At 43.9% G+C, this 106276-nt stretch carries 104 protein-coding genes, 3 tRNA genes, 2 pseudogenes and 1 other annotated feature; of the genes and pseudogenes, 49 read left to right on the forward strand and 60 right to left on the reverse strand.

Features of this window, described 5'->3' with window-relative positions:
- On the reverse strand, nucleotides 1-401 hold a 401-nt coding region (locus AB9H30_RS14770), incomplete at its 3' end, for a hypothetical protein (RefSeq protein ID WP_371195470.1).
- Nucleotides 402-516: 115 nt separating this feature from the next.
- Between AB9H30_RS14770 and AB9H30_RS14775 the strand changes: the two are divergent.
- Nucleotides 517-675, forward strand: a pseudogene (locus tag AB9H30_RS14775) (type IV toxin-antitoxin system AbiEi family antitoxin domain-containing protein); the annotation flags it as partial.
- 32 nt (nucleotides 676-707) lie between these two features.
- Nucleotides 708-863, forward strand: a pseudogene (locus AB9H30_RS14780) (nucleotidyl transferase AbiEii/AbiGii toxin family protein); the annotation flags it as partial.
- Nucleotides 864-1038: 175 nt separating this feature from the next.
- Here AB9H30_RS14780 and AB9H30_RS14785 read toward each other — a convergent pair.
- From AB9H30_RS14785 to AB9H30_RS14875, 19 genes are all read right to left on the reverse strand, one after another.
- A tRNA-Ser gene (locus AB9H30_RS14785) sits at nucleotides 1039-1128 on the reverse strand.
- A gap of 98 nt (nucleotides 1129-1226) precedes the next feature.
- Complete coding sequence (gene nadA / locus AB9H30_RS14790) at nucleotides 1227-2267, reverse strand: quinolinate synthase NadA (protein WP_371195568.1); 1041 nt, start codon at nucleotides 2265-2267, stop codon at nucleotides 1227-1229.
- Between the two features lie 149 nt (nucleotides 2268-2416).
- Nucleotides 2417-2492: transfer RNA gene (locus tag AB9H30_RS14795), tRNA-Lys, on the reverse strand.
- A 36-nt stretch (nucleotides 2493-2528) separates the two neighbouring features.
- Nucleotides 2529-2604, reverse strand: a tRNA-Lys gene (locus AB9H30_RS14800).
- A 129-nt stretch (nucleotides 2605-2733) separates the two neighbouring features.
- Entirely contained in the window at nucleotides 2734-3537 is an 804-nt protein-coding gene (ybgF, locus tag AB9H30_RS14805; protein ID WP_371195471.1) for a tol-pal system protein YbgF, read from the reverse strand.
- A 3-nt stretch (nucleotides 3538-3540) separates the two neighbouring features.
- Nucleotides 3541-4116: a peptidoglycan-associated lipoprotein Pal gene (gene pal / locus AB9H30_RS14810; protein WP_371195472.1), complete on the reverse strand. Its 576-nt coding sequence runs from the start codon at nucleotides 4114-4116 to the stop codon at nucleotides 3541-3543.
- Nucleotides 4117-4144: 28 nt separating this feature from the next.
- Nucleotides 4145-5509 carry a Tol-Pal system beta propeller repeat protein TolB gene (gene tolB / locus AB9H30_RS14815; protein ID WP_371195473.1) on the reverse strand — a complete coding sequence of 455 codons (1365 nt, stop codon included), beginning with the start codon at nucleotides 5507-5509 and terminating at the stop codon, nucleotides 4145-4147.
- A complete protein-coding gene (tolA, locus tag AB9H30_RS14820; RefSeq protein ID WP_371195474.1) occupies nucleotides 5509-6279 on the reverse strand; it encodes a cell envelope integrity protein TolA in 771 nt (256 codons plus the stop codon). The genes tolB and tolA overlap by 1 nt, the downstream gene beginning before the upstream one ends.
- Nucleotides 6280-6317: 38 nt before the next feature.
- Nucleotides 6318-6737: a protein TolR gene (gene tolR, locus AB9H30_RS14825; RefSeq protein ID WP_371195475.1), complete on the reverse strand. Its 420-nt coding sequence runs from the start codon at nucleotides 6735-6737 to the stop codon at nucleotides 6318-6320.
- Between the two features lie 4 nt (nucleotides 6738-6741).
- A complete protein-coding gene (gene tolQ / locus AB9H30_RS14830; protein ID WP_371195476.1) occupies nucleotides 6742-7422 on the reverse strand; it encodes a protein TolQ in 681 nt (226 codons plus the stop codon).
- Nucleotides 7412-7816: a tol-pal system-associated acyl-CoA thioesterase gene (gene ybgC / locus AB9H30_RS14835; RefSeq protein ID WP_371195477.1), complete on the reverse strand. Its 405-nt coding sequence runs from the start codon at nucleotides 7814-7816 to the stop codon at nucleotides 7412-7414. Before ybgC ends, tolQ begins: the two co-directional genes overlap by 11 nt.
- Before the next feature lie 466 nt (nucleotides 7817-8282).
- Nucleotides 8283-9287 (reverse strand): Holliday junction branch migration DNA helicase RuvB, encoded by a 1005-nt coding sequence (gene ruvB / locus AB9H30_RS14840; protein WP_371195478.1) that lies wholly within the window; start codon nucleotides 9285-9287, stop codon nucleotides 8283-8285.
- Nucleotides 9288-9310: 23 nt separating this feature from the next.
- A complete protein-coding gene (gene ruvA / locus AB9H30_RS14845) occupies nucleotides 9311-9934 on the reverse strand; it encodes a Holliday junction branch migration protein RuvA (protein WP_371195479.1) in 624 nt (207 codons plus the stop codon).
- A 13-nt stretch (nucleotides 9935-9947) separates the two neighbouring features.
- Nucleotides 9948-10472 carry a crossover junction endodeoxyribonuclease RuvC gene (gene ruvC, locus AB9H30_RS14850; protein ID WP_371195480.1) on the reverse strand — a complete coding sequence of 175 codons (525 nt, stop codon included), beginning with the start codon at nucleotides 10470-10472 and terminating at the stop codon, nucleotides 9948-9950.
- Nucleotides 10469-10909 carry a dihydroneopterin triphosphate diphosphatase gene (gene nudB / locus AB9H30_RS14855; RefSeq protein ID WP_371195481.1) on the reverse strand — a complete coding sequence of 147 codons (441 nt, stop codon included), beginning with the start codon at nucleotides 10907-10909 and terminating at the stop codon, nucleotides 10469-10471. Before nudB ends, ruvC begins: the two co-directional genes overlap by 4 nt.
- Nucleotides 10910-12670, reverse strand: a complete 1761-nt coding sequence (gene aspS / locus AB9H30_RS14860) for an aspartate--tRNA ligase (protein ID WP_371195482.1) — start codon at nucleotides 12668-12670, stop codon at nucleotides 10910-10912.
- 275 nt (nucleotides 12671-12945) lie between these two features.
- Nucleotides 12946-14004: an ABC transporter ATP-binding protein gene (locus AB9H30_RS14865; protein ID WP_371195483.1), complete on the reverse strand. Its 1059-nt coding sequence runs from the start codon at nucleotides 14002-14004 to the stop codon at nucleotides 12946-12948.
- 2 nt (nucleotides 14005-14006) lie between these two features.
- Nucleotides 14007-15623 carry an ABC transporter permease gene (locus AB9H30_RS14870; protein WP_371195484.1) on the reverse strand — a complete coding sequence of 539 codons (1617 nt, stop codon included), beginning with the start codon at nucleotides 15621-15623 and terminating at the stop codon, nucleotides 14007-14009.
- Between the two features lie 31 nt (nucleotides 15624-15654).
- Nucleotides 15655-16641, reverse strand: a complete 987-nt coding sequence (locus AB9H30_RS14875; RefSeq protein WP_371195485.1) for a Fe(3+) ABC transporter substrate-binding protein — start codon at nucleotides 16639-16641, stop codon at nucleotides 15655-15657.
- A gap of 323 nt (nucleotides 16642-16964) precedes the next feature.
- Between AB9H30_RS14875 and yciH the strand changes: the two genes are divergently transcribed.
- The 3 genes from yciH (at nucleotide 16965) to pheA (ending at nucleotide 19520) form a co-directional block, all read left to right on the forward strand.
- Nucleotides 16965-17288: a stress response translation initiation inhibitor YciH gene (yciH, locus tag AB9H30_RS14880; RefSeq protein WP_371195486.1), complete on the forward strand. Its 324-nt coding sequence runs from the start codon at nucleotides 16965-16967 to the stop codon at nucleotides 17286-17288.
- 71 nt (nucleotides 17289-17359) lie between these two features.
- Nucleotides 17360-18169 carry a response regulator gene (locus AB9H30_RS14885; protein WP_371195487.1) on the forward strand — a complete coding sequence of 270 codons (810 nt, stop codon included), beginning with the start codon at nucleotides 17360-17362 and terminating at the stop codon, nucleotides 18167-18169.
- A 166-nt stretch (nucleotides 18170-18335) separates the two neighbouring features.
- A complete protein-coding gene (gene pheA, locus AB9H30_RS14890) occupies nucleotides 18336-19520 on the forward strand; it encodes a prephenate dehydratase (protein ID WP_371195488.1) in 1185 nt (394 codons plus the stop codon).
- A 78-nt stretch (nucleotides 19521-19598) separates the two neighbouring features.
- Here the strand turns inward: pheA and AB9H30_RS14895 are convergent, their stop codons facing one another.
- The 6 genes from AB9H30_RS14895 to AB9H30_RS14920 all read right to left on the reverse strand — a co-directional run bounded on the left by AB9H30_RS14895 (nucleotide 19599) and on the right by AB9H30_RS14920 (nucleotide 27358).
- The gene (locus AB9H30_RS14895; RefSeq protein ID WP_371195489.1) at nucleotides 19599-21920 is read right to left on the reverse strand and encodes a methyl-accepting chemotaxis protein; all 2322 of its coding nucleotides are present in this window, start codon (nucleotides 21918-21920) and stop codon (nucleotides 19599-19601) included.
- Between the two features lie 72 nt (nucleotides 21921-21992).
- Nucleotides 21993-23144 carry a bifunctional chorismate mutase/prephenate dehydrogenase gene (gene tyrA / locus AB9H30_RS14900; protein WP_371195490.1) on the reverse strand — a complete coding sequence of 384 codons (1152 nt, stop codon included), beginning with the start codon at nucleotides 23142-23144 and terminating at the stop codon, nucleotides 21993-21995.
- Between the two features lie 2 nt (nucleotides 23145-23146).
- Nucleotides 23147-24229 (reverse strand): 3-deoxy-7-phosphoheptulonate synthase, encoded by a 1083-nt coding sequence (locus tag AB9H30_RS14905; RefSeq protein ID WP_371195491.1) that lies wholly within the window; start codon nucleotides 24227-24229, stop codon nucleotides 23147-23149.
- A gap of 269 nt (nucleotides 24230-24498) precedes the next feature.
- A complete protein-coding gene (locus AB9H30_RS14910) occupies nucleotides 24499-26037 on the reverse strand; it encodes an AbgT family transporter (RefSeq protein WP_371195492.1) in 1539 nt (512 codons plus the stop codon).
- 257 nt (nucleotides 26038-26294) lie between these two features.
- Nucleotides 26295-26783, reverse strand: a complete 489-nt coding sequence (locus tag AB9H30_RS14915) for a sugar O-acetyltransferase (protein WP_371195493.1) — start codon at nucleotides 26781-26783, stop codon at nucleotides 26295-26297.
- Between the two features lie 41 nt (nucleotides 26784-26824).
- Nucleotides 26825-27358, reverse strand: coding sequence for a DUF2937 family protein (locus AB9H30_RS14920; RefSeq protein WP_371195494.1), 534 nt, complete (start codon nucleotides 27356-27358; stop codon nucleotides 26825-26827).
- Between the two features lie 223 nt (nucleotides 27359-27581).
- Between AB9H30_RS14920 and AB9H30_RS14925 the strand changes: the two genes are divergently transcribed.
- A complete protein-coding gene (locus AB9H30_RS14925) occupies nucleotides 27582-28529 on the forward strand; it encodes a chemotaxis protein CheV (RefSeq protein ID WP_371195495.1) in 948 nt (315 codons plus the stop codon).
- A gap of 80 nt (nucleotides 28530-28609) precedes the next feature.
- Here AB9H30_RS14925 and AB9H30_RS14930 read toward each other — a convergent pair whose 3' ends face one another.
- The 7 genes from AB9H30_RS14930 to AB9H30_RS14960 form a co-directional block, all read right to left on the reverse strand.
- A complete protein-coding gene (locus tag AB9H30_RS14930; protein ID WP_371195496.1) occupies nucleotides 28610-29167 on the reverse strand; it encodes a rhomboid family intramembrane serine protease in 558 nt (185 codons plus the stop codon).
- 61 nt (nucleotides 29168-29228) lie between these two features.
- Complete coding sequence (locus AB9H30_RS14935; RefSeq protein WP_371195497.1) at nucleotides 29229-30431, reverse strand: glutathionylspermidine synthase family protein; 1203 nt, start codon at nucleotides 30429-30431, stop codon at nucleotides 29229-29231.
- A complete protein-coding gene (locus AB9H30_RS14940; RefSeq protein WP_371195498.1) occupies nucleotides 30432-31061 on the reverse strand; it encodes a DUF1190 family protein in 630 nt (209 codons plus the stop codon).
- Between the two features lie 11 nt (nucleotides 31062-31072).
- Nucleotides 31073-31489: a DUF350 domain-containing protein gene (locus AB9H30_RS14945; RefSeq protein ID WP_371195499.1), complete on the reverse strand. Its 417-nt coding sequence runs from the start codon at nucleotides 31487-31489 to the stop codon at nucleotides 31073-31075.
- Between the two features lie 8 nt (nucleotides 31490-31497).
- Nucleotides 31498-32169: a YjfK family protein gene (locus AB9H30_RS14950; protein ID WP_371195500.1), complete on the reverse strand. Its 672-nt coding sequence runs from the start codon at nucleotides 32167-32169 to the stop codon at nucleotides 31498-31500.
- Between the two features lie 54 nt (nucleotides 32170-32223).
- Nucleotides 32224-32907 (reverse strand): PspA/IM30 family protein, encoded by a 684-nt coding sequence (locus tag AB9H30_RS14955; protein WP_371195501.1) that lies wholly within the window; start codon nucleotides 32905-32907, stop codon nucleotides 32224-32226.
- 25 nt (nucleotides 32908-32932) lie between these two features.
- Entirely contained in the window at nucleotides 32933-33328 is a 396-nt protein-coding gene (locus AB9H30_RS14960; protein ID WP_371195502.1) for a DUF2170 family protein, read from the reverse strand.
- Nucleotides 33329-33555: 227 nt separating this feature from the next.
- On the opposite strand from AB9H30_RS14960, the gene AB9H30_RS14965 reads away from it, so the two are divergent.
- From AB9H30_RS14965 to AB9H30_RS14980, 4 genes are all read left to right on the forward strand, one after another.
- Nucleotides 33556-33816 carry a DUF6471 domain-containing protein gene (locus AB9H30_RS14965; protein ID WP_371195503.1) on the forward strand — a complete coding sequence of 87 codons (261 nt, stop codon included), beginning with the start codon at nucleotides 33556-33558 and terminating at the stop codon, nucleotides 33814-33816.
- Nucleotides 33817-34039: 223 nt separating this feature from the next.
- A complete protein-coding gene (locus AB9H30_RS14970) occupies nucleotides 34040-35599 on the forward strand; it encodes an ATP-binding protein (protein ID WP_371195504.1) in 1560 nt (519 codons plus the stop codon).
- A gap of 23 nt (nucleotides 35600-35622) precedes the next feature.
- A complete protein-coding gene (locus tag AB9H30_RS14975; RefSeq protein WP_371195505.1) occupies nucleotides 35623-36039 on the forward strand; it encodes a response regulator in 417 nt (138 codons plus the stop codon).
- 278 nt (nucleotides 36040-36317) lie between these two features.
- A complete protein-coding gene (locus tag AB9H30_RS14980; protein WP_371195506.1) occupies nucleotides 36318-36788 on the forward strand; it encodes a hypothetical protein in 471 nt (156 codons plus the stop codon).
- A 119-nt stretch (nucleotides 36789-36907) separates the two neighbouring features.
- Here AB9H30_RS14980 and rplS read toward each other — a convergent pair whose 3' ends face one another.
- The 5 genes from rplS to AB9H30_RS15005 all read right to left on the reverse strand — a co-directional run bounded on the left by rplS (nucleotide 36908) and on the right by AB9H30_RS15005 (nucleotide 40464).
- Nucleotides 36908-37267, reverse strand: a complete 360-nt coding sequence (gene rplS, locus AB9H30_RS14985; protein ID WP_371195507.1) for a 50S ribosomal protein L19 — start codon at nucleotides 37265-37267, stop codon at nucleotides 36908-36910.
- A 20-nt stretch (nucleotides 37268-37287) separates the two neighbouring features.
- Nucleotides 37288-38064: a tRNA (guanosine(37)-N1)-methyltransferase TrmD gene (trmD, locus tag AB9H30_RS14990; RefSeq protein ID WP_371195508.1), complete on the reverse strand. Its 777-nt coding sequence runs from the start codon at nucleotides 38062-38064 to the stop codon at nucleotides 37288-37290.
- On the reverse strand, nucleotides 38065-38583 hold the full coding sequence (rimM, locus tag AB9H30_RS14995) for a ribosome maturation factor RimM (protein ID WP_371195509.1): 519 nt from the start codon (nucleotides 38581-38583) through the stop codon (nucleotides 38065-38067).
- 33 nt (nucleotides 38584-38616) lie between these two features.
- Entirely contained in the window at nucleotides 38617-38865 is a 249-nt protein-coding gene (rpsP, locus tag AB9H30_RS15000) for a 30S ribosomal protein S16 (RefSeq protein ID WP_371195510.1), read from the reverse strand.
- Between the two features lie 231 nt (nucleotides 38866-39096).
- On the reverse strand, nucleotides 39097-40464 hold the full coding sequence (locus tag AB9H30_RS15005) for an MFS transporter (protein WP_371195511.1): 1368 nt from the start codon (nucleotides 40462-40464) through the stop codon (nucleotides 39097-39099).
- A 197-nt stretch (nucleotides 40465-40661) separates the two neighbouring features.
- Here AB9H30_RS15005 and AB9H30_RS15010 point away from each other — a divergent pair, with 197 nt between their 5' ends.
- The 4 genes from AB9H30_RS15010 (at nucleotide 40662) to AB9H30_RS15025 (ending at nucleotide 43348) form a co-directional block, all read left to right on the forward strand.
- A complete protein-coding gene (locus tag AB9H30_RS15010; RefSeq protein WP_371195512.1) occupies nucleotides 40662-41288 on the forward strand; it encodes a TonB family protein in 627 nt (208 codons plus the stop codon).
- 52 nt (nucleotides 41289-41340) lie between these two features.
- Nucleotides 41341-41916 carry an RNA polymerase sigma factor gene (locus AB9H30_RS15015; RefSeq protein WP_371195513.1) on the forward strand — a complete coding sequence of 192 codons (576 nt, stop codon included), beginning with the start codon at nucleotides 41341-41343 and terminating at the stop codon, nucleotides 41914-41916.
- On the forward strand, nucleotides 41909-42553 hold the full coding sequence (locus tag AB9H30_RS15020) for a hypothetical protein (protein WP_371195514.1): 645 nt from the start codon (nucleotides 41909-41911) through the stop codon (nucleotides 42551-42553). Before AB9H30_RS15015 ends, AB9H30_RS15020 begins: the two co-directional genes overlap by 8 nt.
- 207 nt (nucleotides 42554-42760) lie before the next feature.
- Complete coding sequence (locus tag AB9H30_RS15025; protein WP_371195515.1) at nucleotides 42761-43348, forward strand: acyl-CoA thioesterase; 588 nt, start codon at nucleotides 42761-42763, stop codon at nucleotides 43346-43348.
- A gap of 162 nt (nucleotides 43349-43510) precedes the next feature.
- On the opposite strand, the gene AB9H30_RS15030 is transcribed toward AB9H30_RS15025, so the two are convergent.
- Together AB9H30_RS15030 and ffh are read right to left on the reverse strand one after the other, a co-directional pair.
- Nucleotides 43511-44530: a YncE family protein gene (locus AB9H30_RS15030; RefSeq protein ID WP_371195516.1), complete on the reverse strand. Its 1020-nt coding sequence runs from the start codon at nucleotides 44528-44530 to the stop codon at nucleotides 43511-43513.
- A gap of 14 nt (nucleotides 44531-44544) precedes the next feature.
- Complete coding sequence (gene ffh / locus AB9H30_RS15035; RefSeq protein ID WP_371195517.1) at nucleotides 44545-45921, reverse strand: signal recognition particle protein; 1377 nt, start codon at nucleotides 45919-45921, stop codon at nucleotides 44545-44547.
- Between the two features lie 129 nt (nucleotides 45922-46050).
- On the opposite strand from ffh, the gene AB9H30_RS15040 reads away from it, so the two are divergent.
- On the forward strand, nucleotides 46051-46851 hold the full coding sequence (locus tag AB9H30_RS15040) for an inner membrane protein YpjD (RefSeq protein ID WP_371195518.1): 801 nt from the start codon (nucleotides 46051-46053) through the stop codon (nucleotides 46849-46851).
- Between the two features lie 48 nt (nucleotides 46852-46899).
- Nucleotides 46900-48198 (forward strand): HlyC/CorC family transporter, encoded by a 1299-nt coding sequence (locus AB9H30_RS15045; protein ID WP_371195519.1) that lies wholly within the window; start codon nucleotides 46900-46902, stop codon nucleotides 48196-48198.
- On the opposite strand, the gene AB9H30_RS15050 is transcribed toward AB9H30_RS15045, so the two are convergent.
- Together AB9H30_RS15050 and sixA are read right to left on the reverse strand one after the other, a co-directional pair.
- Complete coding sequence (locus tag AB9H30_RS15050; RefSeq protein ID WP_371195520.1) at nucleotides 48195-48371, reverse strand: hypothetical protein; 177 nt, start codon at nucleotides 48369-48371, stop codon at nucleotides 48195-48197. The two genes, AB9H30_RS15045 and AB9H30_RS15050, sit on opposite strands and share 4 nt — an antisense overlap.
- A 19-nt stretch (nucleotides 48372-48390) precedes the next feature.
- Nucleotides 48391-48891 (reverse strand): phosphohistidine phosphatase SixA, encoded by a 501-nt coding sequence (sixA, locus tag AB9H30_RS15055; RefSeq protein WP_371195521.1) that lies wholly within the window; start codon nucleotides 48889-48891, stop codon nucleotides 48391-48393.
- A 128-nt stretch (nucleotides 48892-49019) separates the two neighbouring features.
- Here sixA and AB9H30_RS15060 point away from each other — a divergent pair, with 128 nt between their 5' ends.
- Nucleotides 49020-51746 (forward strand): insulinase family protein, encoded by a 2727-nt coding sequence (locus tag AB9H30_RS15060; protein ID WP_371195522.1) that lies wholly within the window; start codon nucleotides 49020-49022, stop codon nucleotides 51744-51746.
- Between the two features lie 78 nt (nucleotides 51747-51824).
- On the opposite strand, the gene fadJ is transcribed toward AB9H30_RS15060, so the two are convergent.
- Complete coding sequence (fadJ, locus tag AB9H30_RS15065; RefSeq protein WP_371195523.1) at nucleotides 51825-53936, reverse strand: fatty acid oxidation complex subunit alpha FadJ; 2112 nt, start codon at nucleotides 53934-53936, stop codon at nucleotides 51825-51827.
- The gene (gene fadI / locus AB9H30_RS15070; protein ID WP_371195524.1) at nucleotides 53936-55246 is read right to left on the reverse strand and encodes an acetyl-CoA C-acyltransferase FadI; all 1311 of its coding nucleotides are present in this window, start codon (nucleotides 55244-55246) and stop codon (nucleotides 53936-53938) included. Before fadI ends, fadJ begins: the two co-directional genes overlap by 1 nt.
- 361 nt (nucleotides 55247-55607) lie before the next feature.
- Between fadI and AB9H30_RS15075 the strand changes: the two genes are divergently transcribed.
- The 16 genes from AB9H30_RS15075 to AB9H30_RS15150 all read left to right on the forward strand — a co-directional run bounded on the left by AB9H30_RS15075 (nucleotide 55608) and on the right by AB9H30_RS15150 (nucleotide 74927).
- Nucleotides 55608-56576 (forward strand): AAA family ATPase, encoded by a 969-nt coding sequence (locus AB9H30_RS15075; RefSeq protein WP_371195525.1) that lies wholly within the window; start codon nucleotides 55608-55610, stop codon nucleotides 56574-56576.
- Between the two features lie 21 nt (nucleotides 56577-56597).
- Nucleotides 56598-57596: a DUF58 domain-containing protein gene (locus tag AB9H30_RS15080; protein WP_371195526.1), complete on the forward strand. Its 999-nt coding sequence runs from the start codon at nucleotides 56598-56600 to the stop codon at nucleotides 57594-57596.
- Complete coding sequence (locus AB9H30_RS15085) at nucleotides 57593-58075, forward strand: DUF4381 domain-containing protein (RefSeq protein WP_371195527.1); 483 nt, start codon at nucleotides 57593-57595, stop codon at nucleotides 58073-58075. The genes AB9H30_RS15080 and AB9H30_RS15085 overlap by 4 nt, the downstream gene beginning before the upstream one ends.
- Nucleotides 58068-59090, forward strand: a complete 1023-nt coding sequence (locus tag AB9H30_RS15090; RefSeq protein WP_371195528.1) for a VWA domain-containing protein — start codon at nucleotides 58068-58070, stop codon at nucleotides 59088-59090. Before AB9H30_RS15085 ends, AB9H30_RS15090 begins: the two co-directional genes overlap by 8 nt.
- Entirely contained in the window at nucleotides 59083-61035 is a 1953-nt protein-coding gene (locus tag AB9H30_RS15095) for a VWA domain-containing protein (protein ID WP_371195529.1), read from the forward strand. The genes AB9H30_RS15090 and AB9H30_RS15095 overlap by 8 nt, the downstream gene beginning before the upstream one ends.
- Entirely contained in the window at nucleotides 61035-62750 is a 1716-nt protein-coding gene (locus AB9H30_RS15100) for a BatD family protein (protein ID WP_371195530.1), read from the forward strand. Before AB9H30_RS15095 ends, AB9H30_RS15100 begins: the two co-directional genes overlap by 1 nt.
- Before the next feature lie 16 nt (nucleotides 62751-62766).
- Nucleotides 62767-64629: a DUF885 family protein gene (locus AB9H30_RS15105; protein ID WP_371195531.1), complete on the forward strand. Its 1863-nt coding sequence runs from the start codon at nucleotides 62767-62769 to the stop codon at nucleotides 64627-64629.
- A 311-nt stretch (nucleotides 64630-64940) separates the two neighbouring features.
- Nucleotides 64941-65495 carry a sigma-70 family RNA polymerase sigma factor gene (locus AB9H30_RS15110; RefSeq protein ID WP_371195532.1) on the forward strand — a complete coding sequence of 185 codons (555 nt, stop codon included), beginning with the start codon at nucleotides 64941-64943 and terminating at the stop codon, nucleotides 65493-65495.
- Nucleotides 65488-66189 carry a DUF3379 family protein gene (locus AB9H30_RS15115; RefSeq protein WP_371195533.1) on the forward strand — a complete coding sequence of 234 codons (702 nt, stop codon included), beginning with the start codon at nucleotides 65488-65490 and terminating at the stop codon, nucleotides 66187-66189. Before AB9H30_RS15110 ends, AB9H30_RS15115 begins: the two co-directional genes overlap by 8 nt.
- A 189-nt stretch (nucleotides 66190-66378) precedes the next feature.
- A complete protein-coding gene (gene putP, locus AB9H30_RS15120) occupies nucleotides 66379-67905 on the forward strand; it encodes a sodium/proline symporter PutP (RefSeq protein WP_371195534.1) in 1527 nt (508 codons plus the stop codon).
- A 7-nt stretch (nucleotides 67906-67912) separates the two neighbouring features.
- Nucleotides 67913-69133, forward strand: coding sequence for an EAL and HDOD domain-containing protein (locus tag AB9H30_RS15125; protein ID WP_371195535.1), 1221 nt, complete (start codon nucleotides 67913-67915; stop codon nucleotides 69131-69133).
- A gap of 210 nt (nucleotides 69134-69343) precedes the next feature.
- Nucleotides 69344-70258 (forward strand): sulfate adenylyltransferase subunit CysD, encoded by a 915-nt coding sequence (cysD, locus tag AB9H30_RS15130; protein WP_371195536.1) that lies wholly within the window; start codon nucleotides 69344-69346, stop codon nucleotides 70256-70258.
- Complete coding sequence (gene cysC, locus AB9H30_RS15135) at nucleotides 70258-70854, forward strand: adenylyl-sulfate kinase (RefSeq protein WP_371195537.1); 597 nt, start codon at nucleotides 70258-70260, stop codon at nucleotides 70852-70854. Before cysD ends, cysC begins: the two co-directional genes overlap by 1 nt.
- Complete coding sequence (gene cysQ / locus AB9H30_RS15140) at nucleotides 70851-71648, forward strand: 3'(2'),5'-bisphosphate nucleotidase CysQ (protein ID WP_371195538.1); 798 nt, start codon at nucleotides 70851-70853, stop codon at nucleotides 71646-71648. The genes cysC and cysQ overlap by 4 nt, the downstream gene beginning before the upstream one ends.
- Before the next feature lies 1 nt (nucleotide 71649).
- Nucleotides 71650-73056 carry a sulfate adenylyltransferase subunit CysN gene (gene cysN, locus AB9H30_RS15145; protein ID WP_371195539.1) on the forward strand — a complete coding sequence of 469 codons (1407 nt, stop codon included), beginning with the start codon at nucleotides 71650-71652 and terminating at the stop codon, nucleotides 73054-73056.
- A gap of 146 nt (nucleotides 73057-73202) precedes the next feature.
- On the forward strand, nucleotides 73203-74927 hold the full coding sequence (locus tag AB9H30_RS15150; RefSeq protein WP_371195540.1) for an SLC13 family permease: 1725 nt from the start codon (nucleotides 73203-73205) through the stop codon (nucleotides 74925-74927).
- 108 nt (nucleotides 74928-75035) lie between these two features.
- Here the strand turns inward: AB9H30_RS15150 and AB9H30_RS15155 are convergent, their stop codons facing one another.
- From AB9H30_RS15155 to AB9H30_RS15165, 3 genes are read right to left on the reverse strand one after another with little or no spacing between them, the layout of a single operon-like run.
- Nucleotides 75036-75479 (reverse strand): BLUF domain-containing protein, encoded by a 444-nt coding sequence (locus AB9H30_RS15155; RefSeq protein WP_371195541.1) that lies wholly within the window; start codon nucleotides 75477-75479, stop codon nucleotides 75036-75038.
- Between the two features lie 42 nt (nucleotides 75480-75521).
- On the reverse strand, nucleotides 75522-75980 hold the full coding sequence (locus AB9H30_RS15160; protein WP_371195542.1) for a hypothetical protein: 459 nt from the start codon (nucleotides 75978-75980) through the stop codon (nucleotides 75522-75524).
- Between the two features lie 11 nt (nucleotides 75981-75991).
- Nucleotides 75992-76282 (reverse strand): hypothetical protein, encoded by a 291-nt coding sequence (locus AB9H30_RS15165; RefSeq protein WP_371195543.1) that lies wholly within the window; start codon nucleotides 76280-76282, stop codon nucleotides 75992-75994.
- Nucleotides 76283-76456: 174 nt separating this feature from the next.
- Nucleotides 76457-76571, forward strand: a sequence feature (His leader region).
- An 81-nt stretch (nucleotides 76572-76652) separates the two neighbouring features.
- On the opposite strand from AB9H30_RS15165, the gene hisG reads away from it, so the two are divergent.
- The 11 genes from hisG (at nucleotide 76653) to AB9H30_RS15220 (ending at nucleotide 89314) form a co-directional block, all read left to right on the forward strand.
- Nucleotides 76653-77552, forward strand: a complete 900-nt coding sequence (hisG, locus tag AB9H30_RS15170) for an ATP phosphoribosyltransferase (RefSeq protein ID WP_371195544.1) — start codon at nucleotides 76653-76655, stop codon at nucleotides 77550-77552.
- A 19-nt stretch (nucleotides 77553-77571) separates the two neighbouring features.
- Complete coding sequence (gene hisD / locus AB9H30_RS15175) at nucleotides 77572-78918, forward strand: histidinol dehydrogenase (RefSeq protein WP_371195569.1); 1347 nt, start codon at nucleotides 77572-77574, stop codon at nucleotides 78916-78918.
- A complete protein-coding gene (gene hisC, locus AB9H30_RS15180) occupies nucleotides 78911-80050 on the forward strand; it encodes a histidinol-phosphate transaminase (protein ID WP_371195545.1) in 1140 nt (379 codons plus the stop codon). Before hisD ends, hisC begins: the two co-directional genes overlap by 8 nt.
- The gene (gene hisB / locus AB9H30_RS15185) at nucleotides 80047-81117 is read left to right on the forward strand and encodes a bifunctional histidinol-phosphatase/imidazoleglycerol-phosphate dehydratase HisB (protein WP_371195546.1); all 1071 of its coding nucleotides are present in this window, start codon (nucleotides 80047-80049) and stop codon (nucleotides 81115-81117) included. Before hisC ends, hisB begins: the two co-directional genes overlap by 4 nt.
- A gap of 2 nt (nucleotides 81118-81119) precedes the next feature.
- Complete coding sequence (gene hisH / locus AB9H30_RS15190) at nucleotides 81120-81734, forward strand: imidazole glycerol phosphate synthase subunit HisH (protein WP_371195547.1); 615 nt, start codon at nucleotides 81120-81122, stop codon at nucleotides 81732-81734.
- Nucleotides 81735-81748: 14 nt separating this feature from the next.
- Entirely contained in the window at nucleotides 81749-82486 is a 738-nt protein-coding gene (gene hisA / locus AB9H30_RS15195; RefSeq protein WP_371195548.1) for a 1-(5-phosphoribosyl)-5-[(5-phosphoribosylamino)methylideneamino]imidazole-4-carboxamide isomerase, read from the forward strand.
- Nucleotides 82468-83253 (forward strand): imidazole glycerol phosphate synthase subunit HisF, encoded by a 786-nt coding sequence (hisF, locus tag AB9H30_RS15200; protein ID WP_371195549.1) that lies wholly within the window; start codon nucleotides 82468-82470, stop codon nucleotides 83251-83253. The genes hisA and hisF overlap by 19 nt, the downstream gene beginning before the upstream one ends.
- Nucleotides 83254-83312: 59 nt before the next feature.
- Nucleotides 83313-87356 carry a response regulator gene (locus tag AB9H30_RS15205; RefSeq protein ID WP_371195550.1) on the forward strand — a complete coding sequence of 1348 codons (4044 nt, stop codon included), beginning with the start codon at nucleotides 83313-83315 and terminating at the stop codon, nucleotides 87354-87356.
- Nucleotides 87357-87548: 192 nt separating this feature from the next.
- Complete coding sequence (locus AB9H30_RS15210; protein ID WP_371195551.1) at nucleotides 87549-87908, forward strand: hypothetical protein; 360 nt, start codon at nucleotides 87549-87551, stop codon at nucleotides 87906-87908.
- A 191-nt stretch (nucleotides 87909-88099) separates the two neighbouring features.
- Nucleotides 88100-88720, forward strand: coding sequence for a bifunctional phosphoribosyl-AMP cyclohydrolase/phosphoribosyl-ATP diphosphatase HisIE (gene hisIE, locus AB9H30_RS15215; protein ID WP_371195570.1), 621 nt, complete (start codon nucleotides 88100-88102; stop codon nucleotides 88718-88720).
- Nucleotides 88721-88867: 147 nt separating this feature from the next.
- Nucleotides 88868-89314 carry an Hsp20 family protein gene (locus tag AB9H30_RS15220; protein WP_371195571.1) on the forward strand — a complete coding sequence of 149 codons (447 nt, stop codon included), beginning with the start codon at nucleotides 88868-88870 and terminating at the stop codon, nucleotides 89312-89314.
- A gap of 157 nt (nucleotides 89315-89471) precedes the next feature.
- Here the strand turns inward: AB9H30_RS15220 and AB9H30_RS15225 are convergent, their stop codons facing one another.
- On the reverse strand, nucleotides 89472-91520 hold the full coding sequence (locus tag AB9H30_RS15225) for a methyl-accepting chemotaxis protein (RefSeq protein ID WP_371195552.1): 2049 nt from the start codon (nucleotides 91518-91520) through the stop codon (nucleotides 89472-89474).
- 93 nt (nucleotides 91521-91613) lie between these two features.
- The gene (locus AB9H30_RS15230; RefSeq protein WP_371195553.1) at nucleotides 91614-93572 is read right to left on the reverse strand and encodes a methyl-accepting chemotaxis protein; all 1959 of its coding nucleotides are present in this window, start codon (nucleotides 93570-93572) and stop codon (nucleotides 91614-91616) included.
- Nucleotides 93573-93932: 360 nt separating this feature from the next.
- Between AB9H30_RS15230 and AB9H30_RS15235 the strand changes: the two genes are divergently transcribed.
- Complete coding sequence (locus AB9H30_RS15235; protein WP_371195554.1) at nucleotides 93933-94889, forward strand: SDR family NAD(P)-dependent oxidoreductase; 957 nt, start codon at nucleotides 93933-93935, stop codon at nucleotides 94887-94889.
- 35 nt (nucleotides 94890-94924) lie between these two features.
- Here AB9H30_RS15235 and trxC read toward each other — a convergent pair whose 3' ends face one another.
- A complete protein-coding gene (gene trxC, locus AB9H30_RS15240) occupies nucleotides 94925-95353 on the reverse strand; it encodes a thioredoxin TrxC (protein WP_371195555.1) in 429 nt (142 codons plus the stop codon).
- Between trxC and AB9H30_RS15245 the strand changes: the two genes are divergently transcribed.
- Nucleotides 95313-95549: a hypothetical protein gene (locus AB9H30_RS15245; protein WP_371195573.1), complete on the forward strand. Its 237-nt coding sequence runs from the start codon at nucleotides 95313-95315 to the stop codon at nucleotides 95547-95549. The genes trxC and AB9H30_RS15245 overlap by 41 nt on opposite strands.
- A gap of 98 nt (nucleotides 95550-95647) precedes the next feature.
- Here AB9H30_RS15245 and AB9H30_RS15250 read toward each other — a convergent pair whose 3' ends face one another.
- Entirely contained in the window at nucleotides 95648-95869 is a 222-nt protein-coding gene (locus AB9H30_RS15250) for a hypothetical protein (protein ID WP_371195556.1), read from the reverse strand.
- Nucleotides 95870-95894: 25 nt separating this feature from the next.
- On the reverse strand, nucleotides 95895-96791 hold the full coding sequence (locus tag AB9H30_RS15255) for a sulfite exporter TauE/SafE family protein (protein ID WP_371195557.1): 897 nt from the start codon (nucleotides 96789-96791) through the stop codon (nucleotides 95895-95897).
- 65 nt (nucleotides 96792-96856) lie between these two features.
- Here AB9H30_RS15255 and AB9H30_RS15260 point away from each other — a divergent pair, with 65 nt between their 5' ends.
- The 3 genes from AB9H30_RS15260 (at nucleotide 96857) to AB9H30_RS15270 (ending at nucleotide 98368) form a co-directional block, all read left to right on the forward strand.
- Nucleotides 96857-97354, forward strand: coding sequence for a DUF2244 domain-containing protein (locus tag AB9H30_RS15260; protein ID WP_371195558.1), 498 nt, complete (start codon nucleotides 96857-96859; stop codon nucleotides 97352-97354).
- Nucleotides 97355-97421: 67 nt separating this feature from the next.
- Nucleotides 97422-97670, forward strand: a complete 249-nt coding sequence (locus AB9H30_RS15265) for a DUF6482 family protein (RefSeq protein WP_371195559.1) — start codon at nucleotides 97422-97424, stop codon at nucleotides 97668-97670.
- 224 nt (nucleotides 97671-97894) lie between these two features.
- Entirely contained in the window at nucleotides 97895-98368 is a 474-nt protein-coding gene (locus tag AB9H30_RS15270) for an NYN domain-containing protein (RefSeq protein ID WP_371195560.1), read from the forward strand.
- A gap of 167 nt (nucleotides 98369-98535) precedes the next feature.
- On the opposite strand, the gene adk is transcribed toward AB9H30_RS15270, so the two are convergent.
- From adk to AB9H30_RS15310, 8 genes are all read right to left on the reverse strand, one after another.
- Complete coding sequence (gene adk, locus AB9H30_RS15275; protein ID WP_371195561.1) at nucleotides 98536-99183, reverse strand: adenylate kinase; 648 nt, start codon at nucleotides 99181-99183, stop codon at nucleotides 98536-98538.
- Nucleotides 99184-99375: 192 nt separating this feature from the next.
- Nucleotides 99376-101298 (reverse strand): molecular chaperone HtpG, encoded by a 1923-nt coding sequence (gene htpG, locus AB9H30_RS15280; protein ID WP_371195562.1) that lies wholly within the window; start codon nucleotides 101296-101298, stop codon nucleotides 99376-99378.
- Nucleotides 101299-101477: 179 nt separating this feature from the next.
- Nucleotides 101478-102077 carry a recombination mediator RecR gene (gene recR, locus AB9H30_RS15285; protein WP_371195572.1) on the reverse strand — a complete coding sequence of 200 codons (600 nt, stop codon included), beginning with the start codon at nucleotides 102075-102077 and terminating at the stop codon, nucleotides 101478-101480.
- Nucleotides 102078-102236: 159 nt separating this feature from the next.
- On the reverse strand, nucleotides 102237-102518 hold the full coding sequence (locus AB9H30_RS15290) for a hypothetical protein (protein WP_371195563.1): 282 nt from the start codon (nucleotides 102516-102518) through the stop codon (nucleotides 102237-102239).
- A 1-nt stretch (nucleotide 102519) separates the two neighbouring features.
- Nucleotides 102520-102846 carry a YbaB/EbfC family nucleoid-associated protein gene (locus AB9H30_RS15295; RefSeq protein ID WP_371195564.1) on the reverse strand — a complete coding sequence of 109 codons (327 nt, stop codon included), beginning with the start codon at nucleotides 102844-102846 and terminating at the stop codon, nucleotides 102520-102522.
- A gap of 34 nt (nucleotides 102847-102880) precedes the next feature.
- Nucleotides 102881-105106 carry a DNA polymerase III subunit gamma/tau gene (gene dnaX, locus AB9H30_RS15300; protein WP_371195565.1) on the reverse strand — a complete coding sequence of 742 codons (2226 nt, stop codon included), beginning with the start codon at nucleotides 105104-105106 and terminating at the stop codon, nucleotides 102881-102883.
- Between the two features lie 5 nt (nucleotides 105107-105111).
- Nucleotides 105112-105648, reverse strand: coding sequence for an adenine phosphoribosyltransferase (gene apt / locus AB9H30_RS15305; RefSeq protein ID WP_371195566.1), 537 nt, complete (start codon nucleotides 105646-105648; stop codon nucleotides 105112-105114).
- A 27-nt stretch (nucleotides 105649-105675) separates the two neighbouring features.
- Nucleotides 105676-105810: a hypothetical protein gene (locus tag AB9H30_RS15310; protein ID WP_371195567.1), complete on the reverse strand. Its 135-nt coding sequence runs from the start codon at nucleotides 105808-105810 to the stop codon at nucleotides 105676-105678.
- Nucleotides 105811-106276 lie beyond the last annotated feature (466 nt).

Here is a 106276-nt window from a genome sequence, read left to right on the forward strand (position 1 = left end):
ACGCTAGCGACGGGCATTAGCGTTCTGTACGCAAGCGATTTGACATTCTCCGTTGAGCTATTGCCGCTTACTGTAATGGCATCATCACGCGCTGACACCTCAAGGCATTCCGCGCGCACTGGAAAACACAGCATGTAAGCCGAATCGCAAGCTATGTAATGACTTGACTGTAATACATGACTAGCTGCCTCTGTGCGAGTAACAGGAGCCTTGCTTTGGGCCAGCAGCAAATCAAACTTTGTTTGGTCAATAACATTCAGGATATATTTATTCTTCGCCACCATTTCATTACCGCCAAAAATATCATTCACCTTGATATTTTTTGGCAATGCTTTGTGTAAGGAACGTAAATTTATCGGCTTGCCTTGACTGATAGCGTATAGGAGTTGATAGAGCGACACGTAGCTTCCTAGTTATATTTCAAGTTTACATTGAGACTGCTTGTACAGAGCCACACCATATGGCTTTTGGATTGTCCCTATTAGAGTGTACTCAACTTCAAACATCAATGTTATCGTCTTTTTATTTCTAGGCCATTATTATGAGCATCAATGGGTAAAACGCATAGATGAATCAGCAATCAATTTAGGTGCAGGCAAAAGACAAGTCGTTGCCAATGGTCATTATGACCGACAATACAAAATCACGGTACCGTCCGATTTTAAGTTCCAATAAGACAAGGGATCAACAAGGATATTTGATTACACATGGAAAAAAACAGTATTTATTACAAACAAGTGAAAATGCTCGTAGGCGTTTTACCTATTGTAGCAAAGGAAAAAGACTTCGCCTTAAAAGGCGGTACTGCAATAAATCTCTTTGTTAGAGACTTCCCGAGATTGTCCGTTGATATCGACCTAGCCACACCCATGCGGATGCGAAAAAAATAATTTGATGAGTTTTTGTACCTATAGAGATATGTAGAATTGAATTTTTGCATGTCTTTCTGTCACCTTTTTTCAATGTGTGACAGAGGTGATAAAATACAACTTGTATAGATACAAAAAAGCCCCGTGATACGAGGCTTTCAAGATTATCTGGCGGAGAGAGAGGGATTCGAACCCTCGTTGGGTTTAACCCCAAACACACTTTCCAGGCGTGCGCCTTCAGCCACTCAGCCACCTCTCCAAATTTTGTGCTCTGCTTCGAGCGGCGGCTATAGTAGGTAAAAGTGCTGTTTGTTTCAAGCATTGATTACCAAAACGCCGCTTAACCTTATAAATTACCTAGTTTTTTAAACTCGCAGCAAAGTCTAACATGCGGTTTAACGGCAGCATTGCGCGCTGACGCAGTGCCTCTTCTACAAAGATTTCTTTGCCGCTGTGGTCAAGCAGTGCTTGATGCATCGCTTCTAAGCCATTCATAGCCATCCACGGGCAGTTTGCGCAGCTTTTGCAGGTTGCGCCATTACCAGCGGTTGGCGCTTCAATCAGGGTCTTGTTTGGTGCCATCTGCTGCATCTTGTAAAAGATGCCTTTGTCGGTAGCAACAATAAACTCAGGATGCGGCATGCTTTGCGCGGCTTTTATGAGCTGCGAAGTACTGCCAACCGCATCAGCCATATCAATCACGCTAGCCGGTGATTCGGGGTGCACCAGCACCGCCGCGTTAGGATATAAGTGCTTAGCGGTTTTTAGCGCTTGCGCTGAAAACTCGTCGTGCACAATACACTCGCCGTTCCACATCAACATGTCGGCGCCAGTTTGCTTTTGAATGTAAGCGCCAAGGTGGCGATCAGGGCCCCAAATGATTTTTTTACCTTCGCTGTCGAGATGCTCAACAATTTCTAAGGCAATAGACGATGTCACCACCCAATCAGCGCGCGCTTTTACTGCTGCCGACGTATTTGCATAAACTACCACAGTGCGCTCGGGGTGCGCATCGCAAAACTCGGTGAATTCTTTTACAGGGCAACCTAAGTCTAATGAGCAGGTTGCTTCTAGTGTGGGCATGATCACGGTTTTTTCAGGGCTTAGTATTTTTGCGGTCTCGCCCATAAACTTCACGCCAGCGACTATTAGCGTGTCGGCTTGATGGTCACGCCCAAAACGGGCCATTTCTAGAGAGTCTGACACGCAGCCACCGGTTTGTTCGGCTAATGCCTGAATAACTGGGTCGGTATAGTAATGGGCTATTAGCGCGGCATTATTTTGCTCTAGCAATTGGGTGATTTGCGAAATTAAGACTTCGCTGCGGTCGGCGCTGAGTTTTTTAGGTTTTGTAGGAAAAGGAAAAGCAAGTGGCGCGATGCGCTCAGCGATATTCATAGTCATTAAATGTCGTTGGAATTTGTCAGGGTAGTATACGTTTGTCTAATGAGAATTTCACGTAAGTAAGACAAATAGTTCGTTATTTTAATGTCAGAAGCTGTGATACAAAAAAGATGGGGAAGTGATGCAGAAGGAACCTTTGTTATTGGTGGGTCGTGCTGGATTCGAACCAGCGACCAATTGATTAAAAGTCAACTGCTCTACCAGCTGAGCTAACGACCCATAATAACAAGTGCTTTGCTACGCGTAGAAAAAAGATGGTGGGTCGTGCTGGATTCGAACCAGCGACCAATTGATTAAAAGTCAACTGCTCTACCAACTGAGCTAACGACCCATCTGTTACTATCTACGGCAACGGCGGCATATAATACTGAAATCGAACTTGGGTGCAACCCTTAAATGCTTTTTTCGCGATTTAATTGCCCGATTGAGTGGAAAGTGAACAAGGCAACTGACTAATCGTTTAACCGTTAGTCAATTGCTCTGATGCTAGGCGTGCAGGAGTTGAGTTTGGATACTCTGCAACCACTTGTTCAAAATACTGCTTGGCCAATTCGGCGTTACCTTGATTCTTAGCAATCATGCCAAGCTTTAACAAGGAATCAGAACGTTTGGGTGAGCTTGCAAATTTATCTGCCACTTGCATAAACTGCTCGCCAGCCGCATCCCAATCTTGATTGTTATACAATAGTTGGCCTAACCAGTAATGCGCATTGTCGGTTAAGCTAGAATTAGGATAACGGGTCAAGAACGCTTGAAAAGCCGGAACAGCGTTTTCGTAATCTCTATCTTTTAGAATAAGATTAACCGCGCTTTGATAGGCTTCTTGCTCATTTTGAACCGGTGCAACATCGGCCATCGTATTAGAAACACCAGCATTCGCTGAGTTACCGAGGCTGTTCGCCATACCCATGCTCTGCTGCTGCATACCTTCAAAACGTTTCTCGAGTTCTAAAAACAACTCGCGTTGACGTTCTAAAATCTTTTCAAGCTGATGGTTATGCAATTCAATCGAGCCGTTGATGCTGTCGACATCGGCTTGTAACATATCGAGTTGCTGCTGCAGGCGCTGTTGACTGTCTGAGCGAGATTCTACAATTCGCTCTATCACCGCTAAACGCTGCTCTATATCACTTGAGGTAACATTAGCGACGGGCGCAACTGCCAATGGGTTCCCTTGCAGATTAACGTCGACAACGGGAGCTTGCGCGAAGCAGACTCCCGTTACAAATGTTAATGCAAGTGCACTTATTAAGTGAACTCTCATCGCTTATTGATAAACCACTACAGAGCGACGGTTTTGTGCAAAGGCATACTCAGACGTGCCAGATACAGCAGATTTTTCTTCACCGTAAGATACAACCGACATTTGTGAGCTGCGAACACCTTCGTTTTGTAAGAAAGTCTCTACCGCTTTAGCACGACGCTCACCCAGAGCAATGTTGTACTCAGGCGTACCACGATTATCAGTGTGACCTTCAATTACTACTCTTTGGTTTTGATTTTTCACCAAAAATTCAGCATGTTTTCTTAATACTGGGAAGAACTCAGCTTTAATCGTAGAACGGTCGAAGTCAAAAAACACTGTTTGCTGAGATTCTAAAGAAGCTTTTTCTTGAGCAACCATGTCTTTAGCACGTTGAAGCTGTTCAGCAGCGACTGCCTCAGCCTGCGCTTTTGCTTCTTGAGCTTGTTGCTCAGCTTGCTGCTGTGCTTGAGCCTGTTGCTCAGCAACACGATTACGTTCTGCTTCAAGTTCCTCTTCGCTAGGACCACTAGAACAAGCCATAAGCGTAATTGCTGGAAGCGCAATGAAAAGCGTTCTTAATTTTTTGTTAGTAAACATGCTAAATCCTTAATTTAAAAACCAATTGTTATAGTAAAAATGGTGACCAACTTGGCGATTTTACCTGCCCATCTGCAGCCGGTAACAGCGCTTTAAAACGACCGTCTAATGAAACAAGTGATAAAACTTGCTCTCCCTCGTGCATCGTACTGTAGATAATCATACTACCGTTTGGTGCGATGCTGGGTGATTCATCAAGAAAGGTCTTAGTTAACACCAACATATTACCATTTTGCAAGTTTTGTCGTGCAATATGATAATCGCCTTGCGTTCTATTTACGACAACTAAATTTGCGTTGTCGGGCGTAATAGATGCGCCAAGATTCATTTCCCCTTGAAACGTAAGCCTTTGCGTGCGCTTAGTGCCTAAATCTACTTGATATATCTGTGGTTTGCCACCCCGCTCAGAACTAAATATCAGACTTTTGCCGTCTGGCGCCCAGCTTGGTTCGGTGTCAATTGCTCGATTTCGAGTAATTCGATCGAGTGCTCTGCTAGCAAGGTCCATTACGTAAATCTCTGGATTGCCGTCTTTTGACAATACCATCGCTAACTTTTTACCGTCGGGTGAAAAGGTTGGCGAGCCGTTAATACCCGGAAAGTCAGTGACCAAGGTGCGTTGCGTCGTATAGATATCCTGTATGAAAATTTGTGCTTTTTTGTTTTCAAACGACACATAGGCCAGCTTGTTGCCATCGGGTGACCACGCTGGAGACATCAAAGGCTCGGGAGAAGACAATAAGCGCGTTTCGTTGGCACCGTCATAATCGGCAATAACTAATTGAAAAGGAAGCTCTACGGTTTTTCTGTCGCGCACGATTACATAGGCAATACGCGTTAAGAATGCACCGCGTTCACCAATGAGTGCTTCGTACACCACGTCACTGATAATGTGAGCGTATTGCCTAAAATCAGCGGTGTTGATTAATTTTTGACGAGCTTCGACGATATGATCTTTGGTTAAGACTAGCTTGCCGTCTTGCAAGCCTTTTGATTCCCCGCCAGTTGCTTGCGCACGCAGCACGTCGATTAACTCGAACGAGACTTCATATTGACCGTTGCTGCGCTGTTCTATTTTACCCACCAGCACGGTGTCGATGCCGATAGCGGCCCAAGCATCGAAATCCACTTCGTCTTCTTGAGTGGGAAACTGCGGCATATCTGACAGAGAAACAGGATTAAATTTACCGCTGCGCAACAGGTTATTGGTGATCACGTCTGAGATGTTCTCAGGCAATACGGTATCGCCATTCCAACTAAATGGCACTACTCCTATTGGCCGCGCATTATTTACACCTTCTGTAATTAACAGCTCAAGTTTTGCTTGAGCAAAGCTAGCACTCACGAAAATAGCCACTGTTATCAAGCACTTTACCACGCGCAATCGAATCATTATCTCTCCGGTCTTACTGTAATATTAAAGTCTTTCAATTTAGCAAATACTGCTGGGTCTTTTGATACCGGCAAGGTATCAGGTCTTAGCACCGCTGCTTGAGACGCTCTGCAAAGCGCATCATTACCATCCAATATTCGTACGTCTATTACCAAGCCACTTGGCGCCAGCCTGACATTTAGTCGACAGCTTTTGCCAATAAAACTGTCATAATCAAACAAATTTTGCGAGATAGTTTGCACCACTAGCGCTTGATATTTCTCGACTTCACTCATCACCCTGCTTCTATTAGCAGCAGACAGCGCCTGCTGCTCAGTGGCTAACTGTTCTGCCAGCTCTCTTTCTAGCTGCTCTTTACGCTTTTTATCCTCTTCTAAGCGCTTTTGCATTTCTTGTTCGCGCATGCGCTGCTCTTCTAAGGTGCGCTGACGCTCTTGTGCCTGCTCTTGTTCTTTTCGGACCTGCTCTTCTTGTTTCTTTTTCTGGGCCGCCGCTTCAGCGACTCGCTTTTTCTCGCGTTCGGCTTGAGCTTTTTGCTGCTGAGCCTGGCGTCGGTCCAACTCTCTTTGTCTTGCCTGTGCTTCAGCCTGATCTCTTTGCCGCTTTTGATCGGCTATGGCCTGCGCGTCAATAAATACTGCCTGTATCGGCTGTGACTGCGAAGCAAAGGTCATTGTCGGTTTTGGCGTAAAGCTCACCGATACCAACAGCAGCACCACCAGCACGATGTGCATCCCGATGGAAACTGTTAAGGCCTTATTTTTCTTCATGACTTATTCATCACCTGATCATTAGCGGTCAATAAGCATTAAGGATTAGGATCAGTCATTAAACCCACCGATGGTGCACCTGAATTTTGTAATAGCACCATTATATCGATAACTTTTTCGTAACTAATTTTGCGGTCGCCATTCACCACAACCGGTATGCTAGGGTCGACCTGCAGGCGAGTTTTCACAATCGCCGCAATATCTTGAGCCTGCATTGGTGAATCGGGATTATCGCCCACATTTAAATAGTATTGCCCCTGCTCGTCTATAGAGACAATCATGATGGTTTCTTCTTCAGTCTCAAGAGACTGGGCTTGTGCTTTAGGCAAATCAACTTGCACGCCTTGGGCGACCACTGCAGCGGTTGCCATAAAAATGATCAGCAGCACCAGCATCACGTCGATGTATGGCACCACATTCATTTCTGAGACGGGGCGACGTCTGCGTCGTTGATACATGTGCCTAACCTCTGCTTGCTAAGCTTTGACGATTCAAAATAGCCGAAAACTCTTCCATAAAGTTTCCGTAGGCGTTTTCGAGCTTTTCGACCTTGGTAGAAAAACGGTTGTAAGCAACGTAGGCCGGAATGGCCGCCACTAAGCCTAAGGCCGTGGCGATGAGTGCTTCAGCTATACCGGGAGCGACCATTTGCAATGTAGCTTGCTTGACCTCACCAAGTGCGATAAAAGCAGTCATGATCCCGTAAACCGTGCCCAGCAAACCAATATAGGGGGAAATAGAACCAACGGTAGCTAAGAAGGGTAAGCGAGTTTCAAGCTCATCGACTTCTCTAGACATGGCTACGCGCATTGCGCGATAGGTTCCGTCGCTGATGGCTTCAGGAGTAATCCCTGCGGTTTTACGCAAGCGTACATATTCTTTAAAGCCCGAGCAAAAAATAAGAGAGCTACCAAAACCGTTTTCGCGCTGCGAAAGTTCGGAGTAGAGGGTATTGAGATCGGCGCCCGACCAAAAGGTGTCTTCAAATTCACGTAATTCGGCTTGCGCAGATTTGAGCGCAGAATTACGCTGGAAAATATACGCCCAACTGACCACAGACATGCCCAGCAAAATAAGCATAATTAATTGAACAACAAAACTGGCTTCCAGTACTAAACTGGCGATAGACATATCACTGGTCACTGCGCATTTCCCTCAAAATAGATTCTGGTATTTTGCAAGGTGCTTTGAGCTGCGTATTAATGCAGCCAACTTTTACCGTTGCTTCCACCAAACATTCGTTATTATTATTATAAACAGCCTGTTTAAACATCAGACTTACACGCTTTATCGCTATGGGCTCACAGGTAACTGTTAGGAGCTCATCGAGCATCGCGCTTTTGCGATAGCTAATATTGAGATCTTTGACGACAAAAGCAATGGAATGTTCCAACAATTTTTTTTGATCGGCTCCCAAAAGCCGAACCCAGTCAGAACGGGCCCGTTCGAAGTAGCGTAAATAGTTGGCGTGATAGACAATTCCACCGGCATCGGTGTCTTCAAAATAAACCCGTACTTTAATATCAAATTTTTTCATGAATAAAATTTAATGAAACTCAGTTAAATGTTAATAACTTGCTAAGAAGCATACAGAAAAGCAGCTAAATTTGGCATCAATCGTTCTTGCTATTAGTTTTATTAATCTGAAACAGTAAATTAATTGAGTTGTTCAGCTCAAAAAAATCCGTATCATACGCAGCAATTACGAAGTAGACAGGAATTTGTTTGTTCGTGTTTCATGGAATCCCTTCCGTTGATTATTTTTTGCCCGTACTGTGTACGGGCTTTTTTTTGCCTGATACTGATACATTATGATCGATTGCTGTACCTACAAACCCCGTAAAAATACACATTTAATCCAAAAGCTACGATGATATTCAGCTCGCCAGTTATGCATGCGAAATCACCTTATGTGTGGCTAATCATCATCGCCTTTTAAGCTATGGGCTGCAACTACCCGATAAATTGCCATGCTGTGTTTTAATAACTGACATCTTTGAGGCTTATTTTTTTACCGTAAAGCCTAAGTGTAAGTAAGCATGATCGGTAGCAATCCGTCCTCGTGGCGTGCGTTGCAAAAAGCCCTGCTGAATCAAAAATGGCTCAATCACATCTTCAATAGTTTCTTTTTCTTCGCCTATTGCCGCGGCGACATTGTCAAGACCTACTGGACCGCCGGAAAACTTCTCGATAATAGCGAGCAAGAGTTTACGATCCATAAAATCGAAGCCCTGCTTGTCGACGTCAAGCATGTTTAAGGCACTGGAGGCAACTTCTGCTGTGATTTCACCGTTTGCTTTTACTTCGGCGTAATCTCTTACTCTGCGCAACAAGCGATTGGCAATCCGCGGCGTACCGCGGCTGCGCTTTGCAATCTCTACCGCGCCTTGCGGATGCATATTCAAATTTAGATACGATGCACTTCGCTCAACAATGTTGGTTAAGTCTTTCACGTTATAGAACTCTAAGCGCTGCACAATCCCAAAGCGGTCGCGCAAAGGTGAGGTAAGTGAGCCTGCACGTGTGGTGGCACCGATCAATGTAAAAGGGGGCAACTCTAATTTAATGGAGCGCGCTGACGGCCCCTCACCTATCATGATGTCTAACTGATAATCTTCCATAGCTGGGTAGAGTATTTCTTCAACCACAGGGCTTAAGCGATGTATCTCATCAATAAACAATACATCGTTCTCTTCTAAGTTGGTTAGCAGCGCCGCTAAATCCCCTGCTTTCTCAAGGACAGGGCCAGAGGTAGTTTTGATGCTAACGCCCATTTCATTAGCAACGATATTCGCCAAGGTGGTTTTACCTAAGCCTGGAGGACCAAAGATTAATAAATGATCGAGGGCATCTTCACGTTTACGAGCCGCCTCTATAAAAATTTCCATTTGCTCACACACGTGATCTTGCCCGGCATAGTCGCTAAGCATTTTCGGGCGTATGGCTCTGTCGACCGCTTCATCTTCGTTTTGCGCTTGGGGCTGTGTAATTCGGTCGGCTTCTATCATGCTCTTCTCTGCTTAGTATTCACTTACACCATCGCTTTTAAGGCGTCGCGTATTAATTGCTCACTGCTAGCATCTTCTGTAAACACATTTCTAATTGATGTTTCAGCCTGAGCGCGCTTATAACCAAGTGCCACTAGTGCACCGATTGCCTCGTCTTTTGCAGAAGCAACAGGCGCTAAAATAGGCGTAGCTTCAATAGGGTTGTGCATCGTCGAATTGCTATAATTTGCACTGGGCGCTTCAATGTCTTTTAACTTATCTTTGAGCTCAACCACTAAACGCTCTGCTGTCTTTTTACCGACTCCTGGCATTTTAACCAAGGCCGTAATATCTTCGTGCAACACCGCTTGCATAAATTGTCCGGCAGACATACCCGACAATATCGTACAGGCTAATTTTGGCCCAACGCCATTCGCTTTGATGAGTACTCTAAACAAGCTTCGCTCTTGACGGTCAGTAAACCCAAACAATAGCTGTGCGTCTTCTCGCACCACAAAGTGAGTGTAAAGCGTGACTTCTGCTTGAAGCTCTGGAAGCTGATAAAAGCTAGTCATAGGGAGCTGAACTTCATAGCCAACCCCGCCTACATCCAAAAGAATATCAGGAGGTAGCTTTTCGATGATGATACCGCGTAAGCGTCCAATCATTGTGTGTCTGCGCTCATTTTCGTAGTCGTCCTCTTACGGTTTTGCTTGCCTGACCAGACATCCTGATCATGCTTTGTTCAGTATGCAAGTGACAAAGGGCAACTGCAAGTGCATCTGCCGCATCGGCCTGCGGCGTTTTACCTAATTTAAGTAAATACGTCACCATGTGCTGAACTTGGGTTTTATCAGCAGAGCCAGTGCCCACCACCGATTGCTTTATTTGCCGCGCGGAATATTCAAATACCGGCAGTTCGTGGCTTGTTCCCGCTACAATTGCCGCGCCGCGAGCTTGCCCAAGTTTAAGCGCCGAATCGGCATTTTTTGCCATAAACACTTGTTCAATAGCAAATTGGGTAGGCTGAAACTGACGAATAATTTCGTTCACACCGGTAAATACATTATGCAATCGTGAGGCTAGATTTTCATCTTGCACGCGTATGCAGCCGCTGGCCAAATATTCGGCTTTGTTTGCCACCACCCGAATAACACCGTAACCGGTAATACGTGAGCCAGGGTCAATACCCAATATGATTTTCATGTGCGCTCCGGCACAAACTTATCAATGGCCAAGCGATTAGTCGCCGACCACACTTTTTTAAGGGCGTCTGATTTTTTAAGCCATTGATAGCTTAGATGCTCGGTCAGCGAAATACTTGCAGCCTCACTAACCTGAGCACAAAACACGTGCTCATTGTTATATTGGGTACCTTCAGGATAGCGATATAGCCACTGCTGGCGAATTTTATATTGATTGATGTGGCGGCAGTCACCAATTTCGTGCAGGGCAAAGTTAAGCTGCATGCCGGTTTCTTCTGCGACTTCGCGATATGCGGTTTGAATAGGACTTTCACCAAGTTCAATGGTGCCGGTAACCGACTGCCAAAAGTCTGCGTCGTCGTCACGCTGCAAGAGCAGCACGTTCGATGCGGGGCTAAACAGCACCACCAACACAGACTCAGGCCGTTTTAATGCCATCTACTTTTTATTGGCCGTAGAAACAATCGCCAGCTCTTCTAGCTGCTGCGGATTGGCTTTGCCTGGCGCACCAGTGAGTGGACACGCAGCGGTTGTGGTTTTTGGAAAGGCCATCACGTCGCGAATAGAATCGGCGCCTAACATCAACATTAATAAGCGATCTAAGCCAAACGCTAAGCCAGCGTGCGGTGGCGTACCATATTTTAAGGCCTCTAATAAAAAGCCGAATTTCTCTTGGGCTTCTTGCTCACCAATGCCCAATAGTTCAAACACAAGAGACTGCATGTGCATATCGTGAATACGCGCCGAGCCGCCGCCCAATTCAACGCCATTCAAAACCATATCATAAGCGTTCGAAAGCGCCGTTTCTGGTGAGCTTTTAAGAGCGTCTAAGTCGCTATCACGGGGAGCGGTAAAGGGGTGATGCAGAGCATGCAGGCGGCCATCGACCTTTTCAAACATAGGAAAATCGACCACCCAGAGTGGTTTCCAATCGCCTTGCAAAAGGTCAAAGTCTTTACCGAGTTTGAGTCTCAGTGCGCCGAGTGCTTCAGTTACCACCTGATTGCTGTCGGCACCAAACAATAAGATGTCACCGTCTTTTGCTTTTGTAAGTTCAAGCAGTTGTTTAACACTTTGCTCAGAGAAGAACTTCAATACCGGTGACTGAATGCCTTCCATACCTTTTGCCACTTCATTGATTTTCATCCATGCGAGACCTTTTGCTCCATAGATGCCGGCAAACTCGGCGTACTGATCGAGTTGCTTACGCGATAAACTAATCCCACCAGGCACACAGATAGCCGCAACTCGGCCATTTGCATCATTTGCGGGGCCGCTAAAAACTTTAAACTCGATGTCTTTAACAATGTCTGCTACGTCGATTATTTCTAGGGGATTACGCAGGTCAGGCTTGTCACTGCCATACCGTTTCATGGCCTCGGCGTAGGTCATCCGTGGAAAGTCACCTAAATCGACGTTCATCATTTTTTGGAATAAATCGCGGATCAGCCCTTCGGTGATGGCCATCACACCATCTGCATCTAAAAATGAAGTTTCGATATCTATTTGTGTGAATTCGGGTTGACGATCAGCTCGTAAGTCCTCATCTCTGAAACACTTAACAATTTGATAATACTTATCCATCCCGCTCATCATGAGCAGTTGCTTAAATAACTGTGGAGACTGTGGTAGCGCGAAAAATTCGCCTTTGTGAGTACGGCTAGGCACCAAATAATCACGCGCACCTTCAGGCGTTGCCGCGGTAAGTATTGGCGTCTCTATATCTAAAAATTCATGGGCTTCAAGGTAGCGTCTTACCGCGCCGGTGACTTTACTGCGAAACACTAAGCGCTCTGTCATAATCGGACGGCGCAAATCTAAATAACGATATTTTAGGCGCTGCTCTTCACTGTTTTCTTGATTCCAATCGAGGGGAAGCGCAGGCGCACGGTTGATAATAAGCACTTCTTTGCCGAGTACTTCTATTTCGCCTGTGCGCATATCTTTGTTAACTTGACTGTCAGGGCGTGCTCGCACAAGACCGATGATTTCAATACAGAATTCATTTCGTAATTCTGAGGCATTAGCAAAAGCCGCTTCGGTATCCGGATCGATAACAACTTGTAATATGCCTTCGCGGTCGCGCAGGTCAATAAATATCACGCCGCCTAAGTCGCGACGCTTATTCACCCAGCCTTTTAGGGTGACGGTTTGTCCAATATATTGTTTATCGATTCTTCCACAGTAATCAGTGCGCATTTAATTGCCTTTGTTCTTATCTTTTGAGTGCTGGCACAGGCCAAGTTAACTATCTGGCATAGCAGATAATCCAAGCGCCGTAGTATAAACCAAAGCGGCTCAATGCAAAACGCTACAGGGATAATAAATGTGCTTAATTTAGGAAGGTGAGTAGTGGTTGCTGAATTCGCTCTACAATCTGCAATTTTTGAGCTTTCAGATAAGCTCGGTGACTTTCATCAATACCCGTAAATCGCGCTCAACAGTCATCGCAAAATCACGCTGAGCACTGCGCTCTATTGCGCATCAAAACAGATTACATGCTCGATACTCAGGCGTATTCCAAAAGACTCACCAATGTGATGATCATGATGACTTGGCGCCAAGCATAGTACCTGCTCTGAAAAGTTCGGCAGGGCCAAACGGTACAAAATGTGCGCGCCACGAAAACGCCGATCTACAACCAAGGCTTTTAGCGGACTGTCGTCTTGGTGGGTAATATCGTCGGGCCGAACGAGCACCGAAAGCTTCTGACCTTCTGTATAATTTTGCTCAAGGGGCAGTGCAAACCTGCCCAGTTGAGAATTAACGTAATATCTACTGGCGTATTCAGGGTCAGTCACTACTTCCCCAGATATAAACGTACTCTCACCAATAAAATTTGCGACAAAGGGCGTGTTTGGCTCGTGATATAAATCATAAGGGCTGGCCCACTGTTGGCAGTGCCCCTGCGCAAAAATTCCGATCTTGTCGGCAAAGGCAAACGCTTCTTGCTGATCGTGGGTAACTAACAAGGCCGTGATCCCCAAGCGTTTAATGATGTCTCGTACCTCAACCGCTACTTTTTCGCGAAGCTCTGGGTCGAGGCTTGAAAAGGGTTCGTCTAGTAATAGCAGCCTTGGATTAGGCGCAACCGAGCGCGCAATAGCTACGCGCTGTTGCTGTCCGCCCGAAAGCTGATTCGGATAGGCTTGGGCAAATTCTGCAAGTCCGACTCTATCGATGTTCTCTAAGGCCGTTTTACGACGAGTTTGTTTAGATAAGCGGTGCAGACCGTATTCCACATTTTCTAACACGGTCATGTGCGGAAATAACGCAAAATCTTGAAACACTACACCTACTTCTCTTTGATCTGGGGAAAAGTTCACAGTACCGCTGGCAACACAAATATCGTCGAGATATATATCTCCACTTTGCTGACGATGAAAGCCAGCAATCGCTTGTAAAAGGGTGGTTTTACCGCAGCCAGACGGCCCTAAGATACAGCCAATCTCGCCTTTGTTGAGGCTTAAGTTTATGTCGTTTAACACTGAGGTCTCGCCATAAGCTAGTTCAATATTTTGTAGACGAAGCATCTTTATACACTCGATTTATTCAATTGACGGGTTAAAAATATGACCGGCAGCAGACCCACAATCACAATGCTAATCGCAGGCAACGCTGCATCAAGTAGTCGTTCATCTGACGCCAACTCATAGGCTCTTACGGCCAGCGTATTAAAATTAAACGGCCGCAGTACTAAAGTAGCTGGAAGCTCTTTAAGAATATCGACAAACACCAGCAGAAGAGCGCTGATGACGCTAGCCGATAACAGGGGTAGATGTATTTTGCGAAACATTCTGAACAATCCACCGTGCAGACTCAATGCGGCATAATCGAGCTTTTGCGGCAAGCGCGCAAAGCCGGTTTCAGTATTTTGTAGAGCGACGCTAGCAAAACGAATTGCGTAAGCAAAAATTAGCGTGGCGATCGTGCCCGAGAGTATCAATCCGGGTCGGTAATCAAACCATTCAAGGGTAAAACGATTAAATGCCTTGTCGGCCCAACCGGTAACAATCAGCACGCCAACTGCAATAACAATCCCTGGCACCGCATAGCCTAAACTGAGCATTTGCTCAGAATACTTCAGCGAGCGCTTACCCGTTATTCGTTTAGCGTACGATACCAAAAGCGCTAATGCGACAATAATCAATGCTCCAGCGAAGGCCAATAAAAATGAGTTTTTTACCAAACCTAAAAAGTCGGACAAGTCGCCAACGGAGGCATACTGAACGCTCCAGCTTAGCAGTTGTAAAAACGGAATGATAAAACCAAAAACAGCGGGCAATAAACACAGCAAAAATACGCCCATTGCCACCGGCCCTTTGAGTCTTTGTCGTTGAGCGCCAGCATGCTCACGCGACTGAAATTTTGAGGCGTCCCGCCTGCTGTGTTTTTCAAGTACTAACAGCACTAACACAAACATACAAAGCACTGTGGAAAGCTGAGCAGCGCCTTGAATGTTGCCCATACCAAACCAAGTTCTGAATATACCAGTGGTAAAGGTGCTTATCCCAAAGTAAGCCACGGTGCCATAATCAGCTAGCGCCTCCATCATGGCTAAAGTTGCACCGGTAATTATGGCGGGGCGCGCCAGCGGCAGTGACACTTTCAATGCGTGTTGCCAGCGTGTATAACCCGCCAGTTCACTGACTTTTTGATAGCTGTAGGATTGCTCAGCAAAAGCAGTTCGGGCAAGAATGTAAACATAAGGATATAACACTAAAACCATCATAATAATGGCGCCCGAAAGTGAACGAATATCCCAAAACCAGTAATCGCCGCGGCTCCATCCAAAGGTCTCGCGCAGTAAGATCTGCACAGGCCCAGCAAAGTCGAGTAAACCTGTATAAGTATAAGCAATGATATAAGCCGGCATGGCAAGGGGCAGCAATATTAACCAGCTAAGGATAGACTTGCCGACAAAGTCAAAGTTAACCATCAGATACGCTAAAGAACTGCCGATCACGATAGTGCCGAGCCCGACCCCCAAGGCCAATAACAAACTGTTGCTGACATAGTCGCTAAAAACCGTACTGAACAGATGCTCCCATAGGTCAACATCGATTGATAGGACGCTAGAAGCCACCACCGCCAGTGGCAATAGGACAATCGCCGATAGAGTGACAGTAGAAGCTACTAGCCATCGCTGCATAATTAAGTACGTCTACGCAATCGAATGATAGTTAACGCCAGCCTGCTTTATCCATCAAACGCAGCGCTTCGTCGTTTAGTGCACCCATTGTTTCTAAATCAACTTTTTGGGCGTCAAACTGACCAAATGAAGCGAGTTCATCGCTCCACTTTACGCCTTCAATAATAGGATACTCGTGATTTACCTCGGCATACCACTGCTGTGACTCTTGCTCCAGCATAAAGCTCAAAAGCGCCTGGGCCTGGGCTTTGTGCGGAGCGTATTTTGTGATCCCCGCGCCTGAAATATTAATATGCGTGCCATTTGCGTCTTGATCTGGCCAAATAACACCAACTTGCTGGGCAACAGCACGAGTAGCGGGGTCATCTGAAGTTAGCATCCCACCGAGGTAATAAGTATTCGCAATCGCAATCGAACACTCGCCTGCTACCATTGCATTGATTTGATCTCTATCACCGCCTTTTGGAGAGCGCGCTAGATTATTTACAATCCCTTTGGCCCACTCAAGGGTTTGTTGTTCGCCGTCGAGGATGATCAGCGAAGCAATCATAGATTGATTGTAAATATTGCCCGAAGAGCGAATGCAAATTTGTTTGGCAAAACGAGCATCGGTCAAATCAGCTATAGAAGAAATGCTGTATGGGTCAGTTTTACCCTTCACATACATGATCGGACGGGCGCGCTTGGTCAGTGCAATCCAATGATTATCATCGGCGCGCAAAGACGCTGGTATATGGCGTAAAATCTCATCGCTGTTAATATCTTGAAGTAAACCGAGCTGATTGGCTCTCACTAACCTGCCGGCATCAGCCATGATGATCAGATCTGCCGGTGAAAGCTCGCCCTCTGCCTGCATACGGCTTATCAATGCATCACCACTGCCGGTCACTAGGTTGACTTTTATGCCGGTCTGACTGGTAAACTTATCGAGCAATGGTTTGATCAGCGCCTCTTGACGACCCGAATAGACATTTACTTCTTCAGCAGATACTGCTGGAATAAACACACTCGCTAACATAGCTGCAACAATGAACTTTTTAATAACAACCTCCGCAGATTTAAATATGAGGGAACATCTTAAATGATAATAAGTCTCAATTACAGAAATACTAGCACAAGCGATCACATTTAATGATAATTAGCTTCAAATCGAATTAGCAAATTCCGCAGATAAATAACAAAACCGGCATTGCATAATCGACTATTACATACTCTACTATTGTGCGGTGTGATCCGCGTTACTCCTTTTAAATTCAAATGTTGGCTACTCAATCTGATATTTGCAGACACCAACAACTTGGCACTAATTTTGAATACAACAGTTAGCAAGAGAGAACTAATATGAACAATTCAAGGCTCGTTTATTCTACCGATAGCGGCAGAATACAAGCGGATAAAAAAACTAACGAAGCACGCCCAAAAACCGATGGCATCGTGCGAATAAAACGCATCACCAAAGGTAAAAAAGGTAAAGGCGTAAGCAGCATTGAAGGCCTAGATATGAATCAAGACGCACTCAAACAACTGTGCTCTGAGCTTAAAAAGCAATGTGGTTGTGGCGGCGCTGTAAAAGACCACAACATAGAGATTCAGGGCGATATACGTGAAAAGCTCAAGATAATACTTGAGAGCAAAGGGATGAAAGTAAAGCTTGCTGGCGGTTAGTTTCACAACTCAGCTTTACATTGATAACAACATAAACTTCTCATATGAGACTGTTGAAAAGAGACCAATGAATGCAAAACTTGTCGATTTCTGATTTACATATTCTGTTGATTGAACCTTCAGACACTCAGGCAAAAATTATCAAAAGTTTACTGACTTCGGAGGCGGTTAACGGGGTTGATATTGTCAAAAACGTGACGCAGGCAAAACATGAAATTCAGAGACACAATGTGGATGTGGTGGTCAGCACCATGTATTTAGCAGACGGCAGTGGTCTTGACGTTTTAGAATATTTACAATCCGATCAGGCCACTAGCAACATTCCGTTTATGCTGGTATCTAGCGAAACCAGCCTGAAAAAACTCGAAGGATTTAAGCAGTCAGGTGTCGCCGCAATATTGCCTAAACCGTTTGAACCTATCCATCTTAAGCGCGGCCTCAATGCCAGCTTACAGTTATTAAATACCGAAGAATTAGACCTCAGTTTATTTGATGTGCGCCAAGTTCGAGTGTTGTTAGTCGACGACAGTCGCCTTGCCCGCAACCATATTAGACGAGTCTTAGAGAATATGGGAATCGAACTTATTACCGAAGCAGAAAACGGTGCACATGCCCTTACCTTCCTAAAAGACCAGGCCTTTGATCTTGTGGTAACTGATTACAACATGCCCGAAATGGACGGCAGAGAACTGTCTGAGTATATTCGCTTTAATCCTGAAACGAGCCATATTCCGATTATCATGGTGACCTCTGAATCAACGAGTAGCACACACATGACAAATATTCAGCAAACCGGCGTTAATGCACTGTGCGATAAACCCTTTGAATCCGACGAAGTGCGTAAAATTTTAGCGCGATTACTGGATCATAAGGACGAATAAACGTAACAATTGGCAGCATTTTTATAAATATTCTGCAATTAGTCGAATTAGCCATAGCTAAGCATTGACATAGCAGGTCGGCTTGCATACATTGCAAATCACGAGGCCTCTTTTTGCACTTGGCTATTCACACCGCATTGCGACTCAGGAAATACAGGAACCCCTCTTGGCTAACGAAGAATTGGAACAGTTGCGAAAAGCAATCACCGACACCGACAACACGCTGCTTGAAATTATCTCAAAGCGTCAAAAGCTCACTATGGAAGTGGCAAAAACCAAAGTTAAGCATCATATTCCTGTTCGCGACCAAAAGCGTGAAGAGCAACTGTTAGTGCGACTGATCAAACAAGGGCAAAAATTTGATTTAGACCCTCACTTTGTGACATCGCTGTTCCATGTAATTATTGAAGATTCCGTGCTCAATCAGCAGTCTATGCTCGCGCAATGGGCAAACCCAGGATCACAGCTGCCGCTAAACCGCGTCGCATTCTTAGGTGAAAAAGGCTCTTATAGCTACCTCGCTACGCAAAAGTACTTTGCGCGCAGAAGCGGAGAGCTTATGGAAATCGGATGTCAAAGCTTTGCCGAAATCATCCAAAAAGTAGAAAGCAACGAAGCCGACTTTGCTGTTTTGCCGATTGAAAACACATCTTCTGGCAGTATCAATGAAGTCTACGACCAACTTCAACACACTCGATTGAATATCGTCGGCGAACTCACACACCCAATCAATCATGCGTTATTGGTGCATCAAGACGCCGAGCCTAGCAAAATCAAAACCTTGTATGCGCATCCTCAAGTATTTGCGCAATGCAGTCACTTTTTAGCCGATTTAGGAAATGTTGAAGTGAAGCCCTGCGATAGCACGTCTGCGGCAATGTTGATTGTGAATGAATTACAAAATGATGAAGTAGCAGCAATTGGTTCTGAGGCCGGCGGCAAGCTTTATAATCTGCGAGCAATTAAATCAAACCTTGCGAATCAAAAAGAAAACCATAGTCGTTTTATCGTGGTCGCCAGTAAAGCAATTAAAGTGCCGCTGCAAGTTCCAGCGAAAACAACCGTGATCATGTCGACCGTACAAACACCTGGGGCACTTGTAGAAGCTTTGCTGGTGCTCAGAGAAAACAATATCAACATGACCAAGCTTGAATCGCGTCCCATTAACGGTAATCCATGGGAAGAAATGTTTTATCTTGATATGCAGGGCAATATCGAAGACGGGCCAATGCAAAAAGCCATCAATACTTTACGCGGCATGACTCGATATTTTAAAGTCTTAGGCTGTTATCCTGTTGAAGAAGTCTCGCCTACCAAGGTTGCAGCGGTTAACGCCCTTGCCGACCATTAACACATTTAGAACTTAGCCACATGACTATGCCGCATCCTGAACATTCAGCGTTGCGGCATTTATGTGAGACTTTAAGATTTAGACCTTAAATCGACTGACCATATCCTGAGTGTTTGTCGCAATATTAGCCAGTTCTTGAGCGGCCTCATTGGTTTGCGTCGCGCCAGTTTCAGCTTCATGTGCAGCGTCACCTATCCGCGAAATACTATGAGATACTTGCGCAGAAGCTTGAGTTTGCTGCTGAGTGGCCAAAGCAATTGTTGTCGCGAGGCTCTGATTTTCTTCTAAATTTTTAGCTAATTCACCTAGCGCTGAAGTAACTGAATCAACGACTTCGATTCCTGTATCAGCGGCAATCACGGCATTGTTCATAGCCGAAACGCTCTCTTCAGAAGATTTGTTCATTTTTTCCACAATTCGCGAGATTTTCTCAGTATTTTCTTGAGAGCGAGTCGCAAGTGTGCGGACTTCATCGGCCACCACTGAAAAACCTCTTCCAGCATCACCTGCCCTAGCTGCCTCAATAGCGGCATTCAGCGCCAGTAGGTTTGTTTGATCGGCAATGCTGGTTATTACTTCCAAAAATTCAGTCACCTGACTGACGTCGCTGCGAAGTGACAAAATAACTTCGCTTGATTGTTTAATTAAGTTAACCAAATCTCTGATATTTGATGCTGCAAGATCTGTTTTTTCTAAGTTCTCTGTGAGCGTAAGTTTTGCAGTGTCGCTTTGCTCTAAATTGTTTGACACCGTGCTAGATATTGAATCGATTGACTGTGATAAGACCTCGACTGATTGCGTAACACAGTAGGTTTGCTGTTTTTGCTCCGCTGCATTGCGCTTGCTTTCAGTAGTGATGGCAGACAGCTCTTGTGACGACGCAGCCAAAGCTAAAGAATTTTCACGCAGAGTAGTGACAATTTCGTGCACTTGCACAATGAAGCCATTAAACGACATCAAAAGCCTGTCAATTTCAGGGATCCCGCATTCGCGCAGGCGAATTGTCAGATCCCCAGAGCCCGCCGTAAGATCGCTGCACATGTTTCCTACAAAATTAAGAGGTTTAGTAATTTGTGCAATTAAAAATGCAGACATACCCATAGCTATTAGCAAAACGACCACCGAAACAATTGAAACAGTAGATATCAGCGCTGTTTGAATTTCTTTTGCTAATGTGAGTGCTTCATCAACATCAATCTCTGCTATAACCGCATAACGATGCTCACCGATGCTCAAAGGAGCAAAGGCAGAAAACACTGCGACTCCTCGATAATCAACAATTTCAATAAAACCCGATTCTCCTGATAAAGCTCGTGTTACTGACTCAGATTCCACTGGTAAAATACCTACCGTGGTGCCAGCAGCCTCAATTTCTTTCGCAAGCTGTCCAGCGTTATTCGATATTGCCTGATAAAATGCCTGAGGCTCTTCCAAGAAAAATCGGCTTTCTGTAATTAACTTGTTATGGCTTCCTACTAAATAAGTTTCACCAGAAACACCAAATCCTTGGTTTAACCAATCACTGTCTCGGGTCAATACGCTGTTAAGTTTATCTAAAGGAATTTGAAAAATTAGCACGCCAATCAACTGTTGGTCGACAAAAATGGGAGAAGATAAAAATCCGGCCATTGCGTTATAAGACGGTAAATAAGTTTCTAGTTGACTAAAAAAAACATAGTCAGGTGAGCTTGCGCCTAAGGCCTGTTGATATGCTGCGCCAATGCCGCTATTCGCATATGGACCATCCTTTATGCTGGTAGCATAATCTAGCTCTTTAAAAACGCTGTAAACAATATTACCAGTGGGAGCATCTACTAAAAAGATATCGTAGTAGCCAAATTCCTTTAAGAAGCGCCTAGCAGTATCGTGAAACGCCGCATGAATACTGGCATAGTCGGTAGTATTTGCCAATCTCAATAAGCCATCCTTCTCGCCTATTTTGTATGTAGAAGCTGCGATGAAATCGTGTTGCAGAGCCAGAGCATTTTGATTTAAGTCTGAATAGAGTTGCCGAAGCCCGCTTGGCGCTTTACCGTTTCGATCTTGATATAAGCTAGAGAATTCATTTGTATAATAGCGCTCAACACTTTTGACATTCATATCGCTAATTGCGCCGCGCTGACTCGCATATGCATTAAAAGCCGGCACGAACTTTTGCATAGCATCAACCCATGCTGGCTCTTGAGATTTGATTCTAACTTGGGATGTTAAAGTATCGAAATAAGTGGTAGTTGCTTGGGTTGTATTGAACAGCTTGGAGGTCAAATTGTCTTTGGCTGCGCCGGTCAAAGCGTCTGTTGAAACATTAATCAATACGGTAAGCGAGGCCGCAGATAGCAGTAAAATACAGGTAAGGGTAACAATTACCATCGACATGGTTAATCGAAATTTTAAAGTCATCTAGGATGTTCCTTGGCAGTAGGTAAGCGTCTCAATGACTATGAGGCGCTTACAATACTGCAGCACCCTTAATCACTCTATTTTTCGTAACAGATGGCTATCGTCTGCTTTCAGCAGCATTTTTTTGCTATCGATTAAGCATATTTTAGAATAATCGCCAAACCATAAAGCCGCTTCTTTAAACTGCTCAACAAATGCTGACTTATCGCCATGCTCTAAGAGTTGAATTGCCATTTCAAAGCGTTGACTAAAACGTTTCAGAAGCGCGATGCTGTCTTTGTTACTGAAGATAATATCGGCATATAATTCAGGAGCTTGAGCAAACAAACGTCCAACCATTGCAAGCTCTAAACGATAGATTGGTGAACTAAATTCAATAAGCTCACTGAGCTTTGGATTTTCTTGCTGAAGATGCTGACCATACACAAAGGTGCTGAAGTGGCGCATCACCTGAATATAGGCCATGGCATGATCATGTTCAGCGGCACTGCTGGGATAAAGCGAACCACCCCAAAGACGCATTTGTTCTAACAACCATTGATACTGATCACTGTGACGCCCATCACACACTACGACAACTTGTTTTATCATACCCGGTGCATCAGGGCCAAACATAGGATGTAAACCCAATACAGGGCCACTATGCGCGGCCATCATGGCATCTAATGGTGCTTGTTTGATACTCGTGACGTCAGCCAATACACAAGATGATTTTAGTTTAGGCAATTGCGCAATAATATCGCATGTAGTATTGATTGGAACCGATATAATGACCAAATCAGCGTCACTTAAAATCTCCTCAGCATTTTGCCATTGCGCCTTGTCTAGCACCGCTACTGAATAAGCACTCTGCTCAAATAAACTAACAAATACTTTTCCTAGCGCTCCTGCTCCACCTACCACCACTACCTTAGCGATTTCAGGATTTACACATGCATATTTGGCATGCTGAGAATGGTAAGAATCGCGCATCATTCTGCGCAAAATATCTTCGACTAAATCAGGCGACAGCCCTAACTCTTCTGCCTGTTGGCGCCTAGCTTCAATGAGCGCTTTTTCGCGTTCAGGCACATAGATTGGCTGCGCATACTCACTTTTCAATCGCCCAATATCTCGAGTTACGCTACTGCGTTTCTTTAGTAATTTAACCAATTCACTATCTACCTCGTCGATTTGTGCTCGAAGGGCAGATAGTTTTTGATCGAGCGACGAATCAGAACTCATCTTTATAAACGTTTCTGCAAACGCATTGGCAACACTGTGATCAGTTTTTCGCGGGCCGCCAAAATGCTTTTTTGAGTTTGTTCCCAGCTGATACAGCCGTCGGTAATTGAGAGACCATATGTCAGTTCGCTAGCCGTTTTACCTTTTGTTCCCTGATTGCCTTCCACTAAATGGCTCTCAAGCATAATGCCAATAATTGACTGGTTGCCTTCTAAAATTTGATTGACGACATTTTCTGCCACTAAGGGCTGTCGGCGATAATCTTTTGCCGAATTCGCATGACTACAATCGACAACTAGTGCCGCTCTTACGCCTGCTGATTTAAGCTCATCCTCACATTGAGATACACATACTGAATCATAGTTAGGTTGCTTACCACCGCGCAAAATCACATGGCCGTCAGGGTTACCTTCAGTTTTAATAATGCTGACTTGGCCCTGCTTGTTAATCCCCATAAAGCTGTGCCCTGATGCGGCAGACTTGAGCGCATTAATAGCGATGTCTAGGTTGCCGTCGGTACCGTTTTTAAAACCAACCGGCATAGACAAGCCGCTGGCCATTTCACGGTGAGTTTGTGATTCTGAAGTGCGTGCTCCAATAGCAGCCCAACTGAAAAACTCACCTAAGTACTGCGGACTAATCGGGTCTAAGGCTTCGGTTGCCACAGGAATTTCAAGCTCAGCTAACCAGTTAAGTAGTTCTCTGGCTCGGCGAATGCCGGTATCAATATCAAATGAGTCGTCAATGTGCGGGTCGTTGATCAGACCTTTCCAACCGGTAGTCGTGCGCGGCTTTTCAAAATACACGCGCATCACCACGTAAAGGGTATCTTTGCAAGACTCGTGCAGCTCTTTGAGCTTCAGTGCATATTCTTTGGCAGCTTTTACATCGTGAATTGAACAGGGTCCGCAGACCACCAGTAAGCGATGGTCTTTACCATGAATAATATCTGAAATAATGCTGCGGGCATTTTCGACATACGAAATGGCTTTGTCACTAACAGGCAGTTGTTTAGCCAATTGCTCTGGGGTGACAAGCACCTCTTCAGAACTGACATGAAGGTTGGTTACACTATCTTTTTGCATGTTTATTTTTTACACATTAGAGGCATTGCGATTACGGGCAATGCTTTTTAATTTTTAGTAGAGAAACTTATTATTGCGCGGTAATCCACGTTCTGTCGGTGTCTTTGCGTCCCATACTGCGAATCGGTGGGTTTATATTTATTCACCGTTACGAGCGTTTTAACAAACCTTGCTAGTAACAGCAATGGTTTTATTGACTAAATAGACAAAAACGGCGCTTTAATACGATTAAAGCGCCGTTTCATGTGAAATTATTGCTTTGCTATAGTTTACATCGCTGGATAGATGTAGCTAGATTGAATGCCCAAGGGAATGCCAATAGACCAGTAAATTAGCAGGAATGCTGTCCAGCATATCAATAACGCAATGCTAAATGGCAGCATCAAGGAGAGCAAGGTGCCAATACCAGTAGACTTCACATAACGTTGACAGTAAACCACCACCAGCGGGAAATAAGGCAGCAATGGTGTAACAATATTGCTCGAGGAGTCACCTACTCTATAAGCAATCTGCGCTAAGTCAGGTGAAATACCCAATTGCATAAGCATGGGTACAAAAATCGGCCCCAAAAGCGCCCATTTAGCGGAACTTGAGCCCACAAACAAATTCACAAAAGCGGTCAAAAAGATAATACCCACAATCGTTATCATCGCTGGAAGTGACAGCGCTTTGAGAAACTCAGCGCCTTCAATTGCCATTAACGCGCCAAGATTAGACTTGCCAAAGGCATCAATAAACAAAGCACAGAAAAACGCCATAACAATGTAGTAGCTCATACCCTGCATAGCTTTGGTCATGCTGTGGATCATGTCTTTGGTCGACTGATACGTGCCAGACATGTAGCCGTAAACCACTCCGGGGAATAAAAATAGTAAAAATATAATTGGCACAATAGACTGCATGACCGGTGCGGCAAAGGAGGTTAAGGCGCCATTCGCATCACGCATCGGTGAAGTCTCAGGAATAAGCACCAATACTAATACTACAATACCGCTAACAAGCGCTGCAGTAGCCCAGCGCAATGCGCGCGTTTGCTTTGGATCGAGCTCTTCAAACTTAGGAATGTCTTCAGGGTCTCCATCTACCTTGACGTTTTTTAAACGCGGCTCAATCACCTTATCGGTGAGATACCATGCGATACCAATCACCAACAACGAAGACGCGGAGTTAAAGAACCAGTTGTTTAGGGGGTTAATCATAATATTTGGATCAATAATACGCGCCGCTTCTTGAGTAAAACTTTGCAGTAAAGGATCGATGGCTGATGGTACAAAGTTAGCAGAGAAGCCACCGCTCACGCCAGCAAATGCGGCTGCAATACCCGCTAATGGGTGTCGACCCATCGCATAGAAGATCACGCCGGCTAAAGGTATAACCAATACATAACCCGCATCTGTTGCGGTGTGGGACACAATTGCTACTAACACGACCATAGGTGTTAACAGTGCTCTAGGGGTCGAGTCGAGCATGCGCTTTAAACCCGCGCTGATAAAGCCTGAGTGCTCTGCCACACCCACACCTAACATCGCCACTAGCACTACACCTAAGGGAGCAAAACCGGTAAATATAGTGACCATTCGACTCAAAAAGTCGGCTAGAGATGCTCCAGTAAGCAGGTTATTGATGACGATCGCTTCGCCTGTTCGCGGATCTAAGGCTGAAAAATTAAACTGCGAGAAAATTGCAGAGCACACCCAAATGATGACTAAGCAAATAAAGAAAATCATCGCTGGATCGGGCAACTTATTTCCGACTACTTCGACTTTATCAAGGGCGCGAGTGACCCAGGTAGATTTGGTTTGTTCCATCGCTACAGCTCCATATTTATTATTATTGTTTTGTATGTGGCCAATAAACTCGTTTGCAGGCGGCGCGTCTGTTTATAAAAATAATAAATTACCAGATATCGCATCTCACATACCTTGACTTGATTATGCGAGAAGTGAAGGAGATTGCAAGACGATGAGGAGGGTTTTTACATTTAATTTAGATTTGCGAAGCCAATTAGCCACTTAACTTTGTCAGTTAAGGTCTTAAATGCGATGCTAAATTTACTTCAGCGAGCTTATTTGACTAGGGAATTTGCGCCAATAACACTGCCATCATCAATGACTGCACCACCAACGATGGTTACATTAGCGCCTATCCACACGTCATTTCCAATCATTATTGGCAAAGAGCGGCACAAACCTCTAGCTCTACTATCGGCTTCCATGGGATGTGAGGTCGCCGCTATTACCGTGCTTGGACCAATGAACACATTGCGACCAAATGTGACTAGCGCACCATCTAAAATGCTTACGTTATGGTTAATAAACAATGCGCCTTTAGCGTGAACATTAAATCCGTAATCACAATAAAAACTGGGTTCAATCCAAGCGCTAGGCGCGTTTGGGAGCAGTTGCTTAAGTATTTTTTTACGCTCAGAAGCACTACCGGGAGAAGTATGATTAAAATCAAAGCACTGAGTTTTTGCCCGCATACGTTGCTGAACCAGTAGCTTATCGGTCGCAAAATACCACTCACCTTTTGCCATTTTTTCAGATTCAGTCATGGTTTATCTGCCTTGATTATGTAGGTAAGTTGATTTAAGAATTAAGCTATTACTGCCTTATGCTTTGGTTTGAATAATATGCGTTTGCAGCAAAACCCGAAGATATCAAATAACAAAATAAGTAAAATAGCAAAGCCTAAACCCCAAAATAAGGCCTGACTATTGAGTGGAACGGCCCATTGGTATCCTTCAAGGGTTTCGATGAACAGCGGACTATTGACTTGCTGACTCACATGTAGGGTCGCCATTAATGGGTGTTGCTGCAGAGCTAGGGCTTCAACATTTAGCAACGATACACGGTCAACAATTGCCTGAATGTTCTCGGCATCGCTCACAAACACCTGGTCTTGGCTTTGACGATAGTGCGTAATCAGTTTATCGATGTCACCCAGAAAATACCGCTGAGCGGTTTGTTGAAAGCCCGATAGGTTTTGCTTTGCTTCCGACAAATGCGCATTCACCAAAGATTGATATTGCCCAACAAAGCCTGGAATTTGCACACCGATGAGCACTACTACAGCAAAGACAATAAGCCGTAACAGGTTAAGCAAATAAGTCGCGCTTGATGCAAGCATTAATATAAGTTCCGTCGTTATTTGTTTGTAGGGCTTAGAAACGCCAAGCGTGAATTAGTTCGCAAGCTATACAATACGACCACAAACTGCAGAAATGCCATCAATTGCCGATAGCCAACTATGAAATATAGCACTGCTAAGCGATGAATAAAGTAATTCTTATCTAATTTAAAATGAATTCATAAATTGGCTACCGTAAAACCTGCATAAGAGAAGTAATGAAATGTCTAAACTGATGTCTTCTATCGATCAGCGAACTAAGCTTGTTGGCGAAAACCGCCTTGAAATTTTGATGTTTAAATTAGGCTCAAGGCACACATTTGCGCTAAACGTGTTTAAAGTACGTGAAGTCATTACTCTGCCAAAATTAAATCGTATGCCAGGCTCACATTCGCATTTAACTGGCGTAATTAATTACCGAGGTAAGTCGATTCCGATCATCGACCTACGTACCGCGATTCAACTTAAGGGCAGCGCTGAAAACTATGAAGCGAATAATGTTATCATCACCGAATACAATCGCTCGGTTCAAGGCTTCCTGATTGGCCAAATAATGCATATTGTGAATACCTCATGGAGCGATATTCAACCCCCGCCAAGTAATGTCGGTAAAAACCACTATTTAACCGCAATCACCCGAATAAAGTTTGAAGAGCGCGAAGAGTTAGTCGAGATTATTGACGTTGAAAAGGTCTTGGCGGAAATCGTACATTACGACACCAGCATATCTGAAGACGTCTTAGATCATCAAATAAGTACCGAGCTTAAGGGCCGAAAAATTTTGGTAGTTGATGACTCAGCCACTGCCCGCTCGCAAATTAGAGAAACGGTCACTCAGTTGGGCGTAGAAGTCATTGAAGATCACAATGGTTTAGCTGCATTAAAACGTTTAAAAGCATGGGTTGATGCCGGTAAATCCATTGATGACGAAATTTTGATGATGTTTACTGACGCCGAAATGCCTGAAATGGACGGCTATCGATTAACCGCCGAAGTAAGAGACGATCCGCGCATGAGTCACCTTTTCATTGCGCTTAACACTTCTCTTAGCGGCAGTTTCAACGAAGCGATGGTCAAGAAAGTCGGTTGTGACCGACTAATATCCAAGTTTCAGCCAGATTTGCTCGTGCAGGTCTTGCAAGAAAGAATGCGAGCAGCATTAGAAACCTAGAGACTGTTTGTGTTTACTGTAACAAAAACCAACAGGGCATAAGCGAATGGCCGGCAAACCAAGTTATGTATTGATGTACCCTAAGCCTTTCTTAAGTACCAAGCCAATATAAGGCCTGAGCCAAACCCAAACAAATGGGACTCCCATGAGATGTAAGGCTGGCTGGGCAATACGCCCCAGATCATGCCGCCATAAAAAACCAGCACCAAAACTGAAATAACGGCTAACCAAATCCGTTTGCTTAAAAACCCTGCTAGCAATAAGTATCCAAAATAGCCATACAAAACACCGCTGGCTCCGACATGCCTTGCCTCTCGTGCAAATAGCCAAACCAATAACCCGGTCATGATGATTAACAGGCCACTCACCATGACATAGCGCTTCAGTCCAAACTCTAAGAGCAAAAATGACAGCACCGCGAAGGGCACAATATTGGACATAAAATGAGTAAAGCTGCCATGCAGCCACGGTGAAGTAAAAATGTACCCGAGGTGGCTTAACTCTCGCGGTATCACCGAAAACTGATTTAGCATACGACCACTAAAGAGGTTCACAATTTCAATAATACTCAGCAGTATTAGCACCGCGAGCACATAGTGCCAATCAGGACGTTTGAGAAGACGAGCTTGCTCTACCATGAGAGAACTCCTTGCGCTGTTTGATGCATGTTAATGTGCGAGGACATGTAATGTTAAGACCTCAAATAATAATATGCGGCAAATAACGCGACAAATCTTGGGTAATCATCGATTCGTCTTCTCGAATAGAGATACCTGCGGCCTCGTCTCCTACTAACCAGGAGCCTATTAGAGTATGGCTGTTGCCGAACTTTGGTAAAGGTGTGTACGCTTGATAGATAAAACCTTCCTCACCATAAGGACCGGAAGTAGAAAGGTTTGCATGGTCCAAGGAAGTCAGCCCCGCAGCATTTGCTTGCAGAATTTCTATATTGGCACCCTCACGAGAAAAGAGCGGCTTTTTAACCCATTTATTGGCCTGCAGATCTTTATGCTTGAGTTTGGGAAGGTCACTTTCAAAAAATGCGGGCAATAAATTGGGGTGCCCAGAAAAAGACTCCCAGAGTGCTGGCAATAGCGCTTTATTTGATACTACGCTTTTCCAAATTGGCTCTACCCAAGCTGTATTTGCCTTTATCGAGGCTAGACCAAACTCCTCTCGCTGCATAAACTCCCACGGATATAGCTTAAAGCAATGCGATATAATTTGGTCCTGCAGGTCAGTCAAGTCTCCATTTTCGCCTAAGCCAATATCCTCAACAAATACGAAGTAGTCATCAATACCGGCAGCCTTCGCGCAATCTTGCAAATATTGTACTGTGCCGCGGTCTTCGTCAGTATCTTTACAGCAAGCAAAATGCATATAATTTAGGCCATAGTAATGCGCGATGACCTTCAGTTGATTGATGAGTTTTTCTTGCAGGGAGTTAAATTGGTCAGCGTTTTTAGGCAGTTTGCCTTTATCGACGTTATTTTCCAGCCAAAGCCATTGCCAAAAGCCTGATTCATAAAGGCTCGTTGGCGTGTCAGCATTGTTCTCAAGTAATTTTGCAGGATGTTTGCCGTCATAAACAAAGTCTAAGCGGGAATAAAGTGACGGCTCTTGCGCCCGCCACGAATCCGCAATCGGCTGCCAAAAACCTTCAGGGATCGCAAACTTTCGCAGCAGCTCCTCGTCTTTACACACCTTGCCTACGACGTGCAGACACATTTGTTGTATTTCTTCAGTGGGGCTTTCTAAATCGCGTTCAATTTGCTCTAGGGTAAACTGATAATAAGCGCTCTCGTCCCAATATGCTTGGCCGTGCATGGTATGGAAGTGAAAACCATACTCATGCGCCATTTGCTGCCAATTTGCTCTGGGCTGAATGCCCATTCGGAGCATTTAACCACCCCATCCTTTTGAACCGCTGCGGCTTCCCCAAGCAGATTTTGCCCTTACGGACGAGCCAAAACCGCCGCGCTGCATGGTACGCGTCACCGCAGGTTTTTTATCAAAGACACTTTTGCTTACGCTGTAGCGTTTTTTGTTCAAGCCACCAAAATCTCGTCCGTCCGCGCCAATCCAGCGATAACGATACGGAGAGTTTGGAGAATATGAAGTAAACATTGGCTGATAATACGGCCTCGGCGAAAGCAAGCTAGACACCATATAACCAGCCATAAAAGGCATAAAAAATGAACCAGAACTGGTGCGCACCTGTTGACACTGATTGGGACCAAACTCAAATTCACAGTCATTGGCTGTATTGTACTTAGGCGCCGTTCGAGCCGCTTCTGCTAGCGCGCCTTCGTAGGCGACTTCACATTGTGCGCTTGCACTTGGATTAGCGCTCACGCACTCGTCAAGATTATTAAATACGATGGCTTCTTCGCGCTGCGACGAGCATGCGCTCAATAACAATCCGGCAAGACCAACCGTAATCGGTTTTAATGAAAAGGCCTTACGCATGCTGCGTAAGTCAATATTGCGCGTGCGCTTTTGCTTTAGTTTTTGACTAGATGTATCGGTCATTTCCAGCGCTCCTAATAGGTCATACAAGCCGCATTTAGCAAGCCTACCGCCACAGACATTGCACCCAACATTATACCAGCAGAGACTTCATCGTTTGTGATACGCTCTGCGATCTTTGGCATAAAAGTAAAACGCAGCAGCGCAAATGCAAACAGTTGGGCAACAAGTGCAACAACACCCCATACCAAATAATCGAGCAAAAATTCAGAATTACTGACTGCACCGGCTAGGGCAATACTAAAACCAATCATAGCGCCTGCGAAGCCAATAGCGGCCGCAGTGTTTCTATGTTCTTTTACTAGCTTCCATTCATCGTGTGGTGTCACAAACGCGTAAACTAATTTAAATACAAAAAATAAGGCAATTGATAGTAAAAAGTACAAGGCAAAGTTACCTAAGCCTGATATTGAAGTGATAACAGCGTCCATTTTATTCCTTAACCGTTGATTGTTATGTCTGCGGGAGATACATCAAAACCGGTGCTTATTACTAAACATCGGTCATGATTGTTATCTACGATTTTTTCTTCACCGGCAACCAGTAAGGCCTCTACGTTATCATTACCCAAGTCTCTTTCATACAGCATTATAAACTGGTCAGTGGTGCTGGTATCGCCATCTTGCTCATACGTAGTTTCAGTCATCGCAACTGGCGGCGACTCCTCGCCAATAGCGTCCCAGACACGATAGTATGAATCACCGTCTAGATCATATTGAGGTTTGGATATACCGCTCGAAATTAGTTGGGACCATTGGGATTGAGAACCCACTGTTTTAGTATCGTAGAAGTACCAAAGTTTAACATCAGTAATGTGATTTTCAGATTCACCGCCGTCGGTAACGACCTGTAAAAAGGCATCATCGTCGGTATAAAATCGAAACATAGTGCCACCGGTATCCAATGCGATTTTACCCACTGCTTGAATAAGATGTTTATGGGCGGCACCGTTTATTTTCAGTTGAGGTTCAATAAGTTTGAGTTTAAGTGGGTCAAGTTCGAAAGACCCACCTAAATAAAGCCCCATTATTTCAGGGCTTGCTGGACGACTTTCATGATCAGGCTGCTCTTTCGAACCAAACACCTTTGAACCGAACAGCTTTCTAAACATGCAATCCTCCTGATAATCGCCAGTAAATGGCTACACAATGCATGCAGCCCTAGCCTATTTGTTACCTAAAATCCGACTAAGTTCATCATCAGCACTCGATTGACCACCTTTGATGCCCGCTCCGGCAAGGCGCTTTTCTAAGTCGTCTGTTGATTCGCTTTGTGCAAGCTCTTCTGCGGCTTCAAGCTCTGCGCTTCTTAAGTTTTGCTTCTCTTGGATGCGAGCCAAGGACTCAGTAGCTGTCTTCATTCTACTGTTTGCTCCTAAATGGCTAGAAGATACCGATACCTGAGCCCGCTGGACTGATTCGGTCGCCTTTACCATATCAACCTGCTGCTCTAAGCGGCGCAGGTTGTTTTTAGCCTGGCCGATATTGCTGGCAAGCTGCTTTTCAGATGCAGTAAACTGGTTCAAATACGTTTGCTCAATGTCAAGTTGCCCGCGAAGCTCAGACACCCGAGCAGCACAATCAAGGGCCAACTGACGGTCAGTATCAATCGCTTTTCGAGCATGCTCTTCAAACTCGGCAATAGACTTATTTAGCCCATCGACCTTCTGTTGTGACAATTTACATTTTGCCAAAATTTGCGTGCGAGCATGGTCTGATTTGCGCAACTCATCTTTAGCTTCGCGGATTTCTTGCTCTAATATTTTAATTGCTTGGCTATCAACCACCGCTTGTGCGGTCTCGTTAGCAGTGCCTTTAACAGCAGTAAATAATTTTCTCCAAACTGACATGGTCATCTCCGGTAGTGAATAGTGATTAATTTGTTTTTAAGAAACCTTGGTAGGCATCGATAAATGCTTCAACATTTTGAAAAAGGGTTTGAATTTCGATTAACACGCTTTCTTTTTTGGACTGCGCACTTAGCGAGCCAAAGGCCGTGTAGTATTCACCACCAGCCACGTTTGAAATGCCAATCGTTGTAAGCGGAAATAACATGTGCGTGCGCAAAATTTCATTGTTCATAGCGTTTGCGTCGGCTACCTCATCAAGTGAAAATAGCAAAGATTCTACTAGTATCTGCTCGCCGCTTATTGCTAACCATGCATCGAGCCCATCTTCGTTGGCGATCAATAAACAATCAGCCTCGTGTGTTACCACATATCCATCGACTTCCGAAATTACTTCAGCAAGTTGTGATAGTTCCCACGTCATTCTGTATCTCCTAAAAGTGTGTATTAACCATGTCGCTATCTATATTAGCGATAAATGAAGATAATACTAGGGAGCAATGTGCTTTGCTTTGCCCCAGCTACAGCTTATGTTGGACGAGAGTATAGTATCGAAGTTCAAAAATTGTCAAAGTTTTTTATTACTTTTGATTAAAATAATGTTTAAATGTAAATTATAAGTCACATAAAGACACAATAAGTAGGTTAAAAATGCAGGCAAGAGCAAACGATTGGCGGAAGTTGGTTCAGCGACTATTGAAGGCAGAGTTATCCAAAAAAGGGATTAAGTATCAAGACTTAAGCGATAAACTTGCGGGTATTGGCGTTGACCAGAGCGCGGATAACCTGCGTAACAAAGTTAACAAAGGCATTTTAGGCGCTGATTTATTGTTACAAATTATGTTTGTACTCAACATCAAACATATTCGACATGAAGACATTGAAGATATGCTGGAGGATATCTGCGATTAAACTTTTTGCTCTGTACTGCGCCACATTATAGATAACATGAAAGTATTTCACGCCCGCATTATTTTCCGATAATGGTGGAAGAACACATCGTAACCTTCGATACAAAGCCCAGAAATAGTATCAAATACAACAGTAATCCCACTCTAAACTCTCTAAACGTTGATAATATTCATTAATCAGGATAGTGTAAAATGACGACTTTATGAATTCACAGACCTGAAATATGCCACGTCATGAACGAGAGCAATATCTAGGTAAACCTCTGATAAATGAGGATGATTTAACTTTTGCACTGTCTGATCATCTGGGTGAAAATCTCACCGACATTTGTGATTTAGTGATGGAGGTTTTCAATGCACAGCGCTGTGCGGTTATCGCCGATTACGATGACCAATGTGTTAGCCTGCATAACCTTGGGGACATACCCGAACAAATTTCCAGAAACGCATTGGCAATACTCAACACAAGCAAATTTACTGCCATAGAATCTTTCCAAACACCAGAGCATATTGACGAGCCTCAACATCAAGTGCAGGTAATAGCCGTACCTTTGATTTTGTTAGATGGCTTAAAGTTTGGCGCCGTAGTGTTCACCCGCGAAATTGGCGAAGCCCTCGCCAATAAAGAGCTGCGAATTCTGAGCGTTATTGCTCGAGACGTGCAGAATTTCTTTATTCATCGTCGCGAAACCTTCGAGGCTGAGAAATCTTTTGAACTGCAAAAATTAATGCTGCAGAACAATAAGGATTGGATTTTTGTAAAAGACGCCGAATTTAGAATTGTGTATGCCAATAATGCTTTTTTGCAGGTGTATCCTGAGTCTATGCGCGATAAGGTTATCGGTTATACCACCATTGAAGAATATGATGACGAAGCCTCTGAAAAATTTCTCACCTTCGACCGCATGGCCTTTGAAAAGGGTATTAGCGAGACTACCGAAGACTTACACATGCCAGATGGTAGTCATATTATTGTTGCTTCGACTAAACGTCGTTTTGAAGATAAAAACGGTGAATCATACATTTTATGTGTATGTCGAGACATTACCGAACAGCACAAGCTGATCATTAACCTGCAAAAGGCCAATCAAGAACTCGATGATTTTACCAGTATCGCATCTCATGATCTTAAGTCGCCCTTAAATGCCATTCGCCGATTATTAGTATGGATAGAAGAAGAAACTGAAGGAACTCTGCCAGAGAATGCGAAGGAAAATTTACGCTTTGCTGTAAATCGCGCTGAGCGCATGCACACCTTGCTAAATGATTTATTAAAATTTGCTAAAATCGGTCGTGAAGAGGTCAAAAACACACGCTTATCATTGCAGAAATCTGTTGATGAGCTTCGCCCGCTGTTAGATATTCCAGAGCACTTCGAACTCAATGCTGATGAACTTATGATGTATGTTCCATCCGTGCCATTTAACACCATTTTACTTAACTTGATCTCCAACGCATTTAAACACAATGATAAAGAACACCCAAAAGTAAGGGTTGAGGCATCAACATCTAAACACTATTACATAATTAAGGTTCAGGATAATGGACCGGGGATTTCACCACAGTTTCACGAACGAGTATTTAAACTTTTTCAAACCCTCAAACCTCGAGATGAAGTCGAAGGCAGCGGCATGGGGCTCTCGGTAGTAAAGAAATACGTCGAATATTACCAAGGCCGTATTGAAATATCTTCCGATGGCGAAAGTGGCTGCTGCTTCACCATTTATTGGCCAATTGTAAAGCATACGCAAAAAGCCGCGACACACACTAAAGCAAAGACATAAATCTACCTATAAGCGAATTAACTATGACGTCCAACTGTCCAACTCTTTTTGTAATAGATGATGATGATGTAGATTTTAAGTTGCTCAAACATGAATTTACCAAGCGAAAAGTTACTAATGAAATTATCAGAGCAAAAGATGGCGTAGATGCACTCGAAAAATTAGCCCTTGGCGTTGTGCAAAAACCATTTGTAATATTGCTCGATTTAAATATGCCCCGCATGGGCGGCATGGAGTTTTTAAGCGAGTTAAGAAAGCACGAAGAATACGAAGATGCGGTGGTATTTATTTTATCTACCTCATCTGACATAAACGATATTCAGGCAAGCTACGAAAAACACGTTGCCGGATATTTTTTAAAAGATGATGCGGAAAAAGGTATTGAACGCGTGGTCGATGTGCTCGGTGGTTACTTTCAAATAGTAATGTTACCCGACTAGGCTCTGTTGAGCCTTGCTGTATGAATTGATGAAAATCCATACCTATTATTGTTAAGCAAAAAGTTTTTTAGACATTGGTCGATAGCTTTATAGAGCCCATGCATTGCTGGGTTTACGCGAAATATACTCAAGTATCAGCACTATTTTTGCAGTGCTCATTACATAACGATTACTTTTATCTGATACACAGGTATGTTATACAATCCCACACACAGGGAAGAAATGATTATGCTTAGTCGTAATGAAACATACCCAACGACTTTGAAAAGGCGAATACCATGAAAAAACTTATATTGACTAGCGCAGCATTGCTAACTTTTGTCGCAACCAATGCTCATGCGGATGCGTCTGCCATATCAATGGCTAACCAAAATTTTGAAACTAAAATTTGTTATGTGGCCGCAACTGAGGGTTTAGATGCTGCAAAGCAATTAGTCTCAGACAAGGGTTTATCATTTCGCAAGTTTGAGAAAAACGTCACCTGCAACAACAAAGACTTAAGCACTTTTGCTAAGCACTTTGCAAACGCTCAAATCCGTGGCGAAAACGCTTCGCAGGTTCAGCTAGTTGCGACCAATAATGACGTCGAATCTAAAATTTGTTTAGAATCACTAACCCACGGTATTGATAAAACTGCTGCTAAATACAAAATTAACAAGGACTACATTCGTTGCAACGGCAAACCATTGCCTCGCTTTGTGAATGAAAACAAGAGACGCGGTGCAACAGTTGCTGCAGTGCCTGAGTAACATTTAAAAATAACTCAGCCAAATCTTAGAAAGTACTGTTTGCATAAGAGTCTTTACGCAAAAGAAAAAACCCGCCAAAAGGCGGGTTTTTATTTGTTAACAGTAACGGTAAATTAATGTTAGTTAAGTTTTTCTCTGATACGTGCAGATTTACCTGAACGCTCACGAAGATAGTACAATTTAGCTCTGCGAACTGCACCGCGACGTTTCACTTCAATGGAATCAATCGCAGGGCTATGAGTTTGAAACACACGCTCTACACCTTCACCGCTTGAAATCTTACGAACCGTAAACGCAGAATGTAAACCACGGTTACGTTTAGCAATAACAACCCCTTCATATGCCTGAAGACGCTCTTTATCACCTTCTTTCACTTTTACTTTTACGACTACTGTGTCACCAGGGCCGAACACTGGTAAATCAGTTTTGAGCTGTTCTTGCTCAATTTTCTTGATGATATCTTGATTGACTTTAGCCATCGAATCCTCTCTTCCTAGTATTAACTGTCGTTTGCTGCATCAGCTTGCTTAATTTGTTGAAGCATTCGCTGTTGCTCCTCAGTCAGAGCTAGGCTATTTAATAAATCAGGGCGCCTGCTTAAGGTTCTTGTTAAAGACGCTTTAAGCCGCCACTGTCTAATTTTTTCGTGATCACCACTTAATAACACCGAAGGTACCGTTAAATCGTTAAAGGTTTCAGGTCGTGTGTAGTGCGGACAATCAAGTAAGCCATTAGAAAACGAATCTTCCTCAGCCGACAGATTGTGCCCTAGCACATCGGGAATTAATCTAGCCACTGCATCCATTAAGACCATGGCAGGTAATTCGCCGCCGCTTAATACGTAATCTCCAATAGACCATTCTTCGTCTATTAAAGTCTGTATTAAGCGCTCATCGATTCCTTCGTATCGGCCTGCTACTAGCACTAAATCTGTGCTCTGACCGATAGATTTAACCCCTTCGTAATTAAGAGTGCGTCCTTGTGGGGACAAATAAATCACTTTGCTGTTTGCTGCTAAGGTCTGTTTTGCCTTAGCAATTGCGTCTGCTAATGGTTGCACCATCATCAGCATTCCAGGTCCGCCGCCATAGGGCCTGTCGTCAACCGTGCGATGTTTGTCGAGAGCAAAGTCCCTCGGATTAACCAAGTTGACTTCAATCAAGCCTCTCTTTACCGCTCTGCCAAATACGCCTTGTTCAATAAAAGACGTGAACATATCGGGAAATAGAGTAACAACGCTAAACCGCTGTGCGGTTTTGCCTTCGACAGAATCCATTTAAAACGCTGGATCCCAGTCCACTTTAATCGTGTTACCTTGCTTATCGACTTCTAGTACGACTTGGTCGTAAATGAAAGGCAATAAACGTTCTTTTTGACCAAATGCATCGTTAGGATTGGCTTTTACCATCATCACGTCATTTGAGCCGGTCTCGAACAATTCCTTAAGGATACCCAAGTCATAACCTTTGTCGGTTATTACCTGCATACCAATTAAGTCTTTCCAGTAAAAATCGTTCTCAAGCTCAGGCAACTGCGATGTGGCTATACTGATATCTAAGTTCTTTATCAGCTCAGCATCTTCACGAGTATCGACACCAACTAGCTTAGCTACGAGAGCTTTGCTGTGGGTGCGCCATTGATCAACTTGAACAGTTTGATTAGCGCCAAGTTTCCAGGGCTCATAATCAAATATATTTTCTGCATTTTGAGTAAAACTGTTAATTCTGACCCAACCTTTCACGCCGTGAGGCGCTCCGATTTTGCCAACAATTAATGTGTCAGACGCTACACTCATTCTTACTCCATCCTTTGCTACAAAAGAAACTGCCTACGCAGCAGCTTTTGCATCTTTTACCAATCGTGCAACACGGTCAGAAAGACCCGCACCGTGACCAACCCAATACTCAACACGCTCAAGGTCTAAACGAAGCTTTTCAGCTTGACCTTGTGCAGTTGGATTGAAAAAGCCAATGTTCTCAATGAACTTGCCATTGCGAGCACGACGGCTGTCAGCAACAACCACTTGATAAAAGGGGCGCTTTTTCGCACCACCACGCTGTAAACGAATAGTAACCATATATGCCTCAAACTCGTTGTAGCGTTACCGTTAACAAAGCCTTTCTACCACCAACGGTAAAAAGGTGCGCGAATTATACGCAGATTAGCCTGTATTGCAAGGCTAAGTTACCTGTGCAACGCAACAAAACTCGGTGTTTGACCATAATTCAGCGCTATTGAACTAAGCATTGTAATGTGCGCGATGCTTGAAGGAGTATTGAATAAGATTTGGAATCCATCGAGACTTGCGCTATTGCCTGCCGCGCAAAGACGAAATAAAGCATGCAGCGATTACAAAGCTCAAAGACATCATCAGTGCTAATGAGATGGTGCTCATCAGTTCTGGATTAGTTTCAGCGGTAAATGTGGCGTCACCTAAATAATAGTGCATCATCAGATTGACAATACTCATGCCCACTAGGTTGCCGATGGTGCGAGCTAAGTTCATTGAGGCTGAAGCAACCCCGACTTCTTGCTCTTTTACCGAGCTCATAATAGCGTTGTTGTTTGGTGTGGAGAATAAGCCAAAACCGATGCCCACAATGGCCAAAGAACTGCCAATATACAGTGCGCTTGTTTCAGTATTAAGTTGATTTAAAAATACAAAACCAAACGTCACAATAACGCAGCCTAAAGTCGCAATAATACGCGGCTGAAACCGGTCAGAAAGCTTGCCTGCAATAGGCGCCATAATTGCCATGCAAAGCGCCTGCATCAATAATATCTGGCCTGCATATGCCGGGTTAAATCCCTTGATGTACTGCAGATATAAGCTGAGTAAAAACAGAATGGCAAAATTGCTGCCGTACATCAGAAATGATGTCGACAACGACAAGCTAAACACCCGACTTTCGCGAAACATTTGCACCCTAATCAGAGGCTGTTTATCGCGACTTTGATGAACGATAAAGCCTAGCAAACTTAACATCGATATAAGCAACAGGCAGATGCCCAATAAGCTGGGTAATTTGCTCAGTCCATATACTAGAGAACACGAAAAGCTTAAAAATATACCAGAGCCGATCCAGTCAAAACGAGAGTGTTTGTCGTTTTTCCATTCCCCATGCAGCTTTAACTTAATAAACACTAGCAAACCAATAACCAGAGGGATCTGAAAATAAAACACGGAGCGCCACCCTAACCACTCGGTCAACCAGCCTCCTACGGCTGGCGCCAAAGTAAGGCCAACATAAACACAAGCCGCAACCGTACCCAATGCACTGCCGCGTTTGTGCGAGGGGGTAACTGAGGTAATTATCGCAACCCCAGTACCAAAAATCATCGCGCCTGATGCACCCTGCACGAAACGCCAAAATAAAATCCAATCAATATTGCTAGCAATTGCGCACATTCCCGCAGCAAGCGCGTTGAGTATTAGACCGAGCACGTAGATGCGCTTACGCCCGTAGTTGTCGGCCAATTTGCCAAAGGGCAGCATAAAAGCGACGTTAGCCAAAATATAGAGCGTGGGTAACCAACCTACCTTGATGGCATTAGCCTGAAGATCTGCCGCCAGCGTGGGGATGGCCACATTGACAGCCGCCATTCCCATAGGCGCAATTAAATAGCCTACGCAAACTGCAATCAATGCGTAGGTAGTGAGCGGTGATTTAGACAATTAATGACCTACAAAACGTGAAAGAGAAAATTTGAAGCAACATCATGACGTAATTAAACGATACGCAATTAAACCATACATAGAAAGCCCATCCCAAAATAACTTTTAGAATTTGTAAAAAATTCACCCCTTTTTATTTAATGAAACGTTTTTGCTGTGAACTCAATAATAAAAAAGGTAATCATCTTATGATACTCATGAATCAAAACACGATGCCTAGTGCATCCTTTGCTCGCTTTTCGGGCAGCTTAATAATGGGCGCTTTGGCGACCTTTGGCATATTTGCCGGTATGCATAGTTTAATCGCTCAAGATATTGAGCGAGTGCCACAGCTTAAACCTGTGGTCATGATTGATGCCATTATGGATGAGCTAAAAGACACGCCTCCAAGCATCAGAGTGATTTCGCCTCCTCCTGACATTGCAGCACCGCCACCCTCACCTCAAATTGTCCCCGATGACAGCCCTGATGACAACACCATCAGCATTGCTACATTCACACCGCCGGATATTGGCAAAGAATTTACGCAACCATCTTTTAATGTAGATCAGCAGCCTAGGCCAATGGTAAGGGTTAATCCTAGCTATCCAAACAAAGCGGCTCGCGATGGCATAGAAGGCTTCGTAACCTTGTCTTTTAGCGTCAATACAAAGGGCGAAGTAGTAGATATTGAAGTTGTAAATGCTGAGCCCACAGGAGTGTTTGATAGAGACGCCCACAGAGCATTGCGTAAATGGAAATATCAGCCCAAACTAGAGGCTGGCAAGCCGGTTGCAATGCAAGGCCTGATGGTGACGCTGGACTTCACACTCAACAATGATTAGCCTGAACGCTACTTGGATATTTACAATAATGAGTCAAGCAAGGAAACGCTGAGTGAAACTCTTACAAACGCTAAACATATTTGACGCCAAAAACGCCAGCCCAGAGGCGCTTATGGCTGAGTATGTTATTGGTCAAAATAAGCGAGTGTTCAACCAGCTCTATGACAAGCTCGCCGATGATTTATTTCACTATTTAGTATCATTGAGTGATCATCAGCTGGCCAGCGATATTGCGCAAAAAACTTGGCTCAAGGTCTACGAAAAACCTCAGCGCTATCAAGCTAGCGCTGGCTTTAAGGCATGGCTGTTCAGGGTCGGCCGAAATGCCTTGATTGATGAATTTAGAAAGCAAAATAGGCTCGTCAGCGTCTTTGAAGACGACAATTTCGCAGCAGACAGATTGGCTAGCGAAATTTCGACCCTGGAATATGAAGACATGCACCAAGCCTTCGATGCTGCGCTTGCTAACATGCCTATAGCTCAGCGCGAGGCGTTTTGCTTGCAACAAGAGTGCTTTAGTCTCGATCAAATTGCCGAGATCACCCATTGCCCGAAAGAAACGGTTAAAACGCGAATACGATACGCTCGAGAACTACTCAAGCGCAAACTGGAAAAATATCATGAATAGCAGCCTTCCACCTGATGACAGAGATTCATTAACGACGCTTTATCAAGCACGGAAGAAGCGCCACCATGCACCTGTAAGTCATAAACAGTCGATATTAGACAAAGCTGCAGCCAACTTGCAGCGTCCAATCATGGCCACCATTGCCCAAGCGCTGACGGCGCATCTTCAGCGCTCTGTTGTTTACGCTAGCCTAGCGATTGCCGTGGTGATAGTTGGGGTACAGAGCATGCAAAATGAAATACCAGCGATAGGAAATGAGCCCATAACCATAAGCTATCGCAGTATACAGATTCATTCTTTAGAATCTGAACAACTGGCTGTGACTGACAACGCTAAAAATCTTTTCCAGTATAACGAAGAGCGGCACAAAGCCTTAGTTGAACAGGCACAGCAAATCGAGCAGCAGCAGGTGCTAAGAGTTATAAAACAAGATTCAGAATTGCAGCTTGTGAACTGTAATGATGAGCTTATTGAAATTTCAAAGCAGGCTTTAGCGATGCTTGTTGCAAGTGACTTCCCGCTTATCAACCCCAGCAATAAGCGTTTTAATGAAGGCCAGCTTTTAGCGATTACGTTTGACCAAAACGGCTATATTTTACATATCGATGACACCGCTCAAACCAAGCAATGCACCTAACTAAAATGAGAGCTTGCCGCATGCTACAAGCTCCACGTATTTGCATGCTAAGTGCTTCAAAAAGACAGCAATGATTGCTTGCAGGTAAAAGATGTGTGGAATGATTCAATATGCATTGCGACATCGTATTGCCGTGTTAGCTTAATTTGCTTAGCGCGATAATTGCCTTTATTCTAGGGCGTATCTATCTCATAAAAACCCACGAATATGACAACTAGCGTCACTCAAACTTCACCGCCATCTGATTTCAGAACGGTAAAATCATCACAAGTAGTGCTAAAAGAACTTATGATCCCGAGCTATGCAAACTTTGGCGGCAAAGTTCACGGTGGAATCATTCTTTCACTGATGGATAAAATCGCCTACACCGCTGCGGCATCCCACAGTCGCGCATATTGTGTAACCGCATCAGTAGACTCTGTTAACTTTGTGAATCCTGTAGATGTTGGCGAACTAGTCACCTTGATGGCGTCGATTAACTATGTTGGCCGCTCCTCAATGGAAGTGGGGATAAAAGTCGTTTCTGAAGACTTTAAACGCGGTATTGAAAAGCATACCAACACCTCTTATTTCACGATGGTGGCCATTGATGAAGCTTCCCGAAACTCGATACCTGTGCCGGGTTTAATTCTTGAGGACCATACCGAAGTAGAGCGTTTTATTTGGGGTAAGTTTAGAAAGCAGTACCGAGCTGACTACAAAAAACAATTCCACAACCTGCGAACAAACTTGGACATGACAAGCGAGGAAGCACAATTGATAGGTGAGAATTGCTTTATTAAAAAAAGGAGCTGACATGCAAGCACCAAAATTCAGACGCACATTTTTATAAGTCAATCATCATCGCGCCGCGCTCAGCGGTTGACAGTTTATAGTGCTTTGGGGCTTATTTACTATCTAGCTTTTTAAATCATCCATTCGTCTACCCTTTTACCAATGAGCAGTCTGTGTGATGTTTCAGTGAATTTGATGTTCGATGAAAATTACGCCGTCCGGATTATTGCCAGTCGGATATTCTGCAATGATAGTCTGTGTTGCAATGTCTATCGCCACTATTTTATTTTTAAGGTTTAAAGACAGATAGGCAATGTCTTTGCTCGGATGCAAAATAATGCCTTGTGGTCCTGCTTCTTTTTCTAAGGCCAGCAAGCCAATCTCTTTTTTGTTTTTAGTATCAAAAAAGCGCACATTGTGTTTTCTAAAGTCGGGCACGATAGCGACGGACTGGTCATGGTTAAATAGCACGCGGTAAGGAAAACTAAAGCCATCCCAAGATGCCAGTACTTTTTCGCTCTCAGGATTAACGACTAAAAGTTTACCGTCTCTATTAGCGCCATACCATAGCTCGTTACTGTGGGTGTGAAGATTGATCGCTTCAGGCATTGCCTCAGTCGCAATATCTTTGATTTTATCGCCCTTGGCCAAATCTAAAACAGAAATAGAGTTACTGCGGATATTCGTGGTAAAGGCGAGTGTTTCGTCCTTAGATAGCGTGACCATGTGCGTTGTATTTTGGCCAGTTTTAATGCTTCCGGTAACTTTACCACTTAAAATATTGACGATACCAAGTTGCTGGCTCTTCCCTGAACTGAATACCACACGAACACTGTCATTTAAAAAACGAATGCCATGAGGCCCAGGTAACTCTGGCAGCTCAATTGTCCGCGCTACTTTTTGCGAGTGAACATCAAACACAGTGAGGCTGTCGCCGCCAATAAAATCGGTACTTACTGCCCATTTTCCATCGGCAGATAGCACCAGTTCGTGAGGACCTTGCCCCGTCGCAAGAGTATTTACTATTTTTTGAGACGCTACATCAATAAAACTGACGCTGTTATCAGTTTTGTTAACAACCGCCAACAAACCTGTCTTAGGCGCTTCGATGGGTAGCGGCGCACTCTCGGATTGAGCAATCGACGCACAAACAAACGGTGCGGCTGTCACCAACACAAGTATGCCTTTGAAAAATCGACGCATCCGCTCAGTCCTAATTAACGCGGTGGAAACCCACCGCCCATTCCGCCCGGCGGCATCATACCGCCCATGCCGCGCATCATTTTTTTCATGCCGCCGCCGCCCATTTTTTTCATCATTTTTTGCATTTGCATAAATTGTTTGAGCATGCGGTTTACATCTTGAATTTGTGTACCTGAGCCTGCTGCTATACGTCTTTTGCGAGAACCTTTGATTACTTCAGGACGCTCACGCTCACCGGCAGTCATTGAGTTTATAATGGCTTCCATCTGCACAAACTGCTTGTCATTGGCCTGGTCTTTTATTTTCGCTGACATATTGCCCATGCCCGGCATTTTATCCATCAGTGACATCATGCCACCCATGTTGCGCATTTGTTCTAACTGCTCTTTAAAATCTTGGAGATCAAAGCCTTTACCTTTTTGCACTTTACGAGCAAGTTGTTCAGCCTTTTTGCGATCGACCTTTCGTTCAACGTCCTCAATTAGGCTAAGTACATCGCCCATTCCCAAAATCCGCGAAGCAATTCGCTGCGGATGGAAAGGCTCGATAGCATCGAGTTTTTCACCCATACCCAAAAATTTAATCGGTTTACCGGTAATATGCTTAACCGACAGCGCAGCACCACCTCTAGCATCACCATCGGCTTTAGTAAGAATTACACCTGTTAGCGGCAACGCTTCGTTGAACGCTTTAGCGGTATTGGCTGCATCTTGCCCGGTCATGGCATCTACCACAAACAAGGTCTCAACCGGTTTAACCGCAGCATGAAGGGCTTTAATCTCACCCATCATCGCTTCGTCAACCGCTAAACGCCCGGCGGTATCCACCAGCAATACGTCAATGAACTTCATTTTTGCGTGGGAAATTGCTGCTTTTACGATATCTACCGGCTTTTGCATGATATTGGACGGGTAAAACTCAACATCCACTTCGCTCGCAAGGGTTTCAAGCTGTTTTATGGCGGCGGGCCGATATACATCCGCACTCACTACCAATACCTTTTTCTTTTCGCGTTCTTTGAGGTACTTAGCCAGTTTACCAACACTAGTGGTTTTACCCGCGCCCTGCAAACCAGCCATCATAATTACGGCAGGCGGCGTTGCGGCGAGGTTTAGCCCCTGATTGACATCTCCCATCGCCTGTTCGAGTTCACTCTGGACGATTTTAATGAACATTTGACCGGGATTAAGGCTTTTTGCAACCTCAACACCCAAAGCACGCTCTTTTACTTTGCCTATGAAATCTTTGACAACGGGCAGCGCAACATCTGCCTCCAGCAGCGCCATACGTACTTCACGGAGCGTTTCTGAAATATTATCGTCGGTAAGTCGCCCTTTGCCGCTGATATTCTTAAGGGTCTGGCCTAATCGTTCTGTTAAATTCTCAAACATAAAAGTAAATTATTTTTCGCTAACAATAGAATGAGTATACAATAAACCTTGGAGTATTCGGAATCTTTGCGGTAACTTTATCCTTTTAAATATCAATAAAATGTCAAATGTGAACATCAAGGTCTTTAAATGACTATAGCAACCCTACTTTCTGTCATCAGTATTGCGCTCTACGTAGCGGCAGGCACGATGTTTGGACGAGAGTTTTTTGGTCGGCAGACAAATCGCGCAAAATACGCGAGCGTCGCTCTGATGGTAGCAGCTTTTTGCCATATTGCTGTTCTGGTACTGGCGGCGCGCGGGCATCAAAATGAGCAGCTCAGCCTGACCTTTGTTTCAGCATTGTTAGCCCTACTGATCACAATTACGATGTTTGTAGCGAATAGATATATCCGTAATTTGGTGTTTTTACCTATTGTTTGCTTTTTTTCTGCCCTGTTTGTGCTGCTGCATTATGTGTTTCCAGCCACAACTGGTATCGGCTTAGATATGAGCATCGGTCTGGCGATTCATATTTTACTCTCACTCGTTGCCTTCGGCGTGTTAGCTATCAGCACCCTGTATGCCTGCCAATTGGCCTTTATTAAATATCAGTTAAAGCATAAAAGCCGTATGATGCTGCACTCGGGTTTACCACCGCTCATGTCGGTAGAAGGCATTTTGTATAAACTGATGACCTTAGGCACTGCGCTTTTAGTAATTGCCTTGCTGTCGGGATTTGTGTTCATTCCAAATATGTTTGCCGACGGATATGCGCACAAAACAATATTAAGCAGTTTGGCACTACTAACATTCCTGCTTGCTTTAATTCTGCATAAATCAAAGGGCTTAAAAGCGCGCAGCGCGGTGGTGTTTAACGCCATTGGCATTACTCTATTGGGCTTGGGCTATTTTGGTAGCCGCTTAGTTAGAGAGTGGTTAATCTACTAAGCGCATGTCTTACCAAACTCTTAAAATCATTTTCAAAGGAATTCAACCTTGGATCAAATAGACACCAGTACGCTCAGTATTGCGCTTGGCGTGCTTATTTGCATGTCTGCATACTTTTCAAGCTCTGAGACGGGCTTGATGACTATTAATCGCTACCGGCTTAAGCATTTGGCAAACCAAGGCATTGCAAGTGCATTGCGAGTGCAAAAGTTACTCGACCGACCCGACAGATTGATTGGTCTAATCCTGATCGGCAATAACTTGGTCAATATCGCAGCGACGGTAATAGCGACAGAGATTTGCCTACGCTTATTTGGACCCATCTACGGCCCAATTGTGGTAACCGGGGGATTAACGCTTATTATTTTAGTATTTGCTGAGGTCACGCCTAAAACCTTTGCTGCGCTGTATCCAGAAAAAATTGCATTCCCAAGCTCGTTTGTTTTATTGCCGATGCTCTATGCAATGACACCAGTAGTAAAGTTTGTAAACGCGATCACTAATGGTGTGCTGATGCTTATGCGCATCAATCCAGCAGGCGGATCGGGTGATTCTTTGAGTAGAGAAGAACTGCGCACAGTAGTGCACGAAGCGGGCGCCATGATCCCGCAAAAACACCAAGATATGTTAGTCAGCATCCTAGATTTAGAAAATGTGACCGCCGAAGACATCATGGTGCCAAGAAGTGATATTTTCGCACTCGACATTAACGATGATTGGAAATCATTACAGAAAAAGCTTACCCATTCGCAGCATACCCGAGTACTGCTCTACAGAGACAGCATAGACGATGCTGTAGGCTTCATTCATGTAAGAGATGCTTTGCGTCTGCTGTCCAAAGATCAGTTTACCAAGGCCTCTATGCTCAGAGCAGTGCGAGAAATTTACTACACGCCAGACTCTACCCATCTGCACAGTCTTATGTACAAATTTCAAGCCGAAAAAGAACGGATTGGCCTAGTGGTAGATGAGTATGGAGATATTCAGGGGCTAGTTACCCTTGAAGACATACTCGAAGAAATCATTGGCGACTTTACAACGAGTATTCAACCTGACTATCACAAAGAAGCGATTGAGCAGCCTGACGGAAGCTTCTTAGTAGACGGAAGCGTAAATATTCGCGAACTCAACAAAGAGCTCGATTGGAAGTTTCCTATCGATGGCCCCAAAACCCTCAATGGCTTGATTGTTGAATACTTGGAAGAAATTCCAGAAAATAATATCAGTTTACGATTGGCAGGTTACCCGGTAGAAATTGTTGATATTAGCGGGAATATGATTAAAACCGTGAGAATACAGCCGGACTATTACCGTGACGCCAGTCAGCCTAATGATGAAAAGAGTTAAAGTCTTTGTGCTCGTTTAGCTAAGGCCTTTGCCTTTACTGCTTCGATTTTTTCGTTCAAGTCATCGAGTTTGTTGACAATGTCCTTCAGGTCATCATCATCTGATATATCTGAGGCTAAAACATGTTGTTTTAAAGCCATAGCAAGGGCAATTGGCAAAGAGTGTTTTTGCATGGTTTTGTATTTGCCCCTTTTAGTTCATGCTTTGAAACAAAGCGAGTTGCGCCCCCGTATTGGTGGCGGGATCATAATCGATAACTAGAATATCGGCAGTATCAAAAATTTTTCCATGAAAACCCGCACAAACTTTATCCGCCAGTAAACTGACTAAAGGCATATGGCTAATTAGCATCAGCTGTTGCGCCGCTCCCAGCCCTTGCTCATCCCCATGTGCATAGCCGGCGATGATGTCATGTACACCAAATGATTCGCCCATAGGGGTAATCGCGTCGGTGTCAGTTTTATGGGCAAATGAGATGCTCTCGCTGACAGCTTCAAAGGTTTGCTGGGTTCGCAAATACGGGCTTACTAGCACTTGATCTATGCTAGCAGGTAGCCCCTGACTCTCAAGAAACCTCGCCAGTCGCTTACCTGCCGCTTCGCTTTGACTTACACCAAAGCGGGTAAGTACTCTTGATTTATCATTGATTTGGTAAGGCACTGCCTCACCATGGCGCATTATTATTAATATCATTAAAGTATTTAGACTCTTAGGCGCTATTACATATTGCAGCAGCTCTTTATAATTAAATTAACGACTGTTTGTACACTTACTTTACAACGCGTTATGCTCTAATTTATGCATAACCTCGAGAGACACTCGTGTATTTGCTAAAAAGTGCAGAACAAAACCTAGTGGTTGATACACTTCCGAATAAACTGAAACTAGCAGTTATTCGGAGTGACAACATCAATGCGCCCATTATTTCTATATCAGTCGCCGTTGGTTATTACCATGAAACTAATCACTGCTACGGGTTTTCTCACCTTTTAGAGCATATGATTTTTCATAGAAGCAAGAATTCCGATAGTTCAGAAGCACTAGAAAAACATGTTAGCAAACACAGTGGTTACATTAACGCGTGGACGCAGGCCTGTCACACAAATTTTCATTTAAGCTGCGCAAACGAAGGATTTGCAGAAGCAGTGGATATGTTAATTGACAAAATCACTCACCCTAGCTTTGCACCCGCAGATATCAAAACTGAAATTGCCGCAATTGACGAAGAGTATCGCTTAAAGCTTGAAGACCCAATACGAGGTTTGCTGTCTGTCAAAAAGGCGATTGCTAACCCTTCCCACCCTTTTCATCGCTTTAGTGTTGGCAATCAGGAATGCTTTGTGCAAATCAGCGCAGAAGAAATGCAGCAACAGCTGCATCAGCATCACCAGCAGTATTTTCACAGTGGGAATATTGCTGTATGCATCAAATTACCTAAAGTCGGCAATTACGATGATGTTTTGCTGCGTATAAAAGATAGTTTAGGCGAAACTATCAGCGCGAAAGAAAGCAATTATGAACTCGCTTTACCGAGCTTGTATTTACCTGAAATGACCCATAAGTGGGTGAATTTGCGACTGCAACATTCACACTGTCAGTTAGTCATGTGTTGGCTGATTGAGAAGACACAGGATAACTTAGATAATAAGGCCTTGAGCATGGTCAGGCAGTTATTGGAGAGTAAGCATAAAAATGGCCTGTTCGACACTTTGAGCAAACAGGGTTTAGTGCGCGCGCTTGCATTAACCGGTGGTATCGAGCAGCCCAACTTTGAGGAAGTGCAATTGCATCTTACCCTGGCGCCAGCTGGGCTTGAAAATAAAGATATGGTCCTGAGTATTATTGCGGGATACCTTGCTTTTCTTGCTCAAAGTCAGTTAGCAAACTGGCGCTTTAGCGAACTTGAAAAACAAAACCGCCTGTTAGAGCAATACGCCCATAAAAAAGATCCCGTGGAAACTTGCATTAGTGTAGCGCAATCATTGCATGGGCAAAGGCCAGAATTTGAGCAGGCTTCAGTCAGTTATCATCAGGCTAAAACGCGCATCTTGGCCATCATTAAAAGCATGCAAGCCCGCCCGCATCACGTGTATTACATTGACGAAAATGCAGCCTGCGATAAGCAATCAGATTTTTATGCCGTCCCATATTCTGTAAAAGACTTTGGGACGGTTAAAGAGCACGATGCTGCACGCTTTATGCTAGCGCCTCAAAATTCATATTTACCCTCTCAACTAGTATTAGTCACCCCAGAGACCCCGCTTGGAAGCATTGAAGTAATTGACAAGCATGGAGTACTGCTAAAGTTTGCCCAGCTTATTAGCAAAGACCAACCCAACGGCGACTGTTTTATATCAATTAACAGCCCGGCAATGTGCGATACCTTGGCACACTCTATGAGCAAAAAAGTTTGGGTTGAGGGCTTTACCGTCTATTTGCAAAAGCGTTTTTATCAAGCTGATGATGCCGGAATTAGCTTTCGCGTGTATGGACATCAACACGGTTTGACCATCCATACGACCGGCTTTAGTGAAAAGCAATTGCTCTTAGCCATCGAAATTGTAAACTGCATGATCGCTTTTCATTTAAATGAAGATGAGTTTAACCAAGTAAAACAGGCCATCATAAAACGATTAAGCACAAGGTTGCTGCAAAAACCGATTAACCAAATGTTTGCTAATTTGAATACCTTGATCCAAGGAGACACCTATTCAATCGCCCAACAAGTCCAAGCAGTTGAGCGTTTAAACTTTACTGAACTCAACGCGCATCAAAAAGACTTCTTTAAACAAAACTGTGTAGAGGCGCTATTAGTCGGTAATTGGCGCTTGCATGCAGCACAAAAAATGCATCAGCAGTTGCAATCACGACTTACCGCCAAAGCGCTTTGGAAAAAGCCCGCCATACTCGCAACCGCAATACCAAAGCCGTGTTTACCGTCACTGCCTGTTATACAGGCGAACGATACAGCCATCGTGCTGTACCAACAGGTTAGGCAAATTGAAGAAGGTGTCCTGTATATCAAAGAGCGCGCCACGGCAATTTGCCTTATCTTAGAACATATTCTGGGACCGCATGTTTTTCTTCGCCTGCGCAACGACAAGCAATTAGCCTATATGGTAGGTGTGGGCTATAAGCCGATTAATTCGCAGCCAGGCTTAGCTATATATTTACAATCATCAAAATCCTCAGCAGACACAATCTACAATGCCATGATCGAAGCAATTTCAGAACTATTAGATGACTGGCTTGCCACCGAGAAAGAACTCGAGCATATTAAACTGCGGGTAGCACAACAGTGTGAGCCACTTAATAAAGATGTGTCGAATGTTGCCAGGCGCCTGTGGGCAAATTTTGAACATCACGACCCGTTTTTCCATTATAAAATTTTACAACAAACCCTAATGCAAATTAGCAGCGAGGAAATCAAAAACTGGCTAGAGAAACTCACTTCAGCTAATGAAGGGCAAGTTTTATTGACCAACGATATAAATGCGCCAATGCTGAATAGCTTCAAACCCTTTAGCCACCGACCAACTGTTGATTAAAACTTCCAATATTAGGCTGTAGATACAAAAAAGCCGACTAAGGCCGGCTTTTTATCAACTAAAGTTTAAAATTTTAGCTTAATTATAAAAGCTACTTTGTTTTTCTTTCATATCGATTAATATTTGAGCCGGCGTGTATTTATCGCTATAGGTCGACGCATAATGCTCTAACCTACCGACTAAATGCTCCATCCCTAATTCGTCCATGTACTTAAACGGTCCACCTAGGAACGGTGGGAAGCCTATGCCGAATATCGCACCAATATCACCGTCACGCGGGCTGCGAATTACTGCTTCTTCTAGGCAACGTGCCGCTTCATTTAGCATCAACAGAACGCAACGCTCCACCACCGTGGCATCTGTATATTTTGTGACCGGTGATATACCCAATAACTCATATACAGACTCATCTACTGCTTTACCCTTAGATTTACCCTTATAATCGTAAAAACCATTTAGGTTTTTCTTACCTTTGCGGTCATTTTCTAAGAGTTTTACGAAAGCATCAGGGGCAGAAAACCTCTCGCCAAATTGGCCTTTTAATATTGGCGTGATCTTAGTACCAACATCAATACCAACTTCATCCAGCAGTTTAAATGCGCCAACGGGAAACCCAAATTTAACCAGTGCCTTATCAATTGCATCAACCGGTTGCCCTTCCATTGCTAAATAACCCGCTTCGCTCATATACGGTGCTAAGATCCGATTCACGTAAAAACCGGCGCCATCTTTTACTACTATCGGCGTTTTGCCCTGCCTTTTTGCAAATTCAACCGTAGTCGAAATGGCAAGCTCGGAGGTTTTATCATGTGGTATGACTTCAGCTAATGGCATTTTATCAACCGGAGAGAAGTAGTGCAGGCCGATAACATTTTCTGGACGTTTCGCTGTCGCTGCAATCTCAGCGATCGGAATGGAGGACGTATTCGATGCAAAAATCGTGTCTTTCGAGCAATTTCCTTCAATTTCTTCAACCATTTTTTGCTTAAGCCCAAGATCTTCAAATACCGCTTCGATGACAATGTCGACATGCTTATAACCGCTATAGTCTAGGCAACCTGTGATCAACGACATCTGTTTTTGCATTTCAGTTTGACGCATAAAGCGCTTTTTAACTTTTTTATTCAGAATGTCGTAACTGTACTTAAGTGCACCGGCAATGCCGTTTTCGCTGATATCTTTGATGCGGGCAGGTACTCTTGCTTTAGTCGCGGTGACAAATGCTATACCGCCGCCCATAAGGCCTCCGCCTAATACGCCAGCTTTTGATACACGTTTAGGCTCGACACCCTCTACACCGTTTTCTTTTTTCATTTCGGTGGTTGCAAAAAAGATGTCTCGCAATTGTTTAGACTCTTTTGTCATTACCAATTTACCAAACAAGCGCGCTTCAGTCTCATAGCCTTTGCTTAGATTTTCTTGCCCTGCTTCAATACAATCAATAATGTACATCGGTGCAGGATAGTTACCCTTAGTCTTTGATAGCGTTGCTTCACGCGCTTTTTTGAACATTATTTTACGGCCAAAACCAGTGTTTTCTAAGACTTTATCCGTCATAGATTTTTTAGCTTCATGCTTGGTTTTCGGCGTAGCGGCAAACTTAATTGCAACGTCCATTAAAATAGAGAGGGGAACCATGTCATCCACGATGCCATATTTTAATGCCTGTTTAGCACGCACAGGGGCTCCTGTGAGCATCATTTTCATAGCTTGCTGGACACCAATCAATATCGGTAAACGCTGAGTACCGCCGCTGCCAGGCAGCAAGCCAAGCTGTACTTCAGGTAAGCCGAGCTGAGTTTTGTCGCTATCACTACAAATCCTATAGTTACAAGCCAGTGCAAGCTCTAAACCGCCGCCTAATGCTGGACCATGAATTGCAGCAACGAATGTCTTTGTCATCGCTTCAATGCGATCAAATATTCTTTGACCACCCACAGACAGGGCTTCAGCATCTTCACTAGACCCGCATGCAGCTAACATTGCCACATCCGCGCCAGCAACAAAGGAATCTTTCTTGCCGCTTGCAACGACTACGCCTTTAATTGCTTTGTCGTTTTCAATGTCATCTAAGATAGCTGAAATTTCGTCTCCAAAGTCAGCTTTTAAGGTATTCATCGAATCGCCCGGCACATCCATTGTTAGGATAGCAATACCGTCATCTCGTTTTTCTAGTGTAAAAGCGCTCATTATTCTGTCTCCACGATCATAGCAGCACCGAGTCCACCGGCTGCACAAGCGGTCAATAAACCTGTTCCACCGCCTCGTCTATTTAGGTCATTCAGCATTTGGGTAATCATGCGAGTACCGGTCGCTGCAAATGGATGTCCATAGGCAATCGAACTGCCCATTTGATTAAACTTGTCCATATCGATTTCGCCAGTCGCTTTCTTTCTGCCCAGTTTTTCTTTAGCAAACTTATCACTGGCAAACATTTTCACGTTAGCGAGAGTCTGCGCGGCAAAGGCTTCGTGCATCTCAATTAAAGTAAGATCGGCAAGGGACATCCCTGCTCTGTCCAACGCCATCGGCGTTGCGTATGACGGGCCCATGAGCATATCTTCTTGTACACCAATAGCAGCAAAGGCATAGCTTTTGATATAGCCGATAGGTTGATAGCCCAGCGCTTTGGCTTTACTTTCAGTCATCATTAGTACTGCTGATGCACCATCGGTAAGCGGCGTCGCATTGGCTGCAGTTACGGTGCCATACTTTTTATCAAATACAGGTCTGAGCTTGGCATATCCTGCTAACGTAGAATCAAAACGTACATTATTGTCTCTAGAAATAGCACCTTTAAACGGCGGCGCGTAAGCGGTCATTACTTCGCCGTCTAGGTTGCCCGCTTCCCAGTTTTGGGCTGCACGTGAATGTGAGTTGTGAGCAAGTAGGTCTTGATCAGCTCGCGAAATACCGTGCGACTTTGCCATTTGCTCTGCGGTTTGTCCCATCGACAAACCCGTTGAATACTCAGCTACTGCTGGAGGAACCGGCAACAGGTCTTTCATACCTAACTTTTTAAAGATGTTGAATTTCTGGCCAATAGTCTTGGCTTTCTGCAGGTCAACTAATGCCCTTGCGAGGTTTTTTGATACACCAATAGGCGAGACCGAAGTAGAATCTGCACCGCCAGCAATACCGACTTCAATATTACCCACCATCATTGATTCGAGTACGTTAACGGTAGATTGAAAGCTAGTAGCGCAGGCTCTTGACACACTATAAGCGTCAGTATGCACGCCCATACCAGTGCCTAGTACCACTTCTCGGGCAATGTTTGGCGCTTCTGGCATTTGCACCACTTGGCCAAACACAACTTGCTGTATTAAAGCAGGATCGACATCATTTTTGATCATCAATTCATTGACCACAATATTGGCTAAATCTACCGCTGGAACGCCATGAAAGTAGGTTGCCATTTTTGCAAAGGGCGTACGCAAACCGGCGACAATCGCTATCCTGTCACCGGAGTGTGTTTTCAAATTTTGAATATTGGACATTGTTTTTCCTCAACGTTTAGCCTTGGGCAAATGTTTGTGCACCGAAGCAGCTCTTCTGGTCTGACCACATGATTGTGTCAAAGTGCGTCAACAAACGCAAATTTATCGACACTGCTGCGCGCAATTGTCTCAGCATAGCCCAAAAGTCCAGTCTAACGCAGTAAACTTCTGTTTTTTTGGATACCATGAGCAAACTCTTGGTAAAAATGTGAAGACCAAGCGAACCACTTTCTATTTTGATAGTCGGAATCTTGCAGTTAAACATGCGAAAATAAGGCATGGCGTCATTGAGTTATGTACTCATCGCCCTTATATCTTTCGAAAGTGAAAGTTAGATAGTTAATAAACAACGGGTTGCTTCATGGCAGTAAATCAAATAAAACAGCTTTTATCTCATCTTAATTCGCAAGTAATTGGCCAAACCGAACTTACGCAAAGCATTGTAATTGCGCTTTTAGCAGACGGTCATATTTTAGTTGAGGGGCCGCCAGGCTTAGCCAAAACGAGAGCTATAAATGCCCTTTCAGATGGCATTGAAGCAAATTTCCATCGCGTGCAATTTACGCCCGATTTATTACCCGCCGACCTCACCGGCACCGATATCTATCGACCTGAAACCGGCGAGTTCATTTTTCAAAAAGGCCCTTTGTTTCATAACCTAGTGTTAGCCGATGAAATCAATCGCGCCCCAGCAAAGGTGCAGTCTGCGCTACTAGAGGCCATGGCAGAACGACAAATTACGGTAGGCAGCACCACTTATGCTCTGCCTGAATTATTTTTAGTCATGGCAACACAAAACCCATTGGAGCAAGAAGGCACTTACCCTTTGCCAGAAGCGCAGCTCGACCGCTTTTTAATGCATGTAGAAATTGATTACCCAAATGCCGAGACTGAGCTGAAAATTTTGAAGCTTAACCGCGGAGAAACCCTCGACGAAATCAATCATGCCTTGCCAAAAGATGTCGACAAACTGTCGCAAATTGACATTAAGTCTGCCCGCAAAGCAATCCTTGAAATTCACATGTCTGAGGCCATCGAAAATTACATCGTGCAATTAATTATGGCCACCCGTCAGCCACAGGCCTACTCAGAGCAGCTCCGTGAGTACATTGAAATCGGTGCGAGCCCACGGGCAACTATCGCGCTTGAGCGCTGTGCTAGAGCTCACGCTTGGTTACATGAACGCGATTTTGTGTCTCCAGAAGATGTTCAAGCGGTCTTGTATAACGTGTTAAGGCATCGCCTTATATTAAGTTATCAGGCCCAGGCCCAAGGCATCGATAGCAATAAAGTAATTGCTCAAATTGCCCAAGTGGTTCCTATTCCATAAAGTAGCTGCGAGCAATATTGTATGCAAATGAACGCAGTGACAAATGAGCTGAATAAACTAAAGAGCAACGGCATCGAACTATCGATGGCAGAATTAGTGCGTTTTAAGTCACTGGCTAATATGATTTCATTGGCGCCCACGGCAAGGGCTGCTAGTCAGCTAGCAGGTTCTGAACGCTCAATGTTCAAAGGCCGAGGAATGGAGTTTGATGAAGCCCGTCATTATCAGCCCGGAGATGATATTCGCAGCATTGACTGGCGCGTCACTGCAAGAACCGGTAAAACCCACACCAAAATATTTAGAGAAGAGCGTGAACGCCCTGTTTTTGTCTTCTTAGATTTAAGTGCAAGCATGCAGTTTGGCACGCAGTTACTCTTTAAAGCCGTGCAGGCAGCTCATGTTGCCTCTCTAGTTTGCTGGGCAAGTGTTGCCCGCGGCGACAAACTCGGCGGTATCGTGTTTAACGAACTGCGCGATATTGAGAACAAACCGCGAGCGCAAACTAAAAACGCGCTACATTTTTTAAATTCAGTAGTGAATTTACAAAACGAAAGTGTTGCGACTATACAAGCTCCCGCTCAAAACCTGTCAAGTTCATCGTCGGCAGCATTTTTAAATGCCCTGCAGCGCATGCATTTTTTAGCTAAACCGGGTAGCTTGATCCATATTGTTTCCGACTGTACACAACTAAACAGTGAGCACTTTACATTGTTAGGTGACCTTAGCCGGCACTGCGAAGTCAAAGTCAGCGTAATTAAAGACCCCTTTGAACAAAGTTTGCCAGAAAGTGCGCAACAACAAACGCTGAGCATTACCGATGGGCGTAAACGCTCTAGTATTGTGTTAGGTGACCACTCCCAATCTAAACGCTATGAACAAGAACAACTCACACATCTTGCTACTCTTAAACATGAATTGAATAAGGTCCGAGTATTTCCCCGCCTAGTAAGCGCGGGCATAGCACTAGATGAACAAATGGTGGCACACAAACGCGGTTTTGAACTAGGGGTAGGCTTATGAATCCTTTGGATCAACTTGCAGATATTGCCATCCCAGCAGACGTATCCGCTTGGCCTCCGGCTTTGGGGTATTGGATTGTTTTGGGCCTTGCAATATTACTAGCAGTTGCTTCGGCTGTGTTTTTTTATCGTCGTAATGCAAGAAGGCTAGCCCTTAAGGAAAGTTTAGCAGCCTTACAAAGCATTAACTTCGACGATCATTTAGCCATGCAGCAAGTCCATCATGTACTGAAAACCGCTGTACAAAGTTATTTACCAGAGAAAAACATTCTGCAGATGCAAACCGAGCAATGGGCTGATTTAATTTCGAAATTATATGGCTCAACACAATCAGAGTCAGCCTGTCAGCCCTTAATCCAGTTAGCCAAATGGCAATATGATCAACGCCTTAAAATTGCAGAGCCGCAAGTGATCAAAACAGCGGCACAAACTTGGCTGAAGAAGGCCTTGCCGCCGAATAAGGGAGCTGTGGATGTTTGAGTTTGTTTGGCCATGGGTGTTTGTTGTATTGCCACTGCCATATATTGTCAGGCGCTTTATGCCGGCAAAGCGTATGTCTCAGTCTGCCGCTTTGCGAGTACCTACCCTGCAGACACTTGCAGGGACCGATTCGAAACCATCAGGCACCAGCGCTTATATGACCTTATTCGCCTTTCTCGTTTGGGCGCTATTGGTAAGCGCAGCAGCGAAGCCTCAATGGTTAGGAGAAGCCGTTGCAATTCCTAACGAAGGCCGAGACCTAATGATCGCGGTAGATTTGTCAGGCAGTATGAAGCAAACCGACATGCAAATAGAAGGGCGGGAAGTCAACCGCCTCAATATGATTAAGTATGTGTTAGCTGACTTTATTGAGCGCCGCGTGGGCGACCGACTCGGCTTGATTTTGTTCGCCGACACCGCGTATTTGCAAGCGCCGCTGACCTTTGACCGCAATACCGTGAAAACCCTTTTAGACGAATCTATGATTGGCTTAGTTGGCGAACGCACCGCGATTGGTGATGCTATCGGACTTGCGGTTAAACGTTTCAGCGAAAAAGAAAAATCAAATCGGGTGCTGGTTTTGCTCACTGACGGACAAAACACCGCAGGGAATATTACCCCTGAGCAAGCTCTCTCCTTAGCGGTGGCAAATAAAGTCACCGTCTACACCATTGGGGTGGGCGCAGATGAACAAATTATCAATAGTTTCTTTGGTCAACGCATGGTCAATCCATCTCAAGACTTAGATGAGCGGATGCTCACCAATATCGCACAACAAACCGGCGGTCAATACTTTCGGGCGCGAGATACAGATGAGCTCGTGGGCATCTATCAAATGTTAGACAGCTTAGAGCCTGTAGAGGGCAATTCTCAGAAAATGCGGCCGCAAAGCGCCCTATTTTATTATCCACTGGGTATCGCTAGCTTGTTAACCCTGCTGGCAATCGGTATTGCGATTATAAAGCCATCGCTTGTTGCTCTGACAAACAGCAAAAACGGGAAAGTCGATGTTTGATAACTTTCATTTTTTGAGACCCTCAGTACTGCTGCTGATACCCGCCATGATTGTTCTGGTGTGGGTATGGATGAGGATCAAGCTGGCGAGCAGTCAGTGGCAGTCAATTTTGCCTGCTCACTTGCACCAGCGTTTGGTCACTGTAAAAGGAGACCGTCAAAGCAAGCAGGCATTTATATGGCTGATGATAGCAATGAGCATTGCTTGCCTAGGCATCGCTGGCCCAGCTTGGGAGAAGTTACCACAGCCCGTTTATCAGACAGACTCTGGCCGTGTTGTCGTAATGGATATGTCTTTATCAATGAGAGCGACCGATATATCGCCCAGTCGCCTTGCTCGAGCGAAATTTAAAGCCATTGACCTCATCAAAGAGATTAATGATGGAGAAGTAGGTTTGGTAGCCTATGCAGCAGACGCATTTATCATCAGTCCATTAACCGAAGACATTAGCAATTTAGAGAATTTGATCCCTAGCCTAAGCCCCGAAATTATGCCTAGTTCTGGCAGCAACCCAAAGGCAGGCTTTGAACTAGCCAAACAGTTGCTGGATAATGCAGGTTATAAAAATGGGCATATTTACTGGATTACTGATGGCATTGAACTTGACGATGTTGCTCCTCTTAGAGAGCTTATTAACAGCACTCAATACGAATTTTCTGCATTGACGATTGGCACAGACCAAGGTGCGCCGATACAGTTACTCGACGGCAGCTTGCTCAAGGACAACAGCGGCGCAATAGTTATTCCAAGAATGAACCGAGCATACTTAGAGCAAGCTTTAGCGCCGTCAAATGCACGCTTTACCCAGATCAGTATCGACGATAGCGACATACGCTCCATGCTGCTCACCAGTAGCCGACTGGATCAAATCCGCGAAGGTAAAGAAGAGCAAAGTACAGGGGATGCTTGGCGAGACATGGGCGCATACTTAGCCATATTATTATTGCCAATCGCCCTTTTGATGTTTAGAAAGGGAGTGTTATTTAGTGCACTGCTGATTACTTTGATACCCATGCAAAGCGCCGAGGTATTTGCGCAGGACACAACACCGGCGCAGCCAAATACAAATCAGGCTGAGCAAACGCTAACTGGTAATATACAATCCTTATTTTTAAATCGTAACCAACGAGGTCTACAGGCTTTTAAAGCAAATGATTTTGAAGCCGCCGCTAAGCTTTTTGATGATATTAATTGGCAGGCAGCAGCCGCCTATAAAGCCGGCGATTTTGAAACCGCGGCGAACTTATATCAACAGGCAGACGGTTTAGACAGCATATATAACCGCGGTAATGCTTTGGCGAAAATGGGCGAATTACAAGACGCCCTCGATGCATACGAAAAGGTTTTGAAGTTATCGCCTGAGCATCAGCAGGCGGCGCGCAATAAAAAGATTGTTGAAGATTTAATAGATCAACAGCAAAATCAGCCTGAGCAAGAGCAGCAGCAAGACCAACCGTCTGAGTCAGAGCAGGAAAACGAGCAAAACGGTGAAGGTGAGCAGCAAGAGCAGTCGCAAGATGGATCGCAAAACGATCAAAACAGTGAACAAAATTCACAAGAAGCTGACCAAAACGAACAGCAAAAGCAATCAGAGGATCAAAATCAGCAGGGTGAAGGGCAACAAGACCAATCCGAGCAAAGCTCAAGCGAAGCGCAACAAAATGATCAGCAAGAGAATGATCAACAACAGCAAGCTAGTTCTGACGCTCAACAACAAAACACTGAAGCTGAAACTGAACAAGAGCAAGAGCAAGACATGCAAAGCGTACAAGCAGTTGATCAAAGCGAACTCACACCCGAAGAGCGAGAGCAAATGCAGCGCCTGCAAACACTAATGAACAAAGTGCCTGATGACCCTGCATTTTTGCTGCAGCGGAAAATGTTAATTGAATCTCAGCGTCGTAAACAGTATGCGCCTCCCACAACACAAGAACAGGAGTGGTAATGAAGTCTTTGTACTGGTCTTTTTGGTTTTTGCTAGCATTGGTGAGTCATTATGCCTCAGCCGAGCTCACTAGCCTTACCGCCACAATTGATAAAAACCCCATATTGCTTGATGAATCAGTCACCTTGCAAATAACCGCTGTTGGTGGCGCAGAATCTGACGCAATTGATTTTTCTGTGTTAACGCGTAGCTTTAGAGTCGGCCAACCGTCGGTAAGCCAATCAACCCAAATCATTAACTTTGATCGCACCACCACGACCACTTGGACACTGCAACTTTTTCCGCGCGGCACTGGCAAGTTAACTATTCCGGCTTTTAGAATTGATCAACAAGTAACTGACCCAATAATTTTAAACGTACTGCCGGTCACAGAAGCCAATCTCGCGCAACCTCGGGACTTTTATGTCACAACACAGGTCAGTAGCGCGCAGGTGTATTTGCAGCAGCAGGTCCAATATCAGGTCAAAATATATTTGGCGGTAGATATCCAGCGCGGCAGTTTAACTGAACCGGTGCTCGACAACGCGGTAATCGAGCAACTTGGCGATGACAAAGAATACCAGGAACTAGTCAATGGCGTGCGCTATCGGGTGATTGAAAGAAACTTTGCGGTATTGCCTCAAGCGAGTGGTAATTACATCATTGACGGTCCTGTGTTTCAGGCCGAAGTGTTGGCCGGCTCTCGCCAAAATTTTGCGTTTTTCAATCGCAGCAAAACCATCAACCGTGTTGCACCCTCTATTGAGCTGACCGTCTTGCCAATTCCTGAAAGTTACCCATTTTTATGGTTACCCAGTGAACAAGTTCAGGTAAGCGAGCAATGGCAAGGTAATGACAATGAGTTTGTTCAAGGAGAGCCTATAACACGAACCATAACGATAAATGCGCTAGGGCTAATTGATGAGCAGTTGCCCGCCATTGAAGCACAGTATCATCCCAGTTTTAAAACCTATCCAGAGCAGCCTGAGAGAGCGACCATTAAGCAAGACAGTCGATTGATTGCGCAACTGGTGCAAAGCACGGCAATTATTCCAAGTCAGACTGGAACATTTGTATTACCCGAAATTAGTATCCCATGGTTCGACGTGAATTCGGGTGAAACCAAATTTGCGGTTGTTCCGGCAAAGACTGTAAACGTCATTGCGCCGGTTAATCAAGCCAGCGACGCCAGCCAGCTAAGTGGCGCCGCGATCAGCGAAGCCACTCCTGTAGACCTGCTTCCCGAGCAAGCTGAGAAACCCGCATCAGATGGCTTATTTCCTGTCTTAATATATGGTTTAGATGCGCTGCACATCAGCTTAATTGCTGCCCTTGTGGTGCTTATTATTATGATGCTTTTACTTTATCGCAAAACACCGACTGTAGCAGCGGTAAAAGAAACCGCGCAAATACCGATATCTGACAGCGAAGCAACGGCTTGGCAGCAGCTCAATCAAGCCATTGACAGTAAAAACACAAAAGCATTACAGGCCTGCCTCAGAGCATGGTTGCAAAGTTTAACAAGGCAGCATATTCAGTCCTTAAATAACACCTTGATTCATTTAGATGCCAGTGATGCTGCCGAAGCCTTTAACGGCGCACTGGCGAGTCAATACAGCGAAACGACTGGTAGCTTTGACGTCGAGGCGCTCAAACAAACGCTCACGCGATTAAGAGAGCGTGAACAGCATAGACGCGACTCACAGTCTCGTACTAATATGTACCCAATTACGTAAAGAAACAGGATTAATAATGATTAAAAAGCCTCTATTTACTGTGTCTGCAATTTGTATAGCACTTAGCATAGCGGCATGCAGCCCCGCTCCAGAAACGGCACAAAGTGGCCCGACAGCAGGTGCCGGCGAGACCCAAAACGCAATGCAAGCTGCAACAGAGTCACAGCGCTTAGCGCAGTTTTTTGCTGACTCTTTTGAGCAAGATTTACAAAACTCACCAATGTTTCAAAGTCGACTTGGCTACAAATGGGATTACGATAAATGGAACGATGTATCGCCCGCCGCTGACCAAAGACGTCGTGAATTGATGGAGCAGCGCATGGCGCAGACAGAAGGCTTTGACCTTGCCCAGTTAGATGAGCAAGAGCGCTTAAGTTTGCAATTGTATCAAGCAGATTTGACCCGTCGCCTCGCCAATGATGAATTCAGGCTACATAGCTACATCATGCATCAGTTCAGTGCTTGGCATACTACTGTGCCGAGCTTTTTAATCAATATTCATCGCGTATCTTCAATTGAGGATGCAGAAGCTTACATCGAGCGGCTAAGAGGCGTTAAGCCCCTTTTTGATCAAGTTTTTGAACAGCTCAAACTGCGTCAAGAAGCCGGAATATTTCCTCCGCAGTGGGCCTACGATCAAATGATCCAAGCTTCTGCGAACGTGATTAAAGGTAATCCGTTTGAGGAAAGCGTCGAGGACTCTACTATTCTCGCCGACTTTAAGGGCAAACTAGATGCCCTAGGCTTAAGCAATGCCGAAAAAGGTGGCTTACTAGCAGAAGCCAACGAAGCGCTGATGCAAAGCGTTAAACCAGCCTACATGCAAATGATCGCGGAGTTAACAAAACAGCAAGCATACAGCCCAAAAGGCGATGGCGTATGGCGCTTACCTGACGGCGACAAATGGTATCAAAATAGATTGTCATGGTTTACCACCACCGACATGAATGCCCAACAGGTGCATGATATCGGGTTAGAGCACGTTGAGCGTATCCATAATCAAATGCGCAATATCATGAAACAAGTCAACTTTGAGGGCGACCTGCAGGCCTTCTTCACATTTATGCGCGAAGATGACCAATTCTATTATGAAAACACAGAAGAAGATCGCAACCGCTACCTAACCGAAGCAAAAGCATACATAGATAAAATGGAAGCAAAAATACCGGATTATTTTGGCTTGGTTCCGAAGGCACAAATGATTGTTAAGCGCGTAGAAGCATTTCGTGAACAGTCTGCCGGAAAAGCGTTTTATCAATCTCCTTCAAAAGATGGCTCACGCCCGGGGGTTTACTACGCTAATCTTTTTGATATGCGCAGCATGCCAAGCTATCAAATGGAAGCACTTGCCTATCATGAGGGCATCCCTGGTCACCACATGCAGCGCTCTATTGCGCAAGAGTTAGAGGGTATTCCTGAATTTCAAAAGTACATTTCGTTTACCGCCTACACCGAAGGTTGGGGCCTGTATACTGAAACCTTAGCCAAAGACATGGGATTTTATGAAGACCCCTATTCTGACTTCGGGCGCTTAGCGATGGAGCTATGGAGAGCATGCCGTTTGGTGGTAGATACTGGCATTCACAATATGAAATGGTCGCGAGAAGAGGCAATTGAGTATTTAATTAAAAACACACCCAACCCTGAGAATGATGCCGTAAAAGCAATTGAGCGTTATATTGCAATGCCGGGTCAAGCAACCGCTTATACCGTTGGTATGCTAAAAATATTAGAGCTTCGGGCGGATGCAAAAGCACGCCTGGGCGATAAATTTAGCTATCCTGAATTTCATGACGAAATTCTCATGTACGGACCGATACCCTTAAACATTTTGGAAGAAAAAATTAATCAGTGGGTTGAATCAACACTCGCAAGTTAGGCTGTGCGCCTGCATTAATTTAAGAAGGCTTAATTCACAGTGCATCAATAGTCAGATGGTGTCTGTGTAAATTAGGCCTTTTTATTGCGTTTAATTTAAGCCACCAACTCGATTGTGTTGCTCTTTGCTTTATAGTGTAGCTTGCCAAAACTGAGCAGTGCATGGGTATAGATGCACTTTTTAGGCGCTTAGCCTATACTCAAGCCAGAATACCATTAGGTACTTACGCGAACACTAGGATCTGAAGTGTTTTATCGCTGCGCGCGCTGGCGCTAAAAATAAACCGTATAAAAAAGTGAGTTTATTTACCCATGTTAGGAAATAAAAACAAGGTGTCCTCGGTCTCTACAGATATGATGACAAAACAACGACGATACGAAGCCTTAGTGAAAGCGTTGCATGCTGATATTTTTCGCTATGCAGTATGGCTAATAAAAGACCGGGCCATTGCCGAAGATGTGGTACAAGAAACCTTCCTTCGCGCGTGGAAATCCTTAGACTCACTGCAAGATGAAACGGCTGCAAAGTCGTGGTTAATCACCATACTCAGACGTGAAAACGCAAGACGTTTTGAACGTAAACAGTTTGACTTAGTGGATATTGACGATGTCAGCGTGGCCGATCCGGTGGCGCCTAGCGACGGCAATATAGAGAATAGAGATTTGCGCAGAGCAATTGCTTTGTTAAGCGAAGAATATCGTGAGCCTTTAGTGATGCAAGTAATTATGGGCTTTAGCGGTGATGAAATTGCCGAGCAGCTCAATTTAAACAAAAACACGGTGATGACTCGATTATTTAGAGCGCGTAGCCAAATAAAAGAAATCATGACTAAAGACAAAGAATTTGGAGCACAGTCAAATGGATGATCTCAATTTTCGGCGCACCATTTACGCTGACCCGTATACCAAGGACCCTGAGATTTTAGAGGCCGCAAAGAGCGATCCTAAAAAGCAGGCTTTTTGGGATGAGGTCAGAATGATGGAAGCTTCACTTGAGCAAGCGATGAATGTCCCGGTACCGGAAGGCTTAGCTGATAAATTGATACTTCGCCAGTCGATGGATGATTTTCAGCAGCAGAAAAAACGTCGCCCTTGGTACTTAGCGTTGGCCGCTTCGGTATTTCTTGCCAGTATTTTAAGCGTAAGCCTTTTAATGCAAGGGCCTACTGATCTGAAGAGTGATGTCTACGCCCATATGAGTCATATGAGCTATGAACTCAATAAAAGCGGCAAGGTAGATTTGGCCATGGTCAACGACAAGCTTGCTACCTACAACGGTCAAGTAAACGAAGGCATAGGCGAAATTGTGTCTGCCAATTATTGCTATCTTGATTCGATTAAAAGTCTGCATTTAATTATTAAAGGCAAAGATGGCTTAGCTTCGCTTTTTGTTATGCCATCTGAAATATCAAAAACCATTGATGACGATTTTAGCAATGATGTTTACACCGGCTCTGCGTTCTTGCTTGAGTCAGCTAAAATAATTATTGTGGGTGAGACTAGCGCCCAAGTCGAAGAGCTCAAAGCAAAGGCAAAAACTCTTCTGTCTTTTTCCATTTAAGCGAATGAGCGCCTAAGCCTTAGGCGCTCATCTTTGTTCTCTACTCTTTGTTCTACACTCAAACAGCCTTCAGTTTATAACGACTGCTTGCGCGCCTAATCAAGCTACTAAATCTGACCAATATTTGCGATTACCTTTCGATTTATACTCAAGGTGTTACCATATATAAAAAGCAAATATGAGGTTTTCATGGAATACGGCACATACATCTCACTCGCAATCTACTTTATGGTTATGCTGGGCATTGGCCTTTACGCATATAGAACAAACGAAGAGAGTGCATCTGGGTATCTACTGGGCGGACGCAAGCTATCTGCGCCAGTTACCGCACTCTCAGCGGGCGCCTCAGATATGAGTGGATGGATGCTGATGGGCGTGCCAGGCGCGATGTATATTTCCGGTGCATCGTCGCTTTGGATTGTTTTTGGCCTATGTTTAGGAGCTTGGTTCAATTACCTACTAGTGGCTCCGCGCTTGCGAGTGTTTACGGAAGTTGCAAACGACGCCATTACGCTACCCGATTTCTTTGAAAACCGTTTTTTTGATAACACTCATACACTGCGCATCGTTGCCTCTGTTGTGATTATTGTGTTTTTTACCGTTTATACATCTTCAGGGGTAGTCGCTGGCGGCAAACTTTTTGAATCGTCATTTGGTCTGGGTTACCACTGGGGAGTGTTATTAACCGCAGGGGTGGTTGTGGCCTATACCATGGTCGGTGGCTTTATGGCGGTTTCGTTAACAGATTTTATCCAAGGCTGCATCATGTTTGTCGCATTGATTTTAGTACCTACTGTGGTGATGTTTGAACTCGGTGGAATTAACGCAACCCTCGACGCGCTCTCGGTGATCGACCCTAATCTACTGAAGTTATTCACCGATGCCGACACCGGTAAAACCTTAGGCATCGTTGCCGTGATTTCACTTATGTCTTGGGGCTTAGGATATTTTGGGCAACCCCATATCATCGTTAGATTTATGGCGATTGGCTCCCTTAAGCAGATCCCAACGGCTCGTCGAATTGGCATGACTTGGATGATAGTTGCCTTATTTGGCGCAGCTATGACTGGTTTATTCGGGCTTGCATATATGAGCAACACATCGGCGTCGATAGACGACAGCGAAACCATCTTTATTGTGCTGTCGCAACTGTTATTTCATCCCTTGATTGGCGGCTTTTTATTGGCCGCAATTTTAGCCGCTATTATGAGTACGATATCGTCACAGCTATTAGTGACATCAAGTTCGCTCACCCGAGATATCTATGTGAGCTTTTTACACAAAGATGCTAGCGAAAAGATACAGGTCTTGGTTGGCCGAATTTCGGTGCTGGTAGTCGCCATTGCCGCTATCATGTTGGCATTTGGTGAAAACAAAACCATTTTATCGTTAGTCAGTCACGCTTGGGCAGGGTTTGGCGCAGCCTTTGGTCCATTGGTCTTATTTACGCTATTTTGGAGAAAGATGACTCAAAAAGCCGCTATCGCTGGCATATTGTCAGGTGCTATTACCGTATTAATTTGGATTTACGCGCCGCTTAGCGATAACCCTGACAGTATATTTAATACTTTATACGCAATAATCCCTGGGTTTTTAATATCTGCGGCCGTTATATACATGATGGCAAAAGCTTTTCCACCCGAAAATCAGCAAATTTCGGAACTATTTGATGAATATCAGCTTCAACTAAAAAATGAAAACTACGGAAACGAGTAATTTATAGATGGCATTTTTTGCTGCGAGGCAGCCAATATTAGACAGTGATAAAGCATTATTTGCTTATGAATTGTTGTTTCGTAACAGTATGGAAAATGCATTTCCGAACGTCGACGAAGAAAAAGCCACATCTAAAATGATCGAAGGTCTGTCTCTTGATTTGGGCTTAGATCGACTATCAAGAGGCAAGCTCGCGTTTATAAACTTTACTAAGGCCTCGCTTCTTGCCGGTCATCCGAGCTTTTTACCGCCCGATCAAATTGTCGTTGAAATACTCGAAACTGTGCACCCTTCGGAGCAAATTTTTGCCTGTATGCAAGATTTGCACAGCAAAGGCTATATTTTAGCCTTAGATGATTTCATTCATTCACCCAAATGGGAGCGTTTTTATCCACTATGCCAAATCATCAAAGTGGACTGCCTCGACATTACTGAAAAACAATTGCTAGAGCTGTCACAAATACCTAAACGTCACCCACATATCCGACTATTGGCCGAAAAGGTAGAAAACATTGGCGTTTTTAACGACTATAAAAAACTAGGCTTTACACTATTTCAAGGGTACTTCTTTAGTAAGCCAGAAGTAATGAAAAGTGTATCGTTGTCGTCCTCTCAAGCGCTATTGAGCAGTTTACTTAACCAGGTGAGTCATCCAGATTTTGATATTGATAGCATCGTTAAACTATTAGAGCTTGATCCGGGCCTATCGTTTAAGCTGTTGCGCTATGCGCAATCTCCAGTTTTTCATAGACGCAATAAAATTGAAAGTATTAGACAGGCAGTCGTCATGCTCGGAAAAGCAGAGCTTGAGCGATTTGTGACGCTGCTGTTTGCCGCAAAATTCGGCGAAGAAAAACCTAGCGAGCTAATTCGTTTATCGCTGCAGCGGGCAAAATTTTGTGAGTTCTTTGCCGAGCGTACTGCTCATAAAGATAAGCTATCTTCGGCATTTTTAGTCGGCATGCTATCGCTGTTGGACGCTATGTTAGATGCTAACTTAGCCACTGTTATTGAGACCCTCCCTTTGTCTAACGATATTAAAGTCGCGCTGGTCAAGCATCAAGGTTGGTTATCTGATTGTATTAAACTAAGCAAAGATTTTGAGCAGGCAAATTGGCACGCTATGCTCCAAGGTTGCAACAAGTACGGCGTTGATTATGACGCTATGTTAGAGGCATATGATGAATCTATTTTATGGTCTGATCAGCGTTTACAAATGATAAATTAATACATTAAATAAGCATCAAAACCACCTTTATATCATTCAGAATGTGTCTACGATCTCTCTACAGGTCAAAATTCACATACTTATAACAAAACTGCATAAATAGTTATTAATTAGTAATTAACCAGAACGAAATGTCATAAATTCACCCGCTAAGATATGTTAACCTTAACGGCAATGAATATGTATACTAGGACAAGGAACTCCCGCACTATGAGCGTTGCGCCAGCCACCGTTTCCCATCTCAAACAGTTAGAAGCAGAAAGCATTCAAATATTTCGTGAAGTAGCCGCAGAATTTGATAACCCGGTAATGCTTTATTCCGTCGGCAAAGACTCCTCGGTCTTGCTACATTTAGCGCGCAAGGCATTTTCGCCCGGCACCATTCCATTTCCGCTACTGCATGTCGATACTACTTGGAAATTTAAAGAGATGATCGCATTTCGCGATTTGATGGCTAAAAAGCATAACTTAAATTTAATCGTACACACTAATCAAGAAGGCGTGGAACAAGGAATTAGCCCATTTTCGGTAGGTAGTGCCAAACACACCGACATTATGAAAACCGCAGCCCTTAAACAAGCCCTAGATAAATATAAATTTGACGCAGCATTTGGCGGCGCTCGACGCGATGAAGAAAAGTCGCGGGCAAAAGAGCGTGTATACTCATTTAGAGACGATAACCATCGATGGGACCCTAAAAATCAGCGCCCCGAACTTTGGAATATTTATAACTCTCAGATAAATAAAGGTGAGAGTATTCGCGTGTTTCCAATGTCGAATTGGACTGAACTCGACATTTGGCAATACATTTACATGGAGAATATAGAAATCCCCTCCTTATATTTAGCGAAGCCAAGACCAGTAGTAGAGCGTGATGGGGTATTAATAATGGTTGACGATGAACGTATGCCGTTACGAGAAGGCGAGCAAGCAACGATGAAATCAGTTCGCTTTCGCACGCTTGGTTGCTATCCTTTAACCGGTGCCGTGGAATCGACAGCAGATACGCTACCAGAAGTCATACAGGAAATGCTGTTAACCAAAACATCAGAGCGCCAAGGGCGCGTTATTGACCACGATTCTTCAGGCTCAATGGAGAAGAAGAAAATGGAAGGGTATTTTTAATGACAGATAATGTAGTTTGGCATCAAACCACGATAGACAAAAGCGAACGCGCCAGAAAGTTAAATCAGAAGCCAAGTGTAATATGGTTGACTGGGCTATCTGGCTCAGGCAAATCGACGCTAGCCAATTTGCTAGAGCGCAAATTATACGAGCAAGCTCATCATACCTACTTGCTCGATGGCGACAATGTTCGCCACGGCTTATGCGGTGACTTAGGCTTTGACGACAAGGCCCGAGTGGAAAATATTCGACGCATCAGCGAAGTAGCAAAACTCTTCGTTGACTCAGGATTGATTGTATTAACCGCGTTCATCTCGCCCTTTAAAGACGACAGACGCTTTTGCCGCTCTCTGCTAGCTGAAGGGGAGTTCATTGAAGTGTTTGTAGACACGCCCCTAGAAGTCTGCGAGCAACGCGATCCGAAAGGACTTTATAAAAAAGCGCGTCAGGGTGACATTAAACATTTCACCGGCATAGATTCGGTATATGAAGTGCCAGAGGCCGCCGAAATACACTTACAATATATTGACGAATCACCTGAACAAACGGCTGAACGTTTATATGTGTTGCTGCAACAAAAAGGCTATGTATCATGAGCGGTTTTGAGATTACCCAATCCCTTGTTGATGATGTGGTAAAAATTAGCCAAGAAGCCGGCGAGCGTATTTTAGAGATCTACAAAAAAGATGTTGCGATCTATGAAAAGAATGACGCGTCACCGCTTACTGAAGCAGATTTAGCCGCTCATCTTCATATTTTAGAAAGTCTTAATAAGATATCAGACCTACCGGTATTGTCTGAAGAGTCCGCGGATATCAGTTGGAATACTCGTAAGTCTTGGAATCGTTATTGGTTAGTGGATCCACTAGACGGAACAAAAGAATTCATCAAAAAGAACGGTGAATTTACCGTGAACATTGCTTTAATTGAATATGGCGAGCCAACACTCGGTGTCGTGCACGCCCCGGTATTAGGGACCACTTATATCGGATGGGTTGGCGAAGGCGCATATAAACTCGAAAATGACGTGCGCAAAGACATCAAAACCAAAGCGCATGTGGCAGGTGATATTTGGCAAGTGGTCGGCAGTCGCTCTCACCAGAGCCCAGAGATTAATAAGGTCCTAGCCGCGCTTGGCGGAGAAAGCAACCTTATTGCAATGGGCAGCTCTTTAAAACTTTGCTGTGTAGCGGAGGCTACCGCTCATGTATATCCGCGTGTTGGCCCTACAAGCGAATGGGATACCGCTGCGGCACATGCGGTAGTATTGGCTGCAGGAGGTAAAGTCACCGTCCTTGATGTAGACAAACCTCTTGACCCTGATGCCCACCCTTTACGCTACAACCAGAAAGAATCCGTTTTGAATCCTTTTTTTATGGTAACCAGTTGATATGAACAACGAAAATGAATTACTAAAAACCGACATTCTCGAATATTTGGAACAGCACGAAAAAAAGGACCTCTTGCGGTTTTTGACATGTGGCAGTGTTGATGATGGCAAAAGCACCCTTATCGGACGCTTATTGCACGACTCAAAGATGATTTATGAAGATCAACTGGCAGCGATTACTCAAGACAGCAAAAAAGTGGGTACTACGGGTGAAAAAGTCGACTTAGCTTTATTGGTAGACGGCTTGCAGTCTGAGCGAGAGCAAGGCATTACGATTGATGTAGCCTATCGTTATTTCAGCACTGAAAAGCGTAAGTTTATTATCGCCGACACCCCCGGGCATGAGCAATACACCCGTAACATGGTAACCGGTGCGTCCACCTGTGATTTGGCAATTATCTTAATCGACGCTCGCGCGGGTGTAAAAACCCAGACGAAACGCCACTCTTTCTTAGCCTCATTACTTGGCATTAAAAACATCATTGTTGCTGTCAACAAGATGGATTTAATGGACTTCCGAGAAGATGTTTATGAAGAGATAAAGAAAGATTATTTGAAATTTTCAGAGCAGCTAACCATTCCTGATATTCGATTTGTGCCTCTATCAGCCCTTGAAGGCGACAATGTAGTTAATCGCAGTGTACATACGCCATGGTTTGAAGGAGAGCTGCTTATGGAGCTACTTGAGAGCATACAGATAGCTGTACAACGCGACGATAATTTCAGATTCCCAGTGCAATACGTGAACCGTCCAAATCTCAATTTTAGAGGTTTTGCAGGCACTATCGTCTCAGGCACGATTAAAAAAGGCGATGAAATTACAGTACTGCCCTCAGGTAAAACCTCAAAAGTAAAATCGATCATAACCTTTGATGGTGATCTAGACATCAGTGAAGCGCCTAATGCAGTAACCCTTACCCTTGAAGATGAAATTGATATTTCTCGCGGTGACATGATTGTCAAAGCAGACAGCTTGCCGATGCATGGTAATTTATACAAAACGCATATGGTATGGATGTCTGAAGATGCAATGATCCCCAATAAGCAATACAGTTTTAAATTTGCCACTAAGCTAGTCAGTGGCAGTGTTGCAAATATTGATCATAAAATTGATGTCAACACACTAGAAGAAAGCGAGGCTCTGCATCTAAATTTAAATGAGATTGGCGTGGTAGACATTCGCTTGACTCAGGCAGTTGCATGCGACCCATATGCTGAGAATCGCGCTACCGGCGCGTTTATTGTGATCGACAGGCTTACTAACGGAACGGTTGGTGCAGGCATGGTCATTTCAGAGAACGCAGCAAGTGCATCTACCGCTAAATATTCTGAATTTGAGCAAGAATTTAACGCTTTAGTCAGAAAGCATTTTCCGCATTGGGGTGCCGTGGATATTACCCAGCTCTGAGGAACTCAATAAGCCGCGCATTCAATAAAACGCATGACTTTCATGCGTTTTTTTATGCGTCGTCTCAGTAAATTAAGTTCATGTAGCGCTAGACTATTGTGCAAATTGGTCTTAGTCTAATGAGCAAATAATAAAATAATGATGTCATGCCTGTAGACCAACTTCTCGTAGTCGCAATTTTCTTTGCCACGATCGCTGCTTTGATATTCTCAAATCGGCGTCCTGCTGGGATTTTTGGTGCCTGCACCCTTGCCCTGATCATGACTCAACAGGTCAGCTTTGAACACGTTTTGGACAACGCGACTAATACTGGTTTGATTACCCTTGTATTGTTACTGCTAGTGAGTAATTCAATCGACAAAACCGCGTTTATTAAGCGTTTGGGTCGAGCAATTATCAGCAAGTCTTATCGCCTTAGCTTTATAAAAATGTTTCTAGTGACCTTCTTTTCGTCGGCCTTATTGAACAATACCGCAGTAGTCGCTAGCTTGCTAGGGCCGATTAAACAGAATACCCTGCATGCGCCATCGAAACTGCTTATCCCACTGTCTTATGCAGCCATACTTGGCGGCACGGTGACGCTGATCGGCACATCAACCAACCTAATTGTCGATAGTTTCTTGCTCGAACACGGTCACCCTGGTTTCGCTTTTTTTGATTTCACTTTATTTGGCCTGAGCGCTGGCATTTTATGTGGTGTACTGTTGTTTTTAATGTCGCCATTACTACCTGAACTGCGCGCGGCTGAAGGTAATTATGCGAGCTATTTACTCGAAGCCGATGTTGAAGCAGAGTCTGAGCTGATTGGTAAGTCGGTTGAACAAAATCACTTGCGTAATTTGCCCGAACTCTTCCTAATCGAAGTGGTTAGAAAAAACAGGGTGATATCTCCCGTATCGCCCAATTTTATCATCCAAGAAAACGATAAGTTAATCTTTACTGGCAATGTACAAAAACTTGAAAATATTGAACACATCAAAGGATTGACCATGTTCGCTGAGGCAGATGGTTTACTTAGCGAAAATTTAACAGAAGTCATCATATCTAATCGTGCACCGATTATTAACAAGACGCTAAAACAAGTGGGGTTTAGAGCGCTCTTTGATGCAGCCGTGGTGGCTATTCGTCGAGATGGTGAATCCATATCGGGAAAGATGGGTGAACTAAAGCTTCAGGCCGGTGATTTTTTGCTATTAGCCACCGGCGATGACTTTCAGCGCAGAGACAATATTAACAAAAATTTCTTCATGGTATCTGAACAAAAACTCGCGCGTAAACTGCTGCCGTGGCAAGAGTACTTTACCCTAGCAGGCTTTTTAGGCACCATTAGCCTTGCTGCATTATCAGTTGTTCCGCTGGCCATCGGTCTGTTATTTTTTGCAGCGGCTCTAATATTAGCCAGCGTATCCTCAATGTCAGACCTAAAACGAAATTTACCCCTAAATCTGATTATTGTAATTGTTGGCGCATTATCGCTGGCAACCGCTTTGGAAAACTCTGGTGTTATAAGTGATATTACTACCGTAGTGAGCCCGCAGCTTGAGGGTATGCCGCCCATTTATGCACTGATATGTATTTATTTAATGACTGTCTTATTAACCGAGTTTGTAACTAACAACGCTGCTGCTGCGCTAATGTTTCCATTTGCATATGGCTTAGTGAACGCAATGGGGCTGCCAATTATGCCGTTTGCGTTAACCGTGGCCTTTGCCGCTAGTGCAAGTTTTATCTCTCCTTATGGTTACCAAACCAATTTGTTAGTATTCAGCGCGTCAGAGTACAAATTTAGTCACTTTATGAAAATGGGCACACCCGTATCGATATTATATGGAAGTGTTGTTCTGACTCTGTTGAATTTTGTTCACTTTTAGGCCGACAAAGTTCCATCAGGAAACTCCTATATTTTCCTCTCAAACACGACAGTATTGATAGGTCGTTTAACTGCTTCTATCTTGGAAGGGGCTGCATTGGTAAGGTTATCAAGAATAGATATCGAGATATTTTTTCAGCTTAGCCATTTGCGTAATATGTTGCCAAATGTATTGGTCGCAGCGCTCTTTAAACCAATAGTCATTTTTAATGTACAGCAAGTTCTGCTCAATCTGTAGCTCAAAATTGAATTTATCAAGCTCTTGCTCAGTTATTAAACGCATCGCCCAAGATGAAAATAACGGTTTCTCAATAATTGCTGGCTCCAGCTCAAACATCAGCTCGTGTCTCATATCCTCCCTTATTTCTTCAAGCAGGTTTTGAAGAACCTCTTCTTCGCCCTCTAAATATTGCAAGAAACGGCCGCGGGAGAAGCACAAAAATCCTGTTACGCCCAAGCTTTTGTTCTTTATTGCCGCGCGCTGAGCAAGTTCTAGCAAATTGGGTGTGGTAGCCTCAAAATTTGCTTCGCTTAAATAGACAACACACTTCACGTTACATGCACATCTTTAATAGTTTCATAGTATTCAAAGGCTTTAGTCTTGGTTCTTTTTCTCGATAATTAAATCTGCATAAGTTCTTAGTTTGTCTTTGGTGCGCAGTTCCGCAAAGGGATCTTCGCTGGCCTTAGAACGTTCTTCACTTGGCTGCTTTGCAGGTGCCTCAGTGCTATTTAGCTTATTCCTGTTTTTCCAATTTATAATACGCTGTAAGGCCGAGTTTTTTTCTTCAAGATCTGATTGTTTTTGTTTGCGTTTATTGACCCAATGATTTGCGCCTAAAAACACAAAGATCGCCACAGCCCAAACTAACCACTTCACCGCAAACGACAAGCCAACCGAAGCGTTTGCGGTGCTTTGCGCATAAGATAAATAATCTTGATGAATCTGCCCAACTAAAAATACAAAAGCAATCAAGGCAATCAGACTTACCAGCAAAAACTTATACTTACGCCAAAGCAAACCAGATAAAACAATATTAATAAGTTTATTCATAGCGTTGCGAATTATCCAAAAAAGTTAAAACCAAGTACCGCTAGCACCGCTAACAAACCCTTTTCTTTTATCGCCGAATAAAGCTTACCTTCTTCTTCTTGCACGATCACTTCAAGCTCCTCTGGAGAGAAGTCCTCGGGCTTTTTTTGCATCAGCACAATACGAGTTTTTGCCCGATCTATTGCTTTATCACGCAGCACGCGCTTTACTTTTTTATTGAGCGTTGAAAAAGGGTTCTTCACTGTTACCTCAGATTTTATGTTAAGCGATACCGTCAACATATTTTTACTATAATAGTGCATATATGAGGATATTCCTCTCAAAATGCAAATAATCAAAAAAACATGAGTGCCTAAGGCAGCATTTTTTTGTTTTAGGTTATAAGTTATTCACTGCATCCTATTGATAATACACCGCAGTTTATATACTATCGTGGCATCAAAACGTGAGACAAATATGACCAATACAAATTTCATTCATCATCACAACACATAACCTTTCAGGTATGTGCTTGAAAGGGTATGTTCCTTTCAAGCAGGCGAATGAAGAAATTTGAAGCCCTCGAAAGGAAACTTTCGGGGGTTTTTCCTTTTTAAAGCTGTCGAAGACCTAGGCTTTTTTAAGCGAATGACAAGATAAACGACATCAGCAGTATTAAATAAAGGACCAAACATGAGCAACACCAACCGTCTGCGCATTGCAGTGCAAAAATCAGGACGTTTAAGCGACGAGAGCATTGCGATCCTCAAAGCCATCGGCATAAAACTTCAAATTCGCGACCGTTTGTTAATTGCACACTCGACAAATCAGCCCATTGATTTGCTCCTAGTAAGAGATGATGACATACCCGGCTTAGTCATGGATGGTGTCGTAGATTTAGGCTTTATTGGCGAAAATGAGCTTGAAGAAAAAATGCTCGAACGTAAAGCCGCAAAGAAAAGATATGAGTATAAGACTCTTCGCCGAATGGATTACGGTGGCTGCCGCTTATCCATCGCAGTACCTAATGAATTAAATTACGAGTCGGTTAAAAGCCTTGAAGGTAAAAAAGTGGCGACAACCTACCCATTTTTACTTGAGCGTTTCTTTGAAGAGCAAAAAGTCAACGCCCAAGCCGTTATGTTAACTGGCTCAGTGGAAGTCGCACCAAGAGCTGGGGTAGCCGACGCCATTTGTGATCTTGTGTCTACCGGAGCAACCTTGGAGGCAAATGGCCTTCGTGAGAAAGACATGGTATTTGAATCAAAGGCCGTGCTCATTCAAAAGGCCGAAGCCTTGAGCGAGGCCAAACAAGCCTTGGTCAGCAAGCTGCTGCCGCGTATCGATGGTGTAATGCAGGCCAAAGAAAGTAAGTACATTATGTTACATGCGCCAAAAGCCTACTTAGAACAAGTAAAAAGCTTGTTACCCGGCGCTGAAAATCCAACCGTTCTGCCATTGTCTGGCCATGACGACCGCGTTGCCGTGCACGTAGTAAGTTCAGAGACCCTGTTTTGGGAAACCATGGAGAAGTTAAAGGCACTTGGCTGTAGCTCGATTTTGGTCATGCCAATTGAGAAAATGATGGGGTAATGCTGTGAGTATTGGTGAAATCATTAAATGGTCTGAGTTATCCGATGCGCAGCAGCAACAAACGCTTTCGAGACCTGCATTAAAAGACTCCTCCATGCTAAAAGATACGGTTAGCACAATTATAAAACGTGTATTGGCAGATAGAGACGCCGCTGTGCTTGCCTATACCAAAGAGTTTGATGGTGCCGAGCTCGCAAATTTGCGTTTGCCCATCGAGCAAATTGCACAAGCACATACCTTAATCAAAGCTGAAGTAAAAAGGGCAATAGATTTAGCGTACAGCAATATTCGCACCTTTCATCAGGCGCAGTTCCCCAGCGACATTGCTATTGAAACTCAACCCGGAGTGCTGTGTGAACAAAAGCATGTCGCTTTGGAAAAAGTCGGCTTATACATCCCTGGCGGCAGTGCACCGCTGCCCTCGACAGTGTTAATGCTCGGGGTGAGCGCTCAGGTGGCAGGTTGCCCTTTACCGATTTTATGCACACCGCCCTCACCCAGCGGTACGGTAGCCCCCGAAATTTTGTATGCCGCTAGTAAGTGCGGTATTGAACATGTTTATTTATGCGGTGGTGCACAGGCGATTGCGGCTATGGCATTTGGCACTGAGAGTATTCCAAAAGTGGATAAAATATTTGGCCCTGGCAATAGTTTTGTAACCGAAGCCAAACAGCAAGTGAGTCAAGGTGTAGACGGTGCAGCCATAGATATGCCGGCAGGCCCGTCTGAGGTATTAGTGCTGGCAGATGGCAACGCAAATCCCGCTTTTGTGGCCTCAGATTTGCTGTCTCAGGCCGAACACGGCCCAGATTCTCAAGCAGTACTGGTAAGCGATAGCGAAGCATTGATTAAAGCCACCCAGCAACAGGTGTTGCATCAGTTGGCATTGCTTTCGCGCAAGCAAATTGCACAACAGTCTATTGAAAACAGTCGTTTTATTTTAACCGAAGATATGGACCAAGCCATCGCGGTCAGTAACGCCTATGCAGCGGAGCATTTAATTGTGCAAACCGACGACGCGAGAGGCTTGCTGCCAAAACTGGCCAATGCTGGCAGTATCTTTTTAGGCGCGTACTCACCCGAATCAGCGGGGGATTATGCGAGCGGTACCAACCACGTATTGCCCACTTATGGCTATGCTCGCAACTATTCCAGTTTAGGGCTGCTAGATTTTATGCGGCGCTATACCGTACAAGAGCTCAGTGCAGTTGGTATTCAAAACATTGGCCAAGCAATCATGGATTTGGCCGATGCAGAAGGCCTAGACGCGCATAAGCAGGCCGTTGCCCTCAGGCTAAATCATCTTGATGCTTTAGCAAAGAGCTTAGTCGAAACGCCAGCCTCTGAGGAGCTAAAAAATGTCTAAGTGGTTAAATGATCTGACTAATTTGCATGTGCGTGAACTCAAGCCTTACGAGTCTGCGCGACGCTTATTTTCTGCGGGTGATGCTACGAGTAATTCGGCGGGCAATAATAGCAGCCAACAAATTTGGTTAAACGCCAATGAGTCGCCGCAGGCTGACCAATATACTGTTAATAGCAGCGCATTTAATCGTTACCCTGACTGTCAGCCCCTAGAAGTGATCAATGCTTACGCGAAGTATGCTGGCGTCAATAACAAACAGCTTGTTGCCACGCGAGGCGCAGATGAAGGCATTGAACTGATTATCAGAGCATATTGTGCACCGGGTAGCAGCAGTGTCCTCATTTGCCCACCCACTTACGGCATGTATGCGATTAGCGCTCAAACCTTTAATGTAGGAGTACACAAAGCTCCTCTGAACCCAGATTTTAGTCTCGACATTGATGCAATAGCGGAACATGTGGGTAAAGTGAATGTTGTATTTTTATGTTCACCAAACAATCCAACCGGCACACGTATCAAGCAAAGCGACGTACTTAAGGTACTCGAACTTTTCAGCGATAAAGCCTTAGTAGTATTAGACGAGGCCTATATAGAATTTGATATCGATGCCCAGCAAACGGCGTTACTCAAGCGTTTCAGCAACCTGATTATTTTGCGTACTCTATCTAAAGCCTTCGCACTGGCGGGCATTCGCTGCGGCTTTGTGCTCAGTAGCCAGGCGATCTGCACTACTCTAATGAAAGTCATTGCCCCCTATCCTGTTCCGGCGCCTGTGGCTCAAGTTGCTGCGCAAGCCTTAAATGAAAACGGGATCTTGACGATGCGCAAGCGAGTGGAAGACTTACAAACAAGCCTGCAGAGTATTTTTCAAACATTACACAGCTATACAGATATTACAGTTTGCGGCGACACCAAAGCGAACTTTCTGCTGTTTAAAAGCGAACACAACCCCGCGTTGATGCAGTATTTAGTGCAGCAAGGGGTGATAATCCGTGATCAGAGCAAACAACTTAATTTACAAAATTGTCTGCGCATTACCGTAGGCAGTCCGGTCGAAAACGATAAGCTCTTGGGCCTAATCGACACTTTTTTTCAACAACATTCAACATCATCAGTAAGGAATGCCTCATGAGTCAGCAGGCTATTTTATTTATCGACCGTGACGGTACCTTGGTGCAAGAGCCACCGCTGGATAAGCAGTTAGATCGCTTGGACAAACTTGTCTTTGAAGTAAACGTTATCCCCGCACTGCTCAGTTTGAGTCAAGCCGGATTTAGACTAGTTATGGTTTCTAATCAAGACGGCCTTGGTACCACAAGCTTTCCTCAGGCTGACTTCGACGCCCCCCATGATGCCATGATGGCGATATTTAACAGTCAGGGCGTGTACTTTGATGATGTATTAATTTGCCCCCATTTTGAATCCGATAAATGCAGTTGCCGCAAGCCCAAGCTAGGTCTGGTGAAAGATTATTTACAGCAAGGCCGAGTGGATTTTGCACGTTCATATGTGATTGGCGATCGCATTACTGACATCCAACTTGCTGAAAACATGGGCATTACTGGCATTCAATACGACCCGGTCAGGCTAAACTGGGATGCCATCGTAAAGCAGTTGACGCTGTCACCAAGAGTCGCAACGGTTATTCGCAAAACCAACGAAACCGATATTTTTGTAGAAGTAAATCTCGACAGCACCGACAAATCTAATATCAGTACGGGTATTGGCTTTTTTGATCATATGCTCGATCAAGTGGCCACTCACGGAGGGTTTTACCTTAACCTGCAGGTAAAGGGTGACTTGCATATAGACGATCATCACAGCGTTGAAGACACGGCTCTGGCTTTTGGCGAAGCTATGAAAAAAGCCCTTGGCAACAAACGCGGGATTGCTCGCTTTGGTTTTGCCCTGCCGATGGATGAGTGCCGGGCAGAGTGTTTGATAGACATATCAAATCGCCCATATTTTAAGTTCGATGGCAAATTCTCTCGTGATTCAGTGGGCGAAATGGCGACCGAGATGGTCCCGCACTTTTTCCACTCTATGTCGCAATCCATGGGCCTATCGCTACACCTGTCGACCACTGAAGGCAATGCCCATCATCAGGTCGAAAGCTTGTTTAAAGTGTTTGGTCGAGCGCTTCGTCAAGCGCTTAGCAAAGACGGCGACGCCATGCCTAGCTCAAAGGGAACGCTGTAACAATGAGCGGACAACACATTACCGTCATCAACACGGGCTGCGCGAACATTTCATCGGTACGCTTTGCGTTTGAACGTTTAGGTGTCCATGTAAATGTTACCGATAACATCAATGAAATCAGCAAAGCAGAGCGTTTGATCCTGCCCGGAGTAGGCAGCGCGCCAGCAGCAATGAAAAGCATTCACTCAAAGGGCCTAGCAGATTGCATACAAAAACTGACCCAGCCCGTGTTAGGCGTATGCTTGGGCATGCAAATCATGGTACAGCGTTCTCAAGAAAACGACATGGGCAATAGCGAATTTACGCCTTGTCTTAACTTGTTGCCTGGGGATGTCAAACGGATGCATGCGCAAGGACTGCGAATTCCGCATATGGGATGGAATGAAGTGACCAGCACCCAAGACAATCCTTTGTTCAAGGGTATCGACGATGGCACTCACTTTTATTTTGTGCACAGTTTTGCAGTAGATCTTTACGAGCACACCCTTGCAAGCTGTGACTATGGTCAAACTTTTTCCGCCGCGATCCATAAAGACAATTTTTTTGGGGTACAGTTTCATCCCGAGCGCAGTAGTGATGCCGGCGCCCAGCTATTAACTAACTTTCTGAATATATAGGACCTTTACTATTCATGATTATTCCTGCCATAGACTTAATTGACGGCAAAGTGGTTCGCCTCTACCAAGGCGATTACCAGCAAAGCACCGAATATAAGCTCGACCCCGTTGACGTAGTAAAGCGTTATGCCGCGGCAGGTGCCGAGATTTTACACATCGTGGATTTAACCGGCGCTAAGGATACTAACAAGCGCCAATTAGGCTTGATTAAAAGTATGGTGGCGACAGGTCTAATGCGCTTTCAAAGCGGCGGCGGCATTCGCAGCGAGCAAGACGTGCAAGACTTACTCGAGGCCGGCATAGAACGAGTCGTTATTGGCTCTAAAGCCGTAAGCGACCAAGCGGAAGTCGCGCAGTGGTTTACCCAATTTGGGCCAGAGCATATCGTGCTTGCCCTAGATATCAACATCGATGCCGATGGCAATAAATTTGTTGCAACCCATGGCTGGCAGCAAGATTCGGGCGTGAGTATCGATGCGCTTATTACGTTTTATGCACAATACGGCTTAAAGCATGTGTTATGCACTGACATAAGCCGTGACGGCACTTTGCAGGGCGCCAACGAATCCCTTTATGCCGAATTAGTCGCCCAATACCCCGACATTCAATGGCAAGCATCCGGCGGCATTGGTAGCTTGCAAGACATAAAAAACTTGATCCCCACCAAGGTACAAGGGGTTATTTTAGGGCGCGCGCTATTAGAAGGTAAGTTCACCCTTGAGGAGGCTTTGGCATGTTGGCAAGGCGCATAATTCCCTGTTTAGACGTGCGCGATGGTCTTGTTGTCAAAGGCGTCAAATTTCGCAATCATGAAATCATCGGCGATATTGTCCCGCTTGCGCAGCGTTACGCCCAAGCGGGCGCGGATGAACTTGTATTTTACGATATTACCGCCTCAAGCGACCGGCGCGTAGTTGATAAAAGCTGGGTCAGTAAAGTCGCGCAAGTCATCGATATTCCCTTTTGCGTAGCGGGCGGCATTAAGACCATTGAAGACGCCGGCGCCATTTTAGAAATGGGCGCGGATAAGATCTCAATAAATTCCCCTGCGCTTAGCGACCCACAGCTTATCACCGACCTTTACAATACCTTTGGTCAGCAATGTGTGGTGATCGGCATCGACAGCTTCTTTAATGAAGACACTCAGCAATATGAAGTCTATCAATTTACCGGAGATGAAACCCGCACCCAAAAAACCCATTGGCAAACCATAGATTGGGTCAAAGAGGTACAAGCAAGAGGCGCAGGCGAAATTGTACTTAACTGTATGAATCAGGACGGTGTGCGTCAAGGCTATGATATTGTGCAACTCTCTCAAATTAGAGCAGCATGCAAGGTGCCTTTGATTGCTTCTGGTGGCGCTGGCACAATGGCGCACTTTGCGGAGGTATTTAAACAAGCGGATGTTGATGGCGCTTTGGCGGCTTCAGTGTTCCACAAAGCGGTTATCGACATTCCTGACCTAAAGACGTATCTGCGCGAACAAAACATCGCGATGCGGGCCAATAGCCAAACCTAAACAAGTGAACACAAACATAACGAATGGTCATAGTCATCAAGCATAAAAAAGAAGGTCCCATGCGCATTCTAAATGATGCATGCGGCATCGTCGCCTTTATGCTCATATTGATTTACTCCCTACTTGTCCACTATAACGCTTCAGCTACCGCCGCCAACTATGAATCGGTTGGCAACCCTCTTACAAAAATATACAGCGCTAAAGAGCATGGCGGTCACAATCAAAATTGGACCTCTATTCAAGATGAAGATGGCCTGATTTATGTAGGGCACACTCAAGGTATTTCGCAGTGGGATGGCAAGCAATGGACTAACCTGCTCACGCCGCAGTCTACGCCAGTGCGCTCCATTACCAAGTTTAAAGGGGATTTATACTTTGGTACCACCGATGATATTTTTAAGCTGCAGGTAAATCGCTCCGGCGCGTTAGCCAAAAACAGTATTATCAACCCACAATTGAACAACATGCAAAACTTTGGTGAAGTATGGTCGAGCATTGCCAATACTGACGGTGTGCTTTTTGTCACTGCAGAGCACACTTTTTTCTATGATGGCGAGCGCATGCATTCGGTGTCAGAGGCATTATCGAGTAAGCATAACGCATTTGTCATCGACAATGCGTTTTACTACAAAACCAGAAACCTACCGTTTATATACAAGCTATCGACAAGTAAACAAGCTGAAAAAGTCAGCTTCAGTCAAGTACAGCTCCCTGTAAAGCTCCCTGAAAATGCTCGTGTCATGGAAATATTGACGAGCAAAGACAATAAACTAACGATATTTACCGAGCAGCATGGCGTATTTCAGATGGATAACGACCGTCTAATTCAGCTTAGGGCTCCAGAAGATTTTGCGGCAGACATCCGTCTGTATGATGCGATTCTTTCAAGCGATGGACTTTATTACGTGAGTTCAACATTCAACGGCTTATTTATCCTCGATGGAAACCTCAATATTATCCGCCAATACACTGAAGATGACGGTATTAGCATGAATACGGTGTTTTCAGTGAATGAAGACCTGCAGGGTAACATTTGGCTAACTGGCATTCCAAACGTGGTCAGCTTTCGGCCTCCCCATCTCATTAGCCAATTTAAAGCAGGCAACACTTCCACCGAGATTTTAAGGTTTAAAAATACCAGCTTTGGCATCTTTGCAGCAGGCAATGGCATATACAAGCTTAGCAATAACGTCAACTCCGTTCGACCGCCATACTTTATGTCTCTTAGCAGCAACATTAACAACAGTATAGATTTAGTTGAGTTTGATGACACCTTGATTCGCTCAGGCTATGGTGGAGTTTTCGAACTTAAATTTAACCCAGACCAAAGCGCTCTACTTGAAGAAAATCTGCTTATTAATACGGTCCAGGGCCGTCTTGTACAATATAATCCTGAAACGCAAAGCTTTTTGGTCAGTGCGACCGACGGCGCATTTTCAATGCAAAAAGAGAATGGTCAATACCGCTATAAAAACTTTTCAACAGAATTAAACAATTTGATCAGCCTCTATCGAGATAAACACGACACGCTTTGGTTGGGCACTGCAACCAGCCAATTGTTTGCCCTGCACGATATATCTGATTTTGGAATCAATGCCCCTATTCAACGCTTTACTCGAAATGACGGTTTAGGCTTGGGCCCTGTTGAAATATTCAATATTAACGATGAGGCTATATTTAGCAGTGCAGGAAAATTATTCCGGTTTTCTGAAAACACAATCCAAGCAGCAGAGCTACCAATGTTTAATGAAAATTGGCTTAGCGATAGTCAATTGATCGATAAAATAATACAAACCCCTGCAACCGCGACGACCCCCGAGAGGCTCTGGTATCGTAAAAATGGTCAAAGCGGCTACTTTGAACATGGCAGCGATAGCGATAAATGGACAGAGTTCACCCACATTTTTGATGCAATTCCCGACGGAGGCTTCAACGACTTGTTTGTCGACTCTGACGATATACTTTGGTTTGTAAGAGATAAGGCTGAAATGTACCGAGTGGATATGGCTCAGATTGGCAGACTGCCCGCGATGGCGCCGCTAAATGTCCGAAAAATCGAATCGAACAACCAGCTGATCGACTTTAAAGTGGCGCCCGGCAGTCGCGTCGAGCTTTTACCACAGCAAAAAAACCTGCGTTTTAGCTATGCGTCTACCGACAGCAGTTCACCCAAACCCATAGAATATCGTACGCGTTTAGCCGATGGCGAAAATGCTAATTGGTCGAATTGGTCACAAGAAACTTACCGAGATTTTACGCAGCTTGTACCTAATCACTATCGTTTGCAGGTGCAAGCTAAAGACGCTTGGGGGCGCACAACTGAGACTTATCTAGATATTGCTGTGATTGCGCCTTGGTACCTCACTAAAACCGCTTATGCAATTTATGCGTTTATTTCAATAATGTTGATTTTAGGCTTCGCTTGGATTGTTCAAAATTGGCGCACCGCAGCATTAGAGTCGGCCAACAAAGCGCTTGAGCTAAAAGTGCAAGAGCGTACCAAAGAGGTAAATGAAAAGGTCGAGCAGTTAAGGCAGCAGCAAATACTCAAAGACCGCTTTTTTAGCAATGTATCTCATGAGTTTAGGACGCCACTTACGCTTACCATAGGACCGCTTGAAACCCTCATTACTGAGCACCAGTCTGAATTGAGTCAAGCAGTAAAGCATTTAGCAAAAACAGCCCTCAGTAATGCCAGTAAGATGCTAGCTTTAGTGGGCCAGGTACTCGACCTAAATCGCCTCGAAGCAGGAAAACTGACGCTACGGATTGCTCAATATGATATGGCTGAACTGTTACGAAACATCGGGGATCGCTTTGAAAATTGGGCAAAACAAAATGGGCAAGTCATCCAAACCGTAGGCTGCGATGAGCCATTGTTGCTTTGGTTTGATATAGACCAATTTGACAAATGTGTCTCTAACTTGCTTTCCAACGCTATAAAATACAGCGGACACGGTTCAAAAATAGAGATGCAACTTATCAACAAAGGTAGCAATGCCGAAATCATAGTACGTGACAATGGAGTCGGCATTAGTGAAGATGCAAAACTCAAAGTCTTTGAACGATTTTATCAAGACAAAACCTCTGAAAATGTATCCACTCCGGGCACAGGGATTGGTCTATCCCTAGTCAAAGAGTTGATGGAAATCCACTTTGGTGAGGCTCGTCTTGCTGACACTAGTGATAGAGGCTGTTGTTTTGTGCTGACCTTAAAAAGCGGTAATCAACATTTTGCAGCAGAGCAGATTATCGAACCAATTGAGTTTACTCAAACCGCTTTATTAGATAATGATAAGCCAGATGCGACAAACATAATTCAGCCAGCGGTAGGAAAAATAGGAGGGTTTAAGGAAGATGAAGATGTCACCACTTTACTTATCGTGGACGACAATCAAGAGTTGCTCAATTTCATTAGTTTGCGCTTATCGGGCAGCTTTCGGATCATCCAAGCCGTAAATGGCCAAGAAGGCTATAATAAAGCCTGCAGTGACCTACCCGACTTGATAATTTCGGATGTCAATATGCCTATTATGACCGGCTTAGAGCTTGCCACAAAAATAAAAACCACCCCTGAAACTAAAACCATCCCCATTATACTACTAACCGCCAAAGCGACTAAGAGAGAAGTCGTCGAGGGCTTTAGTGTAGGAGCCGACGACTACTTAACCAAACCTTTCGATACATCTGAATTGATCATGCGGGTTAATGCACAGATAAATGCGCGCAAACTTGTCCGAGATGATCAAAGGAGCAAGCTGCCTCGCTCGTCAGATAAAGCTAAGCCAAGCACATTCAAGAGCAAGCTTGAATACATTGTAGCCAAGCAAATATCTGAGCCGAGTTTTAATGTCGAGCAGCTATCAGCTTCCTTACATATGTCAAGAGACACCTTGATTCGCCGTTGCAAAAAAGAATGCGGTGAAACCCCGCTAAACATCATCGTACAAGCGCGCATATCCCTTGCCGACAAACTACTGAGCGCAAATGAAATGTCGATATCTGAGGTGGCCTACGCCTGTGGCTTTGAAAGCTTAGCGTACTTTTCAAAAAGTTATAAAAAACACCGAGGTCTAAGCCCCTCAGACGTCACCACTAATTAGAGAACGTCCAGCTCACCGTTTATTGATCTCAATACAGCGATTAGTTCAGTGTTATGTGAGCAGTTGTGCTTACTTGTATTGTCTACTTAAAAAAATGCGGCTTGCGTAAAATTGACAAGTAATTGCAACAAATGTGCAAAAGTATTTTAAAGCAATGGGAGTATATTAGGCGCAGGTTAGATTGGAGGTAGTATGAAAACAGCAGGATTAATTCTTCTGGCATCAGTGTTGGTTTTAATATGCATGAACAAAGCATATGCAAGCGCACCTAACCAAGCTTTTTCTCCCCAAGATATGGAGCCTCTAAACTATGCTTCTTTTTTTGAACAAACTGAGTCGCCCACCGACGCCGCTTTATTTGACGAGCAACACGTCATGGTAAAAACCTTCACAGATAATAACTTGGGTTACCAGACATTGGATATGGCTTCCAGTGTTAATAGTTTTTCTATTAGCCCGTACTGGTTTTATGCGCTAAAAATTGTCGTGCTGTTGGGCGTATTGATGTGGGACGATAAAGATAAAGCAAAATCGAGACGCATGCGGCACTAGCATCTATCAATGTTCTATGAATTTAATGTCAGTTTCTGTCATTGTATTTAACGCACCATATTAATCTTAGAATAAGAGTACAAGCACTAGGGTCTGAACTTTGCTGTATGGATGTTAAGACATTTGCTGGCAGATCTGATAGCATTCGCGAAAAATATCAATCAGCGACTTCGCATAGTAATCAAAATTATATGAAAATCACCCAAGAAAACTTATCCAAACTTGCGTGGGCTAAAGGCGATGGCCTACTGCCTTGTATCGTGCAAGACGCAAATTCTGCGCAAGTCCTGATGCAAGGCTTCGTGAATCAAGATGCAGTAATTGCCACTTTAAAGACAAAAAAAGTAACGTTCTTTAGCCGCTCTAAGCAACGCTTGTGGACTAAAGGTGAAAGTTCAGGACATACTCTTGATTTGATCGACATTAGCGCTGACTGTGATGCTGATAGCATATTGGTTCTGGCGCACGCAAATGGGCCAACTTGTCATAAGGGCAGCATTTCATGTTGGGCCGATGGGCAAAGTAGTCAGTTTACATTTTTAGCTGAGTTAGAGCAGGTTCTCGCAGCGCGCAAAGGTGCAGATCCTGAGTCTAGCTATACTGCGTCTTTATACGCTAGCGGTATTAAACGTATTGCGCAAAAAGTCGGAGAAGAAGGTGTGGAGACCGCGCTGGCCGCAACCGTGCAAGACTTAGATGAACTCAAGAACGAATCAGCTGACCTTATCTACCATCTAATGGTCTTACTTCAGGCTAGTGGGCTCTCAATGTCAGATGTAATTAATGTTTTAAAACAAAGACATAATAAATAATTTGGAAAATTTTCGTAAATATAGCTTGAAAAAAACATAGTCGCTCCTATCTCTTAACTGTTGACGCTGAAAGGGTTGACAAAAACCGCCGCCGTATACTCGGGGCAAACATTATTTTACATATTGCTTAATAGGAAGAATATGACTATGAGAACTATCGATCTATCTCCATTATACCGTTCATTTATTGGTACAGACCATTTAGCATCTATGATTGATGCAGCAAGCCGTCACGAAAAACAAACCAGTTACCCTCCTTACAACATTGAGTTAATCGGTGATGATAAATACCGCATTACCATGGCGGTAGCTGGATTTGCAAAAGATGACGTGACCATCGAAGTGCAAGAAAACACCTTGCAAGTCACTGGTGCAAAAGAGGCCGCTGACAAAACAGAAAATGAAAGAAAATTCTTACACAAGGGTATCTCAGAACGAAATTTCGAGCGTAAGTTTCAGCTTGGTGACAATGTTAAGGTACTTGCTGCGGACCTAGAGCACGGCTTACTGCATATCGATTTGGAGCGAAAAATTCCCGAGGCGCAAAAGCCCAAACGAATTGAAATAGGCAGCAAATTGATTGAAAACAGTTAAGCTGGCGAACCATTCTTTTCCCTAAACATAGAGGCGCTCAATTGAGCGCCTTTTTTATCTTAAAATATTCATAACTTAAATTTTACAAATACGCCTTTTGCAAAAAGCAGTAGTTTAAAAAAAACCGCGATACCAAATTATCCCCAACTCGGGATAATTAGTGCATAAGCTTAAAAGTCGATACGATATTAGCGAGCTGCGTTGCTTGACCCTGCATGCTTTCTGATGCCGCAGCCGCTTCTTCAACAAGGGCTGCGTTTTGTTGAGTGACATCATCCATTTGTTTGATTGCTTGACCAATTTCAGCAATCCCAGTGGCTTGCTCGGCTGATGCGGCATCGATATGGGACATGATTTTATTCACTTCTGTAATGGAGGTTACGATCTGTTCCATTGTGCCACCTGACTCGTTGACCAATTCGTTACCATTTTCTATTTTTGATACCGAATCTGAAATCAAGGCTTTAATATCTTTAGCCGCATTTGCAGATCGCTGCGCTAAATTTCGGACCTCAGATGCCACAACCGCGAAGCCCCGACCCTGTTCTCCTGCTCTAGCAGCCTCTACAGCTGCGTTCAACGCAAGAATATTCGTTTGAAAGGCGATGCCGTCAATCACACCAATGATGTCTGATATTTTACGAGACGATTCGGTGATAGATACCATAGTTGCAACCACTTCCCGAATTAAGCTACCTCCACGAGTCGCCACCTGGGACGCATCCATTGCTAATCGATTAGCTTGATTAGCATTTTTTGAGTTCTGCCCAACGGCGTTTGTTAATTCTTCCATGGTGGAAACCGTTTCTTCAATGCTAGATGCCTGTTGTTCCGTTCGAGTAGAGAGATCTGCATTGCCTTTTGCAATTTCTGTTGAAGCATTTTTGATGGTAACTGAGGCCTCGCGCATATCGTCAATAATTCGCGACAAGTTACTTATCAAATTGTTAATCGAAGAAGCAAGGTCGAAAAATTCGTTGTGCTCATCTAAATCTACACTTGCGGTGAGGTCACCTGCAGAAAGCTGTATAATCACATTACGAATCGTTTCGATAGTATTTTTACGCTCAGTAATATTAGATGCATATTTAACCACTTTATACGGCTTACCATTTGAATCAAATATTGGATTATAGGAAGCTTGTAGCCATAAAATAGAGCCGTCTTTTGCAACCCTCTTTATCTCATCACTGAAAAATAGTCCTTTATTTAGATCCTTCCAAAGTGCTGCATAATCATCGCTGAGGGCATCATCTTTGCTCATAAATATACGATGATGCTTACCTGATATCTCATCTAGTTTGTAACCAGTGGTTGTTAAAAACGCATCATTTGCACAACGAATTGTGCCATCCATATTAAATTCAATAACGGCTTGAGATTTATTGATCGCATCTATTTGGCCTATGAAGTCATTTATTTGTACTTTATGCTCGGTGATGTCTGAAGCAAACTTGATCACACCAGTTACTTTACCATCTTCATCAAATAAGGGATTGTAAGACGCTGATAGCCAGATTTCACGGCCACCTTTTGCGACTCGCTTAACCTCATCGCTAAAAAACTCTCCGGCTTCCAGCCGCTTCCAAAAAGCCCTGTATTCGAGAGAGTTTTTCATATCTTCTGGCATAAACATGCGGTGATGCTCACCAATTATTTCAGATAATTGATAACCCATTCCAGCAACAAAATTGGCATTTGCGCTTTTAATAATTCCCTCTGGCGTAAACTCGATGACCGCTTGCGATTTATCAATCGAATCGATAATCGCACCTTGTTTCTTGGTTTGGCTTACATCCACCCATTCAATCATGGTCCCAATATGCTGACCCTCAGGGCGATAAATCGGAATATAGTTAAGTATGCAATGCAGCTCAGAAAACTGCTGTTCGTATGACTGCTTTGATAAGTTTTTGCCCTTGGCCACGGCATACGAATGTGGATTTATAAAGCTATCTATATTCTGCCCCAAAATAGCCGATGCGCTAAAATTGTGAGCTTGAACCTTTATTTTACTCTCGTGCGTGCTAAAAAAGGCTTTTGCAGCGTCATTTGCAAACATAACGTCACCTTTTATATCCGCCAGTAATATCGGCATAGAACTATGCGTTACTGCTTCAGTATATTGGGCTTCTAACATTTGCTCTAGCGTCAAAGCTACATTGCTTTTTTTATCTTCTAGCACACTGATTTTAAATTTGTTCAAAAAGCTCATAGGAAAATACCCATCTCAAAATATAACGTTTAATAGTAAAGTAATCGGCGAATTCGATTGTTTCATGACCGTTTTCAAGGAGTATTACTCAACCTTAAAGCCAATGATTGATCGACGTAAACCTTCCGACAGTGTCGACATTTCTTGAGCTGCTTGCGAAGTATTGTTCGCTGCTGTTGCGGTTAAGTCTGAAGAATCGGCAATGGCCGTTACATTTTGATTTAAATCTGCCATTACGTTTGACTGCTCTTGCGCGGCCTCTTTCACTTGACTGTTCATATGCGTTATTGCGGTAATTGATGACAGCATTAGATCAAGCAAATCATTGGTCGCGTCCGATTGTTTAACGGTTTCTTGCGTCTCGGTGCCGCAATCCTCCATACTTTTTACCACTGAGGTGATGCCGCTTTGCAATGAGCCGATGGTACTTTGAATTTCGCTCGTTGAGCTCTGCGTTCGCTGTGCTAGTGTTCTGACTTCGTCGGCTACAACGGCAAACCCTCGCCCAAGCTCGCCCGCTCTAGCAGCTTCAATAGCTGCATTTAGTGCCAATAGGTTAGTTTGATCAGAGATATTATTAATCACCTCAATGACTGAACCAATTTCTTGGCTACGTTGCTCTAAAGATTTCACCATTTCAATTGCATTGTTCATTTGATTGGCCAGCAAACCAATAGAATCTGCGGTTTTTTGCACAATGACTTTGCCATCATTTATTTGTGTTTGTGCATCCTGAGCTTTTTGTTCCGATTGCTCAGACAAATGCACCACTTCTTTATTACTGTAGAGCATTTCGGTAATTGCGGTGGCCAGCAATGCGGTTCTTTCCTTTTGCTCACTCGCTGCATCGCTGGTCATTTTAGCGACGTCGGCTGAATTATTTGCAGATTGAGCAATTGAGCCGACTGCCACAACAATATCCTTTATTAGCCTTTGTAAATTGCTGTTCATGTTTATAATGGCTTTGTAGATACCGGTAGCGCTATCTGCATTCTCGAAAGTCTGCGTTAAGTCACCTTTTGAAATGGTAGTGGTAATTAGACTGATGTCTTTAGGCTCACCGCCAATGGGTTTGCGGATCAGTTTAGGTAAAACAATAGCAGCAATTGACCCAAGGATAATACTTAACAATCCGAATGCGGCCACTAATAACACGGTATTTTGGGTCGAACTTTGGGCAACTGTACCTAAGGCTTCTAGGTCAGCTTTCACGGAGATTTTAACGTCTTCCAATAACACCTCAAAATTTGGACCAACGACATTTAACGTATTGTCAATAATGCTATTTCGCTGATAAATCACCTGGCTGACTTCACTCAATATCACGTTGTATTGCTGATAATATTGTTCAAACTGAGTCACTAGCGCATTATTGTTGGCACTGATATTTTCTGCCACAGCAGACTTCAATCCAGCAGTGTCTATTCTCGAAAGCTCTAGCTGAGCTCGCTCTAAATCTGTCGATAAATTACTAACCAGAAATCTATTTGCGTAAAGACGTCCGAGGAGCAGCGACTCTAAGGTGGTGCTGGCTTGTCTAACCAGCACAAAATCACCTTTGGCGTAGGAATAGTCAATGAGATCAGTCAAAGCAACGCGCATAGCACGCCCCGTTGGAATGAATTGACCATCAATAAGCTCGTGTCGCTGGGCAATAAGTGAAACAACCTGGTCGAAGCTCTCGAGATAGTCATTGATTAGATTATTTGCCTCAGCAATTTTAGCAGAACGCTTTGGTGATGTTATCTGCTGAGACGCCTCATCTAAAAGCCTTAGGGTATTATCTAGGCGTTCTTGGTAAAGGGCGAGCGTCTCTGGCGTATCCTGATTAATATATGCGGTTGCATGCAGGCGCGTTAACAGCATGTTTGATTGCAAATTACCGGCCAAATTAGTATCGGTTGCAAGCTCGGTATATTCTTCAAAACTATCTTGGCTCTTTAAGAGACCGTATACTGAAAGCACCACAACGATACTCAATAGTATAAGAAGTGAGCTGAACGATAAGGTAAGCTGACCTTTTAAGGTAAAGCGATTTAACATTGTGTCTCCTAAGCGTGTAAGGTAAATATCATTTTAATTAACGCTCGAATTGTCATTTCCAATTTCACATCGTTTATTGCACAACAAGATGTTGATTTGCATAACCACGTAGCTATCAAAGCGTTTTAGCTGCGCAAAATTTAGCGCGATGACCTCGACAGACTCATACAGAGCTGGATTCGCTGACCATTAGTAGTTATCGACATGTTTTTAAAAATATTAAGCAGTAGATGACTTTACCGACAGACGCGGTAGAGCTGTCATCGTAATTTGATACATTGCATAAGCGAGTCATACTGGCTATGCTTCCGACTCTTTAAATTTGACGATAAACTGCAGTTGGAGCTGCAAGGATTTTTTATGAAACGAATTCAATTTTCAATTATTTTGCTGTTAGCTATAGTCTTTCAGCCAGCAATGGCAGAGGACTCAGCCGCAAACGGTATGAAGTCGGTATTAGTGACAGGAGCAAGCACTGGAATTGGGCGCAATCTTGCAGAAACGCTTGCACGCAATGGCCACCATGTATATGCAGGCGCGCGAAAAGAAAAAGATATCATTGCTTTGAACGCAATTGAGAACATCACCGCTGTGAAACTTGACGTCACCAAGCAAGACGAGGTTGATGCGGTAGTTGCCCTAATAGAAGCTAGAGGCACAGGCCTTTACGCATTGGTAAATAATGCTGGCATTGGTGGTGGTGGCTCTGTGCTAGATACTGCAATAGAAGATCAGAGTGTTCTTTTTGACGTGAATGTGGAAGGCGTATACCGAGTCACCAAAGCCTTTGCACCGATGATCATTGAATCGCAAGGACGTATCACGACTACTGGCTCTATCGCTGGGACTATTACCCGTGGTGGACTTAGCGCTTATAGTGGCAGCAAGCACTGGATTGAAGCCTTTACTGACTCCCTAGCAATGGAAATGGAACCGCTAGGCGTGAAAGTGAGCGTGATTGAACCCGGTAATTATCAGTCGTTTATTCGTCGCAGTAGCGTACTTAAAGCCTTCTCAAAAATAGAAGCGGCGGGCGGCGAAATTACGCCAGCAATGCAAAAGATGTATGCCGATACCGAAGCGCGTGAATTGTCTTACAAACTGCCTGATGAAGTATCCACAGCATACATGCACGCATTATTTGATGACAAACCCTTGCGCAGGTATGTGGTGACTCCTAACCAAAATGAGCAGGCTTTTACCATTGGTACAAAAATTCAACAGCTCGTTGAACTCAATCAATGGGGTCCTTACAGCTACAGCAGAGAGCAGCTAGTCGAAATGCTGGATAAAGCGCTGGCCGACAAACAAAAATAATAAGTCTTTTGAGCCGTGCAACGCATCAGTAGGCATTAGAGTTTGCTGATGCACTGCATTATCCATTGTTTTATTTGAGACTCTCGCAAAGCTCCAGATACTCGGTCAATTTCTTCACCTTTATGGAAAAATATTAAGGTAGGTAATGAACGAATTCCTGCCTCGGTCGCAATTTGCTGCGACGCTTGCGTATCAACTTTTGCAAACAATAAGCCTTCTGAGTCTTGCGCCACCGAGCGAAACGCTGGCGCCATGGCATTGCACGGACCGCACCAGTCGGCCCAAAAGTCTACTATGATAGGTAAGTCATTCTTCTCAATGTAGTTGAAAAAATTGGCCTCTCCCAGTTCAATTGGCGCATGCTCGTAAACAGCCATACCGCATCTGCCGCATTTAGCATCGGATAATTTTTTCTCAGGTGGTATGCGATTAGTCGTATCGCAAGCAGCACAAACAATATGCATAACGTCTTCTTATTTCATCTATCAATGTGTCGTAAATGATACACGTTCAATTGCCATTACCAAAATAGAGGTGCAATCTACCGCATCTTATGTTTTCTTATTTGCCTTTGGTATTCAAGCCGCCTTCCCACTTTTACACACTTGGTTGACCGACACCCACCCTCAAGCAACAGCCGTTGGCAAAACAATGATGTAAATGCGGCTGCGCTGACTGATAGAATGGTCATTGGCTTTGTATTACTTGCCGTTATCGCATCTATCATAGAATTAATGGCGACCTTGTAAGCGCTATCGTCATGCTTCTACCTCTTTACCACCGTATTGTGAAGATAAGTCGTCTAACAGCGACATTGTGTTGTCATACGCGTTTGACTGAACCAAATAGACAATCCGGACTTTGTCGCGATCAAATAGCTTAGCATTAGCGTGCTCCAACTCAGAGTTTGAATTCACGTCATGCAGAAAGCGGTTGGCACTAGGCGCGTCACCAAAGCCAAACACGGCTGATAATCGCATATCGGTTGTTCCTCTATTTAAAATTTTAAAAAAGCGGAAGTCCCGCTAAGCCCATCACCAACACCCATGTTGCAAAAAATATTTTTAATTTCACAGGCGAAAAAAATAATACTACATGTTTTGCGATCATGCCCCCAACTATCGCGCCTGCCCCCGCAAACATTACTATTTGCCAATATACTTGGCCTGAAACTGCAATATGGTAAGCAATCGCTGACCATACGCTAAATGCGCTGAGTATAACGGCTAATGCGATGGCTAGGGTGATGTTAAAACCTCGCAAAATTAAATATACCGCCACTAACTCCCCCACTCCCACAGATAGCCAAGCGGTAACAACGCCGCCACCTAAAGAGATAATCCCCAAAGCAAGCATATCCATGCTCAGCAATTTATGTAAGAAAGCAGTTCGCTTCATCAACGGGATGGAGCCATAAATAGCTATCGCCAATACGATAGAAAAGAGCCCAAAGTATAAATGCAGTGAGCCTTGAATGGCATCGGTGTAATGTCCCAAAACAAACTGAGCAATTAATATCCCCATAACCGAAAAAGGCACGGTTACCATAAGTCCGTTTCCGAGCATAGACCATTGCGAATCTTTCAAATGATGCTGTTTATAGTGTTTGTACCAGGTAATGGCCCCAGCGGTCATCCCGCAACACTGAATGGCAAAGCTCGTCGCAATAATAGTGTGGTTCGATAGTGCAAACTGATTGAAAAAAGGCACAAATACTACACCGCCGCCGGCTCCCGTTGAGTTTGCAAATATAGCGCCCAATACACCCAAAAACACAAAACCCACGTATTCAGTAATTAACGAATATAAATCGGGCTGGACACTCAACAATACACACCAAAGGCTGAATAACAGCCATTTGACTCTGTGATTGTTGATTGTTTGGACAATACTGGTTAACAATGGAAACGCCTGTCATTTAAGGTGAATTTAAAAATGCTACGCGATTATACATAAGGTTTACTGGGATGGTAGTCACTGAAACACAATCTAACCACACCGTTATCACATTATCACCAAATCGGTCGGCAACTTGGCAGCACACCAAGGTTGTTATCGCCGTAATGGTTGCTGTTGTGATGATTATCGCGCTGGCGTGGACCTTTATGGGCGCGTGGATTGTTCTGCCTTTTGCGGGCTTGGAGGTAGGGCTTTTTGCCCTATTGATGTATAAGGTATCAAAATTTACATATAGCAAACAGGTGATTCGGATTGCGGCAAACACAGTCACTGTTGAATGGGGCATTAAGAAGGTAGAAGAGAGTCATGAGTTTGAACGAGAGGAGCTATTTGTATATTACTGGGAAGCCGACGAAGGCTGGCATCTACCCCGAATATCTTTAGGCCAAGCACACAGAAAATTGGAGATTGGCACATTTTTAAATCAGGATGATCGTGAAAAACTAAAGCTCGCACTTGATAAGGCTGGACTGATAGTTTGCCGCAACAAATGGTGGCAAACTTAGGCAGCGTGATCTTTTTGTATAGCAAAGCGTTCCTATTATATGCATCCAATACAAAAGGAAGTGCGCAATGAACTTATTCATCGAATCCATCGAAGGTGGAACCTACTTAGCAGCAATTGGCGATAAGCGGGGTACTGAGTATTTACAAGATGGGTATCGCGGGAGTATGCAATTTCAGTCTCTATCAGAATTAAGGGAACAACTTTCTGGGCGTACTTTTGAGAAAGTATGGCTTATGCAAAAAACACCCTATGACGAAATGTGCGGTTTAGAAACACAAAATGAAACACTCACAATTGAGCTGGATTGGGATTAGCAATGAATAAGCTTACTATTGACTATAAAGCGTGTTTTCAAAACAGCTTAAATTGAATAGCAAATCTGATAATACGCCCCTCATAAGCTGATATTGCTATTCTTGGCGAATGTTCAGAACCCCAACTTTGACAGCGAATAGGCAAGCTGCAAAAGCGACGTTAGGTATTATGTGAACAAGCCTGATAAGCTCTCTGCCAATTATCGTTATAATAGGAAATCCACTTGAGCAAAGTCGCCGTTTTTGTTGATGTACAAAACATCTACTACACCACTCGAGATACCTTTGGACGTTCATTTAACTACCGAGAGTTTTATAAAAGTATTGCAGCCAACCACGATATCGCTATCGCATATGCTTACGCAATTGATCGTTCAGATCAACAGCAGCAGAAATTTCAAAGCGCCTTACGCCACATCGGATTTGAAGTAAAGTTGAAACCCTTTATTCAACGAGCTGACGGCTCAGCCAAAGGTGACTGGGATGTGGGCATTACCATCGACGTTATGGAAACGGCGCCATCAGTTGACCAAATCATACTGCTATCTGGCGACGGTGATTTTGCCATACTGCTAGATAAAGTGAAGCAAAAGTATGGCTGCAAAACCTCGGTATATGGCGTGCTCAATTTAACCGCCAATGGCCTTATAAATTCGGCTTCAGAGTTTATTGATATTGACCAAAAATGGTTGATATAGATATTTGCAGCGGATTTCTTTAACACTAAGACCTATTCGATAAGTTCTGCAATTCACCAGTCACCTAGACTACTGCATTAAAAAACCCCCATATATTGTAAGTAACCATTTGAGGGTTGTTAGGTAAACAGCGACGCTATATTTGAGATCTTAAATAAACGTAAATCTTATTTACCCAACACCACTTCAAGCTCGCCTCTGATTTTCTCTACGGCCTTAGTACCATCGATTTTAATGTATTCACAATCACCTTTTGCAGCGGCCGCGGCATAGTAATTAACAAGCGGTTTCGTTTGTTCATGATAAACACCTAGGCGACTGCGAACGGTTTCTTCTTGATCATCATCTCGAATCATCAGATCATCGCCGGTAACATCATCCTTACCTTCGACTGCAGGCGGGTTATATTCAACATGATAAACACGTCCAGATGCTGGATGCACTCGTCGTCCGCTCATCCTGTCCACAATAACATCATCAGGCACGTCAAACTCAATACAGTAGTCAACGGTAACATTCGCATCTTTCATCGCGTCAGCTTGCGGTATAGTTCGCGGAAAGCCATCTAGTAAGAAGCCGTTGGCACAGTCTTCTTGAGCAATCCTCTCTTTAACTAAGCCGATAATAATATCGTCAGATACCAATTGCCCAGCATCCATCACTTTTTTAGCTGCAAGGCCCATTTCAGTTCCGGCTTTAATTGCCCCTCTCAACATATCACCTGTTGAAATTTGAGGGATCCCGAATTTATTCATCAAAAATTGTGCTTGGGTTCCCTTTCCGGCTCCCGGAGCACCAAGAAGAATTATACGCATTGAGCGTTCTCCAATATCAAAAGTCAAAGTCTGACGAAACTGTACATTGTAGGTATAAGCATCACAAGCAAAAAACGAGGATATTGGTCAGACTTTAGGCTAATGAGGTAAATTAATTCATTATTTATATGAAAAAGCCAGCACTTAAGCTGGCTTATGATTTTAGATTTATAAAAACTACAGGACTATTAACTACTTAACCAAGCTTGCCAATAAACTGTTCAAATTTTTCACAAAAGAAGCCGGTTCTTTTAAGCTGCCTTGCTCACTTAGCTTAGCTTGGTCAAATAGCACCTCAGTCCACTGCTTAAATAAGCCTTCATCCTGAACGTCTGCCATCAATTTTACCAACTGATGTTCTGGGTTAAGTTCAAAATGATAAGTCGGCTCCGGCACCTCTTGACCTGCTGCTTGCATTAGCTTAGCCATTTGTGTGGTCATACCGTTTTCAGATGCAACTATACAAGCTGGTGAGTCAGTAAGGCGGTGAGTAAATTTAACCTCTTCAACTCGTTCGCCTAATGCGGTTTTAGCACGCGCAAGGACGCCTTCAATTTCTTTTTCAGCTTTTTCTTTTGCTTGTTTGGTTTCTTCATCGTCTAAATCGCTTAAATCAACCTTTGCGCTTGCTGCAGATTCAAAAGACTTTTCTTCAAATTCATTAAGGTGTGACATTAACCATTCATCAATACGCTCGCCCATTAACAGCACTTCGATACCTTTTTTACGGAAAATCTCGAGATGCGGGCTAGTCCGTGCAGCTTGATAAGAATCCGCAGTTACATAATAAATCTTATCTTGGCCTTCTTTCATTCGCTCAATATACTGTGCCAATGAAACGGTTTGTTCGTTGCCGTCATTGTGCGTAGATGCAAACCTCAACAAACCTGCAATTTTGTCTTTATTTGCAAAATCTTCTGCAGGACCTTCTTTAAGAACATTCCCAAACTCTGCATAAAATGACTGATACGTTTCGAGATCATTTTTGGCCATTTTTTCAAGCATGCTCAAGACACGTTTGGTACATCCCTGACGAATCGCTTGAGTAATTTTATTATCCTGTAAAATCTCTCTGGATACATTCAAAGGAAGATCGTTTGAATCTAGTAAGCCTTTTACAAAACGCAGATAATTGGGCATAAACTGCTCTGCGTCATCCATAATAAATACGCGCTGAACATAAAGTTTCAAGCCATTTTTCTGTTCACGGTTCCACATATCAAAAGGTGCTTTACTAGGGATGTATAACAGTGAGGTATATTCGGTTTTACCCTCAACTTTATTATGCGACCATGTTAGTGGATCAGCAAAGTCATGAGATACGTGTTTGTAAAATTCATTATATTCATCATCAGAGATATCAGATTTATCTCGTGTCCAAAGCGCAGTAGCCTTATTCACAGATTCCCATTTACCAGGCACAGCAGGTGTTTTTTCACCGTCAGGACCTTCACTTTCCGGCACTTCATCTTTCCATAGCTGCACAGGAATACTGATATGATCAGAGTATTTAGTAATAATTGAACGCAAGCGCCATGCATCTAAAAACTCTGACTCGTCTTCTTTCAATTTGAGAATAATTTCGGTACCGCGGTCAGCTTTTTCGATGTCGCCTACAGAGAAGTCACCTTCGCCTTCAGAAACCCACTGAACACCAGTACTTTTGTCTGTTCCTGCGGCGCGAGTATTGACTGTAACTTGGTCTGCAACAATAAATGCTGAGTAAAAACCTACACCAAATTGCCCTATAAGCTGCGAATCTTTTGCCTGATCACCAGACAGATTGCTAAAAAAGTCTTTTGTACCAGACTTAGCGATCGTACCAAGGTTAGCAATCACCTCTTCTTTGCTCATACCAATACCATTGTCTTTTATGGTAAGAGTACCGGCTTCTTTGTCCACACTGATTTTTACGTTTAGGTCGCCATCACCCTCGAATAACTTATTGTCTGACAAGGCTTTAAAGCGAAGTTTATCAGCAGCATCTGCAGCATTCGAAACAAGTTCACGTAAAAATATTTCTTTATTTGAGTAGAGTGAATGGATCATTAACTGAAGCAGTTGCTTCACTTCAGTTTGAAAACCATGCTTCTCATGTTGGACAGTCTCAGACATTGCTAAGGATCTCCTTTGAATTGGTTATAATAATTAATTTATCAACGACCTAGATGTGCGGACTAAGGGCTATTTTTCAATGGAAAAAAGAAATTAAATTACGAATTTTTTCTAGGTGTTGGTCAATGTCAGAGCATCAGCGGCTCGATCGACTTGCCATAGATGAATGTTGAGCAGGCTTAAAAAGCGCGACGACCAGTAAATGCATGGGTAAGTGTATTGCCATCTATATACTCGAGCTCGCCACCGACAGGCACGCCGTGCGCTATACGTGTTGCTGGAATGTTGTGGGTTTTGCACATCTGTCCAATATAATGCGCAGTTGCCTCACCCTCTACGGTTGGGTTCGTCGCTAAAATCACTTCTTCAACCGACTCTTCAGATAAGCGTTTTTGTAAAATATGTAAACCAATTTCACTCGGCCCGATGCCATCTATGGGAGATAAATGCCCCATTAATACAAAATACTTACCTTTAAATTGTGAGGTTTGCTCTATTGCTAGTATGTCCTGAGGGGACTCAACAATGCATATTTGTGCAGTTTCGCTTCGTGAAGGATTAGCACATATTCCGCACAGAGGACGCTCTGCAAACGTTCGGCACTGTTCGCAGTTTTTAACATGTTGCATTGCATCATGCAGTGCTTCGCTGAGTTTCATAGCGCCATCACGATTGCGCTCTAACAGAGTAAAAGCCATGCGCTGAGCACTTTTAGCACCTACTCCTGGTAGGCATTTTAATGCGCTAATTAACTCACTGATCAAAGGACTAAAAGACATCAAAAACATACTCAAATAACAACATACCTACAAGCATAGCACTGCTAAAGCTTAGTTCAATAGGTGGAAGGTTGATGGACTGCTTTTTATCAAATTATTAGGCAGCAAAAATGTCGAAAATATTAATACTAGAGAGTGTAGCAATGCTTCTTGGCTAATCTACCTGTGTAACAGCTCTTTTTGCAATTTGGCAAACAAGTCATCATTTATCGTTATTTGATGATTGGACATTATCTCTTCTTTCAAAACTGCCATGTACTGATCAAAATCACGCTCAACTGCTTGTATCTTCAAAGCATCAAGAAGATGATTTACTGACTTAAAATCCATTGCACTTGCATGGCGCTGACCGGCTCTAGAGAACTTTATACCCAACAGTGATTTTAATGTGTGAGCCGATACACTTAAATCCCCACTGCTTTTGTTAACGACAGTCGTCATATTAAAAAGGCATCTTAAAGCCTGGTGGTAAGTTCATCCCGCCAGTAACTGAAGACATCTTTTCTTGCGTGGCCTCTTGTACTCTGCGCACTGCATCATTTATTGCCGCAGCGACTAAGTCTTCTAACATGTCTTTGTCGTCAGCTAACAGTGTTGGGTCAACTTCGACTCTGCGAACATTATGATTACAGGTCATGGTAACTTTTACCATGCCAGCACCAGATTCACCGCATACTTCAATAGTTGCTAGTTCATCTTGGGCTCGCTTCATATTCTCTTGCATTTGTTGGGCTTGCTTCATCATGTTGCCCATGCCGCCTTTAAACATTTTAACCTCTCATTATTGTATATTTTAGAATTTGTTACCTTGATTCTATTGAGTCTTCTATAACTTTGGCATCAAAGGCCTTCACCACCTCTTGAATAGCGGTGTCAGACTCAATTACTTGCTTGGCATGTGCTAAGCGCATTTCATCTATTTTTAACTGTAGTTGATAAGGCGTATTCGCAACCTCTGAATACTCAACTTTCAAATCAATATCACGGCCAAACTTAGCTAGTAATGCATCTTTAACACTACTAACACTGCTTTGTTCGTTTAAGTGGTGATGAGACTGACTAATTTCAAGCAAGAGACAGTTATCTCTTATGCCAGGAGAGCGTCCATGAATGAGAAGCTGTCTCGCCAAACCACGCACATTCAAGCTATCAACAAAGGCACTCCATTTATCAATTTGAGCTGAGAATAACAACTTTTCTCCGCTATCGAGATAAGCACTTAGGTCATTAGCACTGATTATTTCGCCGATATGTGGAAGCTCTTGCTCTGCGACACTTTTCGAATCTGAGTCTTCAATAATCTCAGCATCCTGCTTATCTACCAGTGTTACGTTTTCATCCAGATATATAGGCTCATCGATTTTTGAGGGAGTTGGCGCATCAAGCTCTGAAAAAGACTCACTAACGTTTTTAGACGAAGGCATAAAAAGTGCTTCGTCTGGACGGGTCTCAGACTTTTTTACATCGTCGTCTCCAGCCGCCTGACGTTCGTAAGATGCAATATCTTGCTCCATATCGAATAAGTTTTGAAGCTGAGAAACTCCGTCTTCTTCGTGCTCATTTTGCCCTAGGCTTTTTTGATGTTCATTTGGATCAGAAATGACAGCTCGTTCATCATCTATTGTTTCGTGCCGAGAGCTTCTATCTTCGTGCTCATCGACATTTGTTGGCTTTAAAGGATGCAACGGCGAAAGATCATTTTGTACAGAACCTTGAAGCTCCGTGACAATGTTTGGGGGTCTCGAAGAAGTCCCTTCAGGGTGTCGTGTTTGCTCTTTAATCGTATCTTCGACTTGTTGCATGGTCGAAACTTCAGTTGAAACATTAGACTTTGTGGCAGAAGCCTCTGACGCAGATTCGATACTCTGCTCAACTGCATCCGAGTGACTGTCTGTATGCGCCTCACTTGCTGCCGGGGGCGCGCTTACTTCCAACGCTATTGACTGAGCAGGGGTGAACGCAATCATTCGCATAACAGTCATTTGCAAACCCGTTAATGCATCGGGCGCAAAGGGTAGATCGCGTTTGCCATTTAAAGCGATTTGATAGAGCAATTGAATGTGTTCAGCGCTTACTGCTTGAGAAAGCGTATATATCGGTTTTGCTACGGTCGTATCAAGTTTGCAAATATCTGGCACAATTTGGGTCAAAGCAATCTGATGCAGAAGCCCCAGCAACTGAGAAAGCACTTGAGAGTAATCGGGCGAATCAGCACATATTTCGTCGAGCTGTCTCATGGCATTATCAGCATCTCGCTCACATATGCATTTAGCGAGACGTAACACCTGATTTTTATCGAGCAAACCTAGCATACTGACAACGGTATCTAAAGTGACCCGATTATTTCCTTGCGCAATGGCTTGGTCAGTCAAACTAAGCGCATCTCGCATACTGCCTGCCGCTGCTCTCGCAATTTGTGACAACGCTGGTAGCTCAAAAATGAGGTTTTCAGCGTCGAGTATAGCGGCCAATTGTATTTGTATTTGCTCTCTACTGAGGGACTTTAAACTAAATTGTAAACAACGAGACAGGATCGTAACCGGTAGTTTTTGCGGATCAGTAGTGGCCAGTAAAAATTTCACGTGAGGAGGTGGCTCTTCAAGTGTTTTTAACAGCGCATTAAAGCTATGTTTAGAGAGCATGTGTACTTCATCTATCAGGTACACTTTATATTTGCCGCGGGTTGGTTTGTACTGAACGTTATCAAGTAACTCTCGAGTATCTTCTACCTTCGTTCTTGATGCTGCATCAATTTCTAATAAATCGACAAAACGACCTTCGCTAATATCTAGACAGGTACCGCATTTCCCACAAGGATTTGCGCTTTGACCTTCTTCACAATTTAAGGACTTTGAAAAGATCCTAGCTATTGTGGTTTTACCAACGCCTCGCGTACCCGTAAACAGGTAGGCGTGATGCAGTTTATTGTTATCAAGCGCATTCGTTATTGCATCCACGACATGTTGCTGCCCCACTAACTCAGAGAAGGTTTGAGGACGCCATTTTCGTGCTAGTACTTGATAACTCATTCAGTTTAATCGCCTTCAAATTCACAGATGCAATATGGCGTAATGTTGGCTGCTCTCACTTTTGCATTGCCCCCAATTCCCGGTAGTGAAATAACAAACCCAGCGTGGTCTGCCTTACCGCCTAACCTGCGAATCAGATTAGCTGTGGCGATTATAGTACCGCCTGTAGCAAGAAGATCATCAATCATCAGTACATTGTCGCCAGGGCTAATCGCATCTTTATGAATTTCCAACACGTCAGTGCCGTACTCTAACTCGTAAGACTCAGAAATTGTTTCTCTAGGCAACTTGCGTGGTTTTCTCACTGGTACAAAGCCAATCCCCATTGCAAGCGCCAATGGTGCTCCAAACAAGAAACCTCTAGCTTCCGTGCCAACAATTTTATCAAACGTATGACCCTTGTAGTTCTCTTTCAACATATCAATACATGTCTGAAAAGCCTCATATTGTTGCAATACGCTGGTAACGTCACGAAACAAGATGCCGGGCTTTGGATAGTCAACAATAGTGGTTACTGCTTGTTTGATTAACTCTGTAGTCACGTTGTTTCCTTGTATGTATTATAAAATTTAAATCGAATGACTCAGTAAGAACACGTATACACCGGCAAGAATGTGCGTCAATGGAAAAGCTACAAGAGCAAGTACAATCCCGACCAAATACCACCAATTGAAAACTTCTTTAAACTCTTCGTTTTTTGCCATTATCTCATTCTCATACTTCTAAAAAAGAGCCGAGAATACTACTTGATTCAGGCCAAAATTAATAGGGAAGATGCTTCAAAATAGTTTAGTAATAGACTAAATAAATAGTGTCTGTAAAGAATACAACACCAACACTTTAGCGTACTAAGATAAGTAAATCCATCTAACAAATTTTTCTAAAACATTGATGACAGGACCATGTTTTTTTAGGCTCCAAATTAACCGTTAATTGAATAGTGGTTAAGGTGACTTTCAACGAACTTTATTCATTGCCAAAACTGACAAAAAAGTCGCGTCAGATGTTATTAGCAACTGCCTAAAACTAGTTAATCTGATTTCTTTAAGTACTTAGGAGCAACTTAAAGCAAGTAATTATTTATTTATTACTTCAAAGATAACTGTCGTAAAGACACCAGTTTTGATAGGTAAGCTAATGTTAACACCAAGACTAGCATGTAACGACAGG

Source organism: Glaciecola sp. SC05 (assembly GCF_041380235.1).
Taxonomy (GTDB): domain Bacteria; phylum Pseudomonadota; class Gammaproteobacteria; order Enterobacterales; family Alteromonadaceae; genus Glaciecola.

Excerpts from the sequence above, each read along its gene's own strand:
- fadJ (WP_371195523.1), bottom strand. The coding sequence starts at position 53,936 with ATGAGCGCTTTTACACTAGAAAAACGAGATGACGGTATTGCTATCCTA.
- AB9H30_RS14950 (WP_371195500.1), bottom strand. The coding sequence starts at position 32,169 with ATGTTTAGAAAGCTGTTCGGTTCAAAGGTGTTTGGTTCGAAAGAGCAG.
- recR (WP_371195572.1), bottom strand. The coding sequence starts at position 102,077 with ATGTCTTTTAGTCCTTTGATCAGTGAGTTAATTAGCGCATTAAAATGC.
- AB9H30_RS14970 (WP_371195504.1), top strand. The coding sequence starts at position 34,040 with ATGCCACGTCATGAACGAGAGCAATATCTAGGTAAACCTCTGATAAAT.
- rpsP (WP_371195510.1), bottom strand. The coding sequence starts at position 38,865 with ATGGTTACTATTCGTTTACAGCGTGGTGGTGCGAAAAAGCGCCCCTTT.
- nudB (WP_371195481.1), bottom strand. The coding sequence starts at position 10,909 with ATGGCATTAAAACGGCCTGAGTCTGTGTTGGTGGTGCTGTTTAGCCCC.
- tyrA (WP_371195490.1), bottom strand. The coding sequence starts at position 23,144 with ATGAGTTCTGATTCGTCGCTCGATCAAAAACTATCTGCCCTTCGAGCA.
- AB9H30_RS14905 (WP_371195491.1), bottom strand. The coding sequence starts at position 24,229 with ATGCAAAAAGATAGTGTAACCAACCTTCATGTCAGTTCTGAAGAGGTG.
- hisF (WP_371195549.1), top strand. The coding sequence starts at position 82,468 with ATGTTGGCAAGGCGCATAATTCCCTGTTTAGACGTGCGCGATGGTCTT.
- hisH (WP_371195547.1), top strand. The coding sequence starts at position 81,120 with ATGAGCGGACAACACATTACCGTCATCAACACGGGCTGCGCGAACATT.
- AB9H30_RS15085 (WP_371195527.1), top strand. The coding sequence starts at position 57,593 with ATGAATCCTTTGGATCAACTTGCAGATATTGCCATCCCAGCAGACGTA.
- tolR (WP_371195475.1), bottom strand. The coding sequence starts at position 6,737 with ATGTATCAACGACGCAGACGTCGCCCCGTCTCAGAAATGAATGTGGTG.
- trmD (WP_371195508.1), bottom strand. The coding sequence starts at position 38,064 with ATGGATTCTGTCGAAGGCAAAACCGCACAGCGGTTTAGCGTTGTTACT.
- AB9H30_RS15295 (WP_371195564.1), bottom strand. The coding sequence starts at position 102,846 with ATGTTTAAAGGCGGCATGGGCAACATGATGAAGCAAGCCCAACAAATG.
- ruvB (WP_371195478.1), bottom strand. The coding sequence starts at position 9,287 with ATGATAGAAGCCGACCGAATTACACAGCCCCAAGCGCAAAACGAAGAT.
- AB9H30_RS15250 (WP_371195556.1), bottom strand. The coding sequence starts at position 95,869 with ATGCGATTATCAGCCGTGTTTGGCTTTGGTGACGCGCCTAGTGCCAAC.
- AB9H30_RS15310 (WP_371195567.1), bottom strand. The coding sequence starts at position 105,810 with ATGGCAAAAAACGAAGAGTTTAAAGAAGTTTTCAATTGGTGGTATTTG.
- AB9H30_RS15125 (WP_371195535.1), top strand. The coding sequence starts at position 67,913 with ATGGCATTTTTTGCTGCGAGGCAGCCAATATTAGACAGTGATAAAGCA.
- cysQ (WP_371195538.1), top strand. The coding sequence starts at position 70,851 with ATGAGCGGTTTTGAGATTACCCAATCCCTTGTTGATGATGTGGTAAAA.
- cysD (WP_371195536.1), top strand. The coding sequence starts at position 69,344 with ATGAGCGTTGCGCCAGCCACCGTTTCCCATCTCAAACAGTTAGAAGCA.
- AB9H30_RS15075 (WP_371195525.1), top strand. The coding sequence starts at position 55,608 with ATGGCAGTAAATCAAATAAAACAGCTTTTATCTCATCTTAATTCGCAA.
- rimM (WP_371195509.1), bottom strand. The coding sequence starts at position 38,583 with ATGAGTGTAGCGTCTGACACATTAATTGTTGGCAAAATCGGAGCGCCT.
- AB9H30_RS15265 (WP_371195559.1), top strand. The coding sequence starts at position 97,422 with ATGAACTTATTCATCGAATCCATCGAAGGTGGAACCTACTTAGCAGCA.
- hisIE (WP_371195570.1), top strand. The coding sequence starts at position 88,100 with ATGAAAATCACCCAAGAAAACTTATCCAAACTTGCGTGGGCTAAAGGC.
- rplS (WP_371195507.1), bottom strand. The coding sequence starts at position 37,267 with ATGGCTAAAGTCAATCAAGATATCATCAAGAAAATTGAGCAAGAACAG.
- hisC (WP_371195545.1), top strand. The coding sequence starts at position 78,911 with ATGTCTAAGTGGTTAAATGATCTGACTAATTTGCATGTGCGTGAACTC.
- AB9H30_RS14870 (WP_371195484.1), bottom strand. The coding sequence starts at position 15,623 with ATGCAGCGATGGCTAGTAGCTTCTACTGTCACTCTATCGGCGATTGTC.
- AB9H30_RS14885 (WP_371195487.1), top strand. The coding sequence starts at position 17,360 with ATGCAAAACTTGTCGATTTCTGATTTACATATTCTGTTGATTGAACCT.
- AB9H30_RS15040 (WP_371195518.1), top strand. The coding sequence starts at position 46,051 with ATGACTATAGCAACCCTACTTTCTGTCATCAGTATTGCGCTCTACGTA.
- AB9H30_RS15095 (WP_371195529.1), top strand. The coding sequence starts at position 59,083 with ATGTTTGATAACTTTCATTTTTTGAGACCCTCAGTACTGCTGCTGATA.
- cysC (WP_371195537.1), top strand. The coding sequence starts at position 70,258 with ATGACAGATAATGTAGTTTGGCATCAAACCACGATAGACAAAAGCGAA.
- AB9H30_RS15290 (WP_371195563.1), bottom strand. The coding sequence starts at position 102,518 with ATGACGACTGTCGTTAACAAAAGCAGTGGGGATTTAAGTGTATCGGCT.
- ybgC (WP_371195477.1), bottom strand. The coding sequence starts at position 7,816 with ATGAAAAAATTTGATATTAAAGTACGGGTTTATTTTGAAGACACCGAT.
- nadA (WP_371195568.1), bottom strand. The coding sequence starts at position 2,267 with ATGAATATCGCTGAGCGCATCGCGCCACTTGCTTTTCCTTTTCCTACA.
- AB9H30_RS14925 (WP_371195495.1), top strand. The coding sequence starts at position 27,582 with ATGTCTAAACTGATGTCTTCTATCGATCAGCGAACTAAGCTTGTTGGC.
- AB9H30_RS14910 (WP_371195492.1), bottom strand. The coding sequence starts at position 26,037 with ATGGAACAAACCAAATCTACCTGGGTCACTCGCGCCCTTGATAAAGTC.
- AB9H30_RS15115 (WP_371195533.1), top strand. The coding sequence starts at position 65,488 with ATGGATGATCTCAATTTTCGGCGCACCATTTACGCTGACCCGTATACC.
- sixA (WP_371195521.1), bottom strand. The coding sequence starts at position 48,891 with ATGATATTAATAATAATGCGCCATGGTGAGGCAGTGCCTTACCAAATC.
- AB9H30_RS14940 (WP_371195498.1), bottom strand. The coding sequence starts at position 31,061 with ATGACCGATACATCTAGTCAAAAACTAAAGCAAAAGCGCACGCGCAAT.
- pal (WP_371195472.1), bottom strand. The coding sequence starts at position 4,116 with ATGTTTACTAACAAAAAATTAAGAACGCTTTTCATTGCGCTTCCAGCA.
- AB9H30_RS14955 (WP_371195501.1), bottom strand. The coding sequence starts at position 32,907 with ATGTCAGTTTGGAGAAAATTATTTACTGCTGTTAAAGGCACTGCTAAC.
- AB9H30_RS15010 (WP_371195512.1), top strand. The coding sequence starts at position 40,662 with ATGAATCAAAACACGATGCCTAGTGCATCCTTTGCTCGCTTTTCGGGC.
- AB9H30_RS14965 (WP_371195503.1), top strand. The coding sequence starts at position 33,556 with ATGCAGGCAAGAGCAAACGATTGGCGGAAGTTGGTTCAGCGACTATTG.
- ruvA (WP_371195479.1), bottom strand. The coding sequence starts at position 9,934 with ATGATTGGACGCTTACGCGGTATCATCATCGAAAAGCTACCTCCTGAT.
- AB9H30_RS14930 (WP_371195496.1), bottom strand. The coding sequence starts at position 29,167 with ATGGTAGAGCAAGCTCGTCTTCTCAAACGTCCTGATTGGCACTATGTG.
- AB9H30_RS15050 (WP_371195520.1), bottom strand. The coding sequence starts at position 48,371 with ATGCAAAAACACTCTTTGCCAATTGCCCTTGCTATGGCTTTAAAACAA.
- aspS (WP_371195482.1), bottom strand. The coding sequence starts at position 12,670 with ATGCGCACTGATTACTGTGGAAGAATCGATAAACAATATATTGGACAA.
- AB9H30_RS14895 (WP_371195489.1), bottom strand. The coding sequence starts at position 21,920 with ATGACTTTAAAATTTCGATTAACCATGTCGATGGTAATTGTTACCCTT.
- ruvC (WP_371195480.1), bottom strand. The coding sequence starts at position 10,472 with ATGAAAATCATATTGGGTATTGACCCTGGCTCACGTATTACCGGTTAC.
- AB9H30_RS15100 (WP_371195530.1), top strand. The coding sequence starts at position 61,035 with ATGAAGTCTTTGTACTGGTCTTTTTGGTTTTTGCTAGCATTGGTGAGT.
- AB9H30_RS15090 (WP_371195528.1), top strand. The coding sequence starts at position 58,068 with ATGTTTGAGTTTGTTTGGCCATGGGTGTTTGTTGTATTGCCACTGCCA.
- ybgF (WP_371195471.1), bottom strand. The coding sequence starts at position 3,537 with ATGAGAGTTCACTTAATAAGTGCACTTGCATTAACATTTGTAACGGGA.
- hisB (WP_371195546.1), top strand. The coding sequence starts at position 80,047 with ATGAGTCAGCAGGCTATTTTATTTATCGACCGTGACGGTACCTTGGTG.
- AB9H30_RS15210 (WP_371195551.1), top strand. The coding sequence starts at position 87,549 with ATGAAAACAGCAGGATTAATTCTTCTGGCATCAGTGTTGGTTTTAATA.
- htpG (WP_371195562.1), bottom strand. The coding sequence starts at position 101,298 with ATGTCTGAGACTGTCCAACATGAGAAGCATGGTTTTCAAACTGAAGTG.
- trxC (WP_371195555.1), bottom strand. The coding sequence starts at position 95,353 with ATGCATATTGTTTGTGCTGCTTGCGATACGACTAATCGCATACCACCT.
- AB9H30_RS15110 (WP_371195532.1), top strand. The coding sequence starts at position 64,941 with ATGTTAGGAAATAAAAACAAGGTGTCCTCGGTCTCTACAGATATGATG.
- AB9H30_RS15150 (WP_371195540.1), top strand. The coding sequence starts at position 73,203 with ATGCCTGTAGACCAACTTCTCGTAGTCGCAATTTTCTTTGCCACGATC.
- AB9H30_RS15020 (WP_371195514.1), top strand. The coding sequence starts at position 41,909 with ATGAATAGCAGCCTTCCACCTGATGACAGAGATTCATTAACGACGCTT.
- AB9H30_RS15080 (WP_371195526.1), top strand. The coding sequence starts at position 56,598 with ATGCAAATGAACGCAGTGACAAATGAGCTGAATAAACTAAAGAGCAAC.
- AB9H30_RS14975 (WP_371195505.1), top strand. The coding sequence starts at position 35,623 with ATGACGTCCAACTGTCCAACTCTTTTTGTAATAGATGATGATGATGTA.
- AB9H30_RS14980 (WP_371195506.1), top strand. The coding sequence starts at position 36,318 with ATGAAAAAACTTATATTGACTAGCGCAGCATTGCTAACTTTTGTCGCA.
- AB9H30_RS15030 (WP_371195516.1), bottom strand. The coding sequence starts at position 44,530 with ATGCGTCGATTTTTCAAAGGCATACTTGTGTTGGTGACAGCCGCACCG.
- AB9H30_RS15205 (WP_371195550.1), top strand. The coding sequence starts at position 83,313 with ATGCGCATTCTAAATGATGCATGCGGCATCGTCGCCTTTATGCTCATA.
- ffh (WP_371195517.1), bottom strand. The coding sequence starts at position 45,921 with ATGTTTGAGAATTTAACAGAACGATTAGGCCAGACCCTTAAGAATATC.
- AB9H30_RS14915 (WP_371195493.1), bottom strand. The coding sequence starts at position 26,783 with ATGACTGAATCTGAAAAAATGGCAAAAGGTGAGTGGTATTTTGCGACC.
- AB9H30_RS15260 (WP_371195558.1), top strand. The coding sequence starts at position 96,857 with ATGGTAGTCACTGAAACACAATCTAACCACACCGTTATCACATTATCA.
- adk (WP_371195561.1), bottom strand. The coding sequence starts at position 99,183 with ATGCGTATAATTCTTCTTGGTGCTCCGGGAGCCGGAAAGGGAACCCAA.
- fadI (WP_371195524.1), bottom strand. The coding sequence starts at position 55,246 with ATGTCCAATATTCAAAATTTGAAAACACACTCCGGTGACAGGATAGCG.
- AB9H30_RS15025 (WP_371195515.1), top strand. The coding sequence starts at position 42,761 with ATGACAACTAGCGTCACTCAAACTTCACCGCCATCTGATTTCAGAACG.
- AB9H30_RS14875 (WP_371195485.1), bottom strand. The coding sequence starts at position 16,641 with ATGTTAGCGAGTGTGTTTATTCCAGCAGTATCTGCTGAAGAAGTAAAT.
- AB9H30_RS14945 (WP_371195499.1), bottom strand. The coding sequence starts at position 31,489 with ATGGACGCTGTTATCACTTCAATATCAGGCTTAGGTAACTTTGCCTTG.
- AB9H30_RS14935 (WP_371195497.1), bottom strand. The coding sequence starts at position 30,431 with ATGCTCCGAATGGGCATTCAGCCCAGAGCAAATTGGCAGCAAATGGCG.
- AB9H30_RS15235 (WP_371195554.1), top strand. The coding sequence starts at position 93,933 with ATGAAACGAATTCAATTTTCAATTATTTTGCTGTTAGCTATAGTCTTT.
- AB9H30_RS14865 (WP_371195483.1), bottom strand. The coding sequence starts at position 14,004 with ATGCTTCGTCTACAAAATATTGAACTAGCTTATGGCGAGACCTCAGTG.
- AB9H30_RS14920 (WP_371195494.1), bottom strand. The coding sequence starts at position 27,358 with ATGCTTGCATCAAGCGCGACTTATTTGCTTAACCTGTTACGGCTTATT.
- tolB (WP_371195473.1), bottom strand. The coding sequence starts at position 5,509 with ATGATTCGATTGCGCGTGGTAAAGTGCTTGATAACAGTGGCTATTTTC.
- AB9H30_RS15230 (WP_371195553.1), bottom strand. The coding sequence starts at position 93,572 with ATGTTAAATCGCTTTACCTTAAAAGGTCAGCTTACCTTATCGTTCAGC.
- dnaX (WP_371195565.1), bottom strand. The coding sequence starts at position 105,106 with ATGAGTTATCAAGTACTAGCACGAAAATGGCGTCCTCAAACCTTCTCT.
- AB9H30_RS15165 (WP_371195543.1), bottom strand. The coding sequence starts at position 76,282 with ATGCACTATTATAGTAAAAATATGTTGACGGTATCGCTTAACATAAAA.
- AB9H30_RS15105 (WP_371195531.1), top strand. The coding sequence starts at position 62,767 with ATGATTAAAAAGCCTCTATTTACTGTGTCTGCAATTTGTATAGCACTT.
- putP (WP_371195534.1), top strand. The coding sequence starts at position 66,379 with ATGGAATACGGCACATACATCTCACTCGCAATCTACTTTATGGTTATG.
- AB9H30_RS14960 (WP_371195502.1), bottom strand. The coding sequence starts at position 33,328 with ATGACGTGGGAACTATCACAACTTGCTGAAGTAATTTCGGAAGTCGAT.
- AB9H30_RS15245 (WP_371195573.1), top strand. The coding sequence starts at position 95,313 with ATGCGATTAGTCGTATCGCAAGCAGCACAAACAATATGCATAACGTCT.
- AB9H30_RS15220 (WP_371195571.1), top strand. The coding sequence starts at position 88,868 with ATGAGAACTATCGATCTATCTCCATTATACCGTTCATTTATTGGTACA.
- hisG (WP_371195544.1), top strand. The coding sequence starts at position 76,653 with ATGAGCAACACCAACCGTCTGCGCATTGCAGTGCAAAAATCAGGACGT.
- tolA (WP_371195474.1), bottom strand. The coding sequence starts at position 6,279 with ATGAAGAAAAATAAGGCCTTAACAGTTTCCATCGGGATGCACATCGTG.
- cysN (WP_371195539.1), top strand. The coding sequence starts at position 71,650 with ATGAACAACGAAAATGAATTACTAAAAACCGACATTCTCGAATATTTG.
- AB9H30_RS15160 (WP_371195542.1), bottom strand. The coding sequence starts at position 75,980 with ATGAATAAACTTATTAATATTGTTTTATCTGGTTTGCTTTGGCGTAAG.
- hisA (WP_371195548.1), top strand. The coding sequence starts at position 81,749 with ATGATTATTCCTGCCATAGACTTAATTGACGGCAAAGTGGTTCGCCTC.
- yciH (WP_371195486.1), top strand. The coding sequence starts at position 16,965 with ATGAACAATTCAAGGCTCGTTTATTCTACCGATAGCGGCAGAATACAA.